Source organism: Bradyrhizobium sp. 61, from assembly GCF_023073075.1.
Lineage (GTDB): Bacteria > Pseudomonadota > Alphaproteobacteria > Rhizobiales > Xanthobacteraceae > Bradyrhizobium > Bradyrhizobium barranii.
In genome coordinates, this window is record NZ_JADPIU010000056.1 from 1 (window position 1) to 115,343 (window position 115,343).

At 63.4% G+C, this 115,343-nt stretch carries 92 protein-coding genes and 2 pseudogenes (1 of these 94 running past the window's edge); 33 read left to right on the plus strand and 61 right to left on the minus strand.

What is annotated here, in order from left to right; translation table 11 throughout:
• Positions 1–237: 237 nt before the first annotated feature.
• From IVB46_RS19795 to IVB46_RS19830, 7 genes and pseudogenes are all read right to left on the minus strand, one after another.
• Positions 238–765: pseudogene (locus IVB46_RS19795) on the minus strand (xanthine dehydrogenase family protein molybdopterin-binding subunit); the annotation flags it as partial.
• Between the two features lie 988 nt (positions 766–1,753).
• Entirely contained in the window at positions 1,754–2,671 is a 918-nt protein-coding gene (locus tag IVB46_RS19805; protein ID WP_208087752.1) for an NADP-dependent oxidoreductase, read from the minus strand.
• A 574-nt stretch (positions 2,672–3,245) separates the two neighbouring features.
• Positions 3,246–4,772: a murein biosynthesis integral membrane protein MurJ gene (gene murJ / locus IVB46_RS19810; protein ID WP_208087753.1), complete on the minus strand. Its 1,527-nt coding sequence runs from the start codon at positions 4,770–4,772 to the stop codon at positions 3,246–3,248.
• Positions 4,773–4,990: 218 nt separating this feature from the next.
• Positions 4,991–6,172, minus strand: coding sequence for a DegT/DnrJ/EryC1/StrS family aminotransferase (locus IVB46_RS19815; protein WP_155795084.1), 1,182 nt, complete (start codon positions 6,170–6,172; stop codon positions 4,991–4,993).
• Between the two features lie 10 nt (positions 6,173–6,182).
• Positions 6,183–7,187 (minus strand): Gfo/Idh/MocA family oxidoreductase, encoded by a 1,005-nt coding sequence (locus IVB46_RS19820; protein ID WP_247309759.1) that lies wholly within the window; start codon positions 7,185–7,187, stop codon positions 6,183–6,185.
• 181 nt (positions 7,188–7,368) lie between these two features.
• Complete coding sequence (locus IVB46_RS19825) at positions 7,369–8,781, minus strand: mannose-1-phosphate guanylyltransferase/mannose-6-phosphate isomerase (RefSeq protein WP_208087755.1); 1,413 nt, start codon at positions 8,779–8,781, stop codon at positions 7,369–7,371.
• Positions 8,782–8,788: 7 nt separating this feature from the next.
• Entirely contained in the window at positions 8,789–9,778 is a 990-nt protein-coding gene (locus tag IVB46_RS19830; protein ID WP_208087756.1) for an SDR family NAD(P)-dependent oxidoreductase, read from the minus strand.
• 221 nt (positions 9,779–9,999) lie between these two features.
• Between IVB46_RS19830 and IVB46_RS19835 the strand changes: the two genes are divergently transcribed.
• Positions 10,000–10,959: a lysylphosphatidylglycerol synthase transmembrane domain-containing protein gene (locus IVB46_RS19835; protein WP_166099473.1), complete on the plus strand. Its 960-nt coding sequence runs from the start codon at positions 10,000–10,002 to the stop codon at positions 10,957–10,959.
• Positions 10,956–11,975 carry a glycosyltransferase family 4 protein gene (locus IVB46_RS19840; RefSeq protein ID WP_166099476.1) on the plus strand — a complete coding sequence of 340 codons (1,020 nt, stop codon included), beginning with the start codon at positions 10,956–10,958 and terminating at the stop codon, positions 11,973–11,975. The genes IVB46_RS19835 and IVB46_RS19840 overlap by 4 nt, the downstream gene beginning before the upstream one ends.
• On the opposite strand, the gene IVB46_RS19845 is transcribed toward IVB46_RS19840, so the two are convergent.
• From IVB46_RS19845 to rfaD, 6 genes are all read right to left on the minus strand, one after another.
• The gene (locus IVB46_RS19845; RefSeq protein ID WP_038957566.1) at positions 11,963–12,910 is read right to left on the minus strand and encodes an NAD-dependent epimerase/dehydratase family protein; all 948 of its coding nucleotides are present in this window, start codon (positions 12,908–12,910) and stop codon (positions 11,963–11,965) included. The genes IVB46_RS19840 and IVB46_RS19845 overlap by 13 nt on opposite strands.
• Positions 12,907–14,127 (minus strand): glycosyltransferase family 4 protein, encoded by a 1,221-nt coding sequence (locus IVB46_RS19850; RefSeq protein WP_247343334.1) that lies wholly within the window; start codon positions 14,125–14,127, stop codon positions 12,907–12,909. The genes IVB46_RS19845 and IVB46_RS19850 overlap by 4 nt, the downstream gene beginning before the upstream one ends.
• 2 nt (positions 14,128–14,129) lie before the next feature.
• Complete coding sequence (locus IVB46_RS19855; RefSeq protein ID WP_208087758.1) at positions 14,130–16,043, minus strand: nucleoside-diphosphate sugar epimerase/dehydratase; 1,914 nt, start codon at positions 16,041–16,043, stop codon at positions 14,130–14,132.
• Between the two features lie 99 nt (positions 16,044–16,142).
• On the minus strand, positions 16,143–17,438 hold the full coding sequence (locus IVB46_RS19860; protein ID WP_166099485.1) for an O-antigen ligase family protein: 1,296 nt from the start codon (positions 17,436–17,438) through the stop codon (positions 16,143–16,145).
• Positions 17,435–18,919, minus strand: a complete 1,485-nt coding sequence (rfaE1, locus tag IVB46_RS19865; RefSeq protein WP_247309757.1) for a D-glycero-beta-D-manno-heptose-7-phosphate kinase — start codon at positions 18,917–18,919, stop codon at positions 17,435–17,437. The genes IVB46_RS19860 and rfaE1 overlap by 4 nt, the downstream gene beginning before the upstream one ends.
• A 13-nt stretch (positions 18,920–18,932) precedes the next feature.
• Complete coding sequence (rfaD, locus tag IVB46_RS19870) at positions 18,933–19,913, minus strand: ADP-glyceromanno-heptose 6-epimerase (protein ID WP_166099514.1); 981 nt, start codon at positions 19,911–19,913, stop codon at positions 18,933–18,935.
• A gap of 173 nt (positions 19,914–20,086) precedes the next feature.
• Between rfaD and waaF the strand changes: the two genes are divergently transcribed.
• From waaF to IVB46_RS19885, 3 genes are all read left to right on the plus strand, one after another.
• Positions 20,087–21,136, plus strand: a complete 1,050-nt coding sequence (gene waaF, locus IVB46_RS19875) for a lipopolysaccharide heptosyltransferase II (protein ID WP_208087760.1) — start codon at positions 20,087–20,089, stop codon at positions 21,134–21,136.
• Between the two features lie 254 nt (positions 21,137–21,390).
• Complete coding sequence (locus IVB46_RS19880; RefSeq protein WP_028153513.1) at positions 21,391–21,690, plus strand: hypothetical protein; 300 nt, start codon at positions 21,391–21,393, stop codon at positions 21,688–21,690.
• 282 nt (positions 21,691–21,972) lie between these two features.
• Entirely contained in the window at positions 21,973–22,371 is a 399-nt protein-coding gene (locus IVB46_RS19885; protein WP_028153514.1) for a hypothetical protein, read from the plus strand.
• A gap of 219 nt (positions 22,372–22,590) precedes the next feature.
• On the opposite strand, the gene IVB46_RS19890 is transcribed toward IVB46_RS19885, so the two are convergent.
• Entirely contained in the window at positions 22,591–23,628 is a 1,038-nt protein-coding gene (locus tag IVB46_RS19890; protein WP_247309755.1) for a glycosyltransferase family 4 protein, read from the minus strand.
• A 126-nt stretch (positions 23,629–23,754) separates the two neighbouring features.
• On the opposite strand from IVB46_RS19890, the gene galE reads away from it, so the two are divergent.
• The 3 genes from galE to IVB46_RS19905 all read left to right on the plus strand — a co-directional run bounded on the left by galE (position 23,755) and on the right by IVB46_RS19905 (position 27,428).
• On the plus strand, positions 23,755–24,768 hold the full coding sequence (gene galE / locus IVB46_RS19895; RefSeq protein WP_028153516.1) for a UDP-glucose 4-epimerase GalE: 1,014 nt from the start codon (positions 23,755–23,757) through the stop codon (positions 24,766–24,768).
• Positions 24,769–24,886: 118 nt separating this feature from the next.
• A complete protein-coding gene (locus IVB46_RS19900; RefSeq protein WP_166099532.1) occupies positions 24,887–26,689 on the plus strand; it encodes an ABC transporter ATP-binding protein in 1,803 nt (600 codons plus the stop codon).
• 37 nt (positions 26,690–26,726) lie between these two features.
• Complete coding sequence (locus tag IVB46_RS19905; protein ID WP_071912070.1) at positions 26,727–27,428, plus strand: fumarylacetoacetate hydrolase family protein; 702 nt, start codon at positions 26,727–26,729, stop codon at positions 27,426–27,428.
• A 57-nt stretch (positions 27,429–27,485) separates the two neighbouring features.
• Here the strand turns inward: IVB46_RS19905 and IVB46_RS19910 are convergent, their stop codons facing one another.
• Positions 27,486–27,944 carry a nuclear transport factor 2 family protein gene (locus IVB46_RS19910; protein ID WP_208087764.1) on the minus strand — a complete coding sequence of 153 codons (459 nt, stop codon included), beginning with the start codon at positions 27,942–27,944 and terminating at the stop codon, positions 27,486–27,488.
• A gap of 131 nt (positions 27,945–28,075) precedes the next feature.
• Between IVB46_RS19910 and IVB46_RS19915 the strand changes: the two genes are divergently transcribed.
• A complete protein-coding gene (locus tag IVB46_RS19915) occupies positions 28,076–28,888 on the plus strand; it encodes a uridine kinase (protein ID WP_208087765.1) in 813 nt (270 codons plus the stop codon).
• A 13-nt stretch (positions 28,889–28,901) separates the two neighbouring features.
• On the plus strand, positions 28,902–29,729 hold the full coding sequence (locus IVB46_RS19920; RefSeq protein ID WP_166342736.1) for a molybdenum storage protein subunit alpha: 828 nt from the start codon (positions 28,902–28,904) through the stop codon (positions 29,727–29,729).
• 64 nt (positions 29,730–29,793) lie between these two features.
• Here IVB46_RS19920 and IVB46_RS19925 read toward each other — a convergent pair whose 3' ends face one another.
• A complete protein-coding gene (locus IVB46_RS19925) occupies positions 29,794–30,723 on the minus strand; it encodes an aspartyl/asparaginyl beta-hydroxylase domain-containing protein (RefSeq protein WP_028153521.1) in 930 nt (309 codons plus the stop codon).
• A 232-nt stretch (positions 30,724–30,955) separates the two neighbouring features.
• Here IVB46_RS19925 and IVB46_RS19930 point away from each other — a divergent pair, with 232 nt between their 5' ends.
• The gene (locus IVB46_RS19930; protein ID WP_247309753.1) at positions 30,956–31,576 is read left to right on the plus strand and encodes a hypothetical protein; all 621 of its coding nucleotides are present in this window, start codon (positions 30,956–30,958) and stop codon (positions 31,574–31,576) included.
• A 16-nt stretch (positions 31,577–31,592) separates the two neighbouring features.
• Here the strand turns inward: IVB46_RS19930 and IVB46_RS19935 are convergent, their stop codons facing one another.
• Both IVB46_RS19935 and IVB46_RS19940 read right to left on the minus strand, forming a co-directional pair.
• On the minus strand, positions 31,593–31,748 hold the full coding sequence (locus tag IVB46_RS19935) for a hypothetical protein (protein ID WP_014493894.1): 156 nt from the start codon (positions 31,746–31,748) through the stop codon (positions 31,593–31,595).
• Positions 31,749–31,901: 153 nt separating this feature from the next.
• The gene (locus tag IVB46_RS19940; RefSeq protein ID WP_208087768.1) at positions 31,902–32,825 is read right to left on the minus strand and encodes a LysR family transcriptional regulator; all 924 of its coding nucleotides are present in this window, start codon (positions 32,823–32,825) and stop codon (positions 31,902–31,904) included.
• A 213-nt stretch (positions 32,826–33,038) separates the two neighbouring features.
• Here IVB46_RS19940 and IVB46_RS19945 point away from each other — a divergent pair, with 213 nt between their 5' ends.
• Genes IVB46_RS19945 through IVB46_RS19955 form a run of 3 tightly spaced genes read left to right on the plus strand, consistent with a single transcriptional unit; the run spans position 33,039 to position 35,275 of the window.
• Complete coding sequence (locus IVB46_RS19945; protein WP_247343336.1) at positions 33,039–33,749, plus strand: SDR family oxidoreductase; 711 nt, start codon at positions 33,039–33,041, stop codon at positions 33,747–33,749.
• A gap of 15 nt (positions 33,750–33,764) precedes the next feature.
• Positions 33,765–34,001 carry a 4-oxalocrotonate tautomerase family protein gene (locus IVB46_RS19950; protein ID WP_247309749.1) on the plus strand — a complete coding sequence of 79 codons (237 nt, stop codon included), beginning with the start codon at positions 33,765–33,767 and terminating at the stop codon, positions 33,999–34,001.
• 32 nt (positions 34,002–34,033) lie between these two features.
• A complete protein-coding gene (locus IVB46_RS19955; RefSeq protein ID WP_247309747.1) occupies positions 34,034–35,275 on the plus strand; it encodes an MFS transporter in 1,242 nt (413 codons plus the stop codon).
• A 17-nt stretch (positions 35,276–35,292) separates the two neighbouring features.
• Here the strand turns inward: IVB46_RS19955 and IVB46_RS19960 are convergent, their stop codons facing one another.
• From IVB46_RS19960 to IVB46_RS19980, 5 genes are all read right to left on the minus strand, one after another.
• Positions 35,293–36,759 carry an NAD(P)/FAD-dependent oxidoreductase gene (locus IVB46_RS19960; protein ID WP_208087772.1) on the minus strand — a complete coding sequence of 489 codons (1,467 nt, stop codon included), beginning with the start codon at positions 36,757–36,759 and terminating at the stop codon, positions 35,293–35,295.
• A 49-nt stretch (positions 36,760–36,808) separates the two neighbouring features.
• Complete coding sequence (locus IVB46_RS19965) at positions 36,809–37,228, minus strand: nuclear transport factor 2 family protein (RefSeq protein WP_028151994.1); 420 nt, start codon at positions 37,226–37,228, stop codon at positions 36,809–36,811.
• Positions 37,229–37,391: 163 nt separating this feature from the next.
• Positions 37,392–38,813: an adenosylhomocysteinase gene (ahcY, locus tag IVB46_RS19970; protein ID WP_063982186.1), complete on the minus strand. Its 1,422-nt coding sequence runs from the start codon at positions 38,811–38,813 to the stop codon at positions 37,392–37,394.
• A 126-nt stretch (positions 38,814–38,939) separates the two neighbouring features.
• Positions 38,940–40,136, minus strand: a complete 1,197-nt coding sequence (gene metK, locus IVB46_RS19975) for a methionine adenosyltransferase (RefSeq protein ID WP_166099577.1) — start codon at positions 40,134–40,136, stop codon at positions 38,940–38,942.
• Between the two features lie 62 nt (positions 40,137–40,198).
• Positions 40,199–41,554, minus strand: a complete 1,356-nt coding sequence (locus IVB46_RS19980) for a hypothetical protein (RefSeq protein ID WP_166099582.1) — start codon at positions 41,552–41,554, stop codon at positions 40,199–40,201.
• Between the two features lie 166 nt (positions 41,555–41,720).
• Here IVB46_RS19980 and IVB46_RS19985 point away from each other — a divergent pair, with 166 nt between their 5' ends.
• The gene (locus IVB46_RS19985; protein WP_247309745.1) at positions 41,721–43,427 is read left to right on the plus strand and encodes a caspase family protein; all 1,707 of its coding nucleotides are present in this window, start codon (positions 41,721–41,723) and stop codon (positions 43,425–43,427) included.
• A 174-nt stretch (positions 43,428–43,601) separates the two neighbouring features.
• Here IVB46_RS19985 and IVB46_RS19990 read toward each other — a convergent pair whose 3' ends face one another.
• The 6 genes from IVB46_RS19990 to IVB46_RS20015 form a co-directional block, all read right to left on the minus strand.
• Positions 43,602–44,720, minus strand: coding sequence for a cobalamin-independent methionine synthase II family protein (locus IVB46_RS19990; protein WP_208087776.1), 1,119 nt, complete (start codon positions 44,718–44,720; stop codon positions 43,602–43,604).
• Positions 44,721–44,739: 19 nt separating this feature from the next.
• A complete protein-coding gene (locus IVB46_RS19995) occupies positions 44,740–45,456 on the minus strand; it encodes an ABC transporter ATP-binding protein (RefSeq protein ID WP_166099597.1) in 717 nt (238 codons plus the stop codon).
• Positions 45,449–46,204, minus strand: coding sequence for an ABC transporter ATP-binding protein (locus IVB46_RS20000; protein WP_208087777.1), 756 nt, complete (start codon positions 46,202–46,204; stop codon positions 45,449–45,451). Before IVB46_RS20000 ends, IVB46_RS19995 begins: the two co-directional genes overlap by 8 nt.
• On the minus strand, positions 46,201–47,229 hold the full coding sequence (locus IVB46_RS20005; RefSeq protein WP_166099602.1) for a branched-chain amino acid ABC transporter permease: 1,029 nt from the start codon (positions 47,227–47,229) through the stop codon (positions 46,201–46,203). The genes IVB46_RS20000 and IVB46_RS20005 overlap by 4 nt, the downstream gene beginning before the upstream one ends.
• Before the next feature lie 8 nt (positions 47,230–47,237).
• A complete protein-coding gene (locus tag IVB46_RS20010) occupies positions 47,238–48,107 on the minus strand; it encodes a branched-chain amino acid ABC transporter permease (protein WP_007612509.1) in 870 nt (289 codons plus the stop codon).
• Positions 48,108–48,274: 167 nt separating this feature from the next.
• A complete protein-coding gene (locus tag IVB46_RS20015; RefSeq protein WP_014493878.1) occupies positions 48,275–49,465 on the minus strand; it encodes an ABC transporter substrate-binding protein in 1,191 nt (396 codons plus the stop codon).
• A gap of 521 nt (positions 49,466–49,986) precedes the next feature.
• Between IVB46_RS20015 and IVB46_RS20020 the strand changes: the two genes are divergently transcribed.
• Positions 49,987–50,271 (plus strand): hypothetical protein, encoded by a 285-nt coding sequence (locus IVB46_RS20020; protein WP_166099607.1) that lies wholly within the window; start codon positions 49,987–49,989, stop codon positions 50,269–50,271.
• 125 nt (positions 50,272–50,396) lie between these two features.
• Here IVB46_RS20020 and purU read toward each other — a convergent pair whose 3' ends face one another.
• Positions 50,397–51,260 (minus strand): formyltetrahydrofolate deformylase, encoded by an 864-nt coding sequence (gene purU, locus IVB46_RS20025; RefSeq protein ID WP_166099612.1) that lies wholly within the window; start codon positions 51,258–51,260, stop codon positions 50,397–50,399.
• A 174-nt stretch (positions 51,261–51,434) separates the two neighbouring features.
• Between purU and IVB46_RS20030 the strand changes: the two genes are divergently transcribed.
• Positions 51,435–52,274: a uroporphyrinogen-III synthase gene (locus tag IVB46_RS20030; RefSeq protein ID WP_166099615.1), complete on the plus strand. Its 840-nt coding sequence runs from the start codon at positions 51,435–51,437 to the stop codon at positions 52,272–52,274.
• 17 nt (positions 52,275–52,291) lie between these two features.
• On the opposite strand, the gene IVB46_RS20035 is transcribed toward IVB46_RS20030, so the two are convergent.
• Positions 52,292–52,972 (minus strand): redoxin family protein, encoded by a 681-nt coding sequence (locus tag IVB46_RS20035; RefSeq protein WP_208070465.1) that lies wholly within the window; start codon positions 52,970–52,972, stop codon positions 52,292–52,294.
• Positions 52,973–52,993: 21 nt separating this feature from the next.
• The gene (locus tag IVB46_RS20040) at positions 52,994–56,314 is read right to left on the minus strand and encodes an adenylate/guanylate cyclase domain-containing protein (RefSeq protein ID WP_208087780.1); all 3,321 of its coding nucleotides are present in this window, start codon (positions 56,312–56,314) and stop codon (positions 52,994–52,996) included.
• Between the two features lie 290 nt (positions 56,315–56,604).
• Here IVB46_RS20040 and IVB46_RS20045 point away from each other — a divergent pair, with 290 nt between their 5' ends.
• Positions 56,605–57,855, plus strand: a complete 1,251-nt coding sequence (locus tag IVB46_RS20045) for an MFS transporter (RefSeq protein ID WP_175618111.1) — start codon at positions 56,605–56,607, stop codon at positions 57,853–57,855.
• Here the strand turns inward: IVB46_RS20045 and IVB46_RS20050 are convergent.
• Positions 57,852–58,526 carry a Crp/Fnr family transcriptional regulator gene (locus IVB46_RS20050; RefSeq protein ID WP_208089500.1) on the minus strand — a complete coding sequence of 225 codons (675 nt, stop codon included), beginning with the start codon at positions 58,524–58,526 and terminating at the stop codon, positions 57,852–57,854. The genes IVB46_RS20045 and IVB46_RS20050 overlap by 4 nt on opposite strands.
• Before the next feature lie 335 nt (positions 58,527–58,861).
• Here IVB46_RS20050 and IVB46_RS20055 point away from each other — a divergent pair, with 335 nt between their 5' ends.
• From IVB46_RS20055 to IVB46_RS20080, 6 genes are all read left to right on the plus strand, one after another.
• Positions 58,862–59,683 (plus strand): ABC transporter ATP-binding protein, encoded by an 822-nt coding sequence (locus tag IVB46_RS20055; RefSeq protein ID WP_014493868.1) that lies wholly within the window; start codon positions 58,862–58,864, stop codon positions 59,681–59,683.
• Positions 59,680–61,611: a long-chain fatty acid--CoA ligase gene (locus tag IVB46_RS20060; RefSeq protein ID WP_247309743.1), complete on the plus strand. Its 1,932-nt coding sequence runs from the start codon at positions 59,680–59,682 to the stop codon at positions 61,609–61,611. The genes IVB46_RS20055 and IVB46_RS20060 overlap by 4 nt, the downstream gene beginning before the upstream one ends.
• A gap of 223 nt (positions 61,612–61,834) precedes the next feature.
• On the plus strand, positions 61,835–62,728 hold the full coding sequence (locus IVB46_RS20065; protein ID WP_014493866.1) for a branched-chain amino acid ABC transporter permease: 894 nt from the start codon (positions 61,835–61,837) through the stop codon (positions 62,726–62,728).
• A 3-nt stretch (positions 62,729–62,731) separates the two neighbouring features.
• Positions 62,732–63,805, plus strand: a complete 1,074-nt coding sequence (locus tag IVB46_RS20070) for a branched-chain amino acid ABC transporter permease (RefSeq protein WP_071912027.1) — start codon at positions 62,732–62,734, stop codon at positions 63,803–63,805.
• A 47-nt stretch (positions 63,806–63,852) separates the two neighbouring features.
• Positions 63,853–65,136: an ABC transporter substrate-binding protein gene (locus tag IVB46_RS20075; RefSeq protein WP_208070463.1), complete on the plus strand. Its 1,284-nt coding sequence runs from the start codon at positions 63,853–63,855 to the stop codon at positions 65,134–65,136.
• A 125-nt stretch (positions 65,137–65,261) separates the two neighbouring features.
• Positions 65,262–66,101, plus strand: a complete 840-nt coding sequence (locus IVB46_RS20080) for an ABC transporter ATP-binding protein (RefSeq protein WP_135214483.1) — start codon at positions 65,262–65,264, stop codon at positions 66,099–66,101.
• A gap of 3 nt (positions 66,102–66,104) precedes the next feature.
• Here the strand turns inward: IVB46_RS20080 and IVB46_RS20085 are convergent, their stop codons facing one another.
• Positions 66,105–67,256 carry an AGE family epimerase/isomerase gene (locus tag IVB46_RS20085; protein WP_208087783.1) on the minus strand — a complete coding sequence of 384 codons (1,152 nt, stop codon included), beginning with the start codon at positions 67,254–67,256 and terminating at the stop codon, positions 66,105–66,107.
• Between the two features lie 86 nt (positions 67,257–67,342).
• Between IVB46_RS20085 and IVB46_RS20090 the strand changes: the two genes are divergently transcribed.
• The 3 genes from IVB46_RS20090 to IVB46_RS20100 all read left to right on the plus strand — a co-directional run bounded on the left by IVB46_RS20090 (position 67,343) and on the right by IVB46_RS20100 (position 70,304).
• A complete protein-coding gene (locus IVB46_RS20090; protein WP_247309740.1) occupies positions 67,343–68,566 on the plus strand; it encodes an AMP-binding protein in 1,224 nt (407 codons plus the stop codon).
• A gap of 510 nt (positions 68,567–69,076) precedes the next feature.
• Positions 69,077–69,697 carry a VTT domain-containing protein gene (locus IVB46_RS20095; RefSeq protein WP_247309737.1) on the plus strand — a complete coding sequence of 207 codons (621 nt, stop codon included), beginning with the start codon at positions 69,077–69,079 and terminating at the stop codon, positions 69,695–69,697.
• A gap of 100 nt (positions 69,698–69,797) precedes the next feature.
• Positions 69,798–70,304, plus strand: coding sequence for an HAD family hydrolase (locus IVB46_RS20100; RefSeq protein ID WP_038957525.1), 507 nt, complete (start codon positions 69,798–69,800; stop codon positions 70,302–70,304).
• Between the two features lie 84 nt (positions 70,305–70,388).
• Here IVB46_RS20100 and IVB46_RS20105 read toward each other — a convergent pair whose 3' ends face one another.
• The 7 genes from IVB46_RS20105 to IVB46_RS20135 form a co-directional block, all read right to left on the minus strand.
• Positions 70,389–71,756: a hypothetical protein gene (locus tag IVB46_RS20105; protein ID WP_247309734.1), complete on the minus strand. Its 1,368-nt coding sequence runs from the start codon at positions 71,754–71,756 to the stop codon at positions 70,389–70,391.
• A gap of 139 nt (positions 71,757–71,895) precedes the next feature.
• The gene (locus IVB46_RS20110) at positions 71,896–73,533 is read right to left on the minus strand and encodes a carbamoyltransferase C-terminal domain-containing protein (protein ID WP_208087785.1); all 1,638 of its coding nucleotides are present in this window, start codon (positions 73,531–73,533) and stop codon (positions 71,896–71,898) included.
• A 357-nt stretch (positions 73,534–73,890) separates the two neighbouring features.
• Positions 73,891–76,017, minus strand: coding sequence for a bi-domain-containing oxidoreductase (locus tag IVB46_RS20115; protein WP_038957522.1), 2,127 nt, complete (start codon positions 76,015–76,017; stop codon positions 73,891–73,893).
• Complete coding sequence (gene wecC / locus IVB46_RS20120) at positions 76,014–77,279, minus strand: UDP-N-acetyl-D-mannosamine dehydrogenase (protein WP_049812950.1); 1,266 nt, start codon at positions 77,277–77,279, stop codon at positions 76,014–76,016. Before wecC ends, IVB46_RS20115 begins: the two co-directional genes overlap by 4 nt.
• Positions 77,276–78,397: a UDP-N-acetylglucosamine 2-epimerase (non-hydrolyzing) gene (gene wecB, locus IVB46_RS20125; protein WP_080584044.1), complete on the minus strand. Its 1,122-nt coding sequence runs from the start codon at positions 78,395–78,397 to the stop codon at positions 77,276–77,278. Before wecB ends, wecC begins: the two co-directional genes overlap by 4 nt.
• 182 nt (positions 78,398–78,579) lie before the next feature.
• A complete protein-coding gene (locus IVB46_RS20130; protein ID WP_208070451.1) occupies positions 78,580–79,854 on the minus strand; it encodes a glycosyltransferase family 4 protein in 1,275 nt (424 codons plus the stop codon).
• Position 79,855: 1 nt separating this feature from the next.
• Complete coding sequence (locus tag IVB46_RS20135) at positions 79,856–81,448, minus strand: heparinase II/III family protein (protein ID WP_162136821.1); 1,593 nt, start codon at positions 81,446–81,448, stop codon at positions 79,856–79,858.
• 287 nt (positions 81,449–81,735) lie between these two features.
• On the opposite strand from IVB46_RS20135, the gene IVB46_RS20140 reads away from it, so the two are divergent.
• The gene (locus IVB46_RS20140) at positions 81,736–82,545 is read left to right on the plus strand and encodes a class I SAM-dependent methyltransferase (protein WP_208070449.1); all 810 of its coding nucleotides are present in this window, start codon (positions 81,736–81,738) and stop codon (positions 82,543–82,545) included.
• 107 nt (positions 82,546–82,652) lie between these two features.
• On the opposite strand, the gene IVB46_RS20145 is transcribed toward IVB46_RS20140, so the two are convergent.
• From IVB46_RS20145 to IVB46_RS20160, 4 genes are read right to left on the minus strand one after another with little or no spacing between them, the layout of a single operon-like run.
• A complete protein-coding gene (locus IVB46_RS20145) occupies positions 82,653–83,873 on the minus strand; it encodes an oligosaccharide flippase family protein (RefSeq protein WP_157789149.1) in 1,221 nt (406 codons plus the stop codon).
• Positions 83,861–85,885 carry an alginate lyase family protein gene (locus tag IVB46_RS20150; protein ID WP_208070433.1) on the minus strand — a complete coding sequence of 675 codons (2,025 nt, stop codon included), beginning with the start codon at positions 85,883–85,885 and terminating at the stop codon, positions 83,861–83,863. The genes IVB46_RS20145 and IVB46_RS20150 overlap by 13 nt, the downstream gene beginning before the upstream one ends.
• Complete coding sequence (gene asnB / locus IVB46_RS20155; protein WP_208087789.1) at positions 85,872–87,902, minus strand: asparagine synthase (glutamine-hydrolyzing); 2,031 nt, start codon at positions 87,900–87,902, stop codon at positions 85,872–85,874. The genes IVB46_RS20150 and asnB (IVB46_RS20155) overlap by 14 nt, the downstream gene beginning before the upstream one ends.
• Positions 87,903–87,945: 43 nt before the next feature.
• Complete coding sequence (locus tag IVB46_RS20160) at positions 87,946–89,640, minus strand: glycosyltransferase (RefSeq protein WP_247309732.1); 1,695 nt, start codon at positions 89,638–89,640, stop codon at positions 87,946–87,948.
• Positions 89,641–90,187: 547 nt separating this feature from the next.
• Here IVB46_RS20160 and IVB46_RS20165 point away from each other — a divergent pair.
• Positions 90,188–91,504 carry a hypothetical protein gene (locus IVB46_RS20165; protein WP_247309730.1) on the plus strand — a complete coding sequence of 439 codons (1,317 nt, stop codon included), beginning with the start codon at positions 90,188–90,190 and terminating at the stop codon, positions 91,502–91,504.
• Between the two features lie 69 nt (positions 91,505–91,573).
• Here IVB46_RS20165 and IVB46_RS20170 read toward each other — a convergent pair whose 3' ends face one another.
• The 7 genes from IVB46_RS20170 to IVB46_RS20200 form a co-directional block, all read right to left on the minus strand.
• Positions 91,574–92,899, minus strand: coding sequence for a hypothetical protein (locus IVB46_RS20170; RefSeq protein ID WP_247309728.1), 1,326 nt, complete (start codon positions 92,897–92,899; stop codon positions 91,574–91,576).
• Between the two features lie 25 nt (positions 92,900–92,924).
• Positions 92,925–94,778 carry a hypothetical protein gene (locus IVB46_RS20175; RefSeq protein WP_247309726.1) on the minus strand — a complete coding sequence of 618 codons (1,854 nt, stop codon included), beginning with the start codon at positions 94,776–94,778 and terminating at the stop codon, positions 92,925–92,927.
• A gap of 152 nt (positions 94,779–94,930) precedes the next feature.
• Positions 94,931–95,893: a Gfo/Idh/MocA family oxidoreductase gene (locus IVB46_RS20180; protein WP_157789145.1), complete on the minus strand. Its 963-nt coding sequence runs from the start codon at positions 95,891–95,893 to the stop codon at positions 94,931–94,933.
• 64 nt (positions 95,894–95,957) lie between these two features.
• Positions 95,958–96,692, minus strand: a complete 735-nt coding sequence (locus IVB46_RS20185; RefSeq protein WP_049812946.1) for a class I SAM-dependent methyltransferase — start codon at positions 96,690–96,692, stop codon at positions 95,958–95,960.
• On the minus strand, positions 96,689–97,153 hold the full coding sequence (locus tag IVB46_RS20190; RefSeq protein WP_038957506.1) for a GtrA family protein: 465 nt from the start codon (positions 97,151–97,153) through the stop codon (positions 96,689–96,691). The genes IVB46_RS20185 and IVB46_RS20190 overlap by 4 nt, the downstream gene beginning before the upstream one ends.
• Positions 97,150–98,124, minus strand: a complete 975-nt coding sequence (locus IVB46_RS20195; RefSeq protein ID WP_208087795.1) for a glycosyltransferase family 2 protein — start codon at positions 98,122–98,124, stop codon at positions 97,150–97,152. The genes IVB46_RS20190 and IVB46_RS20195 overlap by 4 nt, the downstream gene beginning before the upstream one ends.
• Positions 98,125–98,207: 83 nt before the next feature.
• Positions 98,208–99,440: a class I SAM-dependent methyltransferase gene (locus tag IVB46_RS20200; protein WP_208087796.1), complete on the minus strand. Its 1,233-nt coding sequence runs from the start codon at positions 99,438–99,440 to the stop codon at positions 98,208–98,210.
• Between the two features lie 127 nt (positions 99,441–99,567).
• Here IVB46_RS20200 and IVB46_RS20205 point away from each other — a divergent pair, with 127 nt between their 5' ends.
• Positions 99,568–101,541: an acyltransferase family protein gene (locus tag IVB46_RS20205; RefSeq protein ID WP_157789144.1), complete on the plus strand. Its 1,974-nt coding sequence runs from the start codon at positions 99,568–99,570 to the stop codon at positions 101,539–101,541.
• 109 nt (positions 101,542–101,650) lie between these two features.
• Here IVB46_RS20205 and IVB46_RS20210 read toward each other — a convergent pair whose 3' ends face one another.
• Positions 101,651–104,275: a M10 family metallopeptidase C-terminal domain-containing protein gene (locus IVB46_RS20210; protein WP_247309722.1), complete on the minus strand. Its 2,625-nt coding sequence runs from the start codon at positions 104,273–104,275 to the stop codon at positions 101,651–101,653.
• A 660-nt stretch (positions 104,276–104,935) separates the two neighbouring features.
• Between IVB46_RS20210 and IVB46_RS20215 the strand changes: the two genes are divergently transcribed.
• Positions 104,936–106,753, plus strand: a complete 1,818-nt coding sequence (locus IVB46_RS20215) for a chloride channel protein (RefSeq protein WP_247309720.1) — start codon at positions 104,936–104,938, stop codon at positions 106,751–106,753.
• On the opposite strand, the gene rfbG is transcribed toward IVB46_RS20215, so the two are convergent.
• Complete coding sequence (gene rfbG, locus IVB46_RS20220) at positions 106,717–107,790, minus strand: CDP-glucose 4,6-dehydratase (RefSeq protein WP_080584045.1); 1,074 nt, start codon at positions 107,788–107,790, stop codon at positions 106,717–106,719. The two genes, IVB46_RS20215 and rfbG, sit on opposite strands and share 37 nt — an antisense overlap.
• The gene (gene rfbF, locus IVB46_RS20225) at positions 107,787–108,557 is read right to left on the minus strand and encodes a glucose-1-phosphate cytidylyltransferase (protein WP_038957498.1); all 771 of its coding nucleotides are present in this window, start codon (positions 108,555–108,557) and stop codon (positions 107,787–107,789) included. Before rfbF ends, rfbG begins: the two co-directional genes overlap by 4 nt.
• Before the next feature lie 385 nt (positions 108,558–108,942).
• Between rfbF and IVB46_RS20230 the strand changes: the two are divergent.
• Together IVB46_RS20230 and IVB46_RS20235 are read left to right on the plus strand one after the other, a co-directional pair.
• Positions 108,943–109,079 (plus strand): annotated as a pseudogene (locus IVB46_RS20230) (SDR family NAD-dependent epimerase/dehydratase); the annotation flags it as partial.
• Positions 109,080–109,968: 889 nt separating this feature from the next.
• Positions 109,969–110,112, plus strand: a complete 144-nt coding sequence (locus tag IVB46_RS20235) for a hypothetical protein (RefSeq protein ID WP_244436787.1) — start codon at positions 109,969–109,971, stop codon at positions 110,110–110,112.
• Here IVB46_RS20235 and IVB46_RS45105 read toward each other — a convergent pair.
• The 6 genes from IVB46_RS45105 to asnB (IVB46_RS20265) all read right to left on the minus strand — a co-directional run.
• Complete coding sequence (locus IVB46_RS45105) at positions 110,109–111,305, minus strand: glycosyltransferase family 1 protein (protein ID WP_063982147.1); 1,197 nt, start codon at positions 111,303–111,305, stop codon at positions 110,109–110,111. The two genes, IVB46_RS20235 and IVB46_RS45105, sit on opposite strands and share 4 nt — an antisense overlap.
• Positions 111,298–112,230, minus strand: coding sequence for an SDR family oxidoreductase (locus IVB46_RS20245; RefSeq protein WP_247309718.1), 933 nt, complete (start codon positions 112,228–112,230; stop codon positions 111,298–111,300). Before IVB46_RS20245 ends, IVB46_RS45105 begins: the two co-directional genes overlap by 8 nt.
• Positions 112,231–112,232: 2 nt before the next feature.
• Positions 112,233–113,081 carry a class I SAM-dependent methyltransferase gene (locus IVB46_RS20250; protein ID WP_063982146.1) on the minus strand — a complete coding sequence of 283 codons (849 nt, stop codon included), beginning with the start codon at positions 113,079–113,081 and terminating at the stop codon, positions 112,233–112,235.
• Positions 113,071–113,694 carry an acyltransferase gene (locus tag IVB46_RS44905; RefSeq protein WP_063712108.1) on the minus strand — a complete coding sequence of 208 codons (624 nt, stop codon included), beginning with the start codon at positions 113,692–113,694 and terminating at the stop codon, positions 113,071–113,073. Before IVB46_RS44905 ends, IVB46_RS20250 begins: the two co-directional genes overlap by 11 nt.
• A gap of 103 nt (positions 113,695–113,797) precedes the next feature.
• The gene (locus IVB46_RS20260; protein ID WP_247343339.1) at positions 113,798–114,661 is read right to left on the minus strand and encodes a glycosyltransferase; all 864 of its coding nucleotides are present in this window, start codon (positions 114,659–114,661) and stop codon (positions 113,798–113,800) included.
• A 225-nt stretch (positions 114,662–114,886) separates the two neighbouring features.
• Positions 114,887–115,343, minus strand: partial view of an asparagine synthase (glutamine-hydrolyzing) gene (asnB, locus tag IVB46_RS20265; RefSeq protein WP_063982144.1) — the final stretch only. Its footprint extends 1,382 nt past the window's final position; 457 of the gene's 1,839 nt are visible here — the last part of the coding sequence; the start codon falls outside the window, past its right edge; its stop codon occupies positions 114,887–114,889.

A 115,343-nucleotide genomic window follows, 5' to 3' on the forward strand; every position in this document is an offset into this window, starting at 1 on the left:
TTCAGACGAACAGTCCCGGAAATGGCTTACGGTGCTTGAAAAGACGGGTGCAGCCAACGTCCGAGCGCGCCTTGCCCAGACCGTCGCGGCATCCGCAGGAGCGATCGCGATCGGAACCGCGCCCGTCATGACGATCGGGTTCGCCCAGGAATGGCTGAACTGGAAAGATAATCAAAAATCCGAGGCGGATATCGAACGGCACGAGCGGCAGGTCTGGTGGACTCGGACCGCGACAATCGCAGCCTCGGTCGCCGCCTTGTCGCCGATCGAGACGTCGAACAGCACGTTGCCGGCCTTGTCCGGCCAGACCTGCGGCGCGCCCTTCTTGACCGCGTTGACGACGCCGGTCACCGCCGGCAGCGGGCTCCATTTGACCTCGATCGCCTCGATCGCGTCGCGCGCCTGGTCGATGGTCTCGGCGACCACGAAGGCGATGGAATCGCCGACATGGCGCACCTCGTCCTTGGCGAGGATCGGGTAAGGCGGGCCGGTGAAGGGATCGGTCTCGAGATTGAACAGGCAGGGCAGATTGCCGAGATCCTTCACATCATCGGCGGTCAGGATCAGCGCAACGCCCGGCAGCGTACGGGCCCGGCTCGCATCGATGGTGTACTTGGCATGCGCGTGCGGCGAGCGCAGCATCAGGCAGCGAAGCGCGGCCTGCGGCGCATAATCATCGGTATATTGGCCCTTGCCGCGGATGAGCGCGTCATCCTCCTTGCGCAGCACGCTTTGGCCAACGCCGAACTTGATGGGAGCCGCCATTTTCTTATCCCGTCCTCATGGTTGTTTTGCGGGCATATTGCCGTGGAAAAAGTGGCAAGGCAAACGGCTTTAGGCGTGCACAGGCCGCGAAGACTCGCCCGGCGCCTCGCCTGTCAGAGCGGGATGCGACGAAAACGCCGCAGCCCGGTCATTTCCCTGTGAGGAACGGTCCGGTTGATGGCACGATAGTTGCCGAACTCGTCCCGCGGTGCACTCCTAAGAAGTAGTCGCGCTGACTGCCGCTTGTTCGCAAAGCGTATCTCCGCTTCCGACGGTTGATCACCTATATCACGCCCCGCCTCCAAAGATCCGTGGCGCGATCTCTCAGCGTATCGATAGCGCGTTCAGGCGAGATGTAGTCGATCTCGCTACGCGTCAAGCCGATATCCATCAGCTCCCTGTCACTCAGGTCCTGCAATCCGAGCCCTGGGCGCGGCCGCCGCTCCTGAAACGCAAGCCAGTATCGCTTGATCAGTCTCAAGACGATGGAGAGGTCGAGGCGAAGCCTCGCGGCATCGCGCTCAATCTCGGATGCGCTGTTCGTCTGTTGGGGTGGCATCGGATGCTCCTGCTGTTGTGCCGGCAGGGAGCGTGGCCAAACAAAAGGCCCCGTCCGATGCCGGCGGGGCCTGGTGGAAAAGATGTCGTCGTCGAATTCCTAGCGCGCGACTCCTTCCACGGCCCAGCCGAAGCGGGTCATGTGGTTGCGGTTGAAATGGCGCGACGATTTGATCATGCGGCGCCAATACCACGGCAATCGTGCAAAATCAAGGGATGTGCGGAGGTCGGTTGCACCTTGGAGGCGAGTCCCTCGCTCCGACGAATTCGCTCATTCGACGCGACGGTTCATGTCCCCTACGCGAGGGGCATTCCAAAGCGGACGTTTACGACCGCTCCGAGAGGGCGGCCATTGCCCCCTGGGACATTCTCAACAGCCGGCCGACCTGGACGAGCCGGCCGGCTGCGCGCATCAACGGACGTGCGTCGCTTAGGGACGAACGCGGATAATCGTATTTCCCTTACGTCGCTCGGTCGAATTTAAGGCGGCGACGGCATCGTCGAGGGTCGAGACGTTGCCGATGTTAGTCCGCAGTCGTCCGTCCCGCACCCACTCGACGATCTCACTCAGTTGGGCACGATCAGCCTCGACGACGAAGTCGATCGCCAGCCCGTTGGAAGGCGGCGCCTCCGCCGGACCGACGATGGACACCAGTGTTCCCCCGGCTCGAATGAGTCCTGTGGACCGCTTCTGGATGTCACCACCGATGACATCGAACACCAGATCGACTTCGCCGATGTCCTCCAGTGCGTCGTTGTCGAGGTCGACGAACTCCTTCGCGCCGAGGTCGAGCACTGTCTGACGATCGGCGGCACGTCCGGAGCCGATGACGTAAGCTCCGGCCGCTCGTGCGAGTTGCGTCACCATAGACCCGACTGCGCCTGCCGCCCCGTGTGCCAGCACGCTCTGCCCCGCCTGAAGGCGACCGTGCTGGAACAGCCCTTGCCACGCGGTGAGGCCGGAGATCGGCAGGCTCGCGCCCACGGTAAAGTCGACGTCGCCCGGCAGCGGCGCAAGGTTGCGCGCCTCGATTGCCACGTACTCGGCCAGCGTGCCGTCGCGATACCAGTCCGCGAGGCCGAACACCCGTTGTCCCACCGACAGCCCCGTTGTTCCATATCCAAGGGCAGAGACCACTCCGGCCAGCTCGTGCCCAGGGATCGATGGCGTTCGGTTGCGATCAAGGCGATCGGCCCAGCTCGAGGGCCACGCAAGCTCAGTCGGGATAAATCTCGACGCATGAACCTGGACGACGACATCGTTTATCGCTGCCTGCGGCTCGGGCCGGCGCACCAGCTTCATACCGGCCGTTCCCGCGGCTTGCTCCGTTACAACGATCGCCTTCATGGGATTTTCTCCTTGGTCTCTTCGGTGGAAATGTGAGGGAGCGCGCACGCGCCGGCTTTCCACAAAATGCTAGGCAGTGTGGAACTCCTGTCTCCGTGTCGGCGATTGAGTTGTCTGCACTGATCGGAACTCCCGCTAAGCCCGATGGATCGGGCTCGCTCCGATCCATGGTCGTAGCGAGTAGATGCGTTGCGCCTGGCTATAAAAAAGTACCAAGATTGACGATTCTGGCTGTACCAACCGATGCCATGATGTCGGCCTTGAGACTGTGAGCCGACGAGAATCGCAAAACTGGGCTTGGCAAGTCGCTGCCGACACCAACCGACTGGACTTATTCAGTCAGCTCACGGGGCGAACAACCTCAAGGAGCGATCGGTCCAGCGATGATGAACTCACCGACGCCATACACAAAGCTTCACGCAGGTGAGCGATGCGCGGTTCTGAGCTCCGACTGAGACTGCCTCGTGATGCCCCGCTAAGGTCGACTCCAGGCCCTTAGCCGAAGTGCACTGACGTCTACTGCAGGTCCGCCTTTCGTGGGCAGAGCGGACCTGACAAACCTGTTGGCTCACTCCTAGCCACGCACCAGCGAGACCAACCAGCTGCGGCCGAACAGGATGAGGATCGCGAGCGCGTAGACGATGGTGCCTCCGACGGCCAGCAGCACCAGCATCAGCTCATCGCGGAAGTGCATCGAGCCCAGCATAGAACCGCTGAAGCGCGCGATCAGCCAGAACGTGGCGGCGAGGATCAGTCCGGTCAGCAGGAATTTGGCGAGCGACAACAGCCAGGCGCGGTCCAGCACGAGAAAGCCGCGCCGTACGGCGAAGAACAGCACCAGCAGCAGATTGGTCCAGACACCGACGGCGGTTGCGAGCGCCAGGCCGATCTGGGCGAGCGATCCCATCAAGGCCACCTTCAGGGCGACGTTGACCGCGATGCCGGTCAGCGAGGCGCGCACTGGCGTGGCGGTGTCCTTGCGGGCATAGAAGGTCGCGACTGCGCTGCGGATCAGCACGAAGGGGATCAGGCCGATGGCATAGGCCGCGAGCGTGGCGCCGGCGGCGGCGGCATCGGCCTTCGAGAACGCGCCACGGGCGAACAGCGCACGCATGATCGCGTCGGGCACAGTGATGAAGGCCGCCACGAATGGGATCGAGAACAGCAGCGTGAAATCGAAGGCGCGGCGCTGCGCCTTCATCGCACCGTCATGATCGTTGGCGGTGATCCGCCGCGACATCTCCGGCAGCAGAACCGTGCCGATCGCGATGCCGATCACACCGATCGGCAGCTGGTTGAGGCGGTCGGCATAATAGAGCGCGGACAGCGCGCCTGCCGGCAGAAAGGTCGCGATGATGGTGTCGGCGAACAGCGCGACCTGCGTGCCCATCGATCCCAGCGTCGCCGGCCCAAGCGCCTTGAAGAAGCTGCGGACGTCTTCGTCGAGCTTCAGCGGCGCAAAGCGCGGCAGGCCGCCATGGCGCGCGAGATCGCCCGCGAGCAGGAAATATTGCAGGAAGCCGGAAATCAGGACGCCCCAGGCGGCGGCGTGGCCCGCGCTGGGAAACCAGGCGGCGAGCGCCAGCGTCATCATCATGGAGATGTTGAGGAAGATCGATGCCGCCGCGGCACTGGCAAAGCGCTGCATCACGTTGAGCATGCCGCCATAGAGCGTCACCAGCGTGATCAGCAGCAGATAGGGAAAGGTGATCCGGGTCAGCTCGATCGCGAGCTTGCGCTGCTCGGCGTCCTCGGAAAAGCCGGGCGCCAGAATGCTCATGGCCTGCGGCATGAACAGCCAGGCGACGATCAGCAGCACCACCTGCGATGCCAGCAGCAGCGTGAAGATGCGGTCGGCGAACAATTTTGCCGCCCCCTCCCCGCGCTCGCCATGGACATGCGCATAGGCGGGCACCCAGGCGGCGTTGAAGGCGCCCTCGGCGAAGATCGCGCGGAAATGATTAGGCAGCCGCAGCGCCACGAAAAAGGCGTCGGCCACGGGGCCGGCGCCCAGGATCGCCGCGAGCATGATGTCGCGGGCAAATCCCGTCAGCCGCGAGAGCAGCGTGTAACCACCAACCGTGAAGATGCGTCCGAGCATGCGTCTGTTTTAGAGACTTATCGAACAGAGGTCGATTGCATCTTGCGATGTGCGTTGCTGTGCCCTCTCCCCTTGCGGGAGAGGGCATCGCCGCGATCAGACACAAGCGCATTGGGGTGAGGGGTATCTCTCCGCTTTTTGCGCGGAGAGATACCCCTCACCCGTCTCGCCGCTAGCGCGGCGAGCCACCCTCTCCCACAGGGGGAGAGGGGAAGAAATCAGCCCGCGATCGCGCCGCGCACTGCGGCGATGATTCGCTCCTGGTCGGCTTCCGTCAGGTAGGCGTGCATCGGCAGGCTGATGACGTCCTGCGACAGGTTCTCGCAGCCCGGCAGGCCGCCGTCGGCGACCGGATACTGCTTGTAGGCGGTCTGCTGGTGCATCGACTTGCCGTAATAGATCGCGGTCGGCACGCCCTGGGCCTTCAGCGCGGCGGCGAAGCCGTCGCGGTCGGTGCCCTCAGGGAGACGGATCGTGTACTGCGCCCAGACCGAGGTATTGCCCGGCGCAAGCCGCGGCACGGTGACGACGTTGGACAGGCCACGCGCGTAACGCTCCGCAACCTTGTTGCGGGCGGCGATCTCGTCGTCAAAAATCTTCAGCTTCTCGATCAGGATCGCGGCCTGCATGGTGTCGAGCCGGCCGGTCAGGCCGAGGCGGACGTTGTCGTATTTGTCCACGCCCTGCCCGTGCACGCGGATGCTGCGCAGCGTCGCGGCGAGCTCGTCGTCATCGGTGAAGATCGCGCCGCCGTCGCCGAAGCAGCCGAGCGGTTTGGCCGGGAAGAAGCTGGTCGCGGTGGCGAGCCCGAAGGTGCCGAGCTTGCGGCCCTTGTAGCTCGCACCAAACCCTTGGGCTGCGTCATCCAGCACGAACAGGCCTTCGGCCCTGGCGATCTCGGCGATGGAATCGTGGTCGGCGGGCTGGCCGAACAAATCGACCGGAATCACCGCGACCGGCTTCAGGCCGGCCTTGCGGGCGGTCGCGATGCCGCGCTTGAGCGACTCCGGGCTCATGTTGAAGGTGGCTTCATCGACATCGACGTAAACAGGCGTCGCGCCGGTGCGCGCCACCGGCGACGCGGTTGCGATGAAGGTGAAGGACGGGCACAGCACGGCATCGCCGGGGCCGACATTCTTCGCCATCATGACCATCAGGATCGCATCGGTGCCGCTGGCGCAGCCGATCACGTGCTTGGCGCCGCTATAGGCCGCAAGCTGCTTCTCGAGCTCGGCGACTTCAGGACCATTGACGAACTGGCAATGGTCGAGGACGCGCTTGACGGCGGCATCGAGCGAGGCGCCGAGCCGGCGGCGCTGCGAGGCGACGTCGACGAAGGGAATGGGTTCGGAACGCAGATGCTGGTTCATGGCGCCTTGCGGGTTTTGAGCGGTCGACATGGAGAAGAGATCAGCCCGCGACGCGGCGCGGGCCCTTGCGGGCAGCCGACGAGGCCGCGGGCCGCGACGGCGTTTCGAGGCACTGCGTGGCGATCTCGAGACTGGCGACGCCCTCGTCGCCGGTAACCGCCGGCGTCTCGCCGTTGCGGACGGCCTTCAGGAACGCGATCAACTCGGCACGGAGCGGCTCGTCGTGGCCGACCGGCAGATGCCGCATCGAATAGCTGCCGTCCGGCTTGAAGCCGAAGCACTCGGTGACCTGGCGCGTCAACAGATCGCCCATCACGTATTTGCCGCGGGTCGCGACCGTGACGCTGCGCGCCTTGAACGGCGTCAGCCAGTTAGTGTTGATGTGCGCGAGCACGCCATTGGCGGTGCGGAACTGCAGGAGCGCGATGTCCTCGCGCTCGGCGACCGCGCTCGACAATTGCGGCTGCACCTCGACGATGTCGGATTCGGTGAACCAGCGGATCAGATCGATGTCGTGCACGGCGAGGTCGATGACGACGCCGACATTGGACATGCGCGGCGGGAACGGGCCGACGCGGGTGATCGCGATGGAGAGAATATCTTCGCCAGCGATCGCCTGCTTGACGGCGGCGACCGCCGGATTGAAGCGCTCGACATGGCCGATCATCAGCGTCACGCCGGCCTTTTGCGCGGCGGCGACGATCTCGCGACCTTCCGCGACCGTGGAGGCGATCGGCTTCTCCACCAGCACATGAACGTTCCTGCCGATGCAGGCGAGCGCGACCTCGTGATGCAGATGGGTCGGCGCGGCGATGGTGACGGCGTCGACACCTTCGGCGAGGAGTTGGTCGAGCGTCTCGAAACCCTGGCAGCTGGCAAGCTCGGTGGTGCGCGTCAGATGCGCCGGCGACGGATCGACCACACCGACGAGGCTGACGCCTGGAAGACCCGCGAGCACGCGCGCATGGTTGCTGCCCATCACGCCCGCGCCAACGACGCCAACGCGCAAGCCGGCCTTTGCCGGTGCAAACCCTTTGGAACTCATCTGAGTAAACCCCGATTCAACGCAAATCCCCGGGCCGCTTCTAACACGGGCGCCACATTTGTGGCGAATGTCAGCCGAATTGACCGGACACGATTTGATTCAAAAAGTTACACGTTCCCCGGGCCTTAGCGCCAAAAGCTTGCGCCTTCCGGCCCGGGTCGCGTGATTCGGAGCTTGCTGGTTACGACCTTTGATAGTCGTCTTCAATCCGGATGATGTCGTCTTCCCCGAGATAGCTTCCGGTCTGGACCTCGATGAGTTCCAGCATGATCTTGCCGGGGTTCTCCATCCGGTGCACCGCGCCCATCGGGATGTAGATGGACTCGTTCTCGTGCACCGTCTTGACGGTCTCGTTGACGGTCACCCGGGCGGCACCGCGGACGACGATCCAGTGCTCGGCGCGATGATGGTGCTTCTGCAGCGACAGCCGCCCGCCCGGCTTGACGACGATGCGCTTGACCTGGTGGCGCTCGCCGTTGTCGACGGACTGGTAGCTGCCCCAGGGCCGGTGCACCTTGAGATGCTCCTCGGTGACCTTCGGTGCGACCGCCTTCAGCTTCGTCACGAGGCGCTTCAGGCCGTTGGCATCCTTCTGGCGCGAGACCAGCACCGCATCCGCGGTGGCGACCACGACGAGATCGTCGACGCCTTCGAGCGCGACCAGCGCTGCATCTGTGGTGACGTTGCAGTTGCGCGAGTCTTCGAACACCGCACTGCCATGCGAAGCATTGCCTTGCGCGTCCTTCTCCGACAACTCCCACACCGCGTGCCAGGAGCCGACGTCGGACCAGCCGCAGGACACCGGCACAACCGCTGCGCGCGAGGTCTTCTCCATCACCGCGTAGTCGATCGAGATCGCCTTCGCCGCGCCGAACGCCTCGGGCTCCAGCGTCACGAAGCCCAGATCGCGGCCCGCATTGGTCACTGCATTGGACACCGCCTCGATGCTCGCCGCGTCGACCTTGCGGTATTCGTCGAGCAGGACCGTGGCCGGGAACATGAAGTTGCCGCTGTTCCAGAGATAGCCCGAACTGACGTAGTCGGCCGCCTTCACGGCATCAGGCTTTTCGACGAAGCGCGCGACCGCGTGCACCTCGCCGGAGATCACCTCGCCCGGGCTGATATAGCCGTATTCAGTCGCCGGCCGCTCCGGCTTGACGCCGAAGGTGACGATGCGCCCAGCGCTCGCGGCGGTGAGGCCTTCGCGGCACGCCGCGACGAAGGCGGCGTTGTCCTGCACCACGTGGTCGGCGGCGAGCGCGAGCACGATCGCGTCACTGGCGCGGTTCTGTGCGAACACCGCGCCCGCGGCGATCGCGGGGCCGGAATCGCGCCGCATCGGCTCGAGGATCACGTCGGCCTCGATGCCGATCTCGGCGAGCTGCTCCAGCACCATGAAGCGATAGGACGCATTGGTGATGACGATCGGACGATCAAACAGCGAGGCATCCGACACGCGCAGCAGCGTGTCCTGGAAGGTCGAGCGCGTGCCGAACAGCGGCAGGAACTGTTTTGGGCGCACCTCGCGCGAAGCCGGCCACAGCCGCGTGCCGGCACCGCCGCACATGATCAGGGGGATAATGCGTTTGTCCATCGTCATTTCAAACCTTGAAGTAGTCCCGATACCAGGTGACAAAATTGCGGACCCCGAGCGCGATCGGCGTTGACGGTGCAAAGCCGGTGTCGCGCGTCAGATCCTCGACATCCGCGAACGTTTCCAAGACGTCTCCCGGCTGCATCGGCAGCAATTCTTTGATTGCCGTCCGACCCAGCTCCTGCTCCAGAAGTCCGACGACATGCATCAGCTCTTCCGGATGGTGGTTGCCAACATTGTAGACCTTAGACGGCGCATTTGCGGCAGCCGGGTCATCCGCGGGCACCCGATCGATCAGCTTGGATACTACACGGGTGACGTCGTCAATATAGGTGAAGTCGCGACGCATTTTGCCATGGTTAAAGAGCCGGATCGGACGCTCCGCCATGATGGCGTTCACGAACAGAAACAGGGCCATGTCGGGCCGGCCCCACGGGCCGTAGATGGTGAAGAAGCGCAGGCCCGTGACCGGCAGCCGGTAGAGATGGCTGTAGGACTGCGCCATCAATTCGTTCGCCTTCTTGGTCGCGGCATAGAAGCTCACTGGATGGTCGGTCCGGTCCTGCACGGCAAATGGCAGTTTAGTGTTGGCGCCATAAACGGAGGATGACGAGGCGTAGACGAGATGACGACAAGAGTTGTTGCGGCAGCCCTCCAGCACGTTGAGAAAGCCCTGGAGATTGGAATCGGCGTAAGTGTGCGGATGGTCGATCGAGTAGCGCACGCCCGCCTGCGCCGCGAGATGCACGACTTTGTCAAATCGATGTCGCGCAAACAGCGCCGAGATGGTCTCGCGGTCGGCGAGATCGGCCTCGACGAAGGCGAAGCGGGAATCGCTCCGAAGCAGGGCCAGGCGCGCCTGTTTCAGCGCCGGATCGTAATAGCTGTTGAGATTGTCGAGCCCGACCACGGGCCGGCCCTCGGCCAGCAGCTGCCGGGCGACGTGAAAGCCGATGAACCCGGCGGCTCCCGTGACCAAAATCGCCTGATCCGTCATCCTGTTCCCAAGCGATCTGTTGCCACGCGATCCCCAAGCCGGCCCCGCGGCGCCTCTTTAGCCGCGGTATCGAGGCCGTCGCAATAGCCTCGCCGCTATTCGTCACCGCTCCAGATAAGCGCTATTGCAAGATCGGCGCCAAGACCATACCAAAGCGGCCGAATTCGACGCCTCGCGTCGGGTTGCCTCAAATCTTCGCAAACCCTGTTCATGCGGGCGAGATGCGCCGAATCCTGCTGTCGACGGCCAAAATCCTGATTTCCGGAGCGCTGCTCTACCTGGCGCTGCGCAAGGTCGATCTGTCCGAACTGTTTTCACGCCTGACCGCGACCAGCCTGCTCTGGATCGCCATGGCGATCGCGGTCACGTTCCTGCAAATCTTCGTCGGCGTGGTCCGCTGGCGCGAGGTCAGCGCCGAATGCGGCGCGCCGCTCGAGCTCGGCCGCGCGATGCGCTACAACGTGATCGGTGCGTTCTTCAACCAGACGCTGCCCTCCGCGATCGGTGGCGATGCGGTCCGGCTATGGTTGGTTGCGCGCGCCGGCGCCGGATGGCGTGCGGCCACCTACTCGATCTTCGTCGACCGCGCGATCGGCCTTGTCGCGCTGGCGATCGTCGTCGTCGCGAGCCTGCCCTGGAGCTACGAGCTCATCACCGATCCGCACGGACGCTCGGCGCTGCTGCTCGTCGATTTCGCCGCGCTCGCGGGCGGCGTCGGTTTCCTGATCTTCGGCGCGCTGAAATGGTCGTGGCTGAAGACCTGGTGGGCCACCCATCACATCCACGCCTGCGCCGTGATTGCTAACCGCGTGATCTTCAACGCCAAGCGCGGACCGATCGTCGCAATTCTGTCGCTTCTCGTTCACGTGCTCGCCGTCGTCATTGCGTGGTGCGTGGTGAAGTCGATTGCCGCCCCCGTCAGCTTCGGCCAAACATTCCTCCTCATTCCGCCGATCATGCTGATCACCCTGATGCCGATCTCGATCGCCGGCTGGGGCGTGCGCGAGGCGACGATGGGCCTGGCCTTCGGTTTCGCCGGGCTTTCCGCCAATGAAGGCGTTAACGTCTCGCTGCTATTCGGCGCCGTGCTCTTCATCGTCGGCGCGATCGGCGGCCTGGTCTGGATCCTCAGCGCGGAGAAGGCCGCGAAAGGGTCGGCGCCGCTCGGGGTGCCGCAGTGAGCCCAACCGTCGACGCTGTTGCCGTCATGTCGTCGCTGCTTGCCGTCGCGGTCGCCGCGCTGATGTCGGCGATCATCACCTGGACCAGCCGTCCCCTGCTCCAGCGCTATGCCCTGGCGCGACCGAATGCCCGTTCCTCGCATCGCATTCCGACCCCGCAGGGCGCCGGCATCGCGGTGATCACCGCCACGCTGCTGGTCGCATCGGCCTGGGCCGCCTGGGCGAACGTTGCGATCCCGCCGGCGCTAGTCATTGCAACGATCGTGATCGCCCTGGTCGGATTCGCCGACGACATCGTGTCGCTGCCGGTGTTGGCGCGGCTGGCGCTGCAAGCAGCCTGCGTCGGCGCGGTCGTGTTCACCGCGTCCGAGACTGCGCGCATCGTGCCGGCACTGCCCCTTCCGCTCGAGCGTGGCCTCATCCTGCTCGCCGGCGTCTGGTTCGTGAACCTCGTCAACTTCATGGACGGGCTGGACCTGATGACGGTCGCGGAAGTCGTGCCCGTCACCGCGGCGCTGCTGCTGCTGGGACTGCTCGGTGATCTCTCGTGGCCGGCGGCGCTGATCGCCACGGCAATGTGCGGCGCCATGCTCGGCTTTGCGCCGTTCAACCGTCCGGTCGCAAAAGTGTTTTTGGGCGATGTCGGCAGCCTGCCGATCGGCCTTTTGCTCGGCTGGTGCCTGCTGGAGCTCGCCTGGCATGGGCAGCCGGCTGCGGCACTGCTGCTGCCGGCCTATTACCTCGTCGATTCCACCATCACGCTGTTTCGGCGCATCGCGCGCCGCGAACAATTCTGGTCGGCGCACCGCTCGCACTTCTACCAGCGCGCTACCGACAACGGCTTCACGGTCCGCGGCGTGATCGGCGATGTGTTCGCGCTCAATCTATTGCTGGCTGTGCTTGCCATCATCACGGTTCGCGCAAGCTCGACCTCGGTCACATGGCTCGCGCTTGTCGCGGGCGCGATCGCAATCGGATTCGTCCTGCACCGCTTCTCCCGACCTCAGGCGTCCTGAGCCGACAGCGCGAGCCGCAGGCCCTCGTCGAGGGAGACCTGCGGCTGCCAGCCGGTCGCTATCGCCTTGGCGAGGTTGAGCTCGAGCGAGCCGATCAGGCTGTCATGAGTATCTTGCCGGCCCATCACGCTGAGCAGCGTTGAGAGCAGGTCCGGCGGCATGCCGAACAGCCGCGAGGTCTTGCCGGCAGCCTTCGCCAGCCGCTCGATGAATTCGGGCGTCGAGACCTGTTCCGTGTCCGCGACCAGGAAGATCTCGAAATTGCTCGTGGGATCGGGGTGAGCCAGCCGGCGCAGGATGAACGACGACAGATTTTGCACGGCCAGGAACGCACGCTGATTGCGAATTGCGCCAAAGGGCAGCGGCAGTCCCAGATTCACGGCGCGCGTCAGCAGCGCGAAATTGCCCTTAGCGCCAGCGCCATAGACCAGCGGCGGCCTAATCACCGAGATATTCATGTCGCTGTCGCGCGCCAGCGTCCTCAAGCCCGCCTCGGCGGCGGCCTTGGACATGCCGTAGAGGCCGCGCGGCGTGAGGATGTCCTCTTCGCTGAACGGCGCGCGGCCATCATTGCTGCGGCCGTGCACGAGAACGGTGCTGACGAAGATGAACTGGCGAACGCCCGCCGTTGCCGCGGAGCGCGCCAGGTGCAGCGTGCCGGCGATGTTGACGTTGCGGTAGAGCTGGACCGCGTGCTCCTCGTGCTTGTGATGCACGCGCGCGGCGAGATGGACCACGGCGTCGACGCCTTCGAGCGCCGCCTCCCAATCGGTATCGGGCCCGATCGATCCGATCGCGACCTCGTCCTCGATTCCCTCCGGCCTGCGCGCCGCGCGGCGGACCGACCATCCCTCGCGCGCGAGCTCAGGCGCGACGTGGCGGCCGACGAAGCCGCTCGCCCCTGTCACCAGCACGACCGGTTTCCGCTCGCTCATCGTTGCTCCGTCAGATCGGGGTTGCGCAACAATTCGTCGATCAACCCGGCATAGGCGTTCATCGCGGTCGTCTGGTCGAATCTCGCTGCCGCCTTCACCGCGCGTTCGCCCATGGCGGCGGCGTCGCAACGTGATGCCGCGCGGATTGCGTCGGCGAGCTGATCGGCGCGGCCCGGCGTCACGACCCAGCCGAGCCCGTTCTCCGCCACCGTCAACGCGGCCTCGGCCTCCGGCTCGGAGACCAGCGCCACCGGACGGCCGACCGCCAGCAGATTGTAGAACCGGCTCGGCACCGACACCCCCGCCACGTTCTTCCGGTACGGAATGATCCAGAGATTGGCAGCCGCCAGGAACGCCTCGAGCTCGGCATCCGCCACCCGCGCCACGAACGACACATTGGGCAAGTTCGCCTCGGCCTGCAACTGCTTCAGCCGCTTGAAGCCGATGCCCCAGCCGGACAGCAGGAAGTGGATGTCCGGTTCGTCCTTCAAAAGGCGTGCCGCCTCGAACACGATCTCCGGATCATGAGTGAAGCCAAGATTGCCCGACAGGCCGACAATGAATCGCGCGGAAAGCGCCTTGCGGAACGGATTGTCCGGCGCCAGGGGACGTGCCGCCGGTACGAGCGTCGCCCAGTTCGGGATGAAGCGGATCTTGTTCCGCGTCATGCCGGAATAGCTCAAGAGCGGCCGCTCCGCATCGCGGCCGATTGTGATGACGGCATTGAGCGCGCGGAACATCAGGCTGTTGGCCGCGCGCATCGTTCGCGTCACGAACGAGCCGGGCTTCAGGATTTCCGCCATCACGAGAACATCGGGGAAGAGGTCGTGCATGATCAGCGCCGAGCGCGCGCCCTTGCATCTTGCCGCGGCCGCGACCGCGTAAGGCAGCATGAACGGCGCGGTCACGGTGACCACGACGTCACCAGCCCTAAGCTCCCGGATCAACGCGAAGAAGGTGCGCGCCGCGAACAGCAGCTCGGAGGCGCCACGTCGCACCAGCGCGGCCTTTCCCGCCATCCGGTTCTTGATGGCGATCACGCGCGGCTTGCCCGGGCCGGTTTGCGAGGCCGGCAATTCGCCGGGCGAGCCCGACAGCACGATGACCTCGTGGTTGACGGCGACGCGGCATGCGATCTCTGCCATGATCGCGGCGGTCGTGCTCGGATCAGGCGGATAGTGCTGGCTCGCGACGACGATCTTGCCTTGAGACTGCATGGTCAGGCCGCGGTCGACCCGAATTCAGGAACCGCATCCTTCAGGATGGTCTTGATCGTGGCCCGATCGTCCCGCGCGATCGCCTGCTCCAGCGCCGCGATCCATTTGCGCAGCGTCTGCATCGGCGGCTCGTTCGGCTGCGCGGCCATGATGCCGGCGACACCGATCTCACGGGTCGGCTCCTCGGAGGCGAACAGGATTTCGTGCAGGCGCTCGCCCGGCCGCATGCCGGTGAACACGATCTCGATGTCGTAGCCGGGCTGGAGGCCCGAGAGGCGGATCATGCGCTCGGCGAGATCGACGATCTTCACCGGCTGGCCCATGTTGAGCACGTAGACCGAGACGTCGGGACGCTGCGTTCCGAGCGCATGCGTTGCCGCCGTGATGACGAGATCGCAGGCCTCGCGGATGGTCATGAAGTAGCGGACCATGTCGGGATGCGTCACCGTCACGGGGCCGCCGGCCTCGATCTGGGCCTTGAACTTCGGCACCACCGAGCCGTTCGATGCCAGCACGTTGCCGAACCGGACCGAGATCAACCGCATCGGCGGCCTGGCACTGCCGCTAGCTGCGGCAAGATCGTGGTCGAGCGCCTGGCAGTACATCTCGGCGAAGCGCTTGGTGAGGCCGAGCATCGACACCGGCTCGATCGCCTTGTCGGTCGAGATCATCACCATGGCTTCGGCGCCGGCGCCGTGCGCCGCATCGGCAACGTTGATCGAGCCGAAGATATTGGTCTTGACGCCCTCGCTCCAGTCGCGCTCCAGGATCGGCACGTGCTTGAGCGCGGCGGCATGGAACACGATGTCCGGCTTGAACTCCGCCATCAGGCGGATGATGCGCTCCCGGTCGCGGATGTCGGCGATCCGCCCCTCGATCGCGGCCGCAGCGCCCTGCGCAGCCAGCGTCTCCGTGACCGCGTAGAGCGCCGGCTCGGAATTTTCCACGATCAGCAAACGTGCGGCGCCGAAGGCAACGACACGCTCGCAGATCTCGGACCCGATCGATCCGCCGCCGCCGGTGACGATGACAGCCTTGCCCTTGATCAGCGCTTCGAGCCGCGCATAGTCGATCTTTTCGCTCGGCCGCAGCAGGAGATCCTCGACCGCGACGGCCGTGAGGCGCGGCGCGTCGCCGCTCTCCAGCGAGGGCATGCGGTTGACGATCACGCCCAGCTTGCGCGCCCGCATCAGGATCGATTCCGGATGGGCGTCCGGCTCGAACGCGGACGGCGTCATCACCAGGCGTGCGATCGGCTTGTCGCGTTTGGCGAAGTCGCCGATGACGTCCTCGATGTCGTCGATGTCGCCCAGCACCGGCACGTTGCGGATGAACTGGCCGCGATCGGATCTCGACGGCGACAGCACGCCCACCGGCCAGATGCGCTTGATCGCCCCGCTCTCGATGCCGCGCAGCAGCACCTCGGCATCCGCGGCGCGGCCGATCAGCAGCGTCGGCGCGGCATCCTCGCCCCTCGCATGCCGCCGCACCCGCGTATAGCGGAAATAGCGATAGGCCATGCGCAGCGCGCTGAGGGAGGCGATTTCGAGGAACCAGTAGAGGACGATCGTCACCTTGCCGAGGAAGAAGGCGCCGCGGACGTTGGGGGCGACGAAGATGTAGTCGAGCGCCAGGAGGGCAACCGTCAGCACGGTCGCGACGCGGATGATGTTCAGCGCGTCAGGCAGCGAGATGAAGCGCCATTTCGTCGTGGTCAGATTGAAGAGGAAGAACACGACCACGCTGAAGGCGAGGAAGTAGGGCAGGATCCGGAACAGCAGCGGCAGCCGATCGAAGAAGCCGTCGCCGCCCTCGAAACGCACGTAGAAGGCTGCGAACAGCGCCGCCGTGGTCGCCAGCAGGTCGTGGAGCGCGATCAGGAAATTGCGCAAGGTGAGATGCGAAAGACGCGTCATCCGCCGACCGATGAAATCCCAGTTAGGTGCAACCTGACCGCGCTGATAGCCCATCTCGACAAGACTTGCCAGTACAAGACTTGCCAGCCGCGCGGCCGTTCAGGAACCAGCTTCCCCCACCTTCGCATCGACGCGTCTGGCCCGGATCACCATGCCGCCGGCAACGCCGACGCCGATGACATACATCCAGCCCTCGTGGAAGTCGAACAGATGGGAGTTGAACAGCGAGGTGAAGACGTTCTGCACCACGACCAGTAGGCCAACCCAATAGGCCAGCCCATCGCCGCGGAACAACAGGAGATGCAGGATCCAGGTCGCGTAGAGAACGGCGATGCCGATAACGCCCCATTGCACGGCGACATTGAGCGTCTGGTTATGCGGATTGCCGATCACCTCGGCGGAGGCCTGGTAGCCGCTGCCGGTCTTGACCTGCTCGAACAATCCACGCGTCGAACCGGTGCCGTGCCCCTTGATCGGCGCCTCCGCGAAGAAGCCGAGCGATTTCCGCCAGAATTCGAGCCGCAGGCCCAGCGAGGTCGGCTCGCCCTTTTCGACATAGCGCGTGTAGTCGCTGGCGAAGGTGTCCGCGGTCTTGCGCAATTGCGGCGAGGCCTGCCAGGCGAGAGCGGCGCCGGCGAGCAGAGCGGCCGAGATGATCGCGATGCTGCGCCAGCGCAGGTGCAGCAGTGCGAACACGCCGAACATGATCGGAACGGTGACCAGCGCGGTGCGCGACACCACCACGAAGGCCATGTTGACGAAGAAGCTCAGAGCCAGCGCGATCAATAGCCCCGCGAACCAATAGCGCTTCTCGCGCAGCAGCATCACGATGGGATAGGCGAGCGCGACCGCGCACAGCGCGAATTCCTGGCTCTGGTCGATGTAGTTCTTGACGAAGATGCCGCGCTCAAGCTGATCGGGCTTGAGCGTCAGGTTGGGATAGAAGGCCACCAGCCACGACATCACCGAGAGCAGCGCGCAGGACACCAGGAACGCGATGAACATCCAGTGCCCGCGCGGCGAGCGCTCGAAATGATAGAGGAAGACCGGCAGCACGAGCAGCTTGACGGTCGGATTGACCGCATAGAGACGCGCGCCCCAGGCCGCATCCGACCACAGCGTGCCCACCAGCGCGAGCAGGACGAGCGCGATCGGCGCGGCTGCGATCGGGCGCTTCAGCGATTGCAGGAATGCGCGGACGTCGAGAAACGGCACCATGCAGAGCAGGAACACAGCGTTGAAGATCGCCGTGAGCGAGGTCGACCAGGGCAGCGACGCCACGGTCAGGATTGCGAACAGGTCGGCCGTCTCGTACCACGCCGCCGGGCTGCGAAAGCGCCGCCACAGCGTCTGGCCGGTCGTCTCCCGGGCGAGCGTCGTCGCTTGGTCCGTCACTTGCCCCCTCCCCGCGCGCGATGGACCAGCGCGGTCGTGCTGAAGCCCTGGAGGATGTCGACCAGCACGACGGCCCCGCCGGCGGCTTCGACGACCTCGTGGCCGACCACCTGCTCGCGGGTGTAGTCGCCGCCCTTCACCAGCGCGCTCGGCTTGATCCGGGTGATCAAATCGATCGGCGTATCCTCCTCGAAGATGACGACGAGATCGACGGCTTCGAGCGCCGCGAGCACTTCCGCACGCGCCCGCTCGTCCTGAACCGGGCGATCGGCGCCCTTCAGCCGCCGCACCGAGGCATCGCTGTTGAGGCCGACGATCAGGCGATCGCAGGCTCCGCGCGCCGCGGTCAACACCTTGACGTGGCCGGGATGCAGGATGTCAAAGCAGCCATTGGTGAAGCCGACGCGCAGGTCCTGCCGGCGCCATTCCGCGAGCTGTGCGTCGAGCGCATCAGGCTCGAGCACGATCTTCTCCTCGGCCGCGAGATAGGCATGCGGCAGGATCTTCCGCCGCAGCTCGGCCGCGCTCACGCTGGCCGTGCCTTGCTTGCCGACGGCGACGGCAGCGGCCGCATTGGCCATCCGCAACGCCGTGTCCCAGTCCGCACCCGCCGCGAGCGACACCGCAAGCGCGGCGGCGACGGTGTCACCGGCGCCGGAGACGTCGCGCACCTGCACGGGGACAGCCGGAACATGAACGGCTTCGCCATTGCGCGGCACCAGCGTCATGCCGTGCTCGCCTTGCGTGACCAGGATCGCCTCGCAATCGGCGAGCCGCATCACGTCCTCGCTGGCATCGACGATGCTCTGCGGCGTGTCGGCGCGGCTGCGGGTCGCCTCCGAAAATTCCTTGCGATTGGGCGTGAGCAGCGTGGCGCCGCGATAGATCGCCCAGTTCAGGCTCTTGGGATCGACGATCACGGGCTTGCCGAGCGTTCGCGCGGCGTCGATGGTGTGGCGGATCACCCGCGCGGTCAGTACGCCCTTGGCGTAGTCGGAGAGCAGCACGATGTCGGCGCGCGCGATCTGCGGCAGGATTGCGTCGATCAGCCTGGTCTCGATGTCGTCGGAGGCAGGCATCGCCTGCTCCCAATCCGCGCGCAGCATATGCGTGGAAAAATGCTCGGAGACGAAGCGGACTTTTCGCGTGGTCGGCCGCGACGGATCGCACACCAGCGCGCTTTCGATGCTGTCCTGCTCATCGAGCGCGGCCTTGAGCCGTGCACCGGCATCGTCCTCGCCGACGAGGCCGACGAAGATGCAGCGCGCGCCGAGGGACGCGATATTGCGCGCGACGTTTCCGGCGCCGCCGATATGGATCTCGCTGCGCTGGGCGGCGATCACAGGCGCCGGTGCTTCCGGCGAGATCCGCGACACCTCGCCATAGACGAACTCGTCCAGCATGATGTCACCGATGCACAGCACCGTACGGCCTGAGATGGCTTGCGCGAGGGCGTCGAAATCGAGAATGGGCGTCGGCATGGTCCTTGAAGCCTCAGCGGAAGCGGTCTGGCCGGTCGAGATAATCGCCGACATAGGCTTTCACCGCATCCTCGAGCGTCGTGAAGCCGCCGTTATAGCCGGCGCGATGCAGGCGATCGACCTCGCTCTGGGTGAAGTATTGATAGCTGCTGCGGATCTGCTCGGGCATGTTGACATATTCGATGTTGGGCCTGGTGCCGAGCGCGGCATAGGCAGCGAGCATCAGATCCCTGAAGCTGCGCGCCTTGCCGGTACCGACGTTGAAGAGACCGGACACCGACGGCGTCGCCAGCAGCCACATGACGACGCGGACGACGTCGTCGACATAGATGAAGTCGCGGCGCTGATCGCCGTCGGCAATGCCCTCGCGGTGCGACTTGAACAATTGCACGACACGGCCGGCCCTCACGTCGTCGAAGCGGCGCGCCAGCACGCTCATCATCGAGCCCTTGTGGTATTCGTTGGGGCCGAACACGTTGAAGAATTTCAGTCCGGCCCATTGCGGCGGCAGCTTGTCGCCGCGCGCGACGCGCTCGGCGACGGCGAGATCGAACAGGTGCTTGCTCCAGCCGTAGAGATTCATCGGCCGCAGTTTCTTCAGCGCGGGCAGCGAGGCGTCGTCGTCAAAGCCTGCATCGCCGTCGCCATAGGTCGCCGCCGAGGACGCGTAGATGAGCGGCACCGCATTCGCCGTGCTCCAGTCGAGCAGGCGCATCGACAGGCGGAAATTGGTCTCGATCACGAGGTCGCCGTCGGTCGCGGTGGTCTCGGAAATCGCCCCGAGATGGATCACGGCATCGAGCTTGCGGCCCTCTAGCCAGTCGAGCAACTCCGCCGGCGGGACGATATCCACAAGCTGGCGCTTGGCGAGGTTCCGCCATTTGCCGTCGCTGCCGAGCAGGTCGCAGACCACGACGTCGCTGCGGCCGGCCTCATTCAGCGCAGCCACGACATTCGATCCGATAAAACCGGCCCCGCCGGTCACCAGCAACATTCAACCTACCCTGCCCAGGTTTTGCCCTGCCCGATTTCACGGCCCAGTCCTGCCCTAGCGCATGATCCACCAAAGTGTAAGCGGTTTTGGATCGGGCGCTGTCCCGGCTTTACCTGCCGCCCCGGAGCGGGTAACCGAACCGCCACATCAGCACGTTCCGGTCCTATTAACGAATGAACCAAGATTCGCAATTTGATCGAGATGCAGATCGGAGCGACACACGCCCGATCCTGATCATCCCCTATATGTGGATCGGCGATTTCGTCCGGAATCACACCGTTGTCCGGGTCCTGAACGAACGCTGGCCCAACCGGCCGGTCGATCTCCTGACCACCTCCCTCTGCGCCCCCCTGGTCGATTACATGCCCGGCGTGCGCGATGGCATCATGTGGGACCTGCCGCGCAGCCAGCTCGCCGTAGGCCGCCAGCTCGGCCTGGCGAAGCTCCTGCGCGAGCGGAATTACGGGACAGCTCTGGTGCTGCCCCGGACCTGGAAGGCGGCCATCGCGCCCGCGCTGGCCGGGATTCCGGAAAGGGTCGGCTTCGTAGGCGAGTTCCGGTTCGGCCTACTCAACCGCTGGCGCTGGGGCGAGAAGAAGCTGCCCCGCTTCATCGACAAGAACGCCGCCCTGGCCCAACCCGATGGCGCCCCCCTGCCCGCGGAATGGCCGGTGCCGCAATTGCGGGTCCCGGCCGAGGACGTCGTCCGCTGGCGGCAGGCAAATGGCCTCAGCGCCGGGGCGGCGGTCGCGCTGGCTCCCGGCTCAGTCGGCGTCTCAAAGCGCTGGACCTATTATCCGGAGGCTGCCCGCTTGCTGGCCGAGCGCGGGCTGGAGGTCTGGGTGGTTGGCGGCCCCGCCGAAAAGGGCCTCGCCCAGGAGATCGTCGCCGCCGGCGGTCCGGGCGTGCGGGACCTCACCGGCACCGATCTGCGCAACGGCGTCCTTGCCATGGCCGCGGCCGGCGTCGCCATCTCCAATGATTCCGGCCTGATGCATATCGCAGCCGCGCTCGGCACACCCACCATGGGCATCTTCGGCCCGACCAGCCCCTATCTCTGGGCCCCCCTCAACGGCCTCGCCGCGACCGTGGTCCAGGACAAGAGCGTGCTCTCATGCCAGCCCTGCCAGAGCACGATCTGCAAGATGAACGACCACCGCTGCATGCGGGATATCGCGGCTTCCGAGGTCGTGGCGATCGCGCAGCGGGTGCTCGGAGTGTGAACTCATTGACGCCATGCGTTGGTCGGGCAACTGGCAGCGAATCCAACAGCAGGTCTTTCCGTCCGCCAGCTTTAGTCAGTGACGTTGTCAGTTCATTCGCGGGATAAGGCTGCGTCGCTGCCGCTTGTGAGGGCTGAACCAAGATCACGTCGACAAAGACGAATCTTCATCGAGATTCGAACAAGAGGTTCGCTCCTCAAACGTCGCTCGATACATGCCTCTTGGACATTTTACACAGTTATGGAGGTAGCCCCATGCCGATCGTTCAATTCACTCGCTTCAAGACCGACAAGCCCGAGGAAATGATCAAGATCGTCAGGCAGGCGAAGAAAATCTTTGAGAAACACGGCGCCGAATTTCTTCGGCTCTCCCGCTTCCACACTGGCCAGTGGGCAGGAGAGTTGCTGGTTGCGACGCGCTATTCCAATTGGGAAGTTTACGGCAAAGTGCAGGAAGCCGTGGCAAACGACCCGGAGTTCGCGCAAGTGCAGGCTGACGGAATGAAGATTTCCCAACTACAGGGCCGCAACATCGCCGTTAGCATCGATCTCTAGCTGGGGCGCCGCCCCGCAAGCCACTCAAGCGCGGAGGCCGCCGGACAAATGCGGCGGCCTTTCCAGCTCTGACAGATCGCACTCGTCATCGCGCTACGCTGCGCTTTGCCTCAAGCAGACGAGCGCTCTGCAGAGCCTATTGACTTAGATCAACAACAGCTTCGCCAGTTCGCCGCACCCAAATACTGCTCAAGACCGATACGAAGGGGCGCGTCTTGCTGCGCCCCCATCGGCGTCGAAGAGGCTGATTTGGCAGTATTGACCATTTAGTCGGAGAGTTTCATGAGGACCTTCAATCCTTTGGTGACGTTGGTACTTCTCGTGACGCAATCGGCCTCGATTCAGGCTGCGGATTTGAACGGAGCTTGGACAATCGACGCCTCGGCCTGTGGCCAAATATTTACGAAAGAGAACAACAGGCTTGCCTTCAAGAAAGATGCTGATCTCCACGCGGGCGGTTTAATCGTCCAGGGAAGGCAAGTAACCGGCACATTTGAAAAATGCACGGTCAAATCGTTGCGCGATGACGGGCCGAATATGCGAATAATCGCGTCGTGCTCGGACGGCGTCGCGATTTCAGACGTCGCATTCGACCTGACATTCTCCGGAGAGAATAATATCACACTCAGCTCCAAGGAGCCGGTGCCAGTGCAAATGCCGTATGTGCGCTGCCCAATGTGAAGTCGACCGCGACGGTCTGAAGGAACCTGGATGGATGATCCGGGTATCGCAACTGCGGCCGATGATGACATCGTGCCGCTGTTTTGCCCGACGTGTCAAACGGCCTCGTAAAATCCGCAACGCATTGCACCGGCCGTCAACCCGTTAATTCCGCTGGCACCGGCTACTTTGCATGGGGTTGTTTTCGAGATTTTTGTTTGCTGTCGCGAAAACGGCAGTTCAGAGCAGCGGACGATAAACGTCACCGATCCGCGCCGCTTCGGCATCGAGGCTGAACTTCGCCAGCACCCGTGCCCGCCCCCGCGCGCCCATGGCGAGCGCGGCGTCCGGGTCGCGCATCAGCGGTTCGAGCGCGGCGGCCAACGCATCAGCGTCACCAGTCGGGATCAGCACACCTGTCGAGCCGTCCTCGACCACGAGCGCGGCCGCACCGGCGCGCGCGGCGACGAGCGCGCTGCCGGCCGCCATCGCCTCGATCAGCGTCAAACCAAAACCTTCGTTGCGCGAGGTGAAGGCGTAGATCGTCAGCCGCTGATACCAGCGCTGCACCGCTTCGATCGGCAGTTCACCGGTGATGACGATGCGCGACTGCAGGCCGGCGGCCTCGATCCGCTTCTTCAGATCGTTCGCAAAGGGAGTCTGCTCCGGCGTGACTTGGCCGACGATGATTGCAGTGAAATCCGGATAGCGCGGCAGCAGGCGACACATCGCATCGACGAACACATCGGTGCCCTTCTGCGCGCGCACCCGGCCGAAACAGCCGATCGCGTAGCGGCCCGGCAGCGCGGCTTCCGCAAAGGCCGCGGCGCGATCGTTCGGCGGCGCATAAACGTCGGTGTCGACGCCGTGTGGGATCACCGTCGCCTTCACCTTCAGGAACGAGGCCGAGATGTCTGATGTCGCGATGATCGCGTCCATGCGCCGGATCAGCCAGCGCGTGATCCAGCTGTGATGCCGCTGCGCGGCCGACGTGAACACGAGTTTCAATGGCCAGCCGAGCGCGCGCAGGAGCACGCCCGCGATCATCTCGTTGTTGCGCCGCGCATGCCAGATCAATGGCGTCTTGCGGCCCCATAGTTTGAGGAAATCGGCAGCGCTTAGTCGCGAAATCCCCTCCGGCGCATCCGAGCCGAACCACGCCGCGCGATAGAGCTTTGCCAGCCGTGGCGCCACCATCCGGTTGGTCGCGGTGACCCCGGAATAGCGCCTGTGCAGATTTGGCACGATCACTTCCAGATCGCCGGGGGAATTCGCCACGTCATGCTCCGTTACGGAAGCCCCCTATACGCAACATTAAGCATAGTGACCAGTTCAGGGCTGCCGAAACCCCCTCTTCACCGCGCAAACGTTAACGTGGCACGTTGATCGAAGACGGGTGAGATCATGACTGTGCTAGTCACCGGCGGCGCCGGCTATATCGGAAGTCACACGGTCCTGGCGCTGGCGGAAGCCGGCGAGGACGTCGTCGTGATCGACGATCTCTCCACCGGTTTTTCCGCCTATCTGCCCGAGGGCGTGCCGCTGTTCATTGGCGACGCCGGCGACGAGAACCTGGTCGAAGGCGTGATCGCCCAGCACAACATCGAGAGCATCATCCATTTCGCGGGCTCCGTCGTCGTGCCGGAGTCGATGCGCGATCCGCTCGGCTACTACCGCAACAACTTCATGACCGCGCGCAACCTGCTCAACGTCGCCGTCAAGCGCGGCATCAGCCGTTTCATCTTCTCCTCGACCGCGGCCGTCTACGGCAATCCGGACCTGGTACCGGTGCCCGAGCACGCGCCGACGCGGCCGCTGTCGCCCTACGGCTCGTCGAAGCTGATGACCGAGATCATGCTGCACGACGTCGCCGCCGCCTATGGCATGCAATACGTGACCTTGCGCTATTTCAACGTCGCCGGTGCCGATCCGCAGGCGCGCATCGGGCTGGCCACCGTCGGCGCCACGCATCTGCTCAAGATCGCCGTCGAGGCCGCGACCGGCCAGCGCGCCAAGATCGACGTGTTCGGCACCGACTATCCGACCCAGGACGGCAGCTGCATCCGGGACTTCATCCACGTCTCGGACCTCTCGCAGGCCCATCGCTCGGCACTCGCTTACCTGCGCAATGGCGGCGCCTCGACGACGCTCAATTGCGGCTATGGCCGCGGCTATTCGGTGCTGGAGACCATCGACGCCGTGCGCCGGGTTTCGGGGCGCAGCTTCGCCGTGCAATACGCCCCGCGCCGGCCCGGCGACATCATGACCATGGTCGCCGACACCAGCCGCATCCGCGGCCTGCTCGACTGGAAGCCGCAATACGACGACCTCGAGACCATCGCGGCCCACGCGCTGGCCTGGGAGGACAAGCTGTTCCGCGAGCGCCATGGCGAGCTCCGCCACGCCGTCTCGGCCTAGATTCCATCCCAGCGCAAGCCCTTAATTGGGCTTGAAAAGCGCGGCTTTAGCGGGCACAGAGGCCCTTCGATCCCTGACGCGCGGGCAGGCTTTTCCTTGCCCCGTCAATGGACACCGGATGGCCCAGTTTCCAAAGAAAATCACCGACGATCCCTATACGGCGGCAATCCTGATTCGCCGCCTGGTCACGGAACAGGGGATCATCTACTGGCGGCGTTACCTCGTCGCCTTCGCGCTGATGGCGCTTGCCGCCGGATCGACCGCGGGCGCGACCTACGTGCTCGGCCAGGTCATCAACCAGGCCTATGTCGACAAGAACATCCCGGGCATCGCGATGTTCTCGGGCATCACGGTGATCCTGCTGTTCATCAAGGGCGTAGCGACCTACGGCCACATGGTGATCCTGACCAAGATCTCCAACGCCATCCTCGCCACCAACCAGCGCCAGCTGTTCGCCAAGCTGATGCGCGAGAGCGTCGGCTTCTTCTCCGAACGGCATTCGTCTGAATTCCTGGCGCGGCTGACGGCCGGCGCCAAATCCATCACCGACGTGCTCAACATGCTGGTCAACGCCGTCGGGCGCGACCTCATGATGCTGCTCGCCATGATCGGCGTGATGGTGTGGCAGGACCCGGTGATGTCGTTCATCGGCCTCGTCGTGGTGCCGCCGGCGATGCTGGTGCTGCGCAAGCTGGTCAAGCGCATCAAGGGCCTCGCCTTCAACCAGTTCACCGGCACCGCCGACATCTTGGAGACGATGCAGGAATCGCTCCAGGGCATCCGCACGGTGAAGGCATTCACGCTCGAAGACACCATGCAGAAGCGCATCGACGAGAACATCGCGATCGTCGAGCGCAACGCCAACAAGATGGCCCGCGTCGCCAACCGCTCCAACCCGCTGATGGAGATGCTCGGCGGCTTCGCGGTCGCCGGCTGCCTGCTCTACGGCGGCTACAGCGTGGTTGCGCTCAACGCCACGCCCGGCGCGTTCTTCTCCTTCATGACCGCGTTCCTGATGGCGACCGAGCCGGCCAAGCGGCTGGCGCGGCTCAACATCGATCTGAACAGCCAGCTCGTCGGCGCGCGCATGTTGCTCGAGGTCGTCGACAGCCCGGCGAGCGAACATTCCGACGACGACAAGCCGGCGCTGAAGCTGTCCGAAGCGAAGATCGAGCTGCGCGATGTCAGCTTCTCTTACCGGACCGGCGAGACCGTCCTCAACCGCATGTCCTTCGTTGCCGAGCCCGGAAAAGTCACCGCGCTGGTCGGCCCCTCCGGCGGCGGCAAATCGACCGTGCTGGGGCTGCTGCTGCGCTTCTACGAGGTGACGCAAGGCGACATCGTGATCGACGGTCAGTCGATCGGCGCGATCTCGCGCAAATCGCTGCGCGCGCAGACCGCCTATGTCGGCCAGGACGTCTATCTCTTCCGCGACACCATCCGCAACAACATCGCCTTCGGCAAACCCGGCGCGACCGAAGAGCAAATCATTGATGCCGCGAAAGCCGCCTGCGCGCATGATTTCATCATGAGCTTCCCGCTCGGTTACGACACGCCGGTCGGTGAGCACGGCACGCAGCTCTCCGGCGGCCAGCGCCAGCGCATCGCGGTGGCACGCGCGCTGATCAAGAACGCGCCGATCATCCTGCTCGATGAAGCCACCGCCGCGCTCGATTCCGAGTCCGAGCGGCAGGTGCAGGAGGCGATCGAGCATCTCTGTCAGAACCGCACCACCATCGTGATCGCGCACCGCCTGCACACCATCATGCACGCCGATGCGATCCTGGTGGTCGAGGGCGGCGAGATCGTCGAACAGGGCCGGCACGACGAATTGCTCCGCCGCTCCGGTCGCTACGCCTCGTTCTTCCGCCTGCAACATCACGACGCCGGCGCTCTGGCGCCGATCAGCGCAACCGCATAGAGTTCCTCATCAACCTCAAGAGCAGCGAGATCGCTCCATGAACGCCGCCTCCTACGTCATTCCGCTCCCGCCCCAGGCTTCGCTTCCCGTCGTCGGAGAGAGCGGCCGCTACCCGGTGCGCCGCATCTGGTGCGTCGGCCGCAACTATCTCGAGCACATCCGCGAGATGGGCAACGACGAGCGCGCCCCGCCGTTCTTCTTCGCCAAGCATGCCGACATGCTGGTGCCCGATGGCGCCACCATTCCCTATCCGCCGCTGACCAAGGATCTGCATCACGAGGTCGAGCTGATCGTCGCGATGAAGAGCGGCGGCCTCAACATCCCCGCCGACAAGGCGCTCGACCATGTCTACGGCTATGCCGTCGGCATCGACCTCACCCGCCGCGACCTCCAGATCGCCTCGCGCAAGAAGGAGCGTCCGTGGGAGATCGGCAAGTCGTTCGACGGCTCAGCGCCCTGCTCCGCGGTGCAGCCGGCCTCGAAGATCGGCCATCCCGCCAAAGGCAAGATCTGGCTGACGGTCAACGGCAAGGAAGCCCAGAAGGGCGATCTCACCGAGCTGATCTGGAACGTGCCCGAGATCATCTGGCAGCTCTCGCAGCAGGTGAAGCTCGCCGCCGGCGACATCATCATGACGGGCACGCCGGCCGGCGTGTCGCAGCTCCAGCCCGGCGACAAGCTCGAATGCGGCGTCGACGGCGTCGGCACGCTGAAGGTGAGCATCGGCCAGCCGGAATAGGCTGAATGACATCTGGAAATCGAAAGGCCCCGGACACGTCCGGGGCCTTTTGCATTTCTACCAGGCCTTCACCGGCCGATTGGCGTGGCTTGCCTGCGGCACACCGCGATTGAGCGACATGTGCGAATGCACGCACAGCCAGCTGTCGCCATTTTTTGAAAACACCATCGTCGCGCGGCCGGGGCGCGGAAACGCGCTGCCATCGGGATGGTAGCCCGTGCTCGTCCACGGCACGACCACCGTCGCCATCGTGCCGTCGGGGGATGCCAGGATCGAGACCTGATCAAGGACGAAGCGGAAGTCGGTCGTCCTCGGCCAGACGTTATTCCATTGCGTCGTAACCCACTGGTCGAGCCCCGGGATGACGTCGTTATGCGTACCGAAAGCGAGCACGTCCGGGTGAAACAGCGGCCGCGCCGAGGCGTAGTCGACCTCGCGGACATGGCCTGAGAAGGTATCCAGCCACGCGCGGAAGAATTGCACGATCTCGGTGTTCGCAAGTGGCAACGGGGCCATTGCCTGCTCCATGTTTGGCCGCTAAATCGCGGCGACCTTGTTGCCATGGACTGAAGTGTGCGGCAAGATTCGCGGTCGAGGCTGAAGGGTCCGCCGCAGAGACTGCATCAGAAAACGAGAGGATGTCTCGGATGTCGAACACGATCACGGAGCTCGAGGGGCTGCTGATGCAGCGCTCGCTCACCGACCCACAGCTTGTGGCCGCAGCGGAGAAGGCAGCGGACTTCCGCATCCTCCCCGATGCAACCGTCATCAAGATCGGCGGCCAGAGCATGATCGATCGCGGCCGTGCCGCGGTCTATCCAATCGTCGAGGAGATCGTCGCCGCCCGCAAGGCGCACAAGCTCCTGATCGGAACCGGCGCCGGCACCCGTGCGCGGCATCTGTATTCGATCGCCGCCGGGCTCCGGCTGCCGGCCGGCGTGCTGTCGCAGCTCGGGGCTTCCGTCGCCGATCAGAACGCCGCGATGCTCGGGCAGCTGCTGGCCAAGCACGGTATCTCCGCCGTCTCCAGCGCCGGGCTGTCGTCCGTGCCGCTGTTCCTCGCCGAGGTGAGTGCGGTGATCTTCAGCGGCATGCCGCCCTATAGCCTGTGGATGCGGCCCGCGGCCGAGGGCGTGATCCCGCCCTATCGCACCGACGCCGGATGCTTCCTCGTCGCCGAGCAGTTCGGCTGCAAGGCGATGATCTATGTGAAGGACGAGAACGGCCTCTACACCGCGAACCCGAAGACGTCGAAGAACGCCACCTTCATCCCGAAGATCTCGGTGGCGGAGATGAAGGCCAAGGACCTGCAGGATTCGATCCTCGAATTCCCGGTGCTCGATCTCCTCACCTCGGCGCGCCATGTCCGGCAGGTGCAGATCATCAACGGCCTCGTCCCCGGCAATCTCACCCGCGCGCTTGCGGGCGAGCATGTCGGCACCATCATCACCGCGAGCTGAAGAGAGCACCGTCATGGCTGATACCAACCAGATCAAGCACGTCGCCTCGCCGCTCGCGCGCCAGACTCTGCTCGACAGCGATCTCACCCGCCCCGTTGCCGGCAACCGCCCGATCAAGCTGCTGCCCTGGCTGCAGGTCATCAAGATCGGCGGCCGCATCATGGACCGCGGTCACGAAGCGATCCTCCCGCTCGTCGACGAGCTGCGGTCGCTCTTGCCGGAGCATCGTCTGCTCATCCTGACCGGCGCCGGCATCCGCGCCCGCCATCTCTACAGCGTCGGCCTCGATCTCGGCCTTCCCGTGGGTTCGCTCGCACCGCTCGCCGCCAGCGAGGCCGGTCAGAACGGCCACATCCTGGCAAGCCTGCTCGCACCGGAGGGTGTCTCCTATGTCGAGCACCCGACCATCGCGAGCCAGCTCGCCATTCACCTCCAGGCGGCGCGCGCTGTCGTCGGCAGCGCGTTCCCGCCCTACCACCATCATGAATTCCCGACCGCGCGCATCCCGCTGCATCGGGCCGATACCGGCGCCTTCCTGCTCGCCGACGCGCTTGGCGCTGCCGGGCTCACGATCGTGGAGGACGTTGACGGCGTCTACACGACCGATCCCAATGGCGCGGATGGCAAGAAGGCCGAGCTGCTGAAAGAGACGAGCTTTGCCGATCTTGCGAAGCTGAAGGGCACACTGCCGTTCGATCCCGCGCTGCTCGAGGTGATGGCCAACGCACGACACATCGCGCGCGTGCAGGTGGTCAACGGCCTCGTTCCCGGCCGGATCGCGGCGGCGCTGCGCGGGCAGCATGTGGGGTCGATCATCAACACCGGCGCCAAGCCGGTGTGAGGCAGCGGCAACGTCCGCAAAAACAAAACCCCGGAGCCTGCTCCGGGGTTTTTCGTAGGGCGGATTAGCGCAGCGCCGACATCACGATGAGACCGAGGATCAGCGCCGTCAGCGAATATTTCAGCGTGTAGTAGACGTTGCGGTTCCACTCCTTGACCTTGCGGCTGCCGAGATGGATCTCGTAGAGCTTGCCGAATACCTTGTTGAGCACGCCGACGCTCTCGCCGTCCACGTTCTGGGTCGCGGAGGCCTTGACGATGTGATGGCTGACCCAGCGATTGATCGCGGTCATGAAGCCGTACTTCATCGGGCGCTCGACGTCGCAGAACAGGATGATGCGGTTGACGTCGGTCGCATTCTCCGCGCTGTGGATGAAGGTCTCGTCGAACATGAAGGCCTCGCCGTCGCGCCAGACGCATTCGACGCCGTCGACGAGGATGCGGCACTTGTTCGAGTTCGGCGTGACGAGGCCGAGGTGATAACGCAGCGAGCCGGCAAAGGGATCGCGGTGCGCGCCAAGCTTGCCGCCCGGCGGCAGCATCGCGAACATCGCGCCGTGCACGCTCGGGATCGATTTGAGCAGCTCCACCGTCTTCGGGCACAGCGTGTTCGCCGACGGCAGGAAGTCGTCATACCATTTCAGATAAAACCGCTTCCAGCCGCTCTTGAAGAACGAGTAGAAGCCCCAATCGTTGTTCTTCGCGGCCGCGCGAATAAAACCTTCGTCGAACAGGCGCACCGCCTCGTCGCGAATGGTCTCCCAATTCTCGCTGAGTGGCTTCAACTCCGGAAACTGATCGACCGGGATCACCGGCTTATTCGGCACGGCCGAGCCCGCATACATCAGCACGTTGTAGGGCGCGAGATAGGTCGAGTGATCGCCGAGCTGGCGGGCGAAGCGCAGTCGCTGCTTGCCGCGGAAGTGAACGTAAATGGTCGAAGCCGCGAGCACATAGAGAATGACAAGTTGCGGCGCAAAAAGCTGTTTCAGCATTTCCCCAAATCCCGAGTGACCCAGCTGGGGACGTGATCTACTCCGACCCGGCCCGAGCTGCAAGATATTGGCGTGCATCCTGAGGCTGTTCCGCAGGTTGTGATTGGGACGTCCCGAGCGCGCCGCGCACAATTTGAAATCGTAGCTGACCCGCCGCCAATCCCCGCGTTGCGGTCGGTTTGCGGCGTGCTATCCTGGTTCCAGGGTTGGAAAATCGGGGTGCGTCTTGGGGATGTGGCGGTCGTTGGCGGGCTCCGCGCTCGCGCTGGTTCTGCTTGGAATATTCGCACCCGTGAACGGCCAAGGCACTTCGCCGTTACCCCAAGGCGGCAAGCCTCCGGATCCGGAGCTGCGCGGCCAGTGGCTACGGGTCGGGCAGACATTCGCCTGCAAGGTCGAAGCCGGTAAGCGCATCACCCCGCCCGATCCCGACGTGCTTAGCTTTGCCTGCCAGCGTATGGGCGCGCTGGGCGTCGGCATCTCGGAGACCTCGCTCAAGGCCGTGCTCGGCGAGCCGCACCGCAGGCTGCCGCAACCGAACAACGCGACGGCCTATGTCTACTTCCTCGGCAAGACCGGCGAGTTTCCCTATCTTGCCGCCATCGTGAAAGCGAACCGCACTGTCGCACTCCAGATCAGCGGCGAGACACCGGTCGCCGCGTACAGCTTCAACCGGGTCAATCTCGGCGACAGCACCGACAAACTGATGGCGCAGTTCGGCGGCCCATTCCACGTCGGGCCTAGCGGGCTGGAGAAAACGGAGCTCTGGACGTACGAGCCATGGCCCTTCTCATTCGAGGTGCGGCAGGACCGCGTCACCTCGATCCGGATCAGCGATCCGACCATCAAGTAGATTCGATTGTGTTCGATCAAGCCCGCGACAGCGCCTGGAGACCCTTGAAGGTCAGGCGCTTCGGGTCGGTGACGCCGGCGAGATAGAGCCGACGGATGAAGGCGATGACGGCGTCGCGGTCGCAATCGGTCAGCGCGACGACGGCGTCGACCGCAATCTTCTGGGCTTCCATTGGGCTCACCTCGGCCTTGCGAGTAACCCCGGCCGAGACAGGCTAGGACTCATCCGTTAAATCGGCGTTAACCGTTCTGGAACCGTCGCCGATTCAGCCCGGCGGCCGTATACGCAAAACAACGCATTGGCAGTCGCCGCGCGGCCGCAATGTCTAGCGTGCACCGAGGCTCTTCTTGAGCTGCGCAAAGTGCTTCTTCAGCCGGGGCACGGCGAAGTCGGTGAAGGCCCGTACCTTCGGCACCGCGAGCCGGCCCTGCGGGCAGATCAAATGCGCGGGCATCTCCGGATCCTCATCGCCGGCCAGCACGATCTCGAGCTCGCCGCTCGCGACCTGCTCGGCCACCTGGTACGAATACATCCGCGCCACGCCGCGCCCGGCAACCGCGGATGCCACCGCCGCATAGGTGCTGTTGACGACGAGTCGCGGGATGAACTGGACTGTCCTGGCTGCCGATGAGCCGGCCTGTGGCGCAAAGGTCCAGGAATTGGGCAGGTGCGCCATCGCCACGATCTGGTGCTTGGCGAGATCGCCGGGTTCAGCGATGCGCGGGTGCTGCTTCAGGTAGCGCGGCGCAGCCACCACGACGCGGCTGATCTCGCCGACCCGCATCGCCACCATCGCCGAATCCGCGAGAGGCCCGATGCGAAGCGCGATGTCGACGCCCTCCTCGATCAGATTGACCGAACGGTCGAACAGCAGGAGCTTCGCCGACACCGTCGGATAGGCATCGAGAAATGCATCGAGGATCGGCCGCAGCACCATCTCGCCCGAGACCACCGGCGCCGTGATCGCGAGCAGGCCGCGGGGCGCCGTGCGCGGTCCGGCCACGATGTCGTCGGCCTCCTCCAGCTCGGTGAGCACGCGACGGCAGATCGCAACATAGCGCTCGCCCTCCTCGCTCAGCTTGATCGATCGCGTCGTCCGGTGCAGCAGCTCGGCGCCGACCCGCTCCTCGAGGAAAGCGATGGCGCGGCTGACCGCCGCCGGCGAGCGGCCGAGCTTGCGTCCTGCGGCGGCCAAGCTGCCCTCGTCCACCGCAAGGACGAACACCTTCATCGCATCCAGACGATCCATGCCTACCCGTCGCCCCATCAAATTCCAGTGACAAGCTAGGCGCTCGCCCCCGCCGCGACAACCGCCGCCAAAGGCCGGTCCGGCATTCGTTCGCACCACGTAACAGTGTCTGCCGGACAACGTGTATTCGCAGCCGGGCCGCCGCGGCGTACCTCAGTACGCGAGCCAGCCGCTGCTGGCGCAGGTTCTGAAAGCCAACAACAGGAGTCAGCCATGGGTATCGAGCAGAAGGTCGCCATCATCACCGGTGCATCGCAGGGCATCGGCGCCGCCCTGGTCCAGGGTTTTCGCGATCGCAACTATCGCGTCGTCGCAACGGCGCGTTCCATCAAGCCGTCGGGCGACGATGACATCCTCGCCGTTCCCGGCGACATCACCGACCGGGCCACCGCGCAACGCGTGGTCTCGCAGGCCGTCGCGCGCTTCGGCCGCGTCGACACGCTGGTCAACAATGCCGGCATCTTCGTCGCAAAGCCGTTCACGCAGTACACGGCCGAGGACTATGCGGCGGTGATGGGCACCAACGTTGCGGGCTTTTTCCACATCACGCAGCTCGCCATTGCGGAGATGGAGAAGCAGGGTTCGGGTCACGTCGTCCAGATCACGACCACCCTGGCCGATCAGGCCAATTCGAACGTGCCGTCGGTGCTGGCCTCGCTGAGCAAGGGCGGGCTGAACGCCGCGACCAAGTCGCTCGCGATCGAATACGCCAGGCGCGGCATCCGCGTGAACGCGGTGGCGCCCGGCATCATCAAGTCGCCGATGCATCCCGTTGCGACGCATGCCCAGCTCGGCGCGCTGCATCCGGTCGGCCACATGGGTGAGATGTCCGACATCGTTGGCGCCGTGCTCTATCTCGAGCAGGCAAGCTTCGTCACCGGCGAGATCCTGCACGTCGACGGCGGCCAGAGCGCCGGCCACTGAGCGCGGAGAAACACCATGCCGACCGTCACCATTCAAGTGACCCGCGAAGGAACGACGCCGGGAGCGGCGTCGCTCACGGCGGAGGAGAAGGCCGCGCTGATCAAGGGATCGAGCCAGTTGCTGCTCGACGTGCTCGGCAAGCCGCTCGAGTCCACCTTCGTCGTGATCGAGGAAGTCGACACCGACAATTGGGGCTGGGGCGGCCTGCCCGTGCAGGACTTCCGGCGCCGCCGCGCCGCAAAGACAGGATGATCCGCGCGCCACTGTGTGCGCAGGAGGATGACATGACCGAACTCAATGCAAACACTGGGCACCACGCCCGGCCGCATCAGCGGCCAGGATCGGAATCGCAATCGAATTCGCGGCAGGCTTGGCGGTACGCCGTGGCGGGATTGTGCGCATCACTGGTCGGGCTTGGCCTCGCCCGCTTTTCCTACACGCCGCTGATCCCGGCGCTGATCGCCGCGAAGTGGTTCAGCGCATCCGACGTCGTCTATCTCGGCGCTGCCAACCTCGCCGGTTACCTCGCGGGCGCGCTCGCCGCACGCGCACTAGCCACCCGCATCGGCGCAGTCCGCGCACTGCGGGCGATGATGCTGCTTGCCACCCTCTCCTTTTTCGCGAGCTCTACCCCGGTGTCGTTCACCTGGTTTTTCGCCTGGCGCTTTCTGTCGGGCCTGACCGGCGGAATCATCATGGTGCTGGCGGCCTCCGTCATTCTGCCGCACGTATCGGCCGCGAGGCGCGGCATCGTCGGCGGCGTGATCTTTGCCGGCGTCGGCCTTGGCGTCGCGGCATCGGGCACGCTGGTGCCGTTGCTCCTGCAACAGGGCTTGCAGCAGAGCTGGTATGGCCTCGGCATGCTCTCCGCCGTGCTCACACTCGCGAGCTGGTGGAACTGGCCTGCGGAGGCCAAGAGCGATGCCGCGCCTTCGCATCACGCGAAGTCCCATCAGGCCTCGCCCGCCGTGCGCGCGCTTCTGGTCCAGTATGGCCTCAACGCGGTGGCGCTGGTGCCGCACATGGTCTTCATCGTCGACTTCGTGGCGCGTGGCCTCGGCCAGGGCATTGCCGCGGGCGCGCGCTACTGGGTGCTGTACGGTCTCGGCGCCATCGTCGGCCCGCTCGTCACCGGCCATCTCGGTGACCGCTCGGGATTTGGACCGGCCCTGCGCGCGGCGTTCCTGATTGAAGCGGCCGCCGTGCTGCTGCCCACCGTCAGCACCGCGCCTCTCTCGCTGATCGTGTCGAGCGTCGTGGTCGGCGGCTTCACACCCGGTATCGTACCGCTGGTGCTCGGGCGCATTCATGAGCTCGTGCCGCACTCGACCGAGCAGCAGCGCGCGACATGGAGCCACGCCACCACGAGCTTTGCGCTGTTCCAGGCGGCGGCAGCCTACGGCTTCTCCTGGATCTACGCGCAGACCGGCGGCGACTATCTGGTCCTGTTCGGACTTGGCGGCGCCGCCGTGGTGCTCGCGCTTGCGATCGATCTTGGGCTCGCGCTCACCACGCGCAAGGCATAAAGCGGGCGGCGGCGTGATCAGGAATACTGCATCACGCCGTCGTCGATCTTGCCAAAGCGCAAGGAGACGATGTCGAGCGCGTAGTTCTGGTACAGCCGCCATGGCTGCTTCGAGCCCTGCTTCGGCATCTTCGCGACCGAGCGCTGCACATAGCCCGAGGTGAAATCGAGCGACGGCTGCGCGGTGATTTCAGGGTCGTCATTGTGCGGCATGCACTGACGGAAATTGTGCCGGTCCATGTAGTTGATGAGCCGGCAGACATATTCGCAGGTGAGATCGCATTTCAGCGTCCAGGACGCGTTGGTGTAGCCGAAGGCTGACGCCATGTTCGGCACGTCGGCATACATCATGCCCTTGTAGGTCAGCGTGTTGGCGAAATCGATGGCGCGGCCGTCGACGCTGATTTCGAGACCGCCGACGACCTGGAGCACCAGCCCCGTCGCGGTGACGATGATGTCGGCCGCAAGCTCGCTGCCATCCTTCAGGCGAATGCCGTCGCGCGTAAAGGTGTCGATCTCGTTGGTGACGACGGCGGCGCGCTGCTCGCGGATCGCCTTGAACAGGTCGCCGTCCGGCACGAGGCAGAGCCGCTGGTCCCAGGGATTGTAGCGCGGCGTGAAATGGGTCGCGACGTCGTAGTCGGGGCCGAGCGCCATCTGCACCCCCTTGAGCACCAGCTCCTTCACCTTGGCAGGCCGGCGCCGGCTGAGCTGGAAGAAGAACATCCCCCACATCACGTTGCGCCAGCGGATGACATGATAGGCAAGCCGCGTCGGCAGATTGCGGCGCAATTTGTTGGCCACGGGGTCCTGCGCAGGACGCGACACCACATAGGTCGGCGAGCGCTGGAGCATGGTGACCTGCGCCGCCTTCTTGGCGAGCTCCGGCACCAGCGTCACTGCGGTTGCGCCCGAGCCGATCACGACGACGCGTTTTCCCGCGCAGTCGATGTCCTCGGTCCATTTCTGCGGATGCACGATGCGGCCGGCGAAATCTGCCACGCCCGCAAACTCCGGCGTATAGCCCGCCTCGTATTTGTAGTAGCCCGAGCACATGAACAGGAAATTGCAGGTGAAGCGCACGAGCTCGGTTGCGCCCTCGCCCGTAATGCGCTCGGCCTCGATGGTCCAGCGCGCATCCGGCGTCGACCAGGACGCGCGCTTGACGCGATGGCGGAAGCGGATGTGCGTCTCGATGCCGTTCTCGGCTGCTGTCTCGCGCACGTAATTCAGGATCTGCGGCCCGTCGGCGATCGCCTTCGGATCGGTCCACGGCTTGAAGGAATAGCCGAGCGTAAACATGTCGCTGTCGGAGCGGACACCGGGATAGCGAAACAGGTCCCAGGTCCCGCCGATGCAGTCGCGCCCCTCGAGAATGACGTAGCTCTTGCCCGGGCACTTGCTCTGAAGATGATAACCCGCGCCGATGCCGGACAGGCCGGCACCGACGATCAGCACGTCGAAATGTTCTGCGGCTTTAGCCATGGCGTTCTCCCCGGCACAGGATGGGCGACGCCGTGCCGAATTGCAACCGTCAGGCGGTGGCAGCACCGTAGACAAGGGCTGTGTCGAAATACTCGTAGAATTCCACTGCCTTGCCATCCTTGAAACGCCAGAAATCGACCTTCGGGGTCTCAGCGATCTTCCCGGTCCTTTTGTTGGTCCAGGCACATGAGCCGCGCGCGAAAACAGCGTCGCCCTGCGCGACGTATTCATTCATGGTGTAGTGCTGCATGCTCCAGTCAGCCAGCAGACCGTCGAAATAGCCACGCAGCTGCGCGCGGTCGTCATAACACTTGGCAAAGGGCACCGCCGGAGCCCCCTGCGGAAGCGAGTCGAATTTGATCTGCGGGCCGATGACGCTGTCGAACCAATAGTCGACGCTCCCGCCTTTGCTGTCGTTCCACCGACGATAGGCTTCTTTGAGCAACTGAACGTTGGCTTCGCTAGACATCGCATTCCCTCCATATGCATTTGACAATGAACGTGGGAAACGCGGCCACCCGCTTCAGAAGTGGCGGGCTTGTTTTGGCTCTACCTCCGAGCGTAGCACAATGAGTCTACAAAAAAAGGCCCCGGATCGCTCCGGGGCCTTCGTGTCGCAGCTGGATGCGATCTCAGTAGCGGTAGTGGTCCGACTTGTACGGACCTTCTTGCTTCACGCCGATGTAGTCGGCCTGGTCCTTGCGCAGCTCGGTGAGCTTGACGCCGATCTTGGCGAGGTGCAGGCGCGCGACCTTCTCGTCCAGCGACTTCGGCAGCACGTAGACTTCCTTCTTGTACTTGCCGTCCTTGTTGTTGGCGAACAGCTCGATCTGCGCCAGCGTCTGGTTGGTGAAGGAGGCCGACATCACGAAGGACGGATGGCCCATCGCGTTGCCGAGGTTCACGAGGCGGCCTTCCGACAGCATGATGATTCGGTGCTTGTCGGGGAATTCGATCTCGTCGACCTGCGGCTTGATGTTGGTCCACTTCAGGTTACGCAGACCCGCGATCTGGATCTCGTTGTCGAAGTGGCCGATGTTGCAGACGATGGCGCGATCCTTCATCGCGCGCATGTGCTCGATCGTGATGATGTCCTTGTTGCCGGTCGCGGTGACGAAGATGTCGGCGCGGGGCGCGGCGTCTTCCATGGTCACGACCTCGTAGCCTTCCATCGCGGCCTGGAGCGCGCAGATCGGATCGACTTCCGACACCATCACGCGGCAGCCGGCCTGGCGCAGCGACGCGGCAGAACCCTTGCCGACGTCGCCGAAGCCCGCGACCATCGCGACCTTGCCCGACATCATCACGTCGGTGCCGCGACGGATGCCGTCGACCAGCGATTCACGGCAGCCATAGAGGTTGTCGAACTTCGACTTGGTGACGCTGTCGTTGACGTTGATCGCCGGCCACAGCAGCGTGCCGGCCTTCTGCATGTCATAGAGACGATGCACGCCCGTAGTGGTCTCTTCGGAAACGCCCTTGATGCTCTTGGCGATCTCGGCGAAGTAGCCCTTCGGCTTCTCCTTGAGCTGCTTCTTCAGGAGCGCGAAGAAGACTTCCTCTTCCTCGGAGCCGGGCTTGTCGAGGAACGCGGTGTCGCCGTTCTCGGCGCGCAGACCGAGATGGACGTACATGGTGGCATCGCCGCCGTCATCGAGGATCATGTTCGGGTGACCGCCGCCGTGCCAGTCGAACAGTTTTGCGGTGTAGTCCCAGTATTCGGCGAGCGTCTCGCCCTTGACCGCGAAGACGGGAATGCCGGCGGCCGCGATCGCAGCCGCGGCGTGGTCCTGCGTCGAATAGATGTTGCAGGAGACCCAGCGAATGTCGGCGCCGAGGGCTGCCAGCGTCTCGATCAGCACGCCGGTCTGGATCGTCATGTGCAGCGAGCCGGCGATGCGCGCGCCCTTCAGCGGCTGCTTCGGGCCGAACTCCTCGCGGGTGGCCATCAGGCCGGGCATCTCGGTCTCGGCCAGCGAGAGTTCCTTGCGGCCGAAGTCGGCGAGCGAAATGTCCTTGACGATGTAGTCGGTGAAGCCGGGCTTCGCATTCATAGCGGAGGTCCTGTTGTTGAATTGGTCGTTCCGGGTCGCCTTAGAAAGGCGAACCCGGAATCTCGACATTATGGATAAGGATCCCGGGTTCGCCGCTGTCGCGGCGCCCCGGAACGACGTTGGTGATCAGAGCGCGCGCTTGAGCGCTTCGACCAGGTCGGTCTTCTCCCAGGAGAAGCCGCCCTCGTTGTCGGGCGTGCGGCCGAAATGGCCGTAGGCCGAGGTGCGCGCGTAGATCGGGCGGTTGAGGTCGAGATGGCTGCGGATGCCGCGCGGGGTGAGATCCATCGCCTTGGCGGCGGCCATCTCGAGCTGGTCCTCCGACACCTTACCGGTGCCGTGGGTGTCGATGTAGATCGACAGCGGACGCGCGACGCCGATGGCGTAGGCGAGCTGGAGGGTGCAGCGATCGGCGAGACCGGCCGCGACGATGTTCTTGGCGACGTAGCGCGCCGCGTAAGCCGCCGAACGGTCGACCTTGGTCGGATCCTTGCCGGAGAACGCACCGCCGCCATGCGGGGCCGCGCCACCATAGGTGTCGACGATGATCTTGCGGCCGGTCAGGCCGGAATCGCCGTCCGGACCGCCGATGTAGAACTTGCCGGTCGGATTGATGTGCCAGATGGTCTTCGGCGTGATCCAGTCCTTCGGCAGCGCCTCGCGGACATAGGGCTCGACGATGTCGCGGATCTGCTTCGACGAGATGTCCTCGACCAGATGCTGGTGCGACACGACGATCTCGCGCACGCCGACCGGCTTGCCGTTCTCGTACTGCACGGTGACCTGGCTCTTGGAGTCCGGACCCAGCACCTTCTCGCGGCCGGAGTGACGCGCTTCCGAGATGAGGCGCAGGATCTTGTGGGCATAGAAGATCGGCGCCGGCATCAGATCAGGCGTCTCGTTGGTGGCGTAACCGAACATGATGCCCTGGTCGCCTGCGCCCTCTTCCTTGACCTCGCCCGGCTGCAGCGCATCGACGCCCTGCGCGATGTCGGCCGACTGCGGATGCAGCAGGATTTCGATGTCGGCCTTCTCCCAGTGGAAGCCGTCCTGCTCGTAGCCGATGTCCTTGATCGCGGCGCGCACGACGCCTTCGATCTGCTCGTTGGTAACGGATGCGGGACCTCGGGTCTCGCCGGCGATCACCACCTTGTTGGTGGTCGCGAGCGTCTCGCAGGCCGCACGGATCTGCCACGGATCGATGCCGGCTTTCGGCCCTTCGCGGTAGAACAGATCGACGATTTCATCGGAGATCCGGTCACAGACCTTGTCGGGATGACCCTCGGACACGGATTCGCTGGTGAAGAGATAGGACGCGCGCATCAGTAACCCCTTGTTCCGCCGTTAACATGGCGGGCGTTTGCGATGTTTAACCTTGGATTATGTCAATCACGCCGTCGCGAGATGACGTAGGACTCGTCGAGAAACCAGAGCCCGTTGTACTTCCGCAGCACGTCCCGGGCGGCATCCAGAGTGCGGCCGTTTTGAGTCATTTCTGTCAATCGGTCGTCCTCGATCTGCGCCACATACACCGCCGCATTCCACGCTGCAAAGGCCGTCGAGGTTCCGATGGTACCCGTCACCTCGTTGGGCAGCGCTTCCATATCATACCTGAAGATCGAACGGTTGTCCGCATAAGCATTAAAATTTAGGTCCCGGCCCAACGACCCAAGCTCGTACTTCACGGCGCGCAATAGCTCATGACGGCTGACCGCGAAAGGATTTTCTCCAGGCCAGATCGCCTGGATCATTTCCATGCCGGGATCGTGACCATGGGAGTGGATTCCGATCAGCCGCCCGCCCGGCCGAAGCGCCCGCGCCAGCGGTGCAATGATCCGCTTTGCCCGGAAATTGACCGAGGACAGGGCGCGGTAGGGCTGGGATGCAATGACCAGGTCGAAATTGGCCTCGGCCTGGCCCGGCCGCGGAATGGTCGAATCCAGCAGGAACCTGTGGTCCTCGCGGTAGAGCACCAGGACGACGGGCCGCTCGTAGAGCGGCATGGCCGTGCGTGGGCTGATCGCGGCGCGCCAGTTCTGCTCCAGGAACGGCCTCAACTCGGCGATCTGCTGCTCGAACTCGCCTGACGAGGCGCCACGTAACGGAACCTCGTGCCAGACGGTGGCCGCCGCCGCCGCAGGCGATGCCGGCGTGAGCCAGGGCGCCTCGGAGTAGAACATGTTGGTGAACACGAACACCGACGCCGGATGCTCGAAAATGCGGTCCGGGACCCTCTCCAGCGTCAGCCGCAGGTCCTCGAGACTGAGCTCCTTGCCGGCCACGTAGAACGGCATGTGCGGGTAGCGCTGGTGCGTTGCGCGCAGCACCCGGGCCAGCACCGTGCCGTCGCCGACGCCTGCGTCGAAGATGCGCAGCGCCGGCGGGCGCGGATGGATGCTGGCGAGTTCCAGCGCGACGCGCTCGGCGACCACCCTCTTCTCGCTGCAGGTATGGACGAACAGCAGGTATTTTTGCCGGTTCTCGAAGAAACGGAAATTACCGCGCGGATCGCGTTTTTCCGGGGGTACCTGGAGTCCCCGCGGCGGCGGCAGGCCGCCCGTCGTCGATGCGGCGATATAGGCCTGGATCCGCTCCAGCGTGTCGATCGTGATGCGCTTTCCCTCGCGCAGGCGATGGACCAGCTTCCCATCGTTCACCGCGCGCCGGCCAAACGTCGATTCCGCCATGTCCGCCTTGCGGCAGAACTCGGTGATTTGGCTAAGGATTTCGTCGTTCTTCATGAGTGGGAAAGCGGTGGGCAGAACTGTTGGGACCAGCGTCGTAGCAAAATCTGCCCACTGAGGGAATACCCTCTCTTGGCTTTACCCCACGTCCAATGACGAGCGCGTGAACCCCGGCGCACCGCCGAGCAACAAACAAGCGCTTCTCCTTCAAGGGACCATCGCCATGCGCCGCCTGCTCGTCGCGCTCTGCCTGCTCACAGCAACCCTGTGGGCCGCACCCGCCTTCGCGCAGGCGCGGAGCCAGCTCGGGCCGCTCTGCACCACCGACACCACGCCGCCAGACCAGATGATCGACGCCTGCAACAAGATCGTCGCGCTGAAGGTGTTTCGCGGCGAGCAGCTCGCGACGATCTATTTCTGGCGCGCGGTGGGCTGGAACAAGAAGGGCGACTATTCGAAGGTCATCGCCGACACCACCGAGGCGATCCGGCTCCAGCCGAGCCAGGCGGTCTACAATCTCAGGGGATCGGCCTATTACGACAAGGGCGACTACGACATCGCGATCGCCGATTTCGACGATGCGCTGAAGCTCGGCCCGCCTGATGGCACGATCTTCCACAATCGCGGCAACGCCTGGCGCGGCAAGGGCGACTACGCCAAGGCGATCGCCGACTACGATGCCACGATCAAGCTGCAGCCCAAATCGACGTTCTCGTTCCAGAATCGCGGCATTGCGAAGGAGGCGCTCGGCGATCTCGACGGCGCGCTTGCCGACATCAACCAGGCGATCCGGCTCGACCCGACACTGCCGCAGCCGCTGATCAATCGCACCGCGATCTGGCGCGTGCGGGGCGATCTCGATCGCGCCATTGCCGATGGCAGCGAGGCGATCCGGCTTGCGAAAGAGAAACCGCCCGTCAACATCATGACGCCGCCGAACAGCGTGCTGATATCAGGCTATATCCACCGCGCGCTGGCCTATGAGGCGAAGGGCGACTACGCCCATGCGCGCGACGACTACAAGGCGACGCTGGCGATCGTGGCTTCCGATGCCGGCAGCAAGGCCAACCAGGCCACCGCCAAGGTGCGGCTGTCGCTGGTGACGGATGCGCTCACACCCATCCCGCGCGATCCGCCGTCACCGGCGACGCAGCCGGCCCCGCATCAAACGGGCGCGGCGCCTGCGCCCTCGCCTGCCCCGGTGACGCTCGGCAAGCGCCTGGCACTGGTGATCGGCAACGGCGCCTATGCGCATGTCAAGGCGCTGCCCAATCCGGCCAACGATGCGCGTGCCGTCGCCAGGAGCCTGCGCGACATCGGCTTCACGGTGTCGGAGGGCATCGATCTCGACCGCGCAGCGATGCAGAAAGTGACGCGCGACTTCCTGCGCGAGGCGGCGCGGGCGCAGGTCGCGTTGGTCTACTATGCCGGCCACGGCGTGCAGGTCGACGGCCGCAACTATCTCATTCCCGTCGACGTCGACCTCAAGCCGGGCGCGGGCATGACGGAGGCGATGATTGACATGGACACGATCATGGCCGGCCTCGACGATCAGGTCCGCACCAACATTTTGATCTTCGATGCCTGCCGCAACAATCCGATGGCGCAGCAGGTCGCAGCCGCCGGCACCAACCGAGGCATCGAGGGCGCTTCGGGCCTCGCAGCGCCAACAAGCCTGGGCGCCGGTGCAACGCTGGGCGCGGGCACGCTGATCGCGTTCGCCACCGCGCCGGGCCAGGTCGCACTCGATGGCGAAGGCGCCAACTCGCCGTTCTCCGCCGCCCTCTCCCGCCATCTCGGCACGCCGGGGCTGGAGGTTCAGCAGATGCTGACGCGCGTGCGGGCGGAAGTGGTCTCGAGCACGAAGAACAAGCAGGTGCCGTGGTCGAACTCGTCGCTGCTGGGCGAGGTTTATCTGGCGGAGAAGTGAGGGCGGGTAAGCGCACTGGTTTTCGAGGGTGTGACGCTGCCCGCCACTCACTCGGTGTCATCGCCCGACTTGATCGGGCGATCCAGTAATCCGAGACGCCAGTGATTCACCGAGAAGACGCGGCGTACTGGATTCCCCGCTTTCGCGGGGAATGACAGCAGCCATGTGGCAAACTTAGTTGCCCCACACTTCCTTGGCGATCTCGACCGCAAGGCCGAGCTTGGCCCACTGCTCTTCCTCGGAGAGGATGTTGCCTTCCTCGGTCGAGGCAAAGCCGCATTGCGGGGACAGCGCGAGCTGCTCCAGCGGTGCAAACTTGGCGGCCTCTTCGAGACGACGCTTGATGTCATCCTTTTTCTCGAGCTCGCCGAACTTCGAGGTGATGACGCCGACCACGACGACCTTGTTGCCCTTGGGCAGGAAGCGCAGCGGCTCGAAGCCGCCGGCGCGGTCAGAGTCGTATTCGAGGAAGTAGCCATCGTAATTGGTGCCGGCCAGCATGGTCTCGGCCACGGGCTCGTAGCCGCCCGAGGAGATCCAGGTCGAGCGGAAATTGCCGCGGCAGACATGCGTCGTCACCACCATGTCGGCCGGCTTCTCGGCCAGCGCGTAATTGATGACGCGCGCATAGATCTGCTGGAGACCCTCGGGATTGTCGCCACGCTCACGCGCCTTCTGCAACTCGTCCTGCGAGCAGAGATACGCCCACACGGTGTCGTCGAACTGAAGATAGCGGCAGCCGGCATCGTAAAACGCCTTCACGGCCTTGCGGTAGGTCTTGCCGAGGTCTTCGTAGAACGCGTCGAGATCGGGATAGACGTCCTTGGAGATCGCCTTGCGGCCGCCGCGGAAGTGCAGCACGGCCGGCGAGGGGATCGTCATCTTGGCGGCGACGTGGGCCTGGTCGGCGGACTTCTTCAGGAAGCGGAAGTGATCCAGCATCGGATGGTCGTCGGGGAAATCGAGCTTGCCGATCACGCGGACCGCGTCATGCCGCGTCTCGACGCCCGCGAACTGGATGCCCGTGTCCGGGTGAAACATTTCGCAGCCGGTGAGCTTGGCCAGGAAATCGAAATGCCACCAGGAGCGGCGGAATTCGCCGTCGGTCGCGAGCTTCAAGCCGATCGAGGCCTGCTTGTGCACGACCTTCTCGATCTCCATGTCCTCGATCTTGCGCAGATCGTCGACCGAGATCTCGCCCTTCTCGAGCCTGGCGCGGGCTTCCTTGATCTTCGCGGGACGCAAGAGGCTGCCGACCTCGTCGGCGCGGAAGGGGGCTTTGGTTCGCTGCATTTTCTACTCCCGGGATATTTTAGTGGGCCGCCGCCCCTGCGACGCCGAGGTGGCGTTCGAGGACCGACGGGTCGGCCTTCAGCGCGGCACTCGGGGCGTCGTGGACGATCGTTCCGCGCTCCAATATCACAACACGGTCGGCGAGCCCCAGAATCTTTTGCGCGTTCTGCTCGACGATGATCGAGCAGATGCCGCCCGCCCGGGTGATGCTGCCGATCGCCTTCAGAAGCTCCTCGACGATGATGGGGGCGAGGCCCTCGGTCGGCTCGTCCAGCAGCAGAACCTTCGGGTTGAGGGTCAGCGCCCGGCCGATCGCCAGCATCTGCTGCTCGCCGCCGGAGAGCTGGTTGCCGAAATTGCTCCGCCGCTCCTTCAGCCGCGGGAACATCTCGTAGACCCTCTCGACCGTCCAGGGGCCGGGCTGCGCCACCGCGGTCATGTTCTCTTCCACCGTCAGCGAGCGGAAGATATTTCGCTCCTGCGGCACCCAGCCGATGCCGGCCCGCGCCCGCTGATCGGGCCGCAAGCTCGTGACATCGGTGCCGGCCAGCGCGACCGAACCGGAGAAACGGCGGGTCACGCCGACGATGGAGTTGATCAGCGTGGTCTTGCCGGTGCCGTTGCGGCCCAGCAGCGCAAGCACCTGCCCCTCGGCGAGGCGCAGGGACATGTTGGGCAGCACCACCGCCTCGCCATAGCCGGCGCGAAGTGCGTCGATCGCGAGCAGGTCAGACATTGACCGCCTCCTCGCCGAGATAGACGGCCTTGACCTGCGGGTCGCGCGCGACCACGTCGGGTGGACCTTCTGTGAGCAGCGCGCCCGAGACCAATACCGAGATGCGGTCGGCGAAGGAAAAGACGAGGTCCATGTCGTGCTCGATCAGCAGCACGGTGACGTCGCGCGGCAGGCTGCCTACGACGGCGAGAATGTCGTGGCGTTCGCTCTCGGGCACGCCGGCGGCGGGCTCGTCGAGCAGCAGCACGCGCGGCTTGACGGCGATCGCGACCGCGATCTCGAGCAGGCGTTGCTTGCCGTAAGGCAGCGTCACGGTCTCTTCGTTCATGACGTCGAGCAGATGGAAGCGCCTCAGGAGATCGGCGATCTCGCCGTTGACGTCGCCCCGCGTGCCCATCCGCCGCCACCAGTCGCCGCCATGGCCGAGGCGCTCGGAGACGGCGAGGCCGATGGTCTCGAGCGGGGTCAGGTCGGGATAGAGCTGGTTGATCTGGAAGGTGCGCGACAGGCCGCGCAGCACGCGCTTGTGCACCGGAAAATCCGTGATGTCCTGGCCTTCGAGCAGGATCCGGCCCGAGTTCGGCTTGAGCACGCCGGTGAGCTGGTTGATCACAGTGGTCTTGCCGGCGCCGTTCGGGCCGATCAGCGCGTGGCGGGCGCCCTGCTCGATCTTGAGCGACAGGTCCCGCGTCACGCGCAGACCGCCGAACTGCTTTTCGAGATTTTGGGTTTCGAGCGCGATGGTCATGCGTCGCTCTCCGGCACGGCAACGACGGCCTTGCGTCCGGCAACCTGCTTGATGACCAGGTTCGGCACGTACAGCATCCAGCGATGCAGGCGCTGGCGGCCGACGAGCACGATCACGACCAGCACGAGACCGATCCAGAACTGCCAATATTGCGGGGTGATGGTGGAGAACAATTCCTGGAGCATACGGAACACCACCGCACCGACCAGCCCGCCATAGAGATATCCGGTTCCGCCAATCACGAGCACCAGCATCAAATCGGCCGAACGCTCGAAGGCGAACACGTCGAGGGAGGCGATCGCCGTGGTCTGGGTGAACAGCGCGCCCGCGATGCCGGCATAGAACGCCGCGAGCGTGTAGATCGCGATCAGGCGGCGGTTGACGGGGATGCCGATGGCGGCGGCGCGCAGCGGATTGTTCTTGATCGCGCGCAGCGACAGGCCGAACGGCGAATGCACGACGCGGCGGGCGAACAGGAACAACAGGAACAGCACCGCCAGCGAGTAGAAAAAGCCGGTCTTGCCGAACATGTCGAACGCAATCTCGCCGAAGATCGGCTGCATCTCGATGCCCTGAAGGCCGTCGGTGCCGCCGGTGATGTTAGAGAAGCGCTCGGCGAGCGCTTCAAGCAGCAGCGCGATGCCGAGCGTGACCATCAGCCGGGTCAGATCGACGCCGCGGATCACCAGGAAGCTGGTGGCGAAACCCAGCACCATCGCGGCAAGGCCGGCGACGATCAGCGCGAGCACGGGCTCGTTGATGATGCCATGCAAGGCGAGAAGCCCCGCGGCGTAGGCGCCGACGCCGAAGAAGGCGGCGTGGCCGAGCGAGACGATGCCGGCATAACCGAGGATGAGATCCAGCGACATCGCAAACAGCGCCAGCCGCAGGATGTCGGTCATGATCAGATAGCGCGTGGGAAATGCGAAGCCGCAGGCCAGCACGACCAGCCAGAAGGCGACTTCGCCATAGTGCCAGCGTGCCTGGCGCTGGGCGTGATAACCGACGTCGGAGGAAGCGCTCATCGGCGGCCTCAACGCGCGGCCGTGCGGCCGAACAGGCCGTTCGGGCGCCAGATCAGGATCACGATCATCATGGTGTAGATCACGAAGGGGCCCATCTTCGGCACGTAATATTTGCCGGCGACGTCGCCGATGCCGAGCAGGAGCGAGGCCAGGAACGGCCCGGTGATCGAGGACGAGCCGCCGACGGTGACGACGATCAGGAAGTAGATCATGAACTTCAGCGGGAAATACGGATCGAGGCCGAGGATCTCGGCGCTCAGCGCGCCGCCGAGGCCGGCGAGCCCGCAACCGAAAGCGAAGGTGAAGGCGAACACCTGCGGCACGTTGATGCCAAGGCCGCTCGCGGCACGGGGATCATCGACCGCGGCGCGCAGCCGGCTGCCGAACCGGGTCTTGGCCAGCACCATCTGGAGACCAATGGTGAGCAGGCCGCAGATCACGATGATCATCAACCGGTAGCGGCCGATGCCGACGCCGAACACGTCGAACTGGCCCTGGAGCGCAGCCGGCAAATTGATGAACACCCGCGACGAGCCCTGGATGTAGTCGACGGCCGCGACCGACATGAACGTGAGACCGATCGTGAACAGCACCTGGTCGAGATGGCTGCGCGCATAGAGATGGCGGTAGAGCGTTCGCTCCAGCACGATGCCGATCGCAGCCGACGAGACGAAGGCGAGCGGCAGCGCGGCGAAGAACGGCCAGCCCATCCGATTGACCAGGACCATGCAGACATAGCCGCCGGCCATGGCGAAGGCGCCGTGGGCGAGGTTGACGAAGTTCATCAGGCCGAGCGTGACCGCAAGCCCGCAAGCGAGCACGAACAGCAGCATGCCGTAGGCAACGCCATCGAACAGGTTGGTGAGGATAGAGGTCATCGTCTCAGCTTGGAGTTATCGTCATGGCCGGGCTTGTCCCGGCCATCCACGTTCTTGTCCGGGCTTTGCGTGGATGCCCGGGACAAGCCCGGGCATGACGCAGAGTGTAGCTCACGAGATCCCGGGGTCGCGCTAATGCGCGCCCCGGGATGCCCCGCTTTCGCGGGTCACTTCTTGGTCTTGCCGAGATCCTTGACGGCTTCGAAGGTCGCGAACTCGACATTGTAGAGCTCGCCGTCGACCTTCTCGACTTTGCGGATGTAGATGTTCTGCACGATGTCGCGGGTCTCGGGGTCGATCGAGATCGGGCCGCGCGGGCTTTCCCACTTCTGGCCCTTCATGGCTTCGACCAGCTTGGTGCCATCGGTGTCGCCGTTGGTCTTCTTCAGCGCCTCGTAGATGAGGTGGATGCCGTCATAGCCGCTCACGGCCATGAAGCCCGGGCGGTTGCCGAAGGCCTTCTTGTAGGCCGCGACGAAATCCTTGTTCATCTGCGAGGGATGCGCCGCGGAATACAGATGCGCGGTGACCGTGCCGAGCACGGCGTCGCCCATGTTGTTGAGCAGGTCGTCGTCGGTGACGTCGCCCGGTCCGATCACCTTGATGCCGGCCTTGTCGAGGCCACGCTCGGCATACTGCTTCATGAAGTTGCCGCCCTGGCCGGCCGGCACGAACACGAAGATCGCGTCGGGCTTGGCGTCCTTCATGCGCTGGAGGAACGGCGCGAAATCCGGATTTGCGAGCGGCGTCTTCACCTCTTCGACCACCTCACCGCCGCCGGCGGTGAAATTCTGCTTGAAGAAGTTCAGCGCGTCGTTGCCCGGCGCGTAGTCGGAGGTGAGCGTCGCCACCTTCTTGATGCCGTTCTTCACCGCCCAGTCGGCGATGATGGTCGACGACTGCGCCAGCGTGAAGCTGGTGCGCACGATGTAGGGCGAGCGCTCGGTGATGATGGAGGTGCCGGCCGCCATCACGACTTCCGGGATCTTGGCCTGGGTTGCGAGCGGCGCGGCCGCGAGCGCGGCCGGCGTCACGCCGAAGCCGGCGATGAAATTGACCTTGTCGTTGACGATCAGCTCCTGCGCGGCCGTCTTGGTCTTGTCCGGAATCGCGGCGTCGTCCTTGAGGATGATCTCGATCTTCTTGCCGGCGACGGTGTCGCCCTTCTGCTGCATGTAGAGCTTGATCGCGTTCTCGATCTGCTTGCCGGTCGAGGCCTGGCCGCCGGTCATCGGCAGGATCAGGCCGACCTTGACGGTGTCCTCGGCCTTGGCCGGCACGATGGCCGCGAGGCCGGCGATGGCGGCCGCTGCTGCGGTCCAAGAGACCTTGTAAGAAAACGTCTTCCGTTCGAACATCAGATGTCCCTCCCCTTCATTCCTGACCTCTTGTGCGCCGGACCGAGTGCCCGGTCCTTGGCTCAACCTTAGCTCACGCACGCGCGATGTCGCGCCACATGGCGTCTTTCGCGCCCTTATTGTCAATCGGACGTTTGGCGACCATTCGGCGCAAGCCGCGCGTCCCGATGGCCGACGACGGGAGCGATGCCGTGGTTACGTCGGGGTAACCCGAGCCCCCGATCCTGGCCGCTCCTATTTGTACGATTGTACAAATAAAATGGACCTGTCAACGAAAAAGCCCCGCCCCCGACCAAGCCAGTTTGTCGCGTGCCCCTTGCCACAGTCTAGAAAGCGACCAGACGCGTGGATGGAGGATTTCGTCTTTCTTTTGCAGAATTCGGACACCGGCGAGTCTTCGGTTCAGCGCAAATCGGTAGCTAATTACCTACCTCGAATAAGTCTATTTTACCTTGTTGAAGACTACTCTTCCCGCGCCAGCCTAACCCGGCGTCCAACCTGACTGAATTCGCGCGCGCACAATGCTCAAGCCCTTCCGCTCCGTCCTCACCCTCTTTGCGCTCGCCGCGGGGCTGTCCGGCTGCGGCACCGTCAACGAAAAGCTCACCGCCGGCATGGGCGACTACGTCCCGCAATGGGCCGGCGGCCTGCCGGCCGACGCACCGCCGCGGCCCGGCACGCCGCAATACGACGCCTACATGAAAGAGCGCGAACGCAAGCGGCTGCTGCCGGCGGCGGATCGCGAGAAGGAAGAGCAGGCGCAGAAGGGTGCGACGGGGTCCACGTCGGGCGGCGCGGTGCGCTGAGGCACAACAACGATCTCGCTGTCATTCCGGGACGCCTCGCAGAGGCGAACTATGGTGCGCAATTGCGCACCCGAGAATCTCGAGGTTCCGGATTCGCGCGTCGCGCGCTCCGGAACGACGGGCAATCAATCCATGAACACCACGGTCTTGCGGCCGTTGAGGATGACGCGGTCGTCGAGGTGGTAGCGGATCGCGCGGGCCAGCACGCGCCGCTCGATATCGCGGCCCTTGCGGACGAGATCCTCCGGCGTGTCGCGGTGGCTGATGCGCTCGACGTCCTGATCGACGATCGGGCCTTCGTCGAGGTCGCGCGTGACGTAATGGGCGGTAGCGCCGATCAGCTTGACGCCGCGCTCATGGGCCTGGTGATAGGGCTTTGCGCCCTTGAAGCCCGGCAGGAACGAGTGGTGGATGTTGATGCAGCGGCCGGAAAGCTTGGCAGAAAGATCATCCGACAGGATCTGCATGTAGCGCGCGAGCACGACGAGATCGGTTCGGGTCTCGGCGACGAGATCGAGGATCTGCGCCTCCTGCTCGCGCTTGGTCTCCTTGGTGACGGGCAGATGGTGGAACGGGATTCCGCCGAAGTCGAGCCCGGCATAGACCTCGCGCGGATGGTTGGAGACGATTGCGGTCGGGACCATCGGTAGCTCGCCGGTGCGCCAGCGATAGAGGATGTCGACCAGGCAGTGGTCGGACTTCGACACCAGCAGCATCACCTTGCGATGCGCGGCACGGTCGCGCATCTGCCACTCCATGCCGAAACGCTCCGCGATCGCGGCAAAGCCGGTCTGGAGCGCCGACAGCTCCACGGCGAGATCGGCCGCGGTGAACACCACGCGCATGAAGAACTTCTTGGTCTCGATGTCGTCGAACTGCTGGGCATCGAGAATGTTCTGTCCGTTATGGGCCAGGAAGGTCGACACCGCTGAGACGATGCCGGGACGATCCGGACAGGACAGGGTCAGGACATATTGATGATCGGGCATGGCTCTTGATGAAGGTTTGGGCAGCGACTGCGGAACGACCCGCGATTTGCGCCCTGCTCTATCACCGACCCCGCCCTCGCGCCAATCCCAAGACTTGATCCCAAAGACTTGCGTCAGCATAAAGCGCGGAGTCAGGATGAACGGACCATTGCAATTTACCGCCGGAGCACACCCATGGCCGACCGCTTGAACGGCTACCGCATCCTGATCCTGGAGACGCGCGAGGAGGCGCAGTTTTCAAAGCTTCTGGCGGAGCAAGGTGCCGATGTCGTGCAGTGCCCGATGTTCACTATTCACGACGCGCCCGATCCCGCCCCGGTCGAGGCCTGGATCCGCCGCGCCATCGACCAGCCCTTTGACGATCTCGTGCTGATGACGGGCGAAGGCCTGCGGCGGATCATGAAGCTCGCGCGGAGCCGTGGTCTCGACCAGGCTCTGGTCGCAGCCCTCGCCAAATCGCGAAAATTCACTCGCGGCCCGAAGCCCGGCAAGGCGTTGCGCGAGATCTCCCTCGATGCGCAGCAGACCACGGAGAAGCCGACCACCGAGGGCGTGATCGAAATACTGGGCAGGCTCGACTTGAACGGGCGACGCGTCGGCCTTCAGCTTTATCCGGACAAGGACCACAGCGCACTGACCGGCGCACTTGCCGCGCAAGGCGCCGATGTCGATACGGTGCTGCCTTATGCCTACGACTCAAAGGCGGCGGACGCCAACATCGTCGCCGCCATCGACGACATGGCCGAGGGGCGGATCGATTCCATCGCGCTGACCAATCTTGGCCAGGTCCGCCGCCTCGTGGAAGCCGCGAAGGCACATGGCAGTGAGGCGAAGTTGCGCGCAGGGTTGGAGCGGACGCTGATTGCGTCGGTGGGTCCCGCGGTGTCGGGAGAGCTCGCCGCCCATGGCCTGCGCACGGACATCGCACCGGCGGAAGACCACTATTTCATGCGCCCGCTGATCTCGGCGATGGCGGCAGCGCTCGCCGAGAAACGGCCGAAGGTGGCGGGTTAGTCACCAGCCGACGATGCTTAGCTCGCCACCTGCGAGGCGGCCGACATCAACTCCTGAGGGCTCGGAGCCCCGAACATGCGGTGGCCGCCTTCAGGAACCTCGGTAAAGGTCCAGCGCACGATCCCCTCGCGATCGAGCAGGAACTGGCCGAACAGCTGGCCCTGGCCGGTTGCCGCCATGCGCTGATCGGCCTCCATCATCTCGTAGCCGTCCTTGTTGTTGAGGTACTCGGCAGCCGCCAACCGATTCATCGACCCCGACGTTTCGCCGGGCACCTCCACCTGCATGCTCTTGACGACGTCCATACCCACCTTGCGCGGCCACTCGGTTTCGTTCTCCGTAAACTCGATAGTGGGCAGGCCGAACGCGCGGTGCGAGACCCGCTCGGGGTCGGACGCGGCGAGCAGATTGGGCAAGGGATGATAGCGGAAGTAGAGCCGCGCGCGCTCGATGGGCGTGTTCACGACCGTGAGACTTTCGACGCCCTTGTCGCGCAGGGCTGCGTCAAGTTGCGCCTGTGCCGCGATGTGGCGCCGACAGAACGGGCAGTGCAGCCCGCGAAACAAGCCGATCAATATCGGGCTATGCCCGCGAAAATCCTGGAGCGCGATCGTTCCATCGCGTGTGATCGCGTCCAGCACGATGTTCGGTGCGCGATCGCCCGGTTGAAGCGGTCCGTCGACATGAAGTTCTGACATGGTTGAACTCCTTCATATGACCTAGTCAAGAAATGGCAGTACGATCAGCCCGGCGGGATCAAGCCCGTGGCGGGCGCAGACATCATGCGCCAGCGCGAAATATCGGTCGGCCTCGGGCATGTCGCCTCGATCAAGGCTCAGCGTGGCGAGACCATCATAGCATGGAAAGAGCTGCTGCGGTTCGCCGGTTTCGTTCGCCACCTCGATTGCCTCATTGTAGCAAAGGGCGGCCAGATCGGGGCGGAAGTGGCATTGATGGATTTGCCCGAGAACGATCAGGGGCACAGAGAGATGTTCGCGCTGATCGAGTGCCCGGTCGATTTCGATCGCCTTCTCGGCAGCCGGCACGCCTTCCTCGGTACATCTGTCCGTGAAGGTGCAACACGCAACGGCAAAATTGGCAAGGAGGCGTGCCTGGAAGCCGAGATCCCCGATCCGACGCGCGACATCGAGTCCACGCCGGCAGACCTCCACGGCTTTCGCCGGGTCGACAATCGTGTAGAGCACACCGAGATTGGTGTAGCCGCGGCAGGCTACGTTAAGGAAGCCGGCTGTTTCGGCGGCCGCAACACTTTGCTCCACCTCGCGCACTGCCTCCTCGTGTCGTCCAAGCCGCGCCAGCGCAACGCCCTTGGTGTTGAGGGCCTCCGCAATCGCACGTGCGGCCTCGGGCCCACTCTGCTCGTCCGCGTCCGCCGGTACGGACCGTGCATAGCCGAGCGCCTCGTCCGCCCATCTTGCGGCGGCGACGTGATCGCCGGTCCGAAACGCGAGACGGCCGCGCTCCTGCAGGAGATGCGCCCACTCGATGGGCGCGTCGGTCCCTCCAAGCAGGTTGGCCGCCTCGGCGTAATGCGTCTCTGCCTTGATCCGCTTGCCGGCGTCCCACAGCAATCGGCCAAGCTTGCGAAGAATTCGTGCTTCGCCGATACCGTCCTGTAAGGCGCGGTGCCCCTCCAACGCGCTCTGATAGTGCTCCTCGGCTGTGTTCCGGCGGCCAGCCGCGCCACAAAGGTCCGCAATCCGCTCGTACAGGACCAGACGTTCCGGCTCCCGTTCGCCGCCGGTCAACAGTACGGCGAGGGCCTGTTGGTAGAGACGGATGGCATCGTCGTTCGCATAGCTCGCGCGTGCCCGATCGCCGGCCGCGCGCAGATAGCGTGCGCCTTTCGGCTTGCTCGCGCTCAGACTGAAGTGATGTCCGAGCAGTATGAGATCTTCGAGGCGCTCGGGCTCATGGCCATAGAGCCTCTCCAGCGCCCCGCCGATCCGTCCATGAAGCTCGATCCGGCGCTGCAGAAGCAGGTTTTGATAGATCACGTCCTGAAGCATGGTTTGCGTGAAGCGGTAGGTTCGCAGTGAAATCGAGTTCGCGCCCGCGATCTCCTCGATGATCTCCGCGTCGCACAGAAGCTCGAGCCCTGCTTCAACCCTTGCTGGCTCGGTTGCCGCCGCACCGAGTGCAACCGCATCAAAACGCGGGCCGATCACGGCGGCCTCCTGTGCCAGGCGGCGCACCTGATGCGGCAACCGGTCGAGACGCGCCAGCAACAACGCCTGAATGCTTGCCGGAATATCGGCGGCCGCTTCATCCGACTTGATCCGCCACTGCGCGCCGTCGCGCTCGAGGGTGCCGACTTCGATGAGGCCGCGTATGATCTCCTCGAGGAAAAGCGGATTGCCGCCGGCGCGATCGAGGATTCGACCGAACAGACCTCCCGGCGGTTCACGCCAACCGTGACTGAAATAGGCCGCGAGCAGCTCTTGTCCGTCGGCGTCGCCAAGCGGGGGCAGCCGAAGGGTTGTGTGACTGATCCTGCTCGAACCGAACTGGTCCAGTTCCAGCATCGGCCGATGCGTAAACAGCAGCATCAGCCGCGTCCGCTCCAGTCGGTCCATCAGGAACCGCAACGCTTCAAGCGAGACCGCATCGGCCCAATGCAGATCCTCGACGATGATCAGCAGTGGCGACAGTGCCAGGCGGCGTTCGAAGACGGTGCGAATCGCGAAGAATATCTGCCGGCGGAGCTGTTCGGGCTCGACATGCCTGAGGGCGGCGTTGGGGTCGCCGAGGCCGAGGACGTGCAGATAGAGGGGCATCAGGCGGTCGGCCTCGTCGGTCGCGAGGCCAAGCTCCGACAGCGCTTCGGCGACCTTCGCCTCCGCCTCTACGGCGCCCGCCTTCTGCGCGATGCCATAGGCGCTACGCAGCACGGCGGCGAGAGTGCCGTAGGATTGTTCGCCGAGCGGCGAGCACGCCGCGTGCCGGATCGCCACGCCGGCGAATCGATCCTGGTCGCGGATGCGCGCGACGAACTCGCTGACCAGGCGCGTTTTCCCGATGCCGGCTTCGCCGACCAGCCGCACCAGTTGAGCCGCGCCGCCGCACGCGCGATCAAGGCTGCCGATCAGGCGCGCAAGCTCGGCGTCGCGCCCGATCAACGGCGCATTGAGGCCCAGCGTGTCGAGACCGCGCGCCGCACGGGGCGTGTCGAGCGGCTCCTTCAGACGGTGGACCAGCACGCTGCCCATCTTGCCCTTGAGCGAGACCTCGCCAAGCGAGTCATAGGAGAACGCATGCCGCGTCAGACGGTGGGTCAACGGCCCGACCAGCACCTCGCCCGGAGCCGCCATCGACTGTAGTCGCTGGGCGGTATTCACCGTGTCGCCGGTCACCGAATAGGATTTGGAAACACCCGCCCCGAGCCCGCCCGCGACGACGTGCCCTGTGTTGATGCCGACATGGAGCAGCAGCGGTGAACCGGCATACGCCTCCGCGCGTTCGCTGAGGCGCGCCGTCCGGCCGATCATGTCGAGGGCAGCGCGCATCGCCCGCTCCGGGTCGTCCTCGTGCGCCGCCGGCGCACCAAACAGAGCCAGCAGCGCATCGCCGATGAATTTGTCCACGAAGCCGCCAAAGCTTTGCACCGCGGCCGTCAACTCCTCGAACAATTCGTTTTGAAGCGTCTGCATGACCTCGGGGTCGAGCCGCTCGCTCATCGCAGTGAAGCCGCTGAGGTCAGCAAACAGCACGGTGATGGTGCGGCGGTTCGCCTCGCTGTCGATCTTGTCCGACGGAGCTCGAAATGCGGCTTGAGCCTCCTCCGCCGGCACGAGCGGCGGAGAGGAGGACTGGATCGGGAGCGTCGTCTGGCTCGTCCGCGCCGATGTCTGCCCGCCTGTGGGGACCTCAGCGACGAAGGCACCGCATTTCGGGCAATAGGCGAAATCCGGCGCGCATGGAAAGCCGCAGCCAGGGCACGCGTTCGGCTGCTTCGTGCCGCACTTCGGGCAGAAGGCAAAGCCGCTCTGGACCTCTAAACCACAGCAAGAGCAGTTCATGGGTCAAGACCTCGCGGAAGCCGCGATGGCGCGAGTTCCTGGACCTGCCGAATGGGCCCAGGAACCAGGCAAGCATGGGCTCGTCACACGGGAAGAGCAAGCGGTGGTTGATCACCCGCTCCGTATCGGCTAGGCGACGAAGCGATGCTGCGGGCGCACTGGCGCACCGCAAATCGTCGGCAGGCATGGCGGCATGCGGTAGCGCCAATTGACAGAGGCATGGCCGGGGCTACCCTGCCAACAGAAGAACAAAAATAAGGGGGAATCGCCGTGAAACCCGTCATCGCATCTTGAGCACATCCGCACTCGCGCCATTCCGCATCCGCAATTATCGCTTCCAGTGGCCGTCCGATCTGCTCACCTCGTGGGCGTTCGAAGTGGAGACGCTGGTGCTCGGCTGGTACATCATGGTCGAGACGGGCTCCGTGCTGCTGCTCACCGTGCTTGCGTCGCTGCAGTTCGTCGGGACCCTGGTCGCGCCGGTGCTCGGCATGATCGGCGACCGGATGGGTCATCGCGACCTCCTGGTCGTGATGCGCCTTGCCTATACCGCGCTCTCGTCGACCATCATGGTCCTGGCGCTGACCGGTCATTTGTCGCCGCTGAGCGTGATGATCATCGTCGCGCTCATGGGCCTGATCCGCCCCTCCGATCTCGGCGTTCGCGGCGCGCTGCTTGCCGAGATCATGCCGCCCGAGCAACTGGTGGGCGCCATCAGCGTTGCGCGCACGACCCAGGACAGCGCCCGCATCGCCGGAGCGCTGACGGGCGCAGGTCTGTTCGCCGTCCTCGGCATCGGCCTCGTTTATGTGGCGATCGCCTGTCTGTATCTCGCGGCCGCACTTCTCATGCTCTGCCTGACCCGGCCGAAAAGGACCGTCACGACGAGCGATCTTCCGGCGAACAGCCACGCGGTCTCGCGATTGCTGGGCGACCTCAAGGAAGGGATCGTCTATGCCTGGAACGGCCCGGGAATGCGCGCGGCGCTGTGCGTCGCCTTCCTGGCCAATCTCACCGCATTTCCCTTCACCGGCGGACTATTGCCCTACATCGCGCGGGACATCTTTCATACCGACCAGACCGGCCTCGGCTATCTCTCGGCGAGCTTCGCCGTGGGCTCGCTGATCGGCTCCATCACGCTCAGCCTGGTCAGCGGACTGCGCATTGCCCGGCTTCTCATCGGCGCAACGCTGGCCTGGTACGCCATGCTGCTGGTGTTCGTCGAGATCAGGACCATGCCGGTGGCGATGGCCTGCCTCGTTCTCGCCGGCATCGCCCAGAGCATGTCGATGATCTCAGCTGCCGTGATCCTGATGCGGACGGCGAGCGCACACCTGCGCGGCCGCGTCATGGGCGTCCGCATGATGGTGATCTACGGCCTGCCGCTCGGATTGCTCGCGGCCGGTAGCCTGATCGACATCATCGGCTATTCCGCGACGGGCTCGCTCTACGCCGCCGCAGGCTTCATCGCGATGCTGGCGATCGCGATCCGCTGGCGCGCCGACCTCTGGCCGGTCCACGCGCCGGCAAATGCGCGCTAGTCCCCGTAGCCGCGCAGCCGCTCGACATCCAAAATGGTGACGCCGCCATATTCGAGCCGCAGCAGCCCCTCCTTCTCCAGCCGGTTCAGCGCGCGGTTGGCGTTCTGCCGTGACATGCCCGAGAGCGCCCCGATCTCCTCCTGGGTGATTTCCAGATGCGCGGTCGACTCGGGATAGAGGATCGGATTGAACAGCGAGGCGATGCTGCGCGCGAGGCGTGCGGTGGCATCCAGCGTGCGGTTGACCTCGAGCATGCCGATGAACTGGCCGAGCCGCTCGTTGAGCTGACGCACCAGGAAGCGGTTGAAGCCGACGCTGTTCTCGAACAGCCACATGAAGCCGCTGCGTTCCATCAGCGCGACGCGGCTGTCGCGCAGCGCGACCACGTCGTAGCGGCGCGGCTCGTTCTTAAGCACGCTGCCCTCGCCGAACCAGGCCCCGGCCGTCAGCCCCGCAAGGCTCGTCTCCTTGCCGTCGCGCGAGACCCCGCCCATCCGTGCCAGGCCGCTCACCATGCCCGCCCAATAGCTGAACGTATCGCCGCGCATGAACACGGTCTCACCGGTGCGGTAGGACCGTTCCGTGATCCCGGTGCGGGCGACCTCGATCTCCGCGTCCGTGAGCTCGCGCGACCAGGCGGCGACCCGCTTCAGTTGATCCTCTGAAATCATGATGCCGAAGCCAGCCGCACCGTTCGCCACCCAATCTCTCTGCTGCACTGCAACACGACCACTTCGACCACCATCCGACGAAAGAAAGGCCACTCCCGCCTGAAAAAACTTTGTCGCAGAATTGTCAGGCGGGAGACATTTCAAAATAGCGCTTTCCCCTATTGAGGACCACCTTGGGCGATGCGGCTTTTGATCCCGATCGGGAGCAAGAGTGGCGCGGCGCCGGTCGAGACCAATAGCTGCATGGCCTCACCGGCACGGCCGTACTAGGATCGCCCGACAGGAACGGATGAAGAGCGCCGCTGAATGCGCCATCACCGGGAGGGATTTGTTTGGTGGCTACCAGTCTCGAAGTGCGCGGCGTGTCCTTGCGATTCGGCGGCGTCCGTGCGCTGACCGATGTCAGCTTTGCCATCAATGACGGCGAGCTGTTCTCGATCATCGGCCCCAACGGCGCCGGCAAGACCTCGATCGTGAATTGTATTTCCGGTCGCTACAAGCCGACCGAGGGCCAGCTGTTCTACCGCGGCCGCGACATCACAGGGCTGACGCCGAACGCGCGCCCCACGCTCGGCATCGGCCGCACCTTCCAGAATCTGGCGCTGTTCCACCACATGAGCGTGCTCGACAACATCATGGTCGGGCGCCATCACCTCCTGAAGAACAATTTTCTCACGGGATCGCTGTACTGGCTCACCGGCGCGCGCAAGGAGGAACTCGAGCACCGCCGCAAGGTCGAGGAGATCATCGACTTCCTCGATCTCCAGTCGGTGCGAAAGGCGCAAGCCGGCACCCTCTCCTACGGCCTGCGCAAACGCGTCGAGCTCGCCCGTGCCATGGCGCTGGAGCCGCGCCTCATTCTCCTCGACGAGCCAATGGCCGGCATGAACTTCGAGGAGAAGGAGGACATGGCCCGCTACATCGTCGACCTCAACGAGGAGTTCGGGATGACGGTGGTGATGATCGAGCACGACATGGGCGTGGTGATGGACATCTCCCACCGCGTCATGGTGCTCGATTTCGGCCGCAAGATCGCCGAGGGCGATCCGGCCGCCGTGCTCGCCGATCCCCACGTCAGGCGCGCCTATCTCGGCGAGGAGGACGAGGTGCTGGTCGACCCGGACGATGCTCCGCCAGCGCAGGAGAGTGCGGCATGATGGATTACGCGGGCCGCGTCGCGCAGGCCGACACCTATCCGAAGATGCTGCGGCTCAATGCCAGGGAGCACGGCAACGAGATCGCGTTGCGCGAAAAGGATCTCGGGCTCTGGCGCGTCTTCACCTGGAATGACTACCATACCCGCGTACGCGACTTCGCGCTCGGCCTCATCGAATTGGGCCTGGGGCGCGAGGACGTCATCGGCATCATCGGCGACAACCGGCCGGACTGGGTCGCGGCGGAAGTGGCAACCCACGCCATCGGTGGATTGAGCCTTGGGCTCTATCGCGACGTGCTGGACGAGGAAGCCTCCTACCTCCTCAACTATGGCGAGGCGCAGGTCGTTTTCGCCGAGGACGAAGAGCAGGTCGACAAGCTGCTCGCGCTTGCCGAGCGGGTCCCGCGGCTGAAGCACATCATCTATTCCGATCCGCGCGGCATGCGGAAATACGACGATCCCAGACTGATGTCGGCGGAAGCGTTCGCCGAGCTCGGCCGCGGCCGCGCCACGCGTGAGCCGGAGCTCTACGATCGCCTCGTCGATGCCACCAAGGGCGAGGATGTCGCGATTCTCTGCACAACATCGGGCACCACCTCGCACCCGAAGCTCGCCATGCTCGCCGCCGGCCGCGTGCTCGGCCATTGCGCGACCTATCTCGCCTTCGATCCGAAAGGGCCGGACGACGAATACGTCTCCGTGCTGCCGCTACCGTGGATCATGGAGCAGGTCTATGTGCTCGGCAAAGGCCTCTTGTGCCGGATGAAGATCAACTTCGTCGAAGAGCCTGACACGATGATGAACGATCTGCGCGAAATCGCGCCGACGTTCGTGCTATTTGCGCCGCGCGTCTGGGAATCCATCGCCGCCGACGTCCGCGCCAAGGTGATGGACGCGACGCCTTTCAAGCAGCGCCTGTTCGACATCGGCATGAAAAGCGGCCTCGCCGCGCTCGCAGACGGCAAACGTTCGAGCTTTGCCGACGCAATCCTGTTCCGCGCGCTCCGCGACCGCCTTGGCTTTACCCGCCTGCGTTCGGCCGCGACCGGCGGCGCGGCACTCGGCCCTGATACCTTCAAGTTCTTCCAGGCCATGGGCGTGCCGCTGCGCACGCTCTACGGCCAGACCGAACTGCTAGGGGCCTACACTCTGCATCCCGAGGGCAAGGTCGATCCCGACACGACGGGCGTGCCGATGGCCGACAGCGTCGAGATCCGCATCGACAATGCCGACGTCCACGGCGTCGGCGAGATCGTGGTGCGGCATCCCCACATGTTCCTGGGTTATTACAAGAACCCGGAAGCGAGCGTTGCCGACATCAGGGACGGCTGGATGCTGTCGGGCGACGCCGGCTACTTCAACGATAACAAGCAGCTCGTCGTCATCGACCGCATCAAGGACCTGGCCGAGACCTCGCGCGGCGAGCGCTTCTCGCCGCAGTTCATCGAGAACAAGCTGAAGTTCTCGCCCTATATCGCGGAGGCCGTGGTGCTAGGGGCCGGCCGCGACGCGCTCGCGGCGATGATCTGCATCCGTTACTCCATCATCTCGAAATGGGCGGAGAAGAGCCGGCTCTCGTTCACGACCTACAGCGACCTCGCCTCGCGGCCCGAGGTCTACGCGCTGCTCAAGAAGGAAGTCGAGACCGTCAACGCCACATTGCCGCCGGCGCAACGCATCTCGCGCTTCCTGCTGCTCTACAAGGAGCTCGACGCCGACGACGGCGAGCTCACCCGCACCCGAAAGGTGCGCCGCAGCGTCATCAACGAGAAATACGAAGGCATCATCAACGCGATCTACCGCGGCGATGCCGACATCCCCGTCGACACCGTGATCCGCTTCCAGGACGGCACCACGCAACGCGTGCGAACGACGCTGCGCGTGGTGGATCTCGGCGGGCATGGGCATATGGCGGAGGCCGCGGAGTGAGCCTGCTTCGAACCGAGACCGCGCTGCCAGCCGATGCGCCCTCTCCCCCTGTGGGAGAGGGCATCTCCGCCGCTGGCCACACCCTCGCCCGGGTGAGGGGTCCTCTCTCCGCACCGTCGCTGCCAAGAGAACCCCTCACCCGGCTTCGCTTCGCGAAGCCACCCTCTCCCACAAGGGGAGAGGGTGCACCGTCATCGCTTCTGCATTTTGCGCGGACATCGACATGAACACCGCCTTCCTCATCCAGCTCCTGGTCAACGGCCTCGTGGTCGGCACGCTCTATGGCGTGGTCGCGATGTCGTTCGTGCTGATCTACAAGGCGACGCAGGTCGTCAACTTCGCGCAAGGCGAACTGCTGCTGGTCGGCGCCTGGGTGTGCTGGGCGCTGCTTGCGAAGTACCAGGTGCCGTTCTGGATCGGCATGCCGATGACGCTGGTGTTCATGTTCGTATTCGGCATCGCGATCCAGGTCCTGATCCTGAGACCGATGATCGGCGAACCCATCATCTCGGTGATCATGGTGACGATCGGCCTCTCGACCGTGCTCCAGGCCACGCTGAAATGGATGTTCGGCGTCAATCCGCAACCGTTCCCGCGCGTGTTCGAGAGCCAGTCGGTCAGCCTGCTCGGGCTTCAGATCCAGACCGTCTATGTCATGAGCCTCGTGGTCTCGGTCGCGATGATGATCGGCATGGCCTGGTTCTTCCGCGCCTCCAAATACGGCCTCGCGATGCGCGCCACCGCGTTCAACCAGCAGGTCGCGCAGTCGCTCGGCATCTCCGTCAAGAGCGTGTTCGCGATGGCGTGGGCGATCTCCGCGACAGTGTCGGCGGTCGCGGGCGTGGTGGTCGCCGTCGTCAACGGCGTGTCCTCGGGACTTGCGGCCTACGGCATCAAGGTGTTCCCGGCGGCGATCCTCGGCGGGCTCGATTCCGTCGGCGGCGCCGTGCTCGGCGGCATCATCATCGGCTTGCTCGAGAACATCGCGCAATATGTCGACAGCGAGTATCTGCACTGGGGCAATCTCTACGAGATCGCACCGTTCTACGTCCTCATCATCGTGCTGATGATCAAGCCCTACGGCCTGTTCGGCACCCACGACATCGAGCGGATCTGATCCATGGCCGGCCCTGCCCTCATCCCTGCTGGTGATTTCCGCACCTCGTACGCGGCGGACACCACGATCTTCCCGACCACGACCAGCCGCAACTTTGCGATCATCGGCGTGCTGTTGCTCTGCCTCGTGCCGCAACTCCTTGGCGGGTACTGGCTCAGCATCCTGATCCAGATCGGCATCTTCTCGATCGCGGCGCTCGGCCTCAACATCCTGGTCGGCTTCACCGGCCAGATCTCGATCGGCCATGCCGCCTTTTTCCTGCTCGGCGCCTTCACCTCGGCCTACATCTCCAACAACGCGCCGATCCCGGTGTTCTTCGCGATCCCGCTTGCGGGCGTCGTCACCGCGCTGGTCGGGCTGATCTTCGGCATCCCGGCGGCGCGACTGAAGGGGCTCTACCTCGTCATCGCAACGCTGGCGGCGCAATACATCCTGCTCGACTTCTTCTCCCGCGCAGAGTGGTTCACCGGGGGCTCGGTGCCCGCCAGCGCCAATCCGTTCTCGATCTTCGGCTTCACGCTGCGCGGCGACAGACAGTATTTCTATGTCGTGCTGGCCTATGTGGTCGCGAGCTACGTCCTCGTCACCAATCTGATGCGCACACGCGACGGCCGTGCGCTGGTGGCGATACGCGACCATTATCTCTCCGCCGAGATCATGGGCATCAACCTCACCAAATACCGCACGCTGTCGTTTGGCCTCGCCGCCTTCTTCGCCGGCATCGCCGGCGCGCTCTATGCCCACTACCAGCTCGTGGTCTCGCAGGAGGGTTTCGGCATCGAGCGCTCGATCCTGTTCCTCGCCATGATCATCATCGGCGGCACCGGTTCGATCATGGGCACGCTGATGGGCACCGCCTTCGTAGTGCTACTGCCCGAGACGATGGAATTCATCAGCCTGTACCTGAAGGGCGGCGCGATCGACAAGGCGCTGTCCCTCAACACCAACATCACCTTCCTGCGCGAGATCGCGATCGGAGTGATCATCATCGCGTTCCTGATGTTCGAGCCGGACGGGCTTGCCCATCGCTGGCGACAGATCAAGGCGTACTGGAAACTCTACCCGTTCTCGCATTGAGCACGGGCAAACTCGCTAACCAACTAATAAACAGGAGGAGGCAACCAATGAAGACAAAATCCCTTTTGAGCACTGCATCGCTCGCGCTGGCGATCGCCGCATTCTCGGCCGGCGCGCAGGCGCAGATCGCGATCGGCCATCTCGCCGATTATTCCGGCGGCACCTCCGACGTCGGCACGCCCTACGGCCAGGCCGTCGCCGACACCTTCGCCTGGGTCAACAAGAACGGCGGCGTCGGCGGCAAGCAGCTCAGCGTCGATACCAACGATTACGGCTACCAGGTGCCGCGCGCGATCGCGCTCTACAAGAAATGGTCGGCGCCGGACTCGAAGGTCGCCGCGATCATGGGCTGGGGCACCGCAGACACCGAAGCGCTGACCGGCTTCCTCGCCCAGGACAAGATCCCCGACCTCTCCGGCTCCTATGCCGCAGCCCTCACCGATCCCGAAGGCGTCAGCGGCAAGGCCAAGCCCGCGCCCTACAATTTCTTCTACGGCCCGAGCTATTCGGACTCGCTGCGCGCGATGCTGATGTGGGCGGCCGAGGATTGGAAGGCCAAGGGCAAGCCCGGCAAGCCGAAGTTCGTGCACATGGGCGCCAACCACCCCTATCCGAACGCGCCGAAGGCCGCAGGCGAAGCCATGGCGCAGGAGCTCGGCTTCGAGGTGCTGCCGCCGCTGGTGTTCGCGCTCACACCGGGTGACTACAGCGCGCAGTGCCTGAGCCTGAAATCCTCGGGTGCCAACTACGCCTATCTCGGCAACACCGCGGCTTCCAACATCTCCGTCCTGAAGGCTTGCAAGACCGCCGGCGTCGAGATTCAGTTCCTCGGCAATGTCTGGGGCATGGACGAGAACGCCGCCAAGACCGCCGGCGATGCCGCCAACGGCGTGATCTTCCCGCTGCGCACCGCAGTGAGCTGGGGCGGCGATGCGCCCGGCATGAAGACGGTGATGGAGATCTCCAAGATGTCCGACCCCACCGGCAAGGTCTACCGGCCCGTGCATTACATCGCGGCGGTCTGCTCGGCGCTCTACATGAGGGAGGCGCTCGACTGGGCTGCCAAGAACGGCGGGGCGACCGGCGAGAACGTCGCCAAGGGCTTCTACCAGAAGAAGGACTGGGTGCCGGCCGGAATGGACGGCGTCTGCAATGCCTCGACCTGGACCGACAAGGACCACCGCGGCACGCTGAAGGTCGACCTCTATCGCACCAAGATCGCGGGTGCGACCGACGGCGACCTCAATGATCTCATGGCCAAGGGCACGATCAAGCTCGAGAAGGTCAAGACCGTCGAGCTGCCGCGCAAGCCGGAATTGCTGGGGTGGTGAGCGCTATCTCCGACGTCATGGCCGGGCTTGTCCCGGCCATCCACGTCTGACCACTCGGCATGAAGAACGTGGATGCCCGGGACAAGCCCGAGCATGACGACAGTAGCAGATTGGCGGCATACCCAATGACCGAAATCATCGACGCAACACGGTCCTCCCCGACCGTCGTGCCCGCACCGCCCCTCCTCGCCGTCCGCAACATCGAGGTCGTCTACGACGACGTCATCCTCGTGCTGCGAGGCCTCAGCCTCGACGTGCCCAAGGGCGCGATCGTGGCGTTGTTGGGCGCTAACGGCGCCGGCAAGTCGACGACGCTGAAGGCGATCTCGGGGCTGCTCAAGACCGAGGACGGCGAGGTCACTCGCGGCGAGATCCTGTTCGAGGGCTCCGCTATCGCCGGCATCGATCCCGACAAGATCGTGCGTCGCGGCATCTTCCAGGTGATGGAGGGCCGGCGCATCGTCGCCGACATGACGTCGCTCGAAAACCTCAAGCTCGGCGCCTTCACCCGCAGGGATCGCGAGGTCGATGCCGATCTCGACATGGTCTTCAACTATTTCCCGCGCCTGAAGGAGCGCACCGGCCTTGCCGGTTATCTCTCAGGCGGCGAGCAGCAGATGCTTGCGATCGGCCGCGCTCTGATGGCGCGCCCGAAGATGATCTTGATGGACGAGCCCTCGATGGGCCTGTCGCCGCTGCTGGTGAAAGAGGTGTTCTCGATTATCCAGAAGATCAACCGCGACCTCGGCGTCACCATCCTGCTGGTCGAGCAGAACGCCCGCGCCGCGCTGTCGGTTGCGAGCCACGGCTACATCATGGAACAGGGCAAGGTCGTGCTCGACGGCACCGCGGACGAACTGCGCGACAACGAGGACGTCAAGGAGTTCTACCTCGGCGGCGCCGGCGATCAGCGCAAGAGCTTCAAGAACCTCAAGAGCTTCAAGCGGCGCAAACGGTGGCTGTGAAACTCAGCTCAGCACCTGCTCCGCTTCCGTGACTGCGCAGAGAACATGATAGAACGACGACGCAGGAATGGTGTCGACCAGCGATTTGCCGTCGCGATCGAACTGGTCGTACCAGCCGCCCTTCACGGGATGGCTGAGATAATGCCGTTCGAGCCGCACCAGCGCCGCGCGCGCCTCGTCCGCAGCGCCCGCCTCGCCGGACTCGGCCTGCGCGATCCACGCCTTGGCCATCTCTGTCTGCGGCCACAGCCGGCGCGTGCTGCGACGGATGTTGCCGTTGGCATCGCCCTCGTCGACCAGGCACCCCGTGGCCTCGTCGCGATAGCGCAGCGCGGTGGCGAGCAGTTCGGCGCGACGCTGTCCGGTCGGGCAACCCGTGATGCGTTCAAACCCTTTCAGCAGCCAGACCCACTCGGCCTGATGGCCAGGCTCGACGCTGACGGGCTCGATCTTGGACCAGTCCTCCTCGAAATACTCCGTCAGGATCCGCTTCTGCTTGTCGTAGAGATTGGCGAGGAACAGCGCGAAGAACTCGCCGGCGCGGTTCTGGAACGACAGATCGTGGGTCGCATCGAAGCACGCGATCATCGCCTCGAACAGATGCATGTGCGGGTTCTGCCGGCGCGGCAGCGAGACCGGCAGGCCTTCATGCACGCCGCCATGCGGCGAGCGCAGATGGCCGTCGAGGAAGGCGAGCAGCGCATCGATCTCGGCGCGAATTTGCGCATCCTGGTCGAGCCCGTAGGCGGCCGCGAGCGCAAACAGGATGAAGGCGTGGTCGTAAGCATCGCGTCGGCCGTCCAGCACGGCGCCGTCCGGCGTCAGCCGGTGCACGTAGCCAGGCCGGCCGTCGGGCGCCTTCGCTTTGCTGAGCAGATGCTCCAGCCCCTTCAGCGCGATGGCGCGCCCCCCAGGGTACCAGCCCATCTGCGCCGCCTTGGCGTAACAATAGATCTGGCGCGCCTGCACGAGCACGCGCCGCGGTGCGGCCGTGTCGGCCGTGCCGTCACGGTGCAGCCGGTCGACGAAACCGCCTGCCGCATCGTCCCAGCCGACGGACGACCACAGCGGCAGCGCCTCGTCGATCATGCGGCGCTTCAGGCGCGCGACGACGTCCGCCGCCTCGTCCGCCACAATGATGCCTTCGTCCGCCATCGCGTCCTCTCCACGCCTCGATACTGGCCGTCTGATACCCATGCCGGCGGCGGCGTGCAACGGATGCCAACCCGGAAAGACCAGCCATGACCGCCCATTACGACGCCCGCGAGACGCGCGAACCAGCCGTGCGCGAGGCGGAGCTGTTCTCCCGCCTGCCGGACGTGCTGCGCGGCGCAATGGCCGCACCCGCCTACGCCGAGCGGCTGAAGGGCATAGATCCGGCCGCCGTGACCTCCAGGGCGGCGCTGGCGGGCCTGCCGGTGCTGCGCAAGTCGGAGCTGCCGGCCCTGCACAAGGCCTCAGCGCCCTTCGGCGGCTTCGTGCCGGCAGCCCCGGGATCGTTCGCCCGCCTCTTCACCTCTCCCGGTCCGATCTTCGAGCCTGAAGGGCGGCAGGCCGATCCCTGGCGCGGTGCGCGGGCGCTGTTCGCGGCAGGGTTCCGTCCCAATGACATCGTGCTCAACACCTTCAGCTACCACCTCACCCCCGGCGGCTTCATCTTCGATGCCTCGGCCCGCGCGCTCGGCTGCGCGGTGATCCCGGCCGGCCCCGGCAATACCGAGCAGCAATTCGAGCTGATCGAGGCCTACCGTCCGGTCGGCTACAGCGGCACGCCGGACTTTCTGAAGATTCTGCTCGATGCCGCAGCAGGCTCGGGGCGCGACGTCTCATCGATCAAGCGCGCGCTGGTCTCGGGTGCGGCCTTCCCGCCCTCGCTCCAAGCCGAAATCAAGGCACGCAGCATCGACGCCTACCAGGCCTTCGGCACCGCCGACCTCGGCCTCATTGCCTTCGAGACCGAGGCGCGTGAGGGCATGGTCGTGAACGAGGATCTGATCATGGAGATCGTCAAACCCGGCACCGGCGATCCCGTCGCGCCGGGCGACGTCGGCGAGATCGTGGTAACCTCGCTCGATCCGAACCATCCCTGGATCCGTCTCGCGCTCGGCGACCTCACGGCAGCGCTGCCGGGCCCGAGCAAATGCGGCCGCACCAACATGCGCATCAAGGGCTGGATGGGCCGCGCCGACCAGACCACCAAGGTCAAAGGCATGTTCGTCCGCCCCGAGCAGGTCGCCGAGATCGGCAAGCGCCATGCCGCGCTCGGCCGCCTGCGCCTCGTCGTCGTGCGCAAGGGCGAGGCCGATGCGATGACGCTGCGAGCGGAAACTGCGGCCGCGAGCGACGCCTTGCGCGAGGAAATTGCAGGCACCTTGCGAGCGGTAACGAAACTCGGCGGCAATGTCGAATTGGTCAGCCCGGGCGCGCTGCCGAACGACGGCAAGGTGATCGCGGACGAGCGGTAAGCGCTCAAATTCCAATTCCCTGGTAACAGGGAATTCTGCGCGAGACCGGTTCAAATAGGCAGGCGCGACGGCCGAGATTCTCGCGCTCTTTGGTGGCACGGACGTGCGTCGGTCGTTGTTGGCGGCGGGGATATTAAGGCATGTAAAATCGGAGCCGTAAGGCGCGCTCCTCGGTCAGGCAGAGGAACGGCCTGTCCGGATGACCCGTTAGGCAACCCCTGTACATTCGCCTCTCAAGTGCATCGTCGAAAAGGCCGAAAATGGCGAGTAGCGCGAGCCCCACACCGCCCGCCATCCCAATCGAACAAATTGCTGCGCGACGCACGCGCGAGGCACGGAAAAATTCCTTACCCACGATAATTCACTACTATCCGAAAAAAGCACTACCGGGAGTTGCCACTCCTGCCCTAAAGCCACGATTCGGGTCAATCAATCCAAGGTCCGGATGCACCCGCCCATGGGTTTTGGGCGGGTTGATTAGACTTCACATATGGCGCAAAGCAAACTCCCATGACAGATTACATCATCGAGGCATTCCAGGGGTTGGGGCAGCTTTCCGTCACATCGGGTGCTGTTCTCGCGCTGTTCTTCGGGTTGGCGGCGCTGATAGTCTTTCCTAGGACGATCCTTATCGTTGCGGCCGGCGCATCATTTGGAATTGGGGCGGCCCCGATCATTCTGGTGGCCGGCACAGCGGGAGGAACGCTGGCGTTTCTGTTAGCCCGCTATATCGCGTCCGGGTGGTTTCGACGAAAGCTCGAACAACGATCTAAATTGGAGGCGATAGCCGAAGCTGTCGACAAGGAAGGATGGCGCATCGTCGCTCTCATGCGACTGGGTGCTCCGGTGCCGAGCGCGTTACAAAACTATCTTTTCGGGCTTACAAGAATCCATCCGATGTCGTTCATCTTGGCCACCCTGGTATTCAGTGCCCCGCAGGTCTTCCTGTTCACCTTCCTCGGCGCCACCGGCCGAGCGTCCTTACTCGAGGACAAGCCCGTCGAACTCACAGTTGTGCCAATCTTGGTGACAGTTGCGATCATCGCCCTTATTTCGTGGCGCGTCCAAAAACTGCTGAGATTGCGCGGTCGATCGGACGGCCCCAACAAGGGCTGTCATTCCATCCGCTAGCATCGAGAGGGGCGCAACTCTGCTTCGAGTCCTTGACAAACCACTTGAAGGGCTGTGAGGAGAGATCACAACTTTTCAGGGGCGGCGGATGACAGCGACAATGGCGCGCCCGGCGGTCTTTTTCGACCGCGATGGCGTACTCAATCACGATCACGGCTACGTCTTCGAGGCGACCAAGTTCGAGTGGAAAGACGGCGCCCGTGAAGCGGTTAAGCTCGTCAACGAGGCGGGCTATTTTGCCTTTGTCGTCACCAACCAGTCGGGTGTGGCGCGCGGGTTCTTCGAGGAGAGCGACGTCCAGACTCTCCATCGCTGGATCGCGAAGGAGCTGGCGGTGATCGGCGCGCACATCGACGCATTTGAATACTGTCCCGACCATCCCGAAGCCGCCATCGAGCGCTATCGACGCGTAAGCGACCGTCGCAAGCCCGCGCCCGGCATGATCACCGATCTCCTCAAGCGCTTTCCGGTGGCGGCCGAAAGAAGCATCCTGATCGGCGACAAGCCAAGCGACATGGAGGCGGCCGAAGCTGCGGGCATTCGGGGCCTATTGTTTCAGGATGGAAACCTCGAAGCGTTCGTGCGGCAAGCGCTCTCCTTGCGCTGAGCGTGAGCGATTCAACCCAAGTCTAGCACGCCGACAAAGCTGATCGAGGTGACCGACATCAAGCAGCTTGCGACGCAAGGCGCGTCATTTTCGGAGAGTGATGCTGATCATCCATGTCAGCGCACGCATTGCGGCAAGCGGAGCTATCAACCAAACGAGGCCGTAGCTATCCAGCAGCGTCGCCGTTAGAGGTACCTGAGTCACGTAATACGCGTAGAGGCAGCCTGCCACCTGCGTGGCAATGTTCACGGGATCGTTGCCCCTCGCAAGGACTGAAATTAAACCAATTAGTGAACCGGCGATCACGGTCGCCAAGACAGCGTAAAAGAGTCCCCCCTCAGCATAGCCTGACAGGCCCACACCGGCCGGTTGCGAACCCGTCGTGTATGTGATGGCGGGATAAATCACTGCGAACACTTTCGTGGCCGGATAGCAAGGCTGCGGAGCAAGAAGTCCGCTGAAGGTCGGCCGCACTATGCCGCAACGTTGATCGGGATCCGAAAATATCTGCACATAGTATGGAATTCCAACCGCCATCCTGAATACGCCCGTTCGCACGATCCAAATTGCCTTCTTCAACACTCCACTGAGTCCGCTCTCCGACGGCTCTCCATCGGCGGTTGATGGCGAGCCAAGCGGGGACGATGAGTCCGAACCGGGCAGCGGAACCGCGAGCGACCGTCCCGGGGGACTCGCAAGCGTCGGGCCGGTGCTCTTAACTTCGCAAAATTGGCTCAGAGCCAGGGCCAGGTAGATCGTTCCTCCTGCCGCGATCGTCACGACCGCGCTGCGCACGAGGCCGAATCCAGAGAGCGCCAACGTCAATCCGAGCACTAGCACATAGAGAAGCGCCGGTGCTTTCTGAACAGTTGCGACATCAAGCCAAAGAACGATCACGCTCAGCGCCGCGCAGGCCCCGAGGCTGATCTTTTCACGCTTGAGCAACCCCCGCGCCAGCAGATAGCAACCGATGATGGGCAGACTTGAATAGACGAACGAATAGTACTTGTTACCAAGCAGACTGAACAATTCGACCCGCCTCAGGATCTTCTCCTCGTAGCACAGGCTCTGATCCCACGCCTCGCTCGCGGACAGGCCGCCCGCCTGCGCAAGCTTGTAAACGCAGAAAGCGATCATGGCGCCCGCCAACACCAGCGGAATCCACAGGGGCACCTCGTCGGAAAATGTGAGGCTTGCTGACGCAAAGACCTTCTCGGTAGCGATCGCAGCAATCGGCAGAACGACGAGCGTCAGTAGAAACAAAAGCCAGTAAGTTGGAGATCCGAGCGTGGTCATCCACGCGTAAGGAACTTCCTGAGGAAAGAACAATCGGCCGAGCTGTTCTTGTCCAACAGGAAACGGAATTAGCGCCGCGGCACCCGAGGTCGCGATGTAGGCGGAGACCGCCACACCGACGGCCAGATTGCCCCGTCGCATCTTCCTGAAGTTCATGAAATCGCTCTAGCACTACATTCGTCGGACAAACGGCGTCAGATCCTTCATCAATTCGGGCGGGTTCGCGAGAAGCCCCGACCACAACGGACGAACTGCATCATCGGTCCGTTGAGCTCCCCCGTGCCGATCCACTTGCTTAGCGCGGCTTCGATAGTCGGTAGGGCCCGAGATACAGCACGTCCAGACCCGAGCAGAAATAGGTGTGCAGCGCTTCCAGCGGCGCATTCACGGTCGGTTGCTCGTTGATGTTCAGGCTGGTGTTGATCAGAACCGGTAACGAAGTGGCTTTCGCGAACTCGCCGATCAGTCGGCTGTAGAGCGGATTGCTGTCCGCATGGACGCTCTGGATGCGCGCGGTGTTGTCGACATGGACCACCGCAGGCATGGTCTCGGCGACTTTCTCGTTAACCGGGAACGTCACCACCATGAAGGGCGCGTCGAATGTGTCCTCGAAATATTCGGCCTGGCGCTCGTAAAGCACCGACGGGCAGAACGGGCGAAACTCCTCGCGATATTTGATGGTGAGGTTGATGCGGTCCTTCATGCCCGTATGGCGCGGATCGGCCAGGATCGAGCGGTTGCCGAGCGCGCGCGGACCGTACTCCATGCGCCCCTGGAACCAGCCGACAGTCTTCTGCTCCGTCAGGTCGGCGACGCAGCGCGACACGGGATCGTCGAGCAGCTCAAACCGCGCCCCGATCTTGTCCAGCGTCTCCTTGATCGTGTCGTTGGAATATTCCGGTCCCCAATAGGCATGGGTTAGCGGTGCGATCGTGTGGCCAGCTTCCGCGCATTTCATCATCGCGGCGCCCAGCGCCACGCCCGCATCATGCGGCACCGGCGGAACGTAGAGACGCTTCACGGACGGCTCGGCCGCGATCTCCATGTTCATCTTGCAGTTCAGGCCGACGCCGCCGGCGATGCAGACGTCGCCGCAACCGGTCTCGGCGATCGCGGAGCGGATCACCTCGGTGGTGACGATCTCGAGCTGCTTCTGGCCGCTGGCTGCGATGTTGGTGAACCGCTGGTCGAGCGGCGCACCACGCAGGCGCCGCGGCCCCAGAATCTCCTCCATCTTCTCGGTGAAGATGCGCTCCTGCCGCGTCGAGAAATCGCTGCTAAAGATTTCTGCGTCGCGCCGGCGCTTGTCGAGCTCGGGATCGAGCTCGTAATTGATGCCGGCCGGGCGTAATAATTTCGCAAACTTGTCGAGATAGTCGGGGCTGCCATAGGACGACAGGCCCATGACCTTGTACTCGTCATTGGTCATCTGATAGCCGAGATACTGGGTCAGCATCCCGTAATAGAGCCCTAGACTGTTGTTGCGGCCGAACCGCGTCAGCACGCGGAAGTCGTTACCGCGGGCATGGGCGACGAGACCGGAGCTGGAATCGCCGGAGAAATCGAAGCAGGCGACGGTCGCCTCGGAAAAACCGGATCCGTAGAACGAGCTCGCGGCGTGACAGAGGTGATGGTCGTAGAGCTCGATCTTCGGGCTGTGACCGAACTGGTACCTGAAATATTCGGTGAGGCGCTGCGTGTAGTTCGTGTAGGTCTTCAGCGGCGAGCAGATCCAGTCGACGTCGCGCATGGTGATGCCGGCCTGCTTCAGGCAGAAGCCGATCGCCCCACGCGGCAGCTCGCCGCGCGCGTGCTTGGCCAGTGTGAACCTTTCCTCTTCCGCGGCAGCAATCAGCTCACCGTCGCGCAACAACACGGCAGCGCCATCATGGTGACCATGCTTGATCCCCGAGCTGATTCCGATCACGTACATTCGTTTACACCTCGAAAACGCTTCTCAAGAAGTCCCCCTACAAAGAAGACCGACAAGAAACTCAGATCCTGCGGATGGTATGGTCGAGTTCTACCGCGACGTGCTCGCCTTACAGACCGAGGTGAGAACCGCTTGCGACCGAGTGGACACGCACGTGTAGATGGGACGAAAACGGCCTGGCCGGTTGCATAGTTACCAACGAGGCTTCGAGCCTGCAAGGGCGCAAATCCGCCGTCTTTTGGCGCGTATCGAGGGTTAGAGGATCGGGCTGCGTCTTCGAAACTCCCAAATTGGAGAGCGCGGGGCATACATCGATCGTTCGACTATGTCCCGAGCACTGCAACGGAGCGCACTGCCTCACTCAGCGAGCTGTTTCTCGACCCCGAAACTGACCCGCGTCGCCGACAGCTGATCGGCGAGCGAGATCGGCCATTCGCCGCCCGGTTTGAAGGCTTCGGCGAGCGCCACCAACTCCTCGAGCTGTCCCTTTTCAATGGTCAGACCCTTCCAGCCCCCCTTTGCGCCGGTGACCTCCAATCGCTTGTAGTCGTCGAGCACGAGAACTTTTCCGTCCACAAAGATATCGAAGCGCTCCTTGGGGAACTCCTTCGAGCCCAGCGAGGTATAGGTCAGCGTGCATAGCGAGCCATCGGCGTAACGCACCGTGGCGACGAAATTGTCGTCGCGGCGCCAATGGCCGCTGGCCGGTACAATCGACCGGGCCTGAACCTCGACGGGCTGGCTGCCGGTGAGCGCATTGAAGAGATCGTAGATGTGGCAGGCTTCGCCGATGTTGCGGCCTCCCCCATGCGGGCCATGCACCCAATGATCGGAGGGAATGTAGCCGGCATTCATGCGGTAGTTCACAATCATCGGCGACAGGCGCCCCTTGATCGCTTCGCGGGCCGCGGTGACAGCCGGCGCGAACCGCCGGTTGAATCCCGTCATCAGGAGCGGTCCATTCGGGTTGTCCGCGTAGAACGCCTCGATCGCGTCCAAGCCCTCTTCGGTCATCGACGTCGGTTTCTCGACGAAGACATGCTTGCCGGCCTTCAGCGCTGCCAAGGTCATTTCGGAGTGCAGGTCGTGCCGTGTTGCGATGAGGACGAGATCGACCTGCGGGTCATCGAGAACAGCCTGAAAATCGGTGCTCGCGGTGCTGAAACCAAAGCGCTCGGCGGCCGTGCGCGCAGACAGGCCGGTGCGGCTCACGACACTGCGAAGGTCGAACTTGTCGCCAAGCTTCTTCAGGTTCGGCAGGTGCATGCCCTGCGCAAAGCTGCCGGCCCCGACGACCGCGATCTTGATGCGGCCATCGACGGGCTTCGGAGGGGCAATCTGCAGCACGGACCGCACGGCCTCTTCGCGGTGCGGATACTGCAGCAGAACCAGCAGCGGCTTCTCACCCTCGCCCGCCAGCCGGCCATACGCCTCTTCGGCACGGTCGATCGGATAGGGCTCCTGCAACATGTTGTCGAGCCGAACGCGCCCAGCCGCGAGCAGCCGGAGATATTCGCCCATGTTGCGGTTCTCGGTCCAGCGGACATAGGCGAGCGGGTAGTCTCCGCCCTCCTCCTCATAGACGGGATCGTAGCGTCCGGGTCCGTAGGAGCAGGAGATCAGGACATCGAGCTCCTTGGTGTAGATGTCCGATCGCGCCATGTTCAGGCCGACGTCGCCGACAATCACCACGCGCGCCTTCTTGCGGCAGGACTGAAAAGCCTGAGCGAGAATATCGCTGGAGGCAGAGGCAGCCGTGATGATCGCGACGTCGGCGCCGAAGCCATCGGTCAGCTTGATAATGCTATCGACCAGATTGCCGTCGTTCGGATTGATGCCGTGATCGAGGCCATTTTCCAGCGCGGTCGCAATGCGCTTGTTGTCCACGTCGGTGCCGATGACGCGGCATCCATTGGCGGTCAGGAGCTGCGCCGTGATCTGCCCGAGAATTCCGAGCCCGATCACGACGACTGTCTCGCCAAGCGTCGGCTGCGCGCGACGCACGCCCTGCATCGCGATGGCCCCGAGAGTCACCGTGGCGGCGGCGTCGAAGGAGACCTGCTGCGGGACGGGAACGCACAGATTGACCGGGACGTCGATGACCTCGGCGTGGTTGGCAACGCCCGCGCCGGCGCAGGCAACGCGATCGCCGACCGCGATTCCGTCGACCTCCGATCCGACCGCGATGACGGTGCCGGCGGCCGAGTACCCGGTCGGCAGTCCCGCATCGAGCTTGCCCTTGACCTGCTTGTAGACGCGCGCCACGCCCTGATCGCGCATGAGTTGAAGCACGCGCTTGACATGGTGCGGCTGCTTGAGGGCGCGGCGATACAGCGGGAGGCCTGACATCTTGACGCCGGCCATCTCGGTGCCGACGCTCACGCACGAACGCTCCACCCGGACCAGCACGTTCTTCGGGCCGGCGACGGGCGCCGGGACGTCCTGCAGGAAGACCTTACCCGACCGGACCAGAAGCTGCTTCACGACCATACTCCGCGCGTGTCGATTACCACCTTGCCGTTCAGTTCGGCCGGCGCGATTTCGTTGTAGGCACGATGATTGACCAGCATGACGACGATATGCGCCTCGGCGATCGCCTGGGCGAGGTCATGCACCATGCGCACGTTCTTGTGCGTGGCAAGCTTTCCCGGCAACAGCTCGGCGAATGGTTCTGACACCAGCAGTTCGCAGCTGTTCCACTCAGCCACCTCTTCGGCGATCTCGAGCGCCGGGCTTTCGCGGAAATCGTCGACGTCGGGCTTGAAGGCGAGACCGAGCGTCAGCACCTTCGGGTAGGCGCCCGCCGACCGCGCGCCGGCGATGGCGGTCTTGATCTTCTCGAGAACGTAGGACGGCTTGCCGTCGTTGACTTCACGCGCGGTGCGGATCAGGCGGGATTCCTGTGGAGCCGCCTCGACGATGAACCAGGGATCCACCGCGATACAATGGCCGCCGACGCCTGGGCCCGGCTGCAGAATATTGACGCGCGGATGATGGTTGGCGAGCCGGATCAGCTCCCAGACGTTGATGCCCAGCTTGTCGCAGACGATCGATAGCTCGTTTGCGAAGGCAATGCCGACGTCGCGGAACGAGTTTTCGGTCAGCTTGCACATCTCCGCCGTGCGGACGTTGGTCTTCAGCAGGCTGCCTGTGCAGAAGATGCGATAGAGCTCCTCGGCGCGCGCCGAGCATTTGGTCGTGATGCCGCCGATCACCCGATCGTTCTCGACCAGCTCGACCAGCACGCGTCCGGGCAACACACGCTCGGGGCAATAGGCAATGTGAACGTCGCAATCCTCGACATCCGAAGTGGGCATCTGCAAATCGGGGCGCAGAGCCGCAAGCTGCGCGGCCATCCGTTCCGTCGTCCCTGGCGGAGAGGTCGATTCCAGCACGACGAGATCGCCGCGCTTCAGGACCGGCGCGATGGATGCAGCCGCGGCCTCGACATAGCTGAGGTCCGCCTTCCCATCATGAAATGGCGTGGGGACGGCAATGATGAAGGCATCCGCCGGCGCAGGCTTCGTCGCCGCGCGCAACTTTCCGACCTGAACCGCGCGCGCGGTCACCGCATCGAGGTCAGGCTCCACGATGTGAACCTGGCCACGGTTGATCTGGGCGACGACCGCCTCGCTGACATCGATACCCACGATCGAAACACCGCGCGAGGCGAGTACGACCGCAGTTGGGAGCCCTATATAGCCGAGCCCGACCACACAAATGGCTTTTAGCTTTACGTCGCTCACAGTTGATCCTCGATCACCTTGCGAATTCGCTTTGCGGCGAGGCCGTCGCCGTAAGGATTAATCGATTGCGCCATCCGCCCATAGTGAACGCGGTCGGTCAACAACCTGGTTGTCTCTTCGACAATACGCTCCCGGGACGTGCCCACGAGAATCACGGTTCCAGCGTCGACAGCCTCGGGACGCTCGGTGGTTTCGCGCATCACCAGGACCGGCTTGCCCAGCGACGGCGCCTCTTCCTGCACGCCGCCGGAGTCGGTGATGATGAGACGCGAACGCTCCATCAGATAGACGAATGGTTCGTAGTCCAGGGGGTCGATCAAATTAATCCGCTTCTGTGCACCGAGCACGCGCTGGACGGGCGCCAGAACGTTGGGATTGGGGTGGACAGGATAGACGATCTGCACGTTATGCTGTGTGACAATGTCGAGCAGCGCATTGCAGATATTTTCGAACCCGTCACCGAAGTTCTCCCGCCGATGTCCTGTCACGAGGATCAGCGGAAGATCGGGATCGAGGTAGCTGAACCGGCCTCGCAGTTCGGCGCCCGCAGAGGGCGCACTCCTCAGCCGCTCCACGGTTTCCATCAGCGCATCGATGACGGTGTTGCCGGTCAGGTGGATATGGAAAGGATCGACCGCTTCCGCGAGGAGATTTTGCCGCGACCGCTCGGTTGGCGCGAAGTGAAACCGGGTCGCAAGGGTTGCGACCCGGCGGTTCATCTCTTCCGGCCACGGCGCGGACAGCGAGCCGGATCGCAGACCTGCTTCCACATGCCCCACGGGCAGCCTGCGGTAGAACGCAGCCAGCGAACCGGCGAGCGTGGTCGAGGTATCGCCGTGGACCAGGACCAGGTTTGGCTTCTCCTGATCCAGCACCTGCCCGATCCCGGTGAGAAGCTTGGCGGTAAGTTGGTCCAACGCCTGGTTGGGCGACATCAGGTTGAGGTCGTGGTCGGGCTTGATCGCGAAGAGATCCAGCACCTGATCCAGCATGCCCCGATGCTGACCCGTCACACAGACCCGCAGATCGAGGCTTTGGCTGCGCCGCAGCTCGGTCACGACCGGCGCCATCTTGATGGCCTCCGGACGCGTTCCAAATATTGCAATGACTTTTCGCATCTTCGGGTTTGCTGTCCGCCTCAACGCTCACCCCGGGGAGCCCCGGCGGCGCTGTGTAACCAGTCACGCGGAAATATACAAACTCAAAGGGGGCCGGAACCGGGCGAATCGCCCGGAATCGACCGCCCAAAAAAAGCGTTAAATTCCAAATAGTTGGAGAAGCATTGCGGCAGCCTGCGCAGCTAGCCCGTCTTGTCCTGAGCGAGATCGCGATCCGACCGGTCCGATTCGTGTTTCCCAGGGCACAAGCGTTGCAAAGCTTCCAGCATGCTATCGGCCAGCGCTGTGCGCTCGTAGCGCTTGCTCCCGGTAGCGGCGTTTGCCGCAAGCAAACGCCGGCGTGCCGGATCTCGTGCGAGCTCCGCGATGGCGCGCACCAACTCCTCCACGCTGTCGGGCTCGATGATCTTCGCTGCATCCAGCGGCTCGAGTAGACGCTCCAGCTCGCCCCGTACGTTCGCGATGATTGGCGTGCCGGTCGCCAGGGCCTCAAAAACCTTCGATGGCAACACTGTCCTGAACAATGGGGTGTTCTTCAGCAATACCAGCGTGAAGTCGCTCAAATGCCAGTAGTCGATGGTCTCATCGTGCGACACGGGACCGACAAACAGCACATTCCGCAGTCCCCGACGTTGGGCCTGTTGTTGCAACTCCTCGCGCTCCGCACCGGACCCGACGATGATAAATTGCGCCTCGGGAACGCGGGTCAGGCACTCGTCTGCCGCGTCGAGGATAAGCTGTAGCCCATGCGCCATGCCGACAGTGCCGATGTATGAAACGACTACCTTGTTCTCGGTTCCAAACCTCTCGCGCAACGACGATGGCGCGCATCCGGGGGCGAGTTTGGATGTGTCTGCACCATTGGTGACTACGACGATCTTGTCGGCATCGATTCCCCGCGACATCAGCACGTCGCGGGTCGTATGGGTGACCGTAACGATGAGATCCGAGTGCCTGTAGAGAAAGCGCTCCACACGCCGGACAAGATTGACCACCCGTCCTTCCTTCATGGCGCCAACGGCGACAATCGAGTCTGGCCAGAGATCGCGCACTTCGAACACGAACGGCCTGCGGTGAACGCGGCTCGCAATCCATCCCGCGATAGCGGCAAATATGTGTGGCGACGTCGCAATAACGACGTCCGGTCGAGCAACAAAAGGCGATGCAAGGCTCGCCGTCAGCACAAAGCTCAGGTAGTCGAGAATTCGCAAAATTGCGCCACGATTGGGAAACACCAGCGTCGGGACGCGTAAAACGTCTACGTTGTCGTACATTTCACGTTTGTAGAGCGATTGCCGATAGCCGCCGAACACCTTGCCATCCGGGTGGTTTGGAAAATTGGTCAGCATGGTGACCTGATGGCCGCGCTCGATCCAACGCTTCGCATGCGTGCTGCAGCGGATAGACGGCGCGCTCGCCTCAGGCGGATAGTGATCGGTGACGAAGAGGATACGCAAATCAGAGCTCGAACCGGGTTTCGACTTCCATGGGTAGCCCGCCGGTATAGCTCCAGGCAAGGACCGGTCGCAAGATTCGGTGCCCAAAACTCGGCGCGTAGTACCCGTCGTTCAGCAGGAATTGCGACGCTCCCCTCGCTGACACACGAAGCCGCGGCTCCCCTGGCACCTCGATCGACCAGCCTTGCCCGTCCGGGCAAATATGACCGACCAGCGGGTGCAGCGGAAAACGACCGATGATCGTGTGGTTTCCCTCGCCCGTAACACGGTCCCGAACAACTAGCGAAGTCGGCGACACCGTGACGCTGCGGCAGTGGACTGGTCGGCCAGGGAGCCAGCGGTACCCATCGTGACTGGCGGAGGCCGACTGGATGTGGCCGGTCACGGATACCGATCTGCCGAATGGATGCGCACGCCGCCCGACGCGAAAGCTGGCCCACACTTCGGTTGAATTCTCTGCATCGATCTCGACAGTCGCGTGGGCGCCGGTCGAACGCTCTTCATCTCGAATTGCATCGTGGGCGTAAGACGAAGTCCCGGAGTTGGTGATCAACCGACGATCGCCAAACGACACTTCGAGCGAGAGCGTGTCTGCATGCGCATGCCCTGGCAGGTAGGAGGGGCCGACTTCGGCCGTGTCGAGGATCGCGAGCCAGGGACCGGAGCGCAGCCGCACGTACCCGCTGTCAGCCAGCCGACCGGTCGCCTCGCTCCGCAAGACGTGCAGCGATGCCCCATAGTCCGCAAGCTGCCTGTACGTCCTCGCGATGCCTAACGCCGCGTCATTGAAGAAGGCGATTTCCCCGTCCGGATGGACCATTTCACCCAGCCAGGCCAGCATACGCTCGGCCAAAGCCGGCCATTGCGCCGCCGCTTCAGCAAGCTCGTGCGGATAGATCCTCGAAAGCTGAATGAGATCCAGGACATCCTCGAGCAGGATGGCGTGATACATCGGACTGAGCTCAAAGTGGCCGCCGTCCGACAGCACCTGTTCGCGCCACTCCCGTTGCAGCAGATCCAGGCCGGTGCGTCGCCATCGGTCTGCTTCGCCCCCCGAGAAATAGCAACCCGCGAACACAAGGGCTTTCGCGTTCGCGAGCAGATGGTTGCCCAGCAGATGATACTCGAGCGAGGAGTTCAGCGCGCGCGTCTGCGTTGCCAAGCTGTCGCGCACGGCGGAGCCCAGATCGTTGCCCGCCAACGCCCATGCGACCCAGTTCACGATGCGCAGCGATATCGTATACGGTTCCCAGCCGTTTCCCGTCATGGGACGATTTTCGGCAATCCAGGCGTCGATCAGGTCGCGATGCCATGACGCACGGGCCTCGCTTGCCTCTGCGCGCAAATCGTCGAAATAGTGCAGGTTGTACAGCCACAGCTTCGGCATTGCCGGATTGTTCCAGCCGGCACCGTCCGGCAGCTCCGCCACCTGCCCAAGAATCCGGAAGCGTCGGGGGGACACCATGGTGGCCGGCCGGCCCGCAGCATTCCGCCATCTCGCCGTCGGCGTGCGCAAACCAGGTGCGGGTCCATGCGCGATGCTGGGCGGAAGAATTCGGCGCTTGACGCGATTGATGATCTGTTCGGAACGCAAGTGGCGCACCGTTCGGATTAGGCGCGCGGGATCCCCCCATCGTTTCCCAAACATTCCATGTTCCGGCTGTGTTTCGCCCAAGCGCTGATACCATTTCCGGTGCCGAGTTCAATAGCTCGGCCTGCACGAGACGGTGCGCTGGCTTGCCGGGAGATTTTGAAGGCCGAGGGAGCCTTGCCCTGCCGGTGCAGAGGCTGCGGAACTCCGGCAGATCGGCAATCGCCGGCGCCTATTCTTGTGCCAGGCTCATGGGGGGGATACAGTTGTGCCATGATGAGAGTGCTCCCATGAACAACAGGGTTGTCCGCGATTTCTGGAACGAGGCCGCCTGCGGCGAGGCCGCTTATGCCGTCGGCATCGACGCCTCAAATCGCTTCTCCAGCCAACGCGAGACGAGGTACGAGCTCGAGCCCTTCATCAAGCCCTTCGCCCGCTTCGAAGAGGGCCACGAGCAGGCTGTACTCGAAATCGGCGTTGGCATGGGTGCTGACCATGAACGATGGGCGCGCAGCGGACCCGCCCGCCTTTGCGGCATTGACTTGACCCCGCGCGCCGTCGACCTGACGCGCGAACGCCTCGCCCTCGCCCACCTTGAGTCCGAGCTCCGAGTGGCCGACGGGGAACGGCTTCCTTTTCCGGATGCGACGTTCGATATCGTCTACAGCTGGGGCGTTCTGCACCACAGTGCCGATACAACGCAGGCGTTCAAGGAGGTTGCCCGTGTGCTGAAGCCCCGGGGCACTGCGCGGATCATGATCTACCACAAGTGGTCGATCGTCGGTCTCATGCTCTGGCTTCGCTATGGACGATTGTCGTCCAGCCTTGCCTCGATCTATGCGAACCACCTCGAAAGCCCCGGCACCAAGGCCTACTCGACGAAGGAGGCGGCCGCGATCGTCGAGGCCAGCGGCTTGCAGATGGTCAAGATGGAAGTCGAACTGAGCCCGGGTGACTTACTTTCCGGCGCAACGGGCCAGCGTCATCGCGGACGTCTTCTGTCGATCGCCCGGCGCCTTTGGCCGCGTGCGCTCCTGCTTGCTGTGGCGCGCCAGCTCGGCCTCTACCTCATGATCGAAGCGATCCGCCCCTCAGAATAGGTTGCCGGAATATCTTGCTCGTGGCCTTCGTTGGAGTTGGAGCGCCGGTTCCGCGGGCCATCCGGAAGATGGGACGGCGGCGAGGTGCCTCGCTCCAATTCGTTGCGTCAGAGATCGGCGGAAAGGCCGGACCTGACGCTGTTGAGAAGCAGCCAGACACAGACAAATCCGGCACTCGCACTCTGAATCCACGCCAGACCAACGGCACCGAACTGTCCAAACAGCGCAACCGAGAGAGCGGCCTGCAGGGTCGCCCCGCAGAGCCAGGCCATGACCTGCGACCAGGGAAATCCGCTCGCCGACAGGAACTGGGAGGCTGCGGAGGCGACGCCGATGAAGAATACACCGGGAAGCAGCGCGAGGATGATGGCCACGGCCGGCTCGTACGCTTTCCCGAATATGATTGTGACGATCGGGCTCGCCAGCACGGCGCTGGCTGTGCAGACCAGCGCCATCAGCAAGGTGATCTGTAGCAACGCGACCTTGTACTGCTGCATTCGCGCCGCACCTTTCGCACGCACGAGCGCGGGAAACAGCAGAAGGCCGATCGTCGAGGGCAGGATCAGCAACGCGTCGGCGATCTGTGCCGCAATCGACCAGTAACCGATATCCGCAAACTCGCCGAATTGCCTGAGCACCATGACGCTCATGCGGCCCATGACGAAGCCGAGCAGAGTCGCGATATGAGCCCGCAGCGCAAATGCGATACCGTCCCGGAACAGGCCGAAGTCGAAGCGCCGCGGAATGTCGACGCCCTTCGCCAGGACGGCCCAGGCGGCGACGCAGGCGACGAGCGAGGCGATGACCGCAGCAACCAGGAAGCCCCCAAGCCGTGGAGCAAGCCAGCATGCGAGCAGCGCCGCACCGATGGCAACGACGCCGTTGAGGATGATCAGACCGTTGAAGGTCCTGGGGCGATTAAGAGCGACCGCGATGTTGGACAGGTAAAGGAACAGGAGCAGCGACGGTGTCAGCGCCGTCACGATGGCGACGAACATGACGTTTTGTTCGGAACCGCCGATCGCCAGATCGACTGCAAGGACGCCCGCCGCCGCCGCAACCCCGGCCAGGATCGCAAGCCACAACGAGTTGGCCATGATCTGAGCGAGCAGCGCCGGCGTCCGCGCAATCAAGTACGTGTTGCTCGACTGAATGCCGAGGGAGGCGATCTGCAGGGCAATCGCAGCGAGCGTCACGATGTAGTAATAGTGCCCGCGCTCGGCGGGACCGAGCATGCGCGCCGTCAGGATCGCCACGCCGAACGAGCCGAGGATAGCGAGGCCCCGCGCCAACAGCATCTCAGCATAGGTGTGGATCAAGGAGGGCACGAGGTATCGTTCCCGTCCGGCATGATCGTTACCGCCAGCCTCGCCGGCAAGGCTCCCTGCCTGCGCCACACCAGCCGATGCGATGGCTCGACAACGCCGTAGCTCGGCGAGATCAACGTGGGCTCGATGGTCAGCTCCCAACCGCCACCAGATGCCGAAAGGGAGAACAGACGTCCCGCTGAAGCAAGGCGGACCGCGGCGCCGCTGCGGTCGACGCGGACGGAAGGCGCCAGATGCAAAGGTACGGCGATCTCGTGTTCGCCTTCGCCGTCGATGGTATCGACGATCTCGACACGGCCCGATCGCCTGTCCAGGCTGATTTCCCGCGCAACGTCGACGCCGAGGCGCCGGTAGCCCTGATGCCTACCGGCAAACAGGTCCTGCTCGTCGCCGGTCCGCCAAGTCGTGCATTCGGCCTGCGCATCGTCCTGGAGGTTCCAGAGATTGCCGGGGTCGAAGCGGTTCATCTCCGCGCCATCGATCCCGGGCGTGTTGTGGGACGAGGTCGAACGAAACTCGTTTCGCTTCTCGAACGAGGCCGTATAGACGAACGAGCCGCGGTCGATGACGACCGGCGCGCCAGCGAGCCAGGCTTCAAACGACAGCGCGTCGTTGTGTCCGTGGCCGCCGCGGCCGGCGAGGCCGACCGGGCCGCAATCAATGAATACGTGATGATCCCCGGCGCGCATGACATACGCGCCGCCGTGCGGGAATGCCATCGACGACGCCGGCGAGCGAACGGCTGGCGCGAATGATGCGGCCAAGTCGGGTCCGACCACCCAGACGAGTTCGGAGCGAGGCCCCTCCGCTTGCGCCGCCAGATCGCTATCGCCGAATGCGAGTGCAATCAGACTGACCAGATAGCGATGGTCGCCGAGCTTCTGCCCACCGAATGGCAACGCTCTTGCGTCGTCGGCATCCCCCCACAGCGGGCTGGTGCCGTCGGGGCGCGAATAGGCCGCGGCAAATCGCGCCATCGCGCGCAGCCGCTGGACGTAACTGTCCGTCAGGCTGGCGCCGCAGGCCTTGCGGAACAGTGCCGGCCACACGAAGAGTTCGCAGACCAGCCGGTGATAGGGCACCGACGCCTCGAAATCGACCCCGTCGGCGAAGACCTGCTTTTCGATTTCCTCTTGCAGCCCTCGCCAGCCGGCATCTTGCCAGCGACCGGCATTCCCCACGTCGCCGAAAAAGTGGCCGGCCATCACCAGGCCGGCAAGATCCGCGGTGTAGTGGTTGCCGTTGACATCGGCTTTCTCGATGTGCCTCAGCGTGAAGTCGCCGTGGAGGTAAAGGCAGGCCAGAAACTTCGCGCGAAAGTCCTCGTCGCGCCACGAGGGGCTGTTCGCGAATACATGAAACAGCCAGGTCCAGATGAAGAGCCGCATCGCGGCTTCCATCGTGCAGGACCAGTTCACGGTGTAGCCGAGCGGATTGCCATCCATCCACTCCTGCAGGATATCGCGGGCGGCGACGGCATATTGCTCGTCGGCATCCAGCAGGTAGGCCTGTCCCGCCGGAATCAGCCATTGCAGTCGTGAAATCTCCCAGGGCACCTTGACGTCGCTGGGACGATCGCGGTTCACGTAGTCGATCGATCGCGCGAAGCCTCCCGGCCACCCCATCCCCACCCGGTAATCGCGGGCCCAGTCGATCGGCCTGCCGAGCGCGACCGGCCCGGTCCCGAGCAGGTCGACTGTTCGTGCGCAAGCAAGGCGTGCGGCGTCGCGAATCCGCGCGCTCTCGCCCGGCTCGACGCGGTCGAGCGCCGCGGAATCCATCGCCGATGTCCAGGCCGGATACGGGCGCTGGCGCAGCCGTGTCCATAATTCATCGATGGAGGAGGCCCGCGCCATCGCAAGCAGCCGCCCGCGCGAGAGGCTTCGCTCCCGCATCGGCGCAAGCCAGCGGTCGAGCTCGCGCTCCCCCTCCTGCCAGGCGCGGCTGGCAACGTAGGTCGGAGATTTGCCGAGAATCCTCCTGGCGCGGCGCGCCGCGTCAAGCAACCGCATCGGACAACTGCGACGTATCGACCGCCTTGCGATCGATCCACAAATCATACCAGGCGGTCAGATTGTAGATCGCCCAGAGATACAGGCTGGTATCGGTCCGCCCGGTGAAGTGCCAGTCGAACAGCTTCTCGATATAGGAGGCATTCAGGAAGCCGCGCCGCATCAACCCCGAAGAGAACACCGACGTCCGGACCGCACGGCCGAAATCGCTGCGCATCCAGTCACTCATCGGCGCGCCGAAGCCCATCTTCTTGCGATAGATGATGTTGTCGGGGATCAGGCCCTCGACGGCCTTCTTCAGAAGATATTTCGGCTCGCCGCCCTTGGTCTTCCATTCCTCGGGAATGTCCATCGAGAACTCGACGAGCTTGTGGTCGAGGAAGGGGACGCGAGCTTCCAGCGACTCCGACATACCGATCTTGTCGACCCGCATCAGCAGTAGCTCGGGCAAGCGCAGCCTGAACTCGCTGTGGATCATGCGCGTCAGCGGATCAAGGTTGGGGAACTTGGCATCCAGGGGATCCATGAAGCTGCGGACGATATTGAAGCTGTCGAGCTTCAGATATTCGGGATCGAGCAACCCCGCCGCGTCCGCGTGATCGTCGTTGGCGGCCGCGATGGCGGCGGAGTCAACGAGCTGGCTCTTCATCAGATCGGGGAACACCATCGCGCCGGACCAGAAATGCTCGCGGCTTCGGGCCGCGCGATCGATGACGTCAGCATAGACCGGTAGCTTCGGATGAATCCCCGAAAGCAGATTGGCAGTGCCCGCCGCAAGGCGCTGTGCCGGCTGCGGCAGATACTTGCGGAACGGCGCCCAGTATTTGTGATACATCTTCAGGTACGTCATGTAGCCCGAATAGCCGCAGAACTGCTCGTCCGAGCCTTCGCCGACCTGGACCACCTTCATGCCGTTGTCGTGCGCGAGCTTGGAGACGAAATAGAGCGGGATGCACACCCAGTCGGCGATCGGCTCGTCCTGCGAGTGCAGCATCTGCGGCAGGTAGTTGATCATGTCCTTCTTGCTGATCCCAATCTCATGATGATTGGTGCCGAACTGACGTGCGATCTGATTGGCCTGCTCGTATTCGTTCAGATGCTTGTAGTCGCTGAATCCGATCGTGAAGGTCTCCACGGGGCGGCTGGAGAATTCGCTCATCAACGCCACGTTGGTCGATGAATCGACGCCGCCCGACAGGAACACGCCCATCGGCACGTCCGACATCATCCGCTTCTCCACGCTGGCGCGGAGCCGGTCGCGAATGCCGCTGACGTAGAACTCCTCGAGCGCCGCCTCCGAAAGATTGGCGGTCTCGCCCGGGTCGATGCCGCGTCCGGGCATCGCGTCCCAGTATCGCGAGATCGTCGCCTTGCCGGAACGATCGATCGTCATGCTGCATCCGGCCGGCAGCTTGTAGATGCCGCGCATCATCGTCAGCGGCGCCGGTGTCGTCAGGAACGAAAGGTAGTGGTACATCGCGTATGGGTCGATCTCGCGCACGAAGTCGGGATGCTCAACCAGCGCCTTCATCTCCGATGCGAAGGCGAAGCATCCCTTAATCCGGGCGAAATAGAGCGGTTTGACGCCGATGCGGTCTCGCGCGAGCGACAGCAGCCCCTTGCGCTCGTCCCAGATCCCGAAGGCGTAGTCGCCCTCGATCCGCTCGAGCAGGCCGTCGAGGCCCCACTCCTCGTAGCCGTGCACCAGCACTTCTGTGTCGCTGTGATCGGTACGGAACTTGTGCCCACGGGCGACGAGCTCAGGCCTGAGCTTGGCGTGATTGTAGATTTCACCGTTGAAGGTGATGATGACGGTGCCGTCCTCGTTGCGCATCGGCTGCGTCGCGGCGACGTTGAGGTCGACGATCGAGAGACGGCGGTGGCCGAGCCCGATTTTGCGGTCGTCCGAGACCCAGCCGTCTCCGCCGTCCGGCCCGCGATGCGCCATGGCGTCGCGCATGCGATCCAGGACGCTACGATCGACCCTGCCGGCGTCGCCGTAAGATAGCAAACCCACTATTCCGCACATTCAGAACAATCCCCTTGGTTCGGAGACGAGATCATGCCGCGTCGCGATCCGGCCGGCGCACGAGCAACCCGTTACGGGCCATCGCGGCGAGAATAGCATCGACATGCCGCTTCCAGGTATAGCGATTCAGGACCTCGGCGCGGGCCGCCTTCGCCACTCCGGCGGCCGCCGGCATGTCGTCCACGACCCGCCGCAATGTGTCCTTGAAGGCCTGCGCATTGCCCGGCTCGTAAAGGAATCCGCAAGGTGCTCCCGCCCCCGGCGGCAACGCCCCCAGCCGCGTGGCACCGCGTCCGGCGATGACATCCTCGATCTGGCCGAGCGCCGATGCGACGATCGGCTTCTCCATCGCCATATACTCGAACAATTTGGTCGGCGATCCAAAAAATCCGGAGCCGTCCGCGTTCGGCACGTGAGGCGAGAGCAGCAGGTCCGCGCAGGCCAGATATCTGGGGGCTTCCGATTGCGCCACCAGGCCCGTCAGCGTGACAAAGCGCGTGATCTCGGGTGGTCCGACCAGCCGACGCACCTCGGGCATCTTCAGACCGTCGCCCACCAGCATGAAATGCAACTTGCTCCGCTCGAGCCAGGCGGCGTCGTTGCGCGCGAGGTCACTGATGCATTCGGCGAGAAACTCGATGCCATGCCACTGCCCGAATGTTCCGATGAACCCGGCGACCAGCGCATCTTTCGGGATGCCATGCTGCCGCTTCAGATCGGCGAGATCGTCCGTCGAGAATCTCGTGGAATCAAAAGCGGCCGGATCGACACAGTTGGGATAGACGAGAATCCGGCTATCGGGAATTCCTCTCCGCTTCAGCTCATCCCCCAACTCGTCCGAAACGGTGACGATCAAATCCGCAGCCTCCAGCGCGACTGCTTCTGCTTTCTCTGCGGCCCCGTGCAGGCGGAGCCGCGTTCCCCAATTCGCGGACGCCCAGGCCTCGGATCCGTTGAATTCGACGACGACCGGCACGTTCAAGCGGCGCCCCAGATGAGGCCCGGTAAAATCGTGCAGAGAAAATCGTTGATAGATGAACGACCATGGATTGGAGCTGTGCAGCGGAACGATTCTTTTCTCGATCGCCTCCGCATACGGATAGAAATTCAGCTCTGCCGGCATCGCAAGCAGCCCATCGGGCTGCAACTTCAGCCAGCGCGCGCCTGCGCGATCCGTGGGCAGCGACTTGAGACTTGCGTAGTCCACCTCGAAGGCGTTGTCGAGAAATCCCCCGATGACGCCCGCCGTGTGACCGACCGAGCCGCCGACGGCCGCGCCAAGCGAGATGTTGGCATCGAGATAGAGAATGCGCGCGCCGCCGCTGGGTGGGACCCGACGGGGCATCGGCAACCGTCTCATCGCCTCTCCCTCGCGCAAACGGCGGACAAGAGCACGGCGGGACGATAGGGTATCGACGCCGAGCTGCAGCAAGTTCTGCAGCCCGCCAAGCCGCCCGAGAGCCTCGACCCGCAAATCGGGCCAGACAACCGCAAGTGAGCCGACCCGGGTCAATGCAGCCGCGATCGAGAGCGGTGCAATCAGCGCCGTGGAAACCTCGCTTTCCAGCGCGATGACCAGCTTATCGGCACGGAGACTGCGCAACTGCCGAAGCGCCGCGACGGGCGACAATTTGCGCAGGTTCGCCGCGTCATAGTAGCTGTCCACCGGTCCGCAGACCTCCGTGATTCGATCGGCAAACGATCTCGTCACGGGATGGAAGCTCATGACGATCAGCTTGGGTCTTGTGGAAAGGTCAGGACTCATTAGTTTCGCGGACGGGTTGGACATCTGGGTCAGGCTATACTAGCAATAGAGCGTCAAGACCAGCGCCCAGGAGCCTCCCGCAAGGTTCGCGCGCCGCAGGCCCAAGCCATTCAGTTCCCGTCATTTTACCGGGACTCCGAAGACCCCGCCCCCCCGCTAAAGCCCCGCGAATACGGTCCACGTGCTTACCGTCCCCCTTGGTCGCCGAGACGCACTGTCTCGCGCCATCGCTGGTACTGGCGAAACGACACATCAAGCCATCGTGCGAACAGCCGGACGCCAGGCAATTGAGCTGCCCCGCCATTGCCTGGATATCGTGACGCACGTCGATGCCAGTGCACCAGGCCGTGCTGTTCGGCAGATCCTGACCGTGATCCCGACGGAGCCCGGTAACTTTGCGCGGCTGTTGACGAGGTCTTCAGCAAACCACCTCAACCGCCGCACGCGTTGAACTTCCCTAGCTGTCAGGATACGTTGCTCTGGGGTTGTTGAAGTGAGATCGGGAGTAATGGCCGAGTCCGTCAATTCAGTGCATCGCGGGCTTGCCGGCCTGTTCGATCGAGACCAAAAGCGTCCGCTACTGCTCGGGCTTCTGATCTGTCTTCATATCGTAATCTGCGCCGCCTCACTTCGCATATCATTTCCGTTCTATCGATCGGAATATGTGATGTACGACCCGGCGGGACTTACAAACGCGATAGCGGCGACAGCGATCTTCTGCCTCATTGCTCCGCTCTTCGTTTTTACCCGCTTCAGCTTCGGTTATCTCTGCGGATTCTACCTGTTCACCATGGTGGCCGGCTTTCTCTGGCTGAACTCGTTCTCGAAGCTTCAGTACGACCATGTCGCCGCAGGTATCTCCGCGGGCTTGTCTTGCCTGACCTTCCTGCTGCCTGCCCTTCTCATCACCCCCCGGATCGGCCGCCCTTTCGAGATCTCGGAGCGAAGCTTCGAACGCATCCTCTACGTCATCGTCGCGTTCTGTCTCGCAACGTCGATAGCAGCGGCCACATACGGCTTCCGCGTCGTCGCGATCAACGACATCTACCAATATCGCGCCGAGCTGCAGTTTCCGACTGCGCTGAACTACGCCATCGCATCGACCATGACCGTACTGATCCCGTTCGCCTATGCGTGCTTCGCCCTGCGGCATCGATACTGGATGGCAGCGGCGATGCTCGCCATCGCGATCTCATTTTATCCGAGCACGTTCACCAAGATCGCGCTGTTCACGCCGGCTTGGCTGCTTTGCATGACGCTGCTTTCGATATTCCTCGGACGGATCGCAACGATCCTGTCCCTGTTTCTGCCGGTTCTCGCCGGCGTGCTTCTCATCATCACAATCGGCGAGCCGATGAGGCGCTATTTCGGCATCGTCAATGCCAGAATGCTGAGCGTTCCGTCGGTAGCAATGGATGTCTACAACGAGTACTTCGCCCAGCACGACCTGACCCATTTTTGTCAGATCTGGCTCCTGAAGCCCTTCGTTAGCTGTGCACTGAAACAGCAAATCTCCGTCGAGATGAACAGCACCTACCCGCTGGGTTTCCTCAATGCTTCCTTGTTCGCCACGGAGGGCATCGCATCCGTCGGCCTTTGGGCAGCTCCCCTGGTGACATTCGCCTGCGGGCTGGTCATTGGTTTCGGCAACCGGCTATCGGCAGGCCTGTCGGAACGCTTCATCCTCATATCCGCGGCCATCGTGCCACAGGTCATCACAAACGTCCCATTCTCGACGCTGATACTGACCCACGGCCTCTGGCTTCTGTTCCTGCTCTGGTACTTGACCCCGCGAACGCTGTTCGGCGGTCCTGCCGAACCTTGAGGCCCGGTCGCGCCCAAGCTCGATTCGCCATGGCGAAATCGTTGAAGCGGGACGAACCTTCGTAGCAGTCTAGGCCCGCCGGCTGGCCGGCTCGAACCTGCCGGCTCTTGCCAGGGTGAGAAGAATCTCAACCATGACGCCAAACAGCAAGACAAGAAAAATCTTCACCGGAAAAAGATATAGTTCGGTGTAATGAAAAAGAGCCGCCTGCCCGAGAAAAGTGGCAACAAACACGGCACTCACGCTGAATACCGCATCGTAGGAAGACCAGCCTGCAGAGTAGCGCACAAGTGAAAGCCGCGCCCAGGCGAAAACGCCAGAAACGACGATGAGAAGGTAGATCATATTGTAGGTGGTGAGCGCCTTCATCACCTTCTTCAGATAGATCGTGATCACTTCGATCGGATGGTGAAGGACAATCTCGAAATACTTCCGCTTCAGTATCGAATAATATTCAGCCGACAGATACAGCGTGCCGGGGCTGACCTCCTTGACGGCCCGGACACCGTCGTCATCGTTCCACACGATTCCGAACGGGTTCTCGACGACACCCAGACCGATATACAGATTGTGCCACGCCCCGTGCTGCTCCATCCGGGTGGACGGCGCGATATCGAAGACGGCATCGCGAGCGCGAAGGATGGAGTACGGCGTCAAGATCGTCAGAACGGTTGTGACGACAACGACGAGATGGGCCAGCCCCACATGCCGCATCTTCATGAGCGAACAAAAATAACTGACGCCAAGGGCGAGAAGAGCGGCCACAACCCCCATAAGCCCGATCGCCTCGCGGAAAACCATTCCGACAGCCAGACCAAGCAGACCGGCGAACATCCATAGCCACCAGCTGGTGCGCGATGGGCCGGTGGATGGAATTCCGAGAATCGCCAACGGCAGCAATGCCACCAGACAGGCGACACCCAGGTGGCCTGGATGTGGCCCAAGCGAATGATGCTTGTTGGCGATCACGGCCCCGACGGTCAGGACGAGAAACGACAGAAACGGCAACCGCAGACGAAAAAGCAGACCCGCCAGACTTACAAGTCCGACATAGTTCAGGATCGTATTCACTCTCGAGACGTCGTTTTCGGTTACGACCGTACCGCTGAGGGCAGCATAGAGATCCAGAACCAGAGGCGGTCCCGGATCATCCCCCGCCGAGAGGTCCGCGATAGGCAAGAGACGTTCCCCCTGACAAATGGCCAGGATGGCCTTCGTTGTTCGCGCACAATCGGCGCTTTTCACCCATATGGCGGCAGAGGACCAGGAATGCTCGAGCTTGCCAGCCTTGTTCAGGGAAAGAAGGAAGGCCGGAACGAAAAACAGCATCAGAGCCGCCAGGAGCAGCGTGACCGGGATCGGCCGGCGGTCCAGTCGTGCAATGAGCTCGCGCAACGGTTCAGCCCCCTTTCAAGATACACTATTGATGACTGGCGCCGCACTGCGGCTCGCGGCTGCTTTGACGATAGACGTAGGCGATCGCGCCTCCGGCGCTGCCTTCCGCAATATACTGATTATCGATTCTCGGCCCGGGCACGATCTCGCGCGGTGGTCGCGTTCGTACCCGCAGTGCAGGACGTTCGAAGACCTTGCATCGTGCAGGTGACGAGAGATACCCCCGATAGCGTTCGATGATCGGACCGACACTTTGCGCGAGCTCTGCCTGACGCACCCTACGATTGTCGCTCGCCGGATACCATGCATCGCGAAAGCTGAACAGGTAGCTGAGATTTGGTCCGGCCCGCTGCTGGATCTCTGCGCTCAGCAACTGCTCTGCCGTCTCGGGATTCACGTCCGTCCGGAACCAGTGCTCGAACAGCTCATTCTCGTAGTGGCTGGGATCGGCGCTCCTGGCCTCCGGCTCCATGTTCGGAATGAAGTTCATGGCAACCCGGTAGAAAGTCAGAACGACATCGTAGCGATTGTTCGTTCTGACCTGCAGCATCGGCGCAATACCCGCGTCATCCAATACCAGGCTCGCCCGGCTCGCCGTATCGGTGTCGACAGCCTGCAACGCCCGGACGATGGCGATGGACTCCATGTTGTAGGCCCGCCAGGTCGAGAACGCGGTCCGCTCCGCCCGCACGACGACGAGAACAATGAGAGCCGAACATATCCACAGCACCGGTGCAGGAAGCGACAGCCGCCTGGTGTAAGACGGCGCGATGACGGAAAGGGCAGCGACAACGCCGAACAGGAGTACCGGATAGCTGACCGTGCGCTCCCAATCCCGAGCGCTGAACATCACGCCGGTTACGATCTGCTGATTGCTCAACACCAGGGGGATGGCCAGACAACCCAAGGTCAGAAAAGCCAGCGGCTCCCTGCATCCTCGCAAGATCATCCAGAAGCCAAAGGCGGCGCTGAAGACGAGGCTGCCTATAACCGCAGGCGTTATGATCGGCAAACGCGTCGGGTAGGTAAGGCCGGCGAGCATGCCCGACGTTGTCTGACCGCCATTGTGATCCCAATAGACCGCACTGAGCGACACCAGTGCCGCTCCGAGCAAACCGGCTGCAATCGGGATGGCCGAGATCTGCCTGAAATATCCCTGCACTAGCAGGAATCCGGCGGCGATAGTCGCCACCGGCAGCGTCACGAACGTGTACCCGATCGGAAGCAGCGACAAGGTTATGACCGCGGCCACAAGAGCTGCCCGTTCTCGGAGTCCGGTGACGACGGCGAAACGCGCGAGAAGCCCGAGGCTCAGGAACATGAGCACAAAGCTGACCTGCGGCTCCGGCGTCCTGAGGATTGCGAGAAAGCTCGTCTCATAGGACGGGACAAGCCTGGGGTGCACCAACCCCACGATCTGGGAAAACCGCGAGATATTGAACTGGCCCGACGTCCAGAGAATCAGATTGCCCAGCGAAAACATGTCATTCGCAAAAACGAGCAGCAGTGCCGCCGGCACCCTCGCGGAGCGGCTCGACACGACCTGACTGACGGCGAAATAGGCGGCGCAGCTCGCCAGGAACGGAAACACAAAATCCGATGCAGCCAGCGTCGCGTCCAGCGAGGATCCGCAGATGCGATAAATGGCGCTGAGCGCAAAGCCGGACAGCGCGCGCGTCGACCTCAACGTTCCCAGCAACCAGCTCAGAACGTAGGTGTCCTCATCATAGGCACCGTGAAAGTACCGAAACTCGCCAATCTCGCTGGCGAATTGCAGGTGCGGCCAAAGCCCCAGGAGTCCGACGAAGGTCGCGACCAGGCCGGCTGCCAACAAGTCAGCTCGCGACAAAGCGCAAGGCAATGGACGGTTCTTTGTCACGTCGACTTCCAATTGAAGGCAAGAACGTCGGAGGCGAATGCGGACGATCGCTCAGTTCGCCCCTTCTGCAGTGATTGCCTCGTGCATGGGCCCTTTCACCGAACTTAGCACATTCGCATCCATAAATCGCAAGCCGTGGGGCGAAGAACCGGTCAGCTGCCGGCCGCGAGCGCCCGTTTCAGGTCCTCCTGCACCGCAAGCAAGCCCGAGACGTCCCACCCCGGTAACGCTGCGTCCGTCGCCCCCGTCACCTGAGACAGGAACGCTCCAAGCTCCAGTCGCAAAGTGCTGGCCATCACCGACATACGCGGATCAAGCGCGTGCGGCTGGCCGTTGATCGTCATCAGCCCATGGGCGCCGCTAAAGTCGACCGACGCGTGACCGGATTTGGTTCGGATCTCCAGCAGCCGTCGACGCGCTGTCGCTCTGGTGTCACAGCGAAATTCGTGGCGCCCTCCCTGGTCGTCGCGGAATTCGATATGTCCCCGACAGCCATCCGGACTTTCCTGCGCTGCGCCAATCCGAAGGCCGGCCTTCGGGGCAAAGACCCGGAAGATCGAAAGGGCATGAGGCATCAAGTCGTACAGCAACCCCGTCTCCTCGTGCCGGGCCTTCGTCGCGCCATGTCGCACTTCGTTTTCGACGTCTTCCCATATCAGCGTCATATCTGCGCCGTCGGCGCCGGCGAATTCCTCAGACAATTGATGAAAGGCCGGAAGGTAGGCGAATTCCGTGCCCACCGCGAGAATACGCTTCCTGTGCTGAGCTGCTGCCACCAGCGCCCGTCCGCTTTCCGGATCGACGCCGACCGGCTTTTCGACAAGAACGTGCAGACCATGTTCGAGCGCGTCAATCCCGTCGCGTATGTGATCGCGTGGCCGGCTCGATATGATCGCCGCTTGCGGTTGCCGATCGGCAAGCATGGCCTCGGCAACCGTCGCCACCACCGTCAGGCCTGCGAGCTCGGAGCGCGCGGCGGCCCATGTCCGCACTTCATCGGGCTGGCTGCGGGCAGCCAGAACGACACCTTCCGCAGAACCGCGCGCGGCGACGACGACCGAAAGCCAGGTCCGGCCCCAGCGACCGCCGCCAACGACCACAAGCGGAATGGGCAAGGCCGCCGCGCGCCAGAAGTCAGCCAGTTGCAGAGCAATCGTGGTCAGATGCGTCCCTCCCGCTTCAGGCCGGCGGTTTCACGCCGCTGAGGTAGTATTGGGCGCCGAACGGAAGATGCCCCAAAAACGAGTCGAGGCGGCTGAGGAATTGGCCGGCGGGCGGCACCGAAATGATCGTTTTCGTTTCGACCTTGGCAAAGCCGGCGTCCGCAAACATTCGCCGCAGCTTCCCGGGCCGCAACAACACCGCGTCCTTGTCGATGTCGCAGGTCTTCACAATGTACTGTGTCGCCGGGTTATAGGGATTGTGCTCGAATACGAGCACCAGCCCGCCGGCCTTTGTCACGCGAAATATCTCCGCGACGAACCCCGTCCATTGCGGCGGCGGCACATGATGCATGACGCATACGGTGAACACGATGGAGAATTGCCCGTCGCGATAAGGCAGTCGGGCTCCGTCAAACGTCGAATAGTGCACGAAAGGATGCCGCGCCGCTGCAAGCTCGACGCTCTGCGCCGATACGTCGATGCCGTGCAGTTCGCGGAACTTTCCTTCGAGGCCGGGATGATACGCGCCGAGCCCGCAGCCGAGGTCCAGAACATCCAGCTCTGTCAGATCAGGAAAATGCTCTCTGCCGAGCCGCAAGATGTGCTCGCGCTTGATGTCGATGTAGAACGAGTGCTCACGCCCGGCAAAGGCAAGCGCCGAATTGATCTTGTCCTCGTAGTCGCCGGCGACGTTGTCAAAATCCGTCGCGACCTGTGCCTGCGTCACCTGAGAGGTCTTCTGTTCGGTCATTCCGACTCTCCCGTTGCAACAGTCTGCTCGCGCCTGCCGCGGACGGCAAACACCCAGCCGCGCAGCAGGAAGAAATTCAGCACGGGTATGATCATGCAAACGCCAATTGCACCGGTCAGATAGGGCCAATGCAGCAGGTCGACGCTAAGCGCCATCACGCACCAGGAAACCAAAAGCCCGGCCAGGGACATAACCACGAAGCGAGCAACCTGGTCGAAGGAATGGCCATCGACCCGGAAGGTGAAGCAGCTCTGCATCAGGTACGAGATGGCGACCGAGATGACGTACGCGCACACCGACGAGAGGACCGGCGTCATCATGCGCGAAAGCACGAACGCGTTCGTAAGCACGAAATACGCGAGCGTGGTCGTCACGCCGGACACGCCAAAGCGCATGATCAGGCGCATGGAGGATGACGTCATCAGTGCGAATAAGCCGGACGTGGTGCCGGTGCCGTTCATCGGAGCAAATTCCGTTCGACGCTGTCGATCTGCTCGTCGAAATTGATCAGGTCGGAAATGATCGTCGGCGGCCGCAACCGGACCTGATCGTAAATTCGCCCGACATAGATACCCAGCACGCCGAGGAAAAGGCTGTTCAACCCAATCCCGAACAGGATGAGGATCTGCGTGGTCGTGAATCCCGGCGGAACGATCTGGTGAGAGAACAACCTGACGACGAGATAGAAAGTCGCGAGCAGGACAGCGGCCAGCGCGATCACCAAGCCCATATAGAACGATACCCGCAGAGGCAGGCTCGAGTGCGCGATGATGCCGTCCATGGCCAGACGCACCAGGCTTCCAAATCGAAACTTGCTCTCGTTGTGCAACCGCGCAGCGCGATCGAAGGGAATGCCGGTCTGGCGCCTGGCGAGCGAGGAAATGAGACCGCGCAGATACATATGCGGCTCGTGAATCGGACGGAGCCGCTCGATCACGGACCGGTCAATCAGGCGGAAATCGCCACCATCCGGAATGAGATGAGGCCCGCCAATCCGCCGCATGAAGCGGTAATAGGCCCGCCTCGCGCGCCGCAGGAGCAAAGTCTCTTTCCGGCTCCTGCGTACCCCGACCACGACGTCAAAGCCTTCGCGCCATTTTTGCAGAAAGGGACCGAACATCGACGGCGGGTCCTGAAGATCCGCGTCGATCTGGATCGCGGCCGCTCCGCGCGCCAGCCGATAGCCGGTCAGAACGGACTGCTGAAAACCGAAATTCCTTGCAAAGCGGGCGATCCGCACGCTCGGATCGTGGGCGGCAATGCTGGAGAGCTTCCCGAAGGTGGAGTCGGTGGAGTGATTGTCGGTGAACAGAATTTCGAACTGATAGTCCTTCAGCTCCGCCGTAACCCGCTTCAACTCCGAATATGTCCGATCGACGTTGTCTTCTTCATTGAACACGGGAACGATGATCGAAATGAGGGGCCTGCTCAAGGAGTCAGGTCCCCCATTTGCGGATTCGGCATTCACCCCTGACGTCGTCTCAGCCATCAAAGCCATTCCCGTCGCGCGCAGCACTAGGCCCGCTCAAACTCCTCTGGCGAAAATAGGTCGATGATCTGGCCGTCATATCCCTGCTTGCGCATGTACCCGTGAATTTCACCGGAGATGTGCCAGGCCAGATTGAGAAGCGGCACATCCCGGTTCGGGCGCTTGTCGAAGTCGTTGTCGGAAAGAATCGGGACGCGGGTGCCCGGGATGTAGTTTCCGATCTTCATCGAGCCTGGCTTCTCGTAGACCGCTTGCAGGGTGGCCTGATCGAGATCGAGCAGCTTCACCAGGATAGCCGCGCGGCCCGGAAAGGCCTTGCCGACGAGTGGACCATGGCGAGAAACGGCCGCTTCGATTTCGGCGCGCTTGCTCTTCTGCCACGCAGGTATCCGCTTCGCCATGTCGAGCAGGCGCTGCTCGAAGCCGCCTTCCGCGGCCCCCACCTTGGCGAGTTCGGGAGCAGCCTGCTCCTCACCGTCGCCTCGCCGCATCATGACGCGGATGTTGCCGCCATAGCGTGCCGGGAACTCCAGTGCCTCGATCCGAGCCTGAAGCGATTTGGCGATGTACCGGAAGGACGTCAAACCATAGGTGCGCGGATGCTCGTGATAGAAGGTATCGAATTGATATCGATCGAGCACGGAGCCGAGATAGTGGTTCTCGATGACCAGCAGCGTGCTCGGCCCCATTAGCGCGCCGACGGCCGAGAGAACGCTGCGCAGATCCTCGATATGCGCGAAAACATTGGTGAACGTGATGATGTCCGGCAGACCACCGCTTGCCGCAATCTTTTCAGCCAGCGAAGGCGCGAAGTAGTCCTGATAAACCGTGTGGCCGGCCTGTTTCGCGTCTGTGGCGGCGCCGGTCGGCTCGACGCCAACGGTTCTCGCGCCTCGTTCCCTGAAGATCGACAACAGGCTGCCGTCGTTGCACCCCACGTCGAGCACCAACAGACCTTTAAGTGAACCGACCTGCTTTTCGCATCGCTCCACCAGCTGACGCATTCCGTTCAGCACATCTGCGGTGTGCCGTGCTCTGTAGTGGTACGTACTCGGAAACAACGTCCGTTTCGGAACCTGATACGCCTGGTGAGCCGTCTTACAGGTCGGACAGAAGACGATATCTATCGGATATGTTTCAGGAATCGCCGGATTCCCGACCGGCACGAGATCGTCGCACAGCGGATGGCGTCCAAGATCCAGAACATCCTTGAGTTCGGACCCGCCGCACACCTCGCAACCTTTGATTGTACGCGCCATGGATAGTTCCAAATTGGGGGGAAGCAAGTCGCCTTATAAGTGAAGTCCGCGACATTGCAAACGTGCCATTTGATATCCACCGCCGCCCAGTGAAACCAGTGCTTCTCGCGACAGGACCGGTAGTCAAGTGCTGGCCACGCTTCTTCGTGTCCCTATCGTCGCCACGCATGTTAGGGCTATAAGAATCGGCAGCAGCAGCGTTGAGATTATGACGATATACCGTCCCGACATCGATGGGTTACGCGCGGTCGCCGTATTCCTGGTCCTTGGTTTTCATGCCTTTCCGGAAGTTGTCCCCGCCGGTTTTGTCGGAGTTGACATCTTCTTTGTCATTTCTGGATTCTTGATCACGGGCATCATTCTGGCAAATGACTTTTCATTTGCGGGCTTTTACGCGCGCAGGGCGCGTCGTCTGTTTCCGGCATTGCTGTTAGTAACCACGACCGCGCTGAGCTTCGGCTGGGTCTTTTTGACGCCCAGCCTTTTCGAAGCGCTGGGGAAACAAGTGGCCGCTGCAGCCTTATTCCTACCCAACTTGCTGTTCTGGACCGAAACGGGCTATTTCGATCTTGCCGCATCGACAAAGCCGCTCCTGCATCTCTGGTCGCTCGGGGTCGAAGAACAGTTCTATCTGGTCTGGCCGGTATTGATGCTGATCGGCGTGAGATTCCGTCTCCGAATGGAATGGATGCTTCTCGCCATTACTCTGCTGTCACTTCTGCACTGCTGGAGTCTCAGCCATTTCGGCCACACCTCTGCAGCTTTCTACTCGCCGCTTGCGCGGGCTTGGGAATTGTCGGCGGGCGGTTTGTTGGCGGTGATGAGAACGGGAAGCGCCAAGTCTGCCAACTCTACAATCTTTGTCATCGTTGGAGTGTCGATGATCGCGCTCGTCGCCTTCCTTGGCATCGGCCAGGCGGCTTGGCCGAACAAGTTCGCGTTGGCGATCGTTGCCGGGTCGATGCTTGCGATCCGTTACGGCGCAACATCGAGACTTGCGACGCGGACGCTGGGTAGCGGCTTGATGGTTTTCCTGGGCAGGATCAGCTACCCGCTCTATTTATGGCATTGGCCAATCCTGGTTTTCGCCTACATCAAGAATGGCACTACACTCGCGCCATGGCAGGCATCGGCGTGTTTGGTTGCGAGCATCTGTCTAGCAATCCTGACTTACCTGGCGGTCGAAGTGCCGCTCAAGAAGCATCTTCGACTTTCGCCTCTCGCGCGGGGCGCTGTCGCGTCGCTTGCCGTTGTCGGACTGGCCGGCTTTTCAATTGCATTTGCGCATGGAATCCCCAGCCGGCTACCCGACGCATTGCAAGCCGCTCTCGCCTACGAACGCTATGATTTCAAGACGGATGCCTACAATCCAGGGTGCTGGCTCGGAAATGAGGAGGATACTTCCAAGCTGCTGCCGGTATGCCTAAAGACAAATCGAAACGACGCGATCGTGATCTGGGGAGACTCGCATGCTGCGCGGCTTTCGCCTGGTCTTCGGGAGGTTTTCGGTTCGGAGCGCATTTCGCAGCTCACGAGAAATGGCTGCGCCCCCCTGCTCGGACTTGGCGAGCCCGCGTCGTCGGGATGTCGCGACGGCAATGCGGCGGTCTTCGAGCTAATTCGGAAACATCCTGCCCAGACTGTCATCTTATTTGGTGCCTGGCAGAATTATCCGAACGATTGGAAGACCGGCTCAGCGTATGCAGCCATGCTTGAGGACACGATCGCGAAGATAAGGGCAGCCGGCGTAGCCGAAATATTTGTCCTTGGGCCTGCTCCGAGATTCGATCCGAGCCTTCCCTCGCGCCTGCTGCAATCTTGGCTGCAGTACAGATCGGATATGTTGCCAGGCCGCTTGCAAATTGACCTCAGCAAGACACTTGCCATCGAGAACGGAATTGAACGCGTCGCCAGAGAGAATGGGACGCGGTACATTTCCCTGATCAAGCTGTTTTGCAACAATGAAGGTTGCCTCACCAAAATTCCAGGCTCAACCAGCGATCTGGTCACCTGGGACTACGGTCATCTGACAACGAATGGCGCAATCCTTGCTGCTCAAGCGATCCAGAAGATGGACACCGCACTATCGACGGCAAGGTGAATGGCGATCGCGTGACACAAGTCCCCCTGCTGCCGCGATTTTGTCGTTTCCCAGGGAGACCACGCCAAGACGTTCCGGTTCACGAACGCAGGACGCGAACGCCGGTCAACTAGAAAAAGAACCCCGAATGGTGCTCCCCATTCACGACTGCCTCGTGGAGAGCTCCAATAACACCGTCCCCGTTCAGGTCTTGATGGAAATTGCTCTCTAAAGCGGCCAACGAAGCGCTTGAGCCCAGCACCCCACCGATCAGGTTGCCGGCCTGACCGTCCGCGAATGGCAAACCACCCTGCTTCAGTTCAGGGCCAGCGCCGTCATTTCCAAGGTTGCCGAAATAGAACTTAGCGGAGGCCAGCTTGTTCGAGCCGAAAGCTTCGATCCCCGCCGTCGGTGCTGGCGACGCACCAATGACCCCGTCTCCGTTCAAGTCCTGATGAAAACTGCTCTCGAAGGACACCAACGAAGCGTTTGTCCCTGACACACCACCGATCAAGTTGGAAATGTAGTTGCCATTGCTGTCGGTGCTCCATACCGAGTAGTTATCGGCGCTGTCCACTTTCCACGCTACCTGATATCCGGAGCCGATCTGCTCGACGCCGATAGGACTCCAACCGCCCGCCTGGCCCGCCACAAATGGAGAACTGTTGTATTTCAGTTCTGGGCCCGCGCCGCTACTAATGTTGTCGAGATAGAAATTACTGCCGACCTGGACCAGCTTGGTCGAACCGAAAGATTCGATCACCGCTGTCAGTGCCGTCGACGCTCCAATTACTCCGTCTCCGTTCAAGTCCTGATGAAAACCGCTCTCGAATGACACCAACGAGGCGCTTGAGCCCGACACGCCGCCGATCAGGTTAGAAATGTAATTGCCATTGCTGTCGGTGCTCCACACCGAATAGTTGTCAACGCCGCCCACTTTCCAGGCGACCTGATAGCCGGAGCCGGTCTGCTCGACGCCGATCGGGGTCCATCCGCCCGCCTGGCCGTCCACGAATGGCGAACCGTTGTATGTCAACTCCGGGCCTACGCTGCCGCTGCCGACCTCGCCAAAATAGAAATTAGAACCCACCTTGACCAGCTCTGTTGATCCGAAGGACTCAATCACCGTTCTCGATGGTGAACCAATGATACCGTCCCCATTCAGGTCTTGGTGAAAAGCGCTTTCGAATGACGCCAACGAAGCACTTGAGCCGGAGACGCCACCGATCACGTTGGAGATGTAGTTGCCGTTGCTATCGGTGCTCCACACTGAATAGTTATCGACGCCAATCACCTTCCAGGCCACCTGATAGCCGGAGCCGATCTGCTCAACTCCGATCGGAGTCCAGCTACCAAACTGCCCGGCTACATAAGCCGTGCCCTGATATTTCAGCGTCGGCCCTGTGCCGGCGCCAACCGGGTTAAGATTGTAGAGGCCGCCCGACTGGACAAGCGCAGTCGTGCCCATTGCTTCTATCGTGACAGGGATCAACGACGAGCTGGCGACCGTGCCATCTGCAAACTGAAGGTATTCAATGCCCGTGTCGGTATCCACGCCATCGGGCGAGGCACCACGCAAATCCGTGACGGTGAACGTCTGCGTGCTCGCATTGAACGAAATAGAATAGTTCGCCCTATTGCCCGAATACACCGCCGTATCGGTACCGGCGCCACCAATAATGGTGTCGTTGCCGCCACCGCCAGTGATCGTATCGTTGCCGGAGCCGCCGTTCAGTGCGTTGGCGATGACGTTCCCGATGATCGTGTCGTTGCCGGCCCCGCCGGTGGCGTTGTCGATGTAGGATCGCGCGTCGTTGTTGTAGAGATAGGCGTTGTAGACATTGCCCGAAGCGGAATGGCCGTTGCCGAGATTGGCCAGTTGCACCGACGAGAACAGTGACGACGCGCCGGGATTGAGATTGATGCCCAGGTTCGTCGTGTAGTTTGACAGATCGTAGGTATCGACGCCGCCGCCGTCCCACACCGTCTCGTAGATACGGTTGGCCGAGCCTCCGACGCCACCGCCCGGCGCGAGCTGTCCGACGCCGTTGATGAACTCCTGCCCCGTCGCCGGGTTCCAGCTGTAGACCGTGCTGCCGCTCTGGGTCGTGTAGTTCGCGCCGTACATCGTTTGTAGCGCGAGGATATCGTTGGCCATGTAGGTCTGCGGATATCCATACGCCTCGTTGGTATACCCGCTCGTGGTCGAAGCACCGACATAGCTGCGATAGCTCATGACGGTATATTCGCTGTCGTCGTGGGCCGTGGGAACTGCGACGTTAGCGACGCCGCCAGTTTCCTGACTGTGCTTGAGGCCAAGTGCATGACCGAGTTCGTGCAGCGCGGTCGTGAAATAGTAGTTGCCGAGCTGGGCCAGCGAGTAGTTATACTGTGTTCCAAACCACACATCGCCGCCGGATGCATAGTTGCCGGGGTAATAGGCATAGGAGGTCGGATTGGCCGAGGGCGATTGCGCGATCATGACGTCGGCGCCGTTGGTGCCTGCGTACTGGATGCTGGCGTTGGTGTAGCCAAGGATCAACCCGATCGCGTAGTTGATCGCGGCCTGCATCTGGCTGGGCGCTGAAGCAAAGCCTGAGGTCGTCGGCTCGCTGTTGCCGCCCGTGTATGGATTCGCGTAGTCGCCAGGCGCGTCGGGAAAGCTGTAGGTGATGGTGCCCGACCATTTGTAGCCTGACAGCATACCGTCGATATCGCTGTTATTGGACTTGCTGATCGTGACTGCGTTGGCCATTGGACTCTCCAGAGCAGCTAGGCACGCTCGACGTAAGGCGCAGAATGCTCATTCTAGCTTCAGAGGTATACGTTCGGTTTAATTTTAGCGGTCGCGGCGCCACCTCGGTCATAATACCTGCCATGTATCGGATTCCGTAATTATACGGACCATGGGTGGAAGCCAGATCTCGGTTTCGGCGTAGGGAAGTCATGAGAATATACCTGTTCGCGGCTGGCCTTTGTGGGGCTCTGACAGCGATGGCCGAGCTGCATCCGCCGCTCTTCGGAAGAAGAGTGCCTGTCACGGTCGGAAAAGCCGGCGCTGATGGGAGCAGCAAGGCTGGTTCAATGCGTCGGTGAAGGTGCAAACGCCGGGGTCCGGCCGACCGGTCTTGCGTCCGATATCGAGCGCGCCATCCTCGCCTCATCGTCCTGCTCAAATCGTATCTCGCGGTCTGCGTCGGGCGCGCGCCTGAATCACGCGATCTCCTCGCAGGCGCGCATCTCCGAGATTCTGGAGCTGCCGCGCTAGACGGTCCGTCACCTGACTTTCAAGCCTACCTCCGCCAGGAATTGATCCGTTGATTTATATCGCTTTACGATATATTTTCGCCGCCGTCCGGCCTGAGCGGCCGGCTCCGTCATCATTACAATTGCGTTATTCTCCGATCGGACCAAGATGCCACGCTCCATCCCCGCCAATTCCCTGCCGCGCCTCGGCGACTTCACGACAGACCGGCGTGTTCTGATGCTGGTCGCCATGGCCGTCTTCGTCGGCGCCGGCGGCGCGGCGACGGCGTGGCTGTTGCTGCATGCCATCGCGCTCGTCACCAATGCGGTATGGCTGCATACGCTGAGCGCGCAGACGCTCTCGCTGTCGGGCTTGAAGCCCGGCGTCTGGATGGTGGCGGCCCCGGCCCTCGGCGGCCTCGTCATCGGCTTGATGGCGCGCTTTGGCTCAGAGAGGATTCGCGGCCACGGCATTCCCGAGGCGATCGAGGCCATCCTCATCGGCGGCAGCCGTCTCCAGCCGAAGGTCGCCGTCCTCAAACCGCTGTCGTCGGCGATCTCGATCGGTACCGGCGGCCCGTTCGGCGCCGAGGGCCCGATCATCATGACCGGCGGCGCCGTCGGCTCTCTCTTCGCGCAATGCTTCCACCTCACCGCCGCCGAGCGCAAGGCGCTGCTGGTCGCCGGTGCGACCGCGGGTATGACGGCGATCTTCGGAACCCCGGTCGCCGCCGTCCTGCTTGCCGTCGAACTTCTCCTGTTCGAGCTGAAGCCGCGCAGCCTGATTCCCGTGATCGCCGCCTGCGTGGTCTCGTCGGCACTGCGACCGTGGCTGATCGGCAGCGGCGCGCTGTTCCCGTTCGCCGGCCAGCTCGATTTGCCGTGGTGGGGACCGCTTGCCTGCGTCGGCATTGGCATCGCGGCAGGCTTGCAATCGGGATTGCTGACCACCCTCCTGTACAAGGCCGAGGACATCTTCGGCCATCTCCCAATTCACTGGATGTGGTGGCCGGCGATCGGCGGATTGCTCGTCGGTGCCGGCGGCCTGATCGAGCCACGCGCGCTCGGTGTCGGTTACGATATCATCGGCGACCTGCTCAACGACAACATTGCGGTATCGGCCACGGTCCTGATCCTGCTCGTGAAGTCTGCGATCTGGATCGTTGCCCTGGCATCGGGCACCTCCGGCGGCGTCCTCGCGCCGCTTCTCATTTTCGGCGGCTGCGCCGGCTGGCTCGAAGGACAGCTGCTGCCGGGCCCGCATGGTGCGTGGGCACTCATCGGCATGGCCGCAATGATGGGCGGCACCATGCGCTCGCCGCTGACCGCGATCCTGTTCGCCGTCGAGCTGACCGGGGAATTTGCGATGATGGGACCGCTTCTGATTGCCACGACCGCTGCTTATGCGCTCACCGTGTTACTGCTCAAGCGCTCGATCCTCACCGAAAAGATCGCGCGGCGCGGCCAGCACGTCGTGCGCGAATACGGCATCGACCCCTTCGACCTGCTTCGCGTGAGCGAAGTGATGGTGAAGGATGTCGATACCCTGCCCGCAACCATGACCGTCGGCGAAGCGGTATCGTTTTTCTCCCACGGGGAACGACGTCACAAGTCCTATCCGCTGATCGACGCCGGCGGAGGGGTCTCCGGTCTCGTCGGCCGCTCGGACGTGCTGCGGTGGCGCGCGGAAAGCGCCGATGGTCGCGCCACCCTGTTCGACTGCGCATCAGACCGCTCGCTCACGCTCGGCTATCCGGACGAGCCCGTCTCGCATGTTGCCGATCGGATGGTTCTGGCCGACGTCGGGCGGGTGCCGATCGTCGAGCGCGCGACCGGGCATCTCGTCGGCTTGGTTGCCCGCAAGGACCTCCTGCGCATTCGCGCCACCGCGAGATCGGTCGAGACACGGCGGTCCGCTTTCTTCGGCCCCGTCCGCCGTGAGCCGTCACGTCACGCGACCGTCCTCGACGACGCGCCGACAACCTGATCGAGCTGGTCGAGCGAGAATTTGCGCAGGTCTCTGCCCTCGCGCAGCGCCTTGTACCAGTCGACGGTGAGCCGCAACCCCTGCGTCAGATCGAGCCGCGGCGTCCAGCCGACCTCACTCCGTGCCTTGGCGCAGTCGAGCCTGAGATAGGCGGCCTCGTGCGGATGCGGGCCCGCGTCGGCGGTCCAGCGCGCACCCTCGCCCCACTGCGCGATCAGATGTTCGACCACGGCTCCCACAGGCACCTCGCTTGCGGCGTCAGGGCCGAAATTCCAGCCGCCGATGAAACGCCCGTCGGCCGCCAGCCGCTCGACCAGCGTCAGATAGCCCAGCACCGGATCGAGCGCGTGCTGCCAGGGCCGCACCGAGTTGGGATTGCGAATCCGCAACGGCTCGCCCGCAAGGAACGCCTGCATCGCGTCCGGAACGAGACGGTCGCGCGCCCAGTCGCCACCGCCGAAGACATTGCCGGCCCGCGCGGTCGCGACGCGCGCCGCACCCGGAGCCTTGAAGAAGCTGTGGCGATAGGAGTGCGTCACCAGCTCGGCGCAGGCCTTGCTGTTGCTGTAGGGATCGTCGCCGCCGAGCCGATCGACCTCACGGAAGGCGACGCCCGCCCCGTTGTTCTCGTAGCACTTGTCGCTGGTGACATTCAGGATAACCCGCACCGAACGCAGCTGCCGTGCCGCCTCCAGCACGTGCACCGTGCCCATCACATTGGTCGCAAAGGTCTCGACCGGCTCCTCGTAAGACGGGCGCACCAGCGCTTGCGCCGCCATGTGAATGACGATGTCGGGCTCGGCCTCAGTCATTGCGGCGCGCAAGGCGGAGAGATCGCGAATGTCGGCGATGCGCTGCCTGATCTCGTCGGCGATGCGCGCCGTCACGAACAACGAGGATGGATGCGTCGGCTCGAGCGCGTAGCCGTAGACGCTGGCGCCGAGGCGGCGCAGCAACAGCGAGGCCCATGCCCCCTTGAAACCGGTGTGCCCGGTCAGAAAAACCTTCTTGCCGCGCCAGAATGCGGGATCCGTCACCAGACTCTCCATTTGGCGCGGTGGTTCGCCCATTCGCCCTCGAGGAAGTTGCGATCACGCAGCGAATCCATCGGGTGCCAGAAGCCGGGATGCACATAGGCGCGGAGATCGTCCCCACTCACGAGCTGCTCCATCGGCTCGCGCTCCCAGATCGTCTTGTCGCCTGCGATGAGCTCGCCGACCGACGGCGACAGCAGGAAGAAGCCGCCATTGATCCAGCCGCCGTCGTCGTTCGGCTTCTCCTCGAAATTGACGACCCGATCACCCTCGATCGCAACCGCGCCGAAGCGTTTTGCAGGTCGCACCACCGAGACGGTGGCGCGCCGCCCATGCGCCTTGTGGAAAGCGATCTCGGCGGCGAGGTCGATGTCGGCAACGCCGTCGCCATAGGTCAACGCAAAGAAGGGCTCGTTCGCGACGTAAGGAAGCACCCGCTTCAGCCGCCCGCCGGTCTGGGTGTCCTCGCCGGTGTCGACCAGCGTGACGCGCCAGGGCTCGGCGGTTTCGCGATGCACCTCCATCCGGTTTTCGGCCATATGAAATGTCACGTCGGACATGTGCAGGAAGTAGTTCGCGAAGTACTCCTTGATCATGTAGCCCCGGTAACCAAGACAGATCACGAAGTCATTGAAGCCATAATGACTGTAGATCTTCATGATGTGCCAGAGGATCGGACGGCCGCCGATCTCGACCATCGGCTTCGGACGGGTGCTGGTTTCCTCGGCGATACGGGTGCCGAGACCTCCGGCAAGAATTACGACCTTCATTGATCTCTCCAGTCGGGAACACGCATTCTTGGCAACTTCTATACAAACCGGCGGCAACCGGGAAAATCCATCTCAGCGAGAGGTTTAAAGGCAATATCTCAGCTGGAGCAACCCTCTTGGCATTTCCCGTATAGCCGCATGACGCTGACAGCCTCTCCGAGAACCGATCGTGCCGTTAAATGGCTATGAGACTGCCGAATCTTCGTGGGCTCGGGGGCAGCGCTTCATCGGGTAGCACGCCTGCGAAAGGCCGCTCGAGGCTAGCGCCAAGGACGGGTCAGCTGACAGACAATTCACCGGCAGCCGGCGCCACATCGCTCTGTTCGAGCGGTCCGGCACGACATCATTGTACTACTATAAGGTGCCGTTGACGCTACCGTCAACCTTGGCCTGCTCAGCCGAGCCAATTCGTTACCAGTGCGCCCCGTGCAGACCAACAAGACCTCGGTGCAGGACGTCATCAACATGCTAGGCCTCGCCAAGCGACCGAAAACGCGAATCTGCCAGGCCACAACCAGCGAATATCCGCGAGCGCGCCGAGAAGGTCATCGAGCCCTCGGGCTCGCGCTCCAAGCTGGTGTTCAAGCCGCTGCCTGCCGCAGGACACCCGCGCCAGCGCCAATCCGCTGGCACTGCACGGTGTCCTCATCACCAGCAGACCGCGCCGAACTCGGCGGGCTGCGCAATTACCTGGTCTTCAAGCGTCGCGCTCACGGCGCCAACGCCGCAAAGTTGCGGAGCGCGATCGACGGCTATGTAGAGCAGCTGAGTTCTAGGCTACGGCCGCTTTGGAAGCCGTGAAGCTCGGTCTTCGGCTAAGCAGATCGGTGACTGCTGGTAAGCTCTTACACAATTCGCGTACATCCGCTTCTCTATCAGGTAGTCGAAAAGGCTGAACACGGCGAGTAGCGCAAGCCTCACGCCCGCTACCATCGCAGCCGAACAAATCACCGCGTGCTGCACCGGCGACGTAATGGAGAACTTCTGACTAAAGCAGCCTGCTGTTTGGACCGATAAATAGCGGGTTCCGATTGAGTATGAATTCAGTGTCCGCCTGCACTCGAGGAACGTCCAAGCAGTATCTTCGTTCCGCGCGCGGAACTATCTGCAAATGGCGCAATTCCGCAGATTCGAATGAATGCTCCAAAATCGAACTAGCGCACCTCCCGATTGATGTTTGCTAGTGTGGCAACTGTCGGAATTGGCTCAACGCCCTTCACGCGCGGACAGCAACCCGTAAATTCCCCAGGAAGGCACGCCGGCGCGAGCAGGCGGGTCCCGGCTTACGCGCCGTTCAAGGCACCAGTGCATCAGCGGTAGCCGGTAGCGCGCGGGCAGAAGGCCCATCAGGCACACTCGCCGTCCTGGCCCTGCGCAACCGTGCTTCATCAGGCTGCCGCAGCGTTTCGTATTGATCTCCTGCAGCACGCTGCCTCACGTGCTGCTCAACACCCCTCTCTCGGTCGCCATGCTCACCCACGGCACCGCGATTCTCTTCCTGCTCCGGTACGTGATGCCGCGAAGCATCTTCGCGCAGCAGGCAGCTACCGACTAGCGCTTTCCCGCATTCTGCATCACGTCCGCGGTCAGCCGGACGAAATCCGCAACGAACGCCTTCACGCGCTGCTCGACGTCAGGCAGCAGCCTCCGGACGGTCGCAGGATCCGCTGATTGCGCGGCCTCTGCCATGTGATCGGCCAAGGCCGCAGAATCGCGAATACCGAAATACCGGGCGCGGCCCTCGGTCTGTTCGCGATGCACATCGAGGTCAGACAGCAGCATCGGGACACCAAACGACTTTGCCTCCTCGACGGTGGTGCTCCACCCCTCGCACTCCGACGGATTGATCAGCGCCACCGATGCGCGCAGGAGCGCGTAGACATGGTCCAGCGGAATCATTCCGAGGTGCCGAAAATTCTTCTCCAGGCCGCGCGCATCGACCTCCCGCATCATCGTGTCGAAAAGATCGGGCTCGCGGAAGTCCAGCGGGCTCCCCGACGCCGCGACCACGACGTCCAGCCCCCGGCGTTTCAACAGGCCGAGCGCATCGACGACGAGTTGATGATTTTTGTGACGCCAGAACTGGTTTGGCAGATAGAAATAGCGCGGCGGCAAGCCGTAGCTTGCGATCACCTCGGACGGATTCGTGGTCAGCAGGCCGGCCGGCGGCTCGGTCGCGAACCGGACCACGGAGACACCGTTCGACAAGCTTGGATAAAATCGTTTGAGGTCGCCGAGCGCGGTGGCACTGCTCAACATGATGTGGCGGCCGGACGCAAGCTGGACCCGAAAGCCGATATCACGCCGCCAATAGGCGCTCCTGGAGAAAAGATGCGGAAGCAGGCGGTGCTGGAAATCCGGAAACCAGGCGACCGCCGGTAACGGCAGGCGCCAGCCGAAGAAGCGCGCGGATTCGAACACCAGGTCGATCTTGCGAATCCTGAACTCGGCGACGGCGGGTCCGTCCAGGCCAAAGGCGATCGCGCGGGCGAGATCCGTCGCACGGGCAAGACCAGTCGCTGCGTGATCGAACACCGGCGAGCGCACGACCTCGACGGCGGGAATACCTGCCAGCGCCGCAATCTCCTCGGCATCATCGGCCGTTCCAGCAAACAGCACGGGCGTCACGGCGCCGGGCGCGTACCTGTTGAGCGTATCGAACAGGTTGCGTTGATAGTTGTAGCCTCCCGCCCATAGGCGGCGTGGAATGTTGGTGAATGCGATCCGCACCGGCGCCGCCTCAGGCACGGGCCTGGCCCCTGAACCATTCAACGTAGTCGGCGAGGCCCCGCTCCAGCGGAATGCGCCAATTGAAATTCATATCGCGTACGCGCCCGTTGTCGGCCAGCAGACTCGTCGGATCCCCCGGGCGCGCGACGCCGGAAAACTGCAGGGCCGTGCTGCTCCCCCAATGCCCGATCAGGCCATTGGCAATCTCGGCCACGCTCACGCCGCGCCCCGAGCCGCCATTGATCACGCCAAAATCGTTCTGCCACGGCGCTTCCGCGACGCGCGCCAGCAAGCGAACGACGTCGCGAACGTCGGTCCAGTCCCTGATCTCAGCCCCCGTCCCTCCGAGATTAAGCGTGCGCTGCTCGCTCCGCAGCCGCGAGCAGATATCCCAGAGCACCTGCTTGCGAAGGTTGGGACCGTAAACCGAGAACAATCGCACGACCATGCAGCGAACGTCGAAACTCTGGACGTAGCTGTGACACAGCTGCTCCATCATCCGCTTGTGGTGGCCGTAGGGCGACATCGGCGCCAGCGCCGCGCTTTCGGGAATCGGACCGGTGTGATCGGCACCGTAGACCGCCGCGCTCGACACCACCACCAGCCGGCTCGCGGGCGCAAAGCTTCGAAGCCATTCAAGCAGGCGCGCCGTACTGGCTACGGTCCGCGAAAAATCCTCGAACGGACGCTCTATCGACAATCCGACGGACGATCCACCGGCGAGGTGGAAGACGTGCGACGGCAGTCCGTGCGCAGCAGCGAGCGCATTCAGGTTGGCCGCGTCGACCTCGCCATTGATCCAGGTCTGCAAGCCGAGCCCCCGCGCATCGCCCGGATCGAGTGCACCATGACCGACACCATGCACCGCATGCCCGCTGCCCGCCAGCTCGCGGACGAGATGGCGGCCGATGAACCCGTTCGCGCCGGTAACCCACATCGACATCGCTAGACCTTGTGACAGACGAACGAATAGAGCCGGCCAGGCCGGTGGTCGAAGCGCTCGGCAAACGAGAGCAGGGAGGCGAACACGCGCTGCGAGGCAAACGCGGCGCGCCACAGCGGAGCAACCGGAATCTTCCGCGTCAACTTCTCGACCGCCGCGGATCGCAGCGTCTGCGCCGTATACGGGAACAGATTGATGGGGCTTTGGAGCGGCGCCAGCGTCTCGACGGCAAAGCCGGCCGATTTCAGCGCGCCGGTATAGCGGTCGAGCAGGTAGGCATGCTCGCCGCCGTAGAGGTGATGCAGCGGGTGCTGATCGAGGAATTGCTGAAGATCGCTTTCCTTGCTGATCACGTGCTCGCGCGCGGCGATCAGCATGCCGCCGGGGCGGAGCACACGAAACATCTCGCGGCAGGCACCCTCGAGATCGCGCGTGTGATGCAGCACGGCACGCGCAAACACGACATCGAACGTTCTGTCGGCGAACGGCAGGCGCTCGGAGAACTCCTCGACCACGCGGATCGGCAGCTTCGCCTGCGCCGCGAGATCGCGGATTGCCGCAGCGCCAACGATCGCGCTGCCATCGGGCTCGAGCGCGGTCACCTCAAATCCGCTCCGGGCCAGTGCATAGCTCGCAATGCCGCGACCGGCGCCGACGTCAAGTGCCGAGCCGGAGCGACCGGACAGCAACGCCGCAACAGCCTGCCATTCGGTGCCTCGAAAATAGCGCTCTGCAGCCGCAGCCAGCGGATCGTCATAGAAGGCGTCACGCACGAGCTGGCCCTGATCCGGCTGATTGCGCAGCCAGAGCACGGCTTCTTCCCACGTTCGGAATTGTCGATCACCGGTCATCCGAGCGGAGCTCCCGTGCGAGAGCCTGTCGTTCCGCCGAGTCGTTAGCATTCAGCATGCGAATGACGCGCGCCGGGTTTCCTGCAACGAGAGCATAAGGCGGAACGTCGCGCGTCACGACGGAGCACGCAGCAACGACGGCGCCCTCCCCGATCGTCACTCCCTTCAGAACAGTGACATTGAATCCGATCCACGACTTGTCGGCGACCACCACCGGTGCGGTGGGAACGTGAGTCCAGGCCTTCTGGTTGCGGGCCCAATCACGTACGTCGTTGCGTCGCAGATCCCACTCTAGACTATGCGAATCGTGATCGACGATGGTGGCGCCCCACGATACCAGCACGTCATCTCCGATTGAGACGCTGCGAAAGCAGATCAGATTGGACAGACCAATATAGGTCCGGCTGCCAATACGAATGTCAGCCCCTCCGTCCTCGAAAATGATATTGGCATGAACGATAGACTCGTCGCCAATCGTCAGCCGGTTGCCCCGAACACGACGCAGCCGCCGCCAAGCCACCGACGTTCCCCGCCCGAGCGTGACCGTGCCGGATCGCCAGCTTTTCCACCCCAGCAGGATATCCAAGCCGCGGATTGGGAGTGAAGCAGCCATCACACCAGCCTTGCCCTCGCAACATCGGTCACAGCGCGGCCGACCGCTGTTGCGCCATCACTCATGAGCGTCACGGCAAATCCACCGACGTGCATGCTTGCTCCTAGAGACGGCTCACGAGGCTTCTAAATAGAGCCCACTGCTGCTGTTTACTATACAAATCTCGGACCGCGGCTCGACCTCGTTCGGCCTTGGCCTTGATCTCAGTCCAGTTGTTTAGGGACGTCTCGATCTGGGCAAGGCAGTCGCTGCCGCCCGCATAAGTCACGATTGTCTCGGAATCCATTCCCCCAGGATAGCGCCCGGCGTCCGACACCAGCAACGCGCCACATCCCATCGCCTCAAAGCAACGCATATTGCCGCGATCGCTGCCCGACATGTCGATCGCGCCGTTCAGCACAATCTTGGCCGAGCCGAGCAGGTCATAGAGATCTCTCCCGAACACCGGCGGCTGGGCAATTTTGGCGACCGCCTCTGGACGCCGGTGCTGTCGCAGCGGCAGCAATCGTCCAATCGCGCTCTCTGCGAGCCTGGTCAGGCGCGACGCATCGAGACAAAGCACGATGTTGCGACCGCCCGCGAGACGCGCGACCTGCTCCAGCGTCCTCGCACGTGCCCGATGGTGCCTCGAGTAGCCGCCGACGAAGACGGCATCGATCGGACGTTCGCCGTGGCCATACTCGTCCATCACCGGATCATGCGCCGGAAAGAACGACTCGGCTCGGCATCCTTTGTCGCGCCACATGTCGAGAATCGACGGAAAGTTCCCAAGCACGGCGGCATAGGCCGTGAAATCGGCGTTTCCCGACGGCGCCGCGCGCCAGCACAATGCGGTTTTCACGCAACCCGGCAGCTTGGCGACGAACGCGCTCGGGTAGCGCACGGGATCGAGGTTGTAGAACACCTCGGTGGCGTGATGCTCGATCTGCGCAAGCAGGATGGCCTCGAGCGTCGGCTCGCCCGACATACCCTGCTCACGCGCCCAGCGGCGCTGCAGGACCGCGTCGTCGCCGTTGGTGAAGAAGGCCTCCGGCGATCCATCGAGCACCGGCTGCAGGAAATGCGATGCACCGAAACGATCATTTAGGAACACGTCTCGACGTTCCGCGAAACTTTGGGTGCTCATCGCGAGCTGGTTCAGCCGCGGCAGATAAGATGGGTAAAGGCCGTAATTTTGGAAAAGGCGCATCGTTCAGGCGTACCTTGCCAACATCCATTTCATGTTCAGATACGGCCAGATCCGCCCGACCGCCTCCCAGTCCCACGTCTTCGACGCTGTCAGACGGCCGACCGCTTTGCGCAAGGCAGCTTCATTCACCAGTTCGGCAAACGCCGGCACATCTTGGTCGAGCAGATCTGCCATCCAGCCGGCCAAAGGTCCGTTCAACCATTCGGGCATCGGCGAATTGAAGCCGACCTTGCGGCGCGCCGTCCTGATCGATTCCGGCATCAGATTGGCCATCGCCCGCCGGGCGACCGCCTTAGTATAGCCGTCTGCCGACTTGCTGCTCTCGGGAAGTGCCATCGTGTAGGTCACCAGGCGCCAGTCCATGAAGGGCATGCGGACTTCGATGCCGTGGGCCATCGAGAGACGATCGAAGTTGCGCAGGATGGTGGGCAGCACCGTGCTGTGAAACATGCGGTACAGC

Bases quoted from the DNA above. Each gene is read 5' to 3' on its own strand.
- IVB46_RS19900 (WP_166099532.1), top strand. From the start codon at position 24,887: ATGGCCCAGTTTCCAAAGAAAATCACCGACGATCCCTATACGGCGGCA.
- IVB46_RS19990 (WP_208087776.1), bottom strand. From the start codon at position 44,720: ATGCAGCGAACCAAAGCCCCCTTCCGCGCCGACGAGGTCGGCAGCCTC.
- IVB46_RS19925 (WP_028153521.1), bottom strand. From the start codon at position 30,723: ATGCTGAAACAGCTTTTTGCGCCGCAACTTGTCATTCTCTATGTGCTC.
- IVB46_RS19845 (WP_038957566.1), bottom strand. From the start codon at position 12,910: ATGAGCGAGCGGAAACCGGTCGTGCTGGTGACAGGGGCGAGCGGCTTC.
- IVB46_RS19820 (WP_247309759.1), bottom strand. From the start codon at position 7,187: ATGAGTTCCAAAGGGTTTGCACCGGCAAAGGCCGGCTTGCGCGTTGGC.
- IVB46_RS20000 (WP_208087777.1), bottom strand. From the start codon at position 46,204: ATGACCATCGCGCTCGAAACCCAAAATCTCGAAAAGCAGTTCGGCGGT.
- IVB46_RS20020 (WP_166099607.1), top strand. From the start codon at position 49,987: ATGCTCAAGCCCTTCCGCTCCGTCCTCACCCTCTTTGCGCTCGCCGCG.
- IVB46_RS19985 (WP_247309745.1), top strand. From the start codon at position 41,721: ATGCGCCGCCTGCTCGTCGCGCTCTGCCTGCTCACAGCAACCCTGTGG.
- IVB46_RS20210 (WP_247309722.1), bottom strand. From the start codon at position 104,275: ATGGCCAACGCAGTCACGATCAGCAAGTCCAATAACAGCGATATCGAC.
- IVB46_RS19855 (WP_208087758.1), bottom strand. From the start codon at position 16,043: ATGACGCGTCTTTCGCATCTCACCTTGCGCAATTTCCTGATCGCGCTC.
- rfaE1 (WP_247309757.1), bottom strand. From the start codon at position 18,919: ATGCCGACGCCCATTCTCGATTTCGACGCCCTCGCGCAAGCCATCTCA.
- IVB46_RS19965 (WP_028151994.1), bottom strand. From the start codon at position 37,228: ATGTCTAGCGAAGCCAACGTTCAGTTGCTCAAAGAAGCCTATCGTCGG.
- IVB46_RS19880 (WP_028153513.1), top strand. From the start codon at position 21,391: ATGCCGATCGTTCAATTCACTCGCTTCAAGACCGACAAGCCCGAGGAA.
- IVB46_RS20190 (WP_038957506.1), bottom strand. From the start codon at position 97,153: ATGAACGGCACCGGCACCACGTCCGGCTTATTCGCACTGATGACGTCA.
- purU (WP_166099612.1), bottom strand. From the start codon at position 51,260: ATGCCCGATCATCAATATGTCCTGACCCTGTCCTGTCCGGATCGTCCC.
- rfaD (WP_166099514.1), bottom strand. From the start codon at position 19,913: ATGTTGCTGGTGACCGGCGGGGCCGGTTTTATCGGATCGAATGTCGTG.
- IVB46_RS20090 (WP_247309740.1), top strand. From the start codon at position 67,343: ATGACCGCCCATTACGACGCCCGCGAGACGCGCGAACCAGCCGTGCGC.
- IVB46_RS20095 (WP_247309737.1), top strand. From the start codon at position 69,077: ATGACAGATTACATCATCGAGGCATTCCAGGGGTTGGGGCAGCTTTCC.
- murJ (WP_208087753.1), bottom strand. From the start codon at position 4,772: ATGCTCGGACGCATCTTCACGGTTGGTGGTTACACGCTGCTCTCGCGG.
- IVB46_RS20100 (WP_038957525.1), top strand. From the start codon at position 69,798: ATGGCGCGCCCGGCGGTCTTTTTCGACCGCGATGGCGTACTCAATCAC.
- IVB46_RS19980 (WP_166099582.1), bottom strand. From the start codon at position 41,554: ATGAAGAACGACGAAATCCTTAGCCAAATCACCGAGTTCTGCCGCAAG.
- IVB46_RS19885 (WP_028153514.1), top strand. From the start codon at position 21,973: ATGAGGACCTTCAATCCTTTGGTGACGTTGGTACTTCTCGTGACGCAA.
- IVB46_RS20060 (WP_247309743.1), top strand. From the start codon at position 59,680: ATGATGGATTACGCGGGCCGCGTCGCGCAGGCCGACACCTATCCGAAG.
- IVB46_RS20150 (WP_208070433.1), bottom strand. From the start codon at position 85,885: ATGCGGTTGCTTGACGCGGCGCGCCGCGCCAGGAGGATTCTCGGCAAA.
- IVB46_RS19915 (WP_208087765.1), top strand. From the start codon at position 28,076: ATGTCGAACACGATCACGGAGCTCGAGGGGCTGCTGATGCAGCGCTCG.
- IVB46_RS19920 (WP_166342736.1), top strand. From the start codon at position 28,902: ATGGCTGATACCAACCAGATCAAGCACGTCGCCTCGCCGCTCGCGCGC.
- IVB46_RS19955 (WP_247309747.1), top strand. From the start codon at position 34,034: ATGACCGAACTCAATGCAAACACTGGGCACCACGCCCGGCCGCATCAG.
- IVB46_RS19910 (WP_208087764.1), bottom strand. From the start codon at position 27,944: ATGGCCCCGTTGCCACTTGCGAACACCGAGATCGTGCAATTCTTCCGC.
- IVB46_RS19930 (WP_247309753.1), top strand. From the start codon at position 30,956: ATGTGGCGGTCGTTGGCGGGCTCCGCGCTCGCGCTGGTTCTGCTTGGA.
- IVB46_RS19805 (WP_208087752.1), bottom strand. From the start codon at position 2,671: ATGAAGGCGATCGTTGTAACGGAGCAAGCCGCGGGAACGGCCGGTATG.
- IVB46_RS19905 (WP_071912070.1), top strand. From the start codon at position 26,727: ATGAACGCCGCCTCCTACGTCATTCCGCTCCCGCCCCAGGCTTCGCTT.
- IVB46_RS20140 (WP_208070449.1), top strand. From the start codon at position 81,736: ATGAACAACAGGGTTGTCCGCGATTTCTGGAACGAGGCCGCCTGCGGC.
- ahcY (WP_063982186.1), bottom strand. From the start codon at position 38,813: ATGAATGCGAAGCCCGGCTTCACCGACTACATCGTCAAGGACATTTCG.
- galE (WP_028153516.1), top strand. From the start codon at position 23,755: ATGACTGTGCTAGTCACCGGCGGCGCCGGCTATATCGGAAGTCACACG.
- IVB46_RS20110 (WP_208087785.1), bottom strand. From the start codon at position 73,533: ATGTACGTGATCGGAATCAGCTCGGGGATCAAGCATGGTCACCATGAT.
- IVB46_RS20080 (WP_135214483.1), top strand. From the start codon at position 65,262: ATGACCGAAATCATCGACGCAACACGGTCCTCCCCGACCGTCGTGCCC.
- IVB46_RS19995 (WP_166099597.1), bottom strand. From the start codon at position 45,456: ATGTCTGACCTGCTCGCGATCGACGCACTTCGCGCCGGCTATGGCGAG.
- IVB46_RS19935 (WP_014493894.1), bottom strand. From the start codon at position 31,748: ATGGAAGCCCAGAAGATTGCGGTCGACGCCGTCGTCGCGCTGACCGAT.
- IVB46_RS44905 (WP_063712108.1), bottom strand. From the start codon at position 113,694: ATGGCTGCTTCACTCCCAATCCGCGGCTTGGATATCCTGCTGGGGTGG.
- IVB46_RS19835 (WP_166099473.1), top strand. From the start codon at position 10,000: ATGCGCCGAATCCTGCTGTCGACGGCCAAAATCCTGATTTCCGGAGCG.
- rfbF (WP_038957498.1), bottom strand. From the start codon at position 108,557: ATGAAGGTCGTAATTCTTGCCGGAGGTCTCGGCACCCGTATCGCCGAG.
- IVB46_RS20200 (WP_208087796.1), bottom strand. From the start codon at position 99,440: ATGGCGCGTACAATCAAAGGTTGCGAGGTGTGCGGCGGGTCCGAACTC.
- IVB46_RS20160 (WP_247309732.1), bottom strand. From the start codon at position 89,640: ATGAGCTTCCATCCCGTGACGAGATCGTTTGCCGATCGAATCACGGAG.
- IVB46_RS19850 (WP_247343334.1), bottom strand. From the start codon at position 14,127: ATGCAGTCTCAAGGCAAGATCGTCGTCGCGAGCCAGCACTATCCGCCT.
- IVB46_RS20040 (WP_208087780.1), bottom strand. From the start codon at position 56,314: ATGAACTGCTCTTGCTGTGGTTTAGAGGTCCAGAGCGGCTTTGCCTTC.
- IVB46_RS20165 (WP_247309730.1), top strand. From the start codon at position 90,188: ATGGCCGAGTCCGTCAATTCAGTGCATCGCGGGCTTGCCGGCCTGTTC.
- IVB46_RS20215 (WP_247309720.1), top strand. From the start codon at position 104,936: ATGCCACGCTCCATCCCCGCCAATTCCCTGCCGCGCCTCGGCGACTTC.
- IVB46_RS19830 (WP_208087756.1), bottom strand. From the start codon at position 9,778: ATGACGGATCAGGCGATTTTGGTCACGGGAGCCGCCGGGTTCATCGGC.
- IVB46_RS20085 (WP_208087783.1), bottom strand. From the start codon at position 67,256: ATGGCGGACGAAGGCATCATTGTGGCGGACGAGGCGGCGGACGTCGTC.
- IVB46_RS20005 (WP_166099602.1), bottom strand. From the start codon at position 47,229: ATGAGCGCTTCCTCCGACGTCGGTTATCACGCCCAGCGCCAGGCACGC.
- IVB46_RS20185 (WP_049812946.1), bottom strand. From the start codon at position 96,692: ATGACCGAACAGAAGACCTCTCAGGTGACGCAGGCACAGGTCGCGACG.
- IVB46_RS19940 (WP_208087768.1), bottom strand. From the start codon at position 32,825: ATGGATCGTCTGGATGCGATGAAGGTGTTCGTCCTTGCGGTGGACGAG.
- IVB46_RS20035 (WP_208070465.1), bottom strand. From the start codon at position 52,972: ATGTCAGAACTTCATGTCGACGGACCGCTTCAACCGGGCGATCGCGCA.
- metK (WP_166099577.1), bottom strand. From the start codon at position 40,136: ATGCGCGCGTCCTATCTCTTCACCAGCGAATCCGTGTCCGAGGGTCAT.
- IVB46_RS20070 (WP_071912027.1), top strand. From the start codon at position 62,732: ATGGCCGGCCCTGCCCTCATCCCTGCTGGTGATTTCCGCACCTCGTAC.
- IVB46_RS20250 (WP_063982146.1), bottom strand. From the start codon at position 113,081: ATGACCGGTGATCGACAATTCCGAACGTGGGAAGAAGCCGTGCTCTGG.
- wecB (WP_080584044.1), bottom strand. From the start codon at position 78,397: ATGCGAAAAGTCATTGCAATATTTGGAACGCGTCCGGAGGCCATCAAG.
- IVB46_RS20015 (WP_014493878.1), bottom strand. From the start codon at position 49,465: ATGTTCGAACGGAAGACGTTTTCTTACAAGGTCTCTTGGACCGCAGCA.
- IVB46_RS20105 (WP_247309734.1), bottom strand. From the start codon at position 71,756: ATGAACTTCAGGAAGATGCGACGGGGCAATCTGGCCGTCGGTGTGGCG.
- IVB46_RS20065 (WP_014493866.1), top strand. From the start codon at position 61,835: ATGAACACCGCCTTCCTCATCCAGCTCCTGGTCAACGGCCTCGTGGTC.
- IVB46_RS20075 (WP_208070463.1), top strand. From the start codon at position 63,853: ATGAAGACAAAATCCCTTTTGAGCACTGCATCGCTCGCGCTGGCGATC.
- IVB46_RS20030 (WP_166099615.1), top strand. From the start codon at position 51,435: ATGGCCGACCGCTTGAACGGCTACCGCATCCTGATCCTGGAGACGCGC.
- IVB46_RS19815 (WP_155795084.1), bottom strand. From the start codon at position 6,172: ATGTCGACCGCTCAAAACCCGCAAGGCGCCATGAACCAGCATCTGCGT.
- IVB46_RS19825 (WP_208087755.1), bottom strand. From the start codon at position 8,781: ATGGACAAACGCATTATCCCCCTGATCATGTGCGGCGGTGCCGGCACG.
- waaF (WP_208087760.1), top strand. From the start codon at position 20,087: ATGAACCAAGATTCGCAATTTGATCGAGATGCAGATCGGAGCGACACA.
- IVB46_RS20050 (WP_208089500.1), bottom strand. From the start codon at position 58,526: ATGATTTCAGAGGATCAACTGAAGCGGGTCGCCGCCTGGTCGCGCGAG.
- IVB46_RS20260 (WP_247343339.1), bottom strand. From the start codon at position 114,661: ATGTCGGGCGAGCCGACGCTCGAGGCCATCCTGCTTGCGCAGATCGAG.
- IVB46_RS20010 (WP_007612509.1), bottom strand. From the start codon at position 48,107: ATGACCTCTATCCTCACCAACCTGTTCGATGGCGTTGCCTACGGCATG.
- IVB46_RS19960 (WP_208087772.1), bottom strand. From the start codon at position 36,759: ATGGCTAAAGCCGCAGAACATTTCGACGTGCTGATCGTCGGTGCCGGC.
- IVB46_RS20245 (WP_247309718.1), bottom strand. From the start codon at position 112,230: ATGTCGATGTGGGTTACCGGCGCGAACGGGTTCATCGGCCGCCATCTC.
- IVB46_RS19950 (WP_247309749.1), top strand. From the start codon at position 33,765: ATGCCGACCGTCACCATTCAAGTGACCCGCGAAGGAACGACGCCGGGA.
- IVB46_RS19945 (WP_247343336.1), top strand. From the start codon at position 33,039: ATGGGTATCGAGCAGAAGGTCGCCATCATCACCGGTGCATCGCAGGGC.